Annotated in this window: 111 protein-coding genes, 6 tRNA genes and 6 pseudogenes; 85 read left to right on the forward strand and 38 right to left on the reverse strand. The window is 68.3% G+C overall.

The genetic code is table 11. The annotated features are described in order from the left end of the window. Window positions 1–41: 41 nt before the first annotated feature. From HHL28_RS05645 to HHL28_RS05655, 3 genes are all read left to right on the forward strand, one after another. Window positions 42–2,417 carry a response regulator gene (locus tag HHL28_RS05645; RefSeq protein ID WP_404326598.1) on the forward strand — a complete coding sequence of 792 codons (2,376 nt, stop codon included), beginning with the start codon at window positions 42–44 and terminating at the stop codon, window positions 2,415–2,417. A gap of 44 nt (window positions 2,418–2,461) precedes the next feature. Beyond that, window positions 2,462–2,872 carry a response regulator gene (locus HHL28_RS05650; protein ID WP_404326599.1) on the forward strand — a complete coding sequence of 137 codons (411 nt, stop codon included), beginning with the start codon at window positions 2,462–2,464 and terminating at the stop codon, window positions 2,870–2,872. A gap of 102 nt (window positions 2,873–2,974) precedes the next feature. Beyond that, window positions 2,975–3,337, forward strand: a complete 363-nt coding sequence (locus HHL28_RS05655; RefSeq protein WP_075769286.1) for a DUF4112 domain-containing protein — start codon at window positions 2,975–2,977, stop codon at window positions 3,335–3,337. 4 nt (window positions 3,338–3,341) lie between these two features. Here the strand turns inward: HHL28_RS05655 and HHL28_RS05660 are convergent, their stop codons facing one another. Beyond that, window positions 3,342–4,607 (reverse strand): diaminopimelate decarboxylase, encoded by a 1,266-nt coding sequence (locus HHL28_RS05660; RefSeq protein WP_075769287.1) that lies wholly within the window; start codon window positions 4,605–4,607, stop codon window positions 3,342–3,344. Window positions 4,608–4,629: 22 nt separating this feature from the next. Beyond that, window positions 4,630–5,169 (reverse strand): SET domain-containing protein-lysine N-methyltransferase, encoded by a 540-nt coding sequence (locus HHL28_RS05665; RefSeq protein ID WP_083698821.1) that lies wholly within the window; start codon window positions 5,167–5,169, stop codon window positions 4,630–4,632. A 238-nt stretch (window positions 5,170–5,407) separates the two neighbouring features. Between HHL28_RS05665 and HHL28_RS05670 the strand changes: the two genes are divergently transcribed. Together HHL28_RS05670 and HHL28_RS05675 are read left to right on the forward strand one after the other, a co-directional pair. Continuing rightward, on the forward strand, window positions 5,408–6,667 hold the full coding sequence (locus tag HHL28_RS05670) for an acyl-CoA dehydrogenase family protein (protein WP_075769288.1): 1,260 nt from the start codon (window positions 5,408–5,410) through the stop codon (window positions 6,665–6,667). A gap of 127 nt (window positions 6,668–6,794) precedes the next feature. Further along, the gene (locus HHL28_RS05675; protein WP_075769289.1) at window positions 6,795–7,070 is read left to right on the forward strand and encodes a hypothetical protein; all 276 of its coding nucleotides are present in this window, start codon (window positions 6,795–6,797) and stop codon (window positions 7,068–7,070) included. Window positions 7,071–7,077: 7 nt separating this feature from the next. Here HHL28_RS05675 and HHL28_RS05680 read toward each other — a convergent pair whose 3' ends face one another. Then, the gene (locus HHL28_RS05680) at window positions 7,078–7,524 is read right to left on the reverse strand and encodes a GFA family protein (RefSeq protein ID WP_075769290.1); all 447 of its coding nucleotides are present in this window, start codon (window positions 7,522–7,524) and stop codon (window positions 7,078–7,080) included. A gap of 345 nt (window positions 7,525–7,869) precedes the next feature. Between HHL28_RS05680 and HHL28_RS05685 the strand changes: the two genes are divergently transcribed. The 4 genes from HHL28_RS05685 (at window position 7,870) to HHL28_RS05700 (ending at window position 11,664) form a co-directional block, all read left to right on the forward strand. Further along, on the forward strand, window positions 7,870–9,063 hold the full coding sequence (locus tag HHL28_RS05685) for a type III PLP-dependent enzyme (RefSeq protein ID WP_075769291.1): 1,194 nt from the start codon (window positions 7,870–7,872) through the stop codon (window positions 9,061–9,063). A gap of 78 nt (window positions 9,064–9,141) precedes the next feature. Continuing rightward, window positions 9,142–9,996 (forward strand): alpha/beta fold hydrolase, encoded by an 855-nt coding sequence (locus HHL28_RS05690; protein ID WP_075769292.1) that lies wholly within the window; start codon window positions 9,142–9,144, stop codon window positions 9,994–9,996. Next, window positions 9,989–10,963 (forward strand): YheT family hydrolase, encoded by a 975-nt coding sequence (locus HHL28_RS05695; protein WP_075769293.1) that lies wholly within the window; start codon window positions 9,989–9,991, stop codon window positions 10,961–10,963. Before HHL28_RS05690 ends, HHL28_RS05695 begins: the two co-directional genes overlap by 8 nt. Before the next feature lie 65 nt (window positions 10,964–11,028). Then, on the forward strand, window positions 11,029–11,664 hold the full coding sequence (locus HHL28_RS05700) for a hypothetical protein (protein WP_075769294.1): 636 nt from the start codon (window positions 11,029–11,031) through the stop codon (window positions 11,662–11,664). Window positions 11,665–11,668: 4 nt separating this feature from the next. Here HHL28_RS05700 and hemB read toward each other — a convergent pair whose 3' ends face one another. Continuing rightward, a complete protein-coding gene (gene hemB, locus HHL28_RS05705) occupies window positions 11,669–12,700 on the reverse strand; it encodes a porphobilinogen synthase (protein WP_075769295.1) in 1,032 nt (343 codons plus the stop codon). 154 nt (window positions 12,701–12,854) lie between these two features. Between hemB and HHL28_RS05710 the strand changes: the two genes are divergently transcribed. Continuing rightward, entirely contained in the window at window positions 12,855–13,505 is a 651-nt protein-coding gene (locus HHL28_RS05710; RefSeq protein WP_075769296.1) for a hypothetical protein, read from the forward strand. A gap of 5 nt (window positions 13,506–13,510) precedes the next feature. Here HHL28_RS05710 and HHL28_RS05715 read toward each other — a convergent pair whose 3' ends face one another. Together HHL28_RS05715 and HHL28_RS05720 are read right to left on the reverse strand one after the other, a co-directional pair. Beyond that, window positions 13,511–14,371: a metallophosphoesterase family protein gene (locus HHL28_RS05715; protein ID WP_075769297.1), complete on the reverse strand. Its 861-nt coding sequence runs from the start codon at window positions 14,369–14,371 to the stop codon at window positions 13,511–13,513. After that, window positions 14,371–15,312, reverse strand: coding sequence for a diacylglycerol kinase family protein (locus HHL28_RS05720; RefSeq protein WP_075769298.1), 942 nt, complete (start codon window positions 15,310–15,312; stop codon window positions 14,371–14,373). The genes HHL28_RS05715 and HHL28_RS05720 overlap by 1 nt, the downstream gene beginning before the upstream one ends. Before the next feature lie 340 nt (window positions 15,313–15,652). On the opposite strand from HHL28_RS05720, the gene HHL28_RS05725 reads away from it, so the two are divergent. The 3 genes from HHL28_RS05725 (at window position 15,653) to HHL28_RS05735 (ending at window position 17,587) form a co-directional block, all read left to right on the forward strand. Beyond that, window positions 15,653–16,732, forward strand: a complete 1,080-nt coding sequence (locus tag HHL28_RS05725; RefSeq protein WP_404326606.1) for an enoyl-CoA hydratase/isomerase family protein — start codon at window positions 15,653–15,655, stop codon at window positions 16,730–16,732. Window positions 16,733–16,918: 186 nt separating this feature from the next. After that, window positions 16,919–17,392, forward strand: a complete 474-nt coding sequence (locus HHL28_RS05730) for a MarR family winged helix-turn-helix transcriptional regulator (protein ID WP_075769300.1) — start codon at window positions 16,919–16,921, stop codon at window positions 17,390–17,392. A 3-nt stretch (window positions 17,393–17,395) separates the two neighbouring features. Continuing rightward, the gene (locus HHL28_RS05735; RefSeq protein ID WP_075769301.1) at window positions 17,396–17,587 is read left to right on the forward strand and encodes a DUF6898 family protein; all 192 of its coding nucleotides are present in this window, start codon (window positions 17,396–17,398) and stop codon (window positions 17,585–17,587) included. Between the two features lie 80 nt (window positions 17,588–17,667). Here the strand turns inward: HHL28_RS05735 and HHL28_RS05740 are convergent, their stop codons facing one another. Beyond that, entirely contained in the window at window positions 17,668–18,111 is a 444-nt protein-coding gene (locus HHL28_RS05740) for a MucR family transcriptional regulator (protein ID WP_075769302.1), read from the reverse strand. Window positions 18,112–18,692: 581 nt separating this feature from the next. Between HHL28_RS05740 and rpiB the strand changes: the two genes are divergently transcribed. From rpiB to HHL28_RS05795, 11 genes and pseudogenes are all read left to right on the forward strand, one after another. Then, the gene (rpiB, locus tag HHL28_RS05745) at window positions 18,693–19,139 is read left to right on the forward strand and encodes a ribose 5-phosphate isomerase B (protein WP_075769303.1); all 447 of its coding nucleotides are present in this window, start codon (window positions 18,693–18,695) and stop codon (window positions 19,137–19,139) included. Window positions 19,140–19,171: 32 nt separating this feature from the next. Continuing rightward, window positions 19,172–20,461 carry a serine hydroxymethyltransferase gene (glyA, locus tag HHL28_RS05750; RefSeq protein ID WP_075769466.1) on the forward strand — a complete coding sequence of 430 codons (1,290 nt, stop codon included), beginning with the start codon at window positions 19,172–19,174 and terminating at the stop codon, window positions 20,459–20,461. A gap of 100 nt (window positions 20,462–20,561) precedes the next feature. Then, window positions 20,562–21,029: a transcriptional regulator NrdR gene (gene nrdR, locus HHL28_RS05755; RefSeq protein WP_075769304.1), complete on the forward strand. Its 468-nt coding sequence runs from the start codon at window positions 20,562–20,564 to the stop codon at window positions 21,027–21,029. Window positions 21,030–21,061: 32 nt separating this feature from the next. Then, window positions 21,062–22,183, forward strand: coding sequence for a bifunctional diaminohydroxyphosphoribosylaminopyrimidine deaminase/5-amino-6-(5-phosphoribosylamino)uracil reductase RibD (gene ribD, locus HHL28_RS05760; RefSeq protein ID WP_083698823.1), 1,122 nt, complete (start codon window positions 21,062–21,064; stop codon window positions 22,181–22,183). 149 nt (window positions 22,184–22,332) lie between these two features. Further along, the gene (locus HHL28_RS05765; protein ID WP_075769305.1) at window positions 22,333–22,923 is read left to right on the forward strand and encodes a riboflavin synthase; all 591 of its coding nucleotides are present in this window, start codon (window positions 22,333–22,335) and stop codon (window positions 22,921–22,923) included. 2 nt (window positions 22,924–22,925) lie between these two features. After that, a pseudogene (ribB, locus tag HHL28_RS05770) lies at window positions 22,926–24,085 on the forward strand (3,4-dihydroxy-2-butanone-4-phosphate synthase). An 18-nt stretch (window positions 24,086–24,103) separates the two neighbouring features. After that, window positions 24,104–24,568 (forward strand): 6,7-dimethyl-8-ribityllumazine synthase, encoded by a 465-nt coding sequence (locus tag HHL28_RS05775; RefSeq protein ID WP_075769307.1) that lies wholly within the window; start codon window positions 24,104–24,106, stop codon window positions 24,566–24,568. Window positions 24,569–24,604: 36 nt separating this feature from the next. Continuing rightward, complete coding sequence (gene nusB, locus HHL28_RS05780; protein ID WP_075769308.1) at window positions 24,605–25,159, forward strand: transcription antitermination factor NusB; 555 nt, start codon at window positions 24,605–24,607, stop codon at window positions 25,157–25,159. Next, window positions 25,156–26,163 (forward strand): thiamine-phosphate kinase, encoded by a 1,008-nt coding sequence (thiL, locus tag HHL28_RS05785; RefSeq protein ID WP_075769309.1) that lies wholly within the window; start codon window positions 25,156–25,158, stop codon window positions 26,161–26,163. Before nusB ends, thiL begins: the two co-directional genes overlap by 4 nt. A 116-nt stretch (window positions 26,164–26,279) precedes the next feature. Next, window positions 26,280–26,735 carry a flagellar basal body-associated FliL family protein gene (locus HHL28_RS05790; RefSeq protein WP_075769310.1) on the forward strand — a complete coding sequence of 152 codons (456 nt, stop codon included), beginning with the start codon at window positions 26,280–26,282 and terminating at the stop codon, window positions 26,733–26,735. A 235-nt stretch (window positions 26,736–26,970) separates the two neighbouring features. Continuing rightward, a complete protein-coding gene (locus tag HHL28_RS05795) occupies window positions 26,971–29,100 on the forward strand; it encodes a sodium-translocating pyrophosphatase (protein WP_075769311.1) in 2,130 nt (709 codons plus the stop codon). Between the two features lie 194 nt (window positions 29,101–29,294). Here the strand turns inward: HHL28_RS05795 and HHL28_RS05800 are convergent, their stop codons facing one another. Continuing rightward, on the reverse strand, window positions 29,295–29,771 hold the full coding sequence (locus HHL28_RS05800; protein ID WP_075769312.1) for an outer membrane protein assembly factor BamE: 477 nt from the start codon (window positions 29,769–29,771) through the stop codon (window positions 29,295–29,297). A 235-nt stretch (window positions 29,772–30,006) separates the two neighbouring features. Here HHL28_RS05800 and HHL28_RS05805 point away from each other — a divergent pair, with 235 nt between their 5' ends. The 7 genes from HHL28_RS05805 to HHL28_RS05835 all read left to right on the forward strand — a co-directional run bounded on the left by HHL28_RS05805 (window position 30,007) and on the right by HHL28_RS05835 (window position 34,612). Next, on the forward strand, window positions 30,007–30,570 hold the full coding sequence (locus tag HHL28_RS05805; RefSeq protein WP_169654856.1) for a ubiquinol-cytochrome C chaperone family protein: 564 nt from the start codon (window positions 30,007–30,009) through the stop codon (window positions 30,568–30,570). 7 nt (window positions 30,571–30,577) lie between these two features. Beyond that, entirely contained in the window at window positions 30,578–31,165 is a 588-nt protein-coding gene (locus tag HHL28_RS05810) for a YceD family protein (protein ID WP_075769314.1), read from the forward strand. A 140-nt stretch (window positions 31,166–31,305) separates the two neighbouring features. Then, window positions 31,306–31,497: a 50S ribosomal protein L32 gene (gene rpmF / locus HHL28_RS05815; RefSeq protein ID WP_075769315.1), complete on the forward strand. Its 192-nt coding sequence runs from the start codon at window positions 31,306–31,308 to the stop codon at window positions 31,495–31,497. Between the two features lie 31 nt (window positions 31,498–31,528). Continuing rightward, a complete protein-coding gene (gene plsX / locus HHL28_RS05820; RefSeq protein ID WP_075769316.1) occupies window positions 31,529–32,626 on the forward strand; it encodes a phosphate acyltransferase PlsX in 1,098 nt (365 codons plus the stop codon). Beyond that, on the forward strand, window positions 32,626–33,600 hold the full coding sequence (locus HHL28_RS05825) for a beta-ketoacyl-ACP synthase III (protein WP_075769317.1): 975 nt from the start codon (window positions 32,626–32,628) through the stop codon (window positions 33,598–33,600). Before plsX ends, HHL28_RS05825 begins: the two co-directional genes overlap by 1 nt. A gap of 152 nt (window positions 33,601–33,752) precedes the next feature. After that, window positions 33,753–34,070 carry an integration host factor subunit alpha gene (locus HHL28_RS05830; RefSeq protein WP_075769468.1) on the forward strand — a complete coding sequence of 106 codons (318 nt, stop codon included), beginning with the start codon at window positions 33,753–33,755 and terminating at the stop codon, window positions 34,068–34,070. A 2-nt stretch (window positions 34,071–34,072) separates the two neighbouring features. Then, on the forward strand, window positions 34,073–34,612 hold the full coding sequence (locus HHL28_RS05835) for a MerR family transcriptional regulator (protein ID WP_404326613.1): 540 nt from the start codon (window positions 34,073–34,075) through the stop codon (window positions 34,610–34,612). A gap of 146 nt (window positions 34,613–34,758) precedes the next feature. Here the strand turns inward: HHL28_RS05835 and HHL28_RS05840 are convergent, their stop codons facing one another. Further along, window positions 34,759–35,343 (reverse strand): lysozyme family protein, encoded by a 585-nt coding sequence (locus HHL28_RS05840; RefSeq protein WP_075769319.1) that lies wholly within the window; start codon window positions 35,341–35,343, stop codon window positions 34,759–34,761. Between the two features lie 288 nt (window positions 35,344–35,631). Here HHL28_RS05840 and HHL28_RS05845 point away from each other — a divergent pair. Continuing rightward, a tRNA-Pro gene (locus HHL28_RS05845) sits at window positions 35,632–35,708 on the forward strand. A 28-nt stretch (window positions 35,709–35,736) separates the two neighbouring features. Here HHL28_RS05845 and HHL28_RS05850 read toward each other — a convergent pair. Then, on the reverse strand, window positions 35,737–36,042 hold the full coding sequence (locus HHL28_RS05850; RefSeq protein WP_075769320.1) for a hypothetical protein: 306 nt from the start codon (window positions 36,040–36,042) through the stop codon (window positions 35,737–35,739). A 94-nt stretch (window positions 36,043–36,136) separates the two neighbouring features. Here HHL28_RS05850 and cutA point away from each other — a divergent pair, with 94 nt between their 5' ends. From cutA to HHL28_RS05865, 3 genes are all read left to right on the forward strand, one after another. Beyond that, complete coding sequence (gene cutA / locus HHL28_RS05855) at window positions 36,137–36,478, forward strand: divalent-cation tolerance protein CutA (protein WP_075769321.1); 342 nt, start codon at window positions 36,137–36,139, stop codon at window positions 36,476–36,478. Window positions 36,479–36,667: 189 nt separating this feature from the next. Continuing rightward, the gene (locus HHL28_RS05860) at window positions 36,668–37,090 is read left to right on the forward strand and encodes a response regulator (protein ID WP_083698824.1); all 423 of its coding nucleotides are present in this window, start codon (window positions 36,668–36,670) and stop codon (window positions 37,088–37,090) included. 276 nt (window positions 37,091–37,366) lie between these two features. After that, window positions 37,367–37,933, forward strand: a complete 567-nt coding sequence (locus HHL28_RS05865) for a manganese efflux pump MntP (protein ID WP_075769322.1) — start codon at window positions 37,367–37,369, stop codon at window positions 37,931–37,933. A 24-nt stretch (window positions 37,934–37,957) separates the two neighbouring features. On the opposite strand, the gene HHL28_RS05870 is transcribed toward HHL28_RS05865, so the two are convergent. From HHL28_RS05870 to HHL28_RS05880, 4 genes and pseudogenes are all read right to left on the reverse strand, one after another. Next, the gene (locus HHL28_RS05870; protein ID WP_404326616.1) at window positions 37,958–38,929 is read right to left on the reverse strand and encodes an O-acetylhomoserine aminocarboxypropyltransferase/cysteine synthase family protein; all 972 of its coding nucleotides are present in this window, start codon (window positions 38,927–38,929) and stop codon (window positions 37,958–37,960) included. A gap of 20 nt (window positions 38,930–38,949) precedes the next feature. Then, a complete protein-coding gene (locus tag HHL28_RS18380; RefSeq protein ID WP_404326618.1) occupies window positions 38,950–39,252 on the reverse strand; it encodes a PLP-dependent transferase in 303 nt (100 codons plus the stop codon). Window positions 39,253–39,408: 156 nt separating this feature from the next. Beyond that, the gene (locus HHL28_RS05875; protein ID WP_169654858.1) at window positions 39,409–39,897 is read right to left on the reverse strand and encodes a CoA-binding protein; all 489 of its coding nucleotides are present in this window, start codon (window positions 39,895–39,897) and stop codon (window positions 39,409–39,411) included. A gap of 30 nt (window positions 39,898–39,927) precedes the next feature. After that, a pseudogene (locus HHL28_RS05880) lies at window positions 39,928–40,730 on the reverse strand (enoyl-CoA hydratase). A gap of 201 nt (window positions 40,731–40,931) precedes the next feature. Here HHL28_RS05880 and HHL28_RS05885 point away from each other — a divergent pair. Continuing rightward, window positions 40,932–41,378: a PaaI family thioesterase gene (locus HHL28_RS05885; protein ID WP_404326620.1), complete on the forward strand. Its 447-nt coding sequence runs from the start codon at window positions 40,932–40,934 to the stop codon at window positions 41,376–41,378. Between the two features lie 54 nt (window positions 41,379–41,432). Here the strand turns inward: HHL28_RS05885 and HHL28_RS18385 are convergent, their stop codons facing one another. Then, window positions 41,433–41,555, reverse strand: coding sequence for a hypothetical protein (locus tag HHL28_RS18385; RefSeq protein WP_404326622.1), 123 nt, complete (start codon window positions 41,553–41,555; stop codon window positions 41,433–41,435). Between the two features lie 348 nt (window positions 41,556–41,903). On the opposite strand from HHL28_RS18385, the gene HHL28_RS05895 reads away from it, so the two are divergent. The 4 genes from HHL28_RS05895 (at window position 41,904) to rpsI (ending at window position 44,497) form a co-directional block, all read left to right on the forward strand. After that, window positions 41,904–42,140 carry a hypothetical protein gene (locus HHL28_RS05895; protein WP_169654860.1) on the forward strand — a complete coding sequence of 79 codons (237 nt, stop codon included), beginning with the start codon at window positions 41,904–41,906 and terminating at the stop codon, window positions 42,138–42,140. After that, on the forward strand, window positions 42,137–43,375 hold the full coding sequence (locus HHL28_RS05900; protein ID WP_169654862.1) for a sensor histidine kinase: 1,239 nt from the start codon (window positions 42,137–42,139) through the stop codon (window positions 43,373–43,375). The genes HHL28_RS05895 and HHL28_RS05900 overlap by 4 nt, the downstream gene beginning before the upstream one ends. A 164-nt stretch (window positions 43,376–43,539) precedes the next feature. Then, window positions 43,540–44,001: a 50S ribosomal protein L13 gene (rplM, locus tag HHL28_RS05905; protein WP_075769328.1), complete on the forward strand. Its 462-nt coding sequence runs from the start codon at window positions 43,540–43,542 to the stop codon at window positions 43,999–44,001. Between the two features lie 4 nt (window positions 44,002–44,005). After that, the gene (rpsI, locus tag HHL28_RS05910) at window positions 44,006–44,497 is read left to right on the forward strand and encodes a 30S ribosomal protein S9 (RefSeq protein ID WP_075769329.1); all 492 of its coding nucleotides are present in this window, start codon (window positions 44,006–44,008) and stop codon (window positions 44,495–44,497) included. A 120-nt stretch (window positions 44,498–44,617) separates the two neighbouring features. On the opposite strand, the gene HHL28_RS05915 is transcribed toward rpsI, so the two are convergent. Beyond that, entirely contained in the window at window positions 44,618–45,685 is a 1,068-nt protein-coding gene (locus HHL28_RS05915; protein WP_404326625.1) for an MFS transporter, read from the reverse strand. Then, on the reverse strand, window positions 45,655–45,873 hold the full coding sequence (locus tag HHL28_RS18390; protein ID WP_404326627.1) for a hypothetical protein: 219 nt from the start codon (window positions 45,871–45,873) through the stop codon (window positions 45,655–45,657). Before HHL28_RS18390 ends, HHL28_RS05915 begins: the two co-directional genes overlap by 31 nt. 154 nt (window positions 45,874–46,027) lie before the next feature. Here HHL28_RS18390 and HHL28_RS05920 point away from each other — a divergent pair, with 154 nt between their 5' ends. From HHL28_RS05920 to HHL28_RS05930, 3 genes are all read left to right on the forward strand, one after another. Beyond that, window positions 46,028–46,489 carry a GNAT family N-acetyltransferase gene (locus HHL28_RS05920; protein WP_404326629.1) on the forward strand — a complete coding sequence of 154 codons (462 nt, stop codon included), beginning with the start codon at window positions 46,028–46,030 and terminating at the stop codon, window positions 46,487–46,489. A gap of 104 nt (window positions 46,490–46,593) precedes the next feature. Further along, complete coding sequence (gene argC, locus HHL28_RS05925) at window positions 46,594–47,577, forward strand: N-acetyl-gamma-glutamyl-phosphate reductase (protein ID WP_404326631.1); 984 nt, start codon at window positions 46,594–46,596, stop codon at window positions 47,575–47,577. A 29-nt stretch (window positions 47,578–47,606) separates the two neighbouring features. Beyond that, on the forward strand, window positions 47,607–48,155 hold the full coding sequence (locus HHL28_RS05930) for a gamma carbonic anhydrase family protein (protein ID WP_075769332.1): 549 nt from the start codon (window positions 47,607–47,609) through the stop codon (window positions 48,153–48,155). Window positions 48,156–48,158: 3 nt separating this feature from the next. Here the strand turns inward: HHL28_RS05930 and HHL28_RS05935 are convergent, their stop codons facing one another. The 3 genes and pseudogenes from HHL28_RS05935 to HHL28_RS05945 form a co-directional block, all read right to left on the reverse strand. After that, on the reverse strand, window positions 48,159–48,539 hold the full coding sequence (locus tag HHL28_RS05935) for a DUF5615 family PIN-like protein (RefSeq protein ID WP_083698825.1): 381 nt from the start codon (window positions 48,537–48,539) through the stop codon (window positions 48,159–48,161). A 4-nt stretch (window positions 48,540–48,543) separates the two neighbouring features. Further along, window positions 48,544–48,777: a DUF433 domain-containing protein gene (locus HHL28_RS05940; protein ID WP_075769334.1), complete on the reverse strand. Its 234-nt coding sequence runs from the start codon at window positions 48,775–48,777 to the stop codon at window positions 48,544–48,546. A gap of 78 nt (window positions 48,778–48,855) precedes the next feature. Next, window positions 48,856–50,654 (reverse strand): annotated as a pseudogene (locus HHL28_RS05945) (PHA/PHB synthase family protein). A gap of 141 nt (window positions 50,655–50,795) precedes the next feature. Between HHL28_RS05945 and HHL28_RS05950 the strand changes: the two are divergent. The 10 genes and pseudogenes from HHL28_RS05950 to HHL28_RS05995 all read left to right on the forward strand — a co-directional run bounded on the left by HHL28_RS05950 (window position 50,796) and on the right by HHL28_RS05995 (window position 60,599). Further along, on the forward strand, window positions 50,796–51,260 hold the full coding sequence (locus HHL28_RS05950; RefSeq protein ID WP_075769336.1) for a hypothetical protein: 465 nt from the start codon (window positions 50,796–50,798) through the stop codon (window positions 51,258–51,260). Continuing rightward, window positions 51,257–51,682, forward strand: coding sequence for a DUF4260 domain-containing protein (locus HHL28_RS05955; protein ID WP_075769337.1), 426 nt, complete (start codon window positions 51,257–51,259; stop codon window positions 51,680–51,682). The genes HHL28_RS05950 and HHL28_RS05955 overlap by 4 nt, the downstream gene beginning before the upstream one ends. A gap of 110 nt (window positions 51,683–51,792) precedes the next feature. Further along, window positions 51,793–53,012 (forward strand): annotated as a pseudogene (locus tag HHL28_RS05960) (LL-diaminopimelate aminotransferase). Between the two features lie 24 nt (window positions 53,013–53,036). Next, window positions 53,037–54,335, forward strand: a complete 1,299-nt coding sequence (locus HHL28_RS05965; RefSeq protein ID WP_075769339.1) for a homoserine dehydrogenase — start codon at window positions 53,037–53,039, stop codon at window positions 54,333–54,335. Window positions 54,336–54,440: 105 nt separating this feature from the next. Beyond that, on the forward strand, window positions 54,441–55,415 hold the full coding sequence (glpX, locus tag HHL28_RS05970; protein ID WP_075769472.1) for a class II fructose-bisphosphatase: 975 nt from the start codon (window positions 54,441–54,443) through the stop codon (window positions 55,413–55,415). A 135-nt stretch (window positions 55,416–55,550) separates the two neighbouring features. After that, window positions 55,551–57,356 (forward strand): single-stranded-DNA-specific exonuclease RecJ, encoded by a 1,806-nt coding sequence (recJ, locus tag HHL28_RS05975; protein ID WP_075769340.1) that lies wholly within the window; start codon window positions 55,551–55,553, stop codon window positions 57,354–57,356. A 126-nt stretch (window positions 57,357–57,482) separates the two neighbouring features. Beyond that, window positions 57,483–58,982 (forward strand): hypothetical protein, encoded by a 1,500-nt coding sequence (locus tag HHL28_RS05980; RefSeq protein ID WP_169654864.1) that lies wholly within the window; start codon window positions 57,483–57,485, stop codon window positions 58,980–58,982. Between the two features lie 97 nt (window positions 58,983–59,079). Continuing rightward, window positions 59,080–59,155 (forward strand) — tRNA-Glu (locus HHL28_RS05985). A 165-nt stretch (window positions 59,156–59,320) separates the two neighbouring features. Continuing rightward, window positions 59,321–59,710, forward strand: a complete 390-nt coding sequence (locus HHL28_RS05990; RefSeq protein WP_075769342.1) for an anti-virulence regulator CigR family protein — start codon at window positions 59,321–59,323, stop codon at window positions 59,708–59,710. A gap of 109 nt (window positions 59,711–59,819) precedes the next feature. Then, window positions 59,820–60,599 (forward strand): sulfite exporter TauE/SafE family protein, encoded by a 780-nt coding sequence (locus HHL28_RS05995; RefSeq protein WP_083698826.1) that lies wholly within the window; start codon window positions 59,820–59,822, stop codon window positions 60,597–60,599. 88 nt (window positions 60,600–60,687) lie between these two features. On the opposite strand, the gene HHL28_RS06000 is transcribed toward HHL28_RS05995, so the two are convergent. Next, entirely contained in the window at window positions 60,688–61,485 is a 798-nt protein-coding gene (locus tag HHL28_RS06000) for a DUF2189 domain-containing protein (protein ID WP_075769343.1), read from the reverse strand. Window positions 61,486–61,932: 447 nt separating this feature from the next. On the opposite strand from HHL28_RS06000, the gene ccoN reads away from it, so the two are divergent. The 4 genes and pseudogenes from ccoN (at window position 61,933) to ccoP (ending at window position 65,210) form a co-directional block, all read left to right on the forward strand. After that, on the forward strand, window positions 61,933–63,417 hold the full coding sequence (gene ccoN, locus HHL28_RS06005; RefSeq protein WP_075769344.1) for a cytochrome-c oxidase, cbb3-type subunit I: 1,485 nt from the start codon (window positions 61,933–61,935) through the stop codon (window positions 63,415–63,417). 13 nt (window positions 63,418–63,430) lie between these two features. After that, complete coding sequence (ccoO, locus tag HHL28_RS06010) at window positions 63,431–64,156, forward strand: cytochrome-c oxidase, cbb3-type subunit II (RefSeq protein WP_075769345.1); 726 nt, start codon at window positions 63,431–63,433, stop codon at window positions 64,154–64,156. Between the two features lie 12 nt (window positions 64,157–64,168). Then, window positions 64,169–64,336 (forward strand): cbb3-type cytochrome oxidase subunit 3, encoded by a 168-nt coding sequence (locus HHL28_RS06015; RefSeq protein ID WP_075769346.1) that lies wholly within the window; start codon window positions 64,169–64,171, stop codon window positions 64,334–64,336. Between the two features lie 5 nt (window positions 64,337–64,341). Beyond that, window positions 64,342–65,210, forward strand: a pseudogene (ccoP, locus tag HHL28_RS06020) (cytochrome-c oxidase, cbb3-type subunit III). Between the two features lie 95 nt (window positions 65,211–65,305). Here the strand turns inward: ccoP and HHL28_RS06025 are convergent. Then, window positions 65,306–66,778 (reverse strand): pyruvate kinase, encoded by a 1,473-nt coding sequence (locus tag HHL28_RS06025; RefSeq protein WP_075769348.1) that lies wholly within the window; start codon window positions 66,776–66,778, stop codon window positions 65,306–65,308. A 293-nt stretch (window positions 66,779–67,071) separates the two neighbouring features. On the opposite strand from HHL28_RS06025, the gene ccoG reads away from it, so the two are divergent. From ccoG to HHL28_RS06070, 9 genes and pseudogenes are all read left to right on the forward strand, one after another. After that, window positions 67,072–68,631, forward strand: a complete 1,560-nt coding sequence (gene ccoG / locus HHL28_RS06030; protein ID WP_083698827.1) for a cytochrome c oxidase accessory protein CcoG — start codon at window positions 67,072–67,074, stop codon at window positions 68,629–68,631. An 8-nt stretch (window positions 68,632–68,639) separates the two neighbouring features. Next, window positions 68,640–69,134, forward strand: a complete 495-nt coding sequence (locus HHL28_RS06035) for a FixH family protein (protein ID WP_075769349.1) — start codon at window positions 68,640–68,642, stop codon at window positions 69,132–69,134. Further along, entirely contained in the window at window positions 69,131–71,521 is a 2,391-nt protein-coding gene (locus tag HHL28_RS06040) for a heavy metal translocating P-type ATPase (protein ID WP_075769350.1), read from the forward strand. The genes HHL28_RS06035 and HHL28_RS06040 overlap by 4 nt, the downstream gene beginning before the upstream one ends. Then, window positions 71,518–71,691 (forward strand): cbb3-type cytochrome oxidase assembly protein CcoS, encoded by a 174-nt coding sequence (gene ccoS / locus HHL28_RS06045; protein WP_075769351.1) that lies wholly within the window; start codon window positions 71,518–71,520, stop codon window positions 71,689–71,691. Before HHL28_RS06040 ends, ccoS begins: the two co-directional genes overlap by 4 nt. Before the next feature lie 38 nt (window positions 71,692–71,729). Further along, on the forward strand, window positions 71,730–71,942 hold the full coding sequence (locus HHL28_RS06050) for a hypothetical protein (protein ID WP_075769352.1): 213 nt from the start codon (window positions 71,730–71,732) through the stop codon (window positions 71,940–71,942). Window positions 71,943–72,175: 233 nt separating this feature from the next. Then, window positions 72,176–73,450 carry a serine--tRNA ligase gene (serS, locus tag HHL28_RS06055; protein ID WP_075769353.1) on the forward strand — a complete coding sequence of 425 codons (1,275 nt, stop codon included), beginning with the start codon at window positions 72,176–72,178 and terminating at the stop codon, window positions 73,448–73,450. Next, a complete protein-coding gene (gene surE, locus HHL28_RS06060; RefSeq protein WP_075769354.1) occupies window positions 73,443–74,219 on the forward strand; it encodes a 5'/3'-nucleotidase SurE in 777 nt (258 codons plus the stop codon). Before serS ends, surE begins: the two co-directional genes overlap by 8 nt. Then, window positions 74,216–74,877 (forward strand): annotated as a pseudogene (locus HHL28_RS06065) (protein-L-isoaspartate(D-aspartate) O-methyltransferase). Before surE ends, HHL28_RS06065 begins: the two are co-directional and overlap by 4 nt. 204 nt (window positions 74,878–75,081) lie before the next feature. Continuing rightward, window positions 75,082–76,380, forward strand: a complete 1,299-nt coding sequence (locus HHL28_RS06070) for a LysM peptidoglycan-binding domain-containing protein (RefSeq protein ID WP_169654866.1) — start codon at window positions 75,082–75,084, stop codon at window positions 76,378–76,380. 209 nt (window positions 76,381–76,589) lie between these two features. Here HHL28_RS06070 and HHL28_RS06075 read toward each other — a convergent pair whose 3' ends face one another. From HHL28_RS06075 to HHL28_RS06085, 3 genes are all read right to left on the reverse strand, one after another. Further along, entirely contained in the window at window positions 76,590–76,901 is a 312-nt protein-coding gene (locus tag HHL28_RS06075; RefSeq protein ID WP_075769356.1) for a BrnA antitoxin family protein, read from the reverse strand. Next, a complete protein-coding gene (locus HHL28_RS06080) occupies window positions 76,885–77,160 on the reverse strand; it encodes a BrnT family toxin (RefSeq protein ID WP_075769357.1) in 276 nt (91 codons plus the stop codon). Before HHL28_RS06080 ends, HHL28_RS06075 begins: the two co-directional genes overlap by 17 nt. 436 nt (window positions 77,161–77,596) lie before the next feature. Then, window positions 77,597–78,454, reverse strand: coding sequence for an ATP-binding protein (locus HHL28_RS06085; RefSeq protein ID WP_075769358.1), 858 nt, complete (start codon window positions 78,452–78,454; stop codon window positions 77,597–77,599). 247 nt (window positions 78,455–78,701) lie between these two features. Between HHL28_RS06085 and yajC the strand changes: the two genes are divergently transcribed. Beyond that, entirely contained in the window at window positions 78,702–78,983 is a 282-nt protein-coding gene (gene yajC, locus HHL28_RS06090; RefSeq protein ID WP_404326638.1) for a preprotein translocase subunit YajC, read from the forward strand. A gap of 83 nt (window positions 78,984–79,066) precedes the next feature. Next, window positions 79,067–79,441 carry an Mth938-like domain-containing protein gene (locus tag HHL28_RS06095; protein ID WP_075769360.1) on the forward strand — a complete coding sequence of 125 codons (375 nt, stop codon included), beginning with the start codon at window positions 79,067–79,069 and terminating at the stop codon, window positions 79,439–79,441. Between the two features lie 84 nt (window positions 79,442–79,525). Here the strand turns inward: HHL28_RS06095 and hpnE are convergent, their stop codons facing one another. The 3 genes from hpnE to HHL28_RS06110 form a co-directional block, all read right to left on the reverse strand. After that, window positions 79,526–80,773 carry a hydroxysqualene dehydroxylase HpnE gene (gene hpnE, locus HHL28_RS06100; protein ID WP_075769361.1) on the reverse strand — a complete coding sequence of 416 codons (1,248 nt, stop codon included), beginning with the start codon at window positions 80,771–80,773 and terminating at the stop codon, window positions 79,526–79,528. 12 nt (window positions 80,774–80,785) lie between these two features. Continuing rightward, complete coding sequence (locus tag HHL28_RS18395; RefSeq protein ID WP_075769362.1) at window positions 80,786–82,534, reverse strand: squalene/phytoene synthase family protein; 1,749 nt, start codon at window positions 82,532–82,534, stop codon at window positions 80,786–80,788. Between the two features lie 178 nt (window positions 82,535–82,712). Further along, window positions 82,713–83,333, reverse strand: coding sequence for a superoxide dismutase (locus HHL28_RS06110; RefSeq protein WP_075769363.1), 621 nt, complete (start codon window positions 83,331–83,333; stop codon window positions 82,713–82,715). A gap of 222 nt (window positions 83,334–83,555) precedes the next feature. Between HHL28_RS06110 and HHL28_RS06115 the strand changes: the two genes are divergently transcribed. Together HHL28_RS06115 and HHL28_RS06120 are read left to right on the forward strand one after the other, a co-directional pair. Further along, a complete protein-coding gene (locus HHL28_RS06115) occupies window positions 83,556–84,401 on the forward strand; it encodes a phytoene/squalene synthase family protein (RefSeq protein WP_075769364.1) in 846 nt (281 codons plus the stop codon). An 84-nt stretch (window positions 84,402–84,485) separates the two neighbouring features. Continuing rightward, window positions 84,486–85,361 carry an NAD(P)-dependent oxidoreductase gene (locus HHL28_RS06120; RefSeq protein WP_075769476.1) on the forward strand — a complete coding sequence of 292 codons (876 nt, stop codon included), beginning with the start codon at window positions 84,486–84,488 and terminating at the stop codon, window positions 85,359–85,361. A gap of 10 nt (window positions 85,362–85,371) precedes the next feature. Here HHL28_RS06120 and HHL28_RS06125 read toward each other — a convergent pair whose 3' ends face one another. Together HHL28_RS06125 and trmFO are read right to left on the reverse strand one after the other, a co-directional pair. Next, window positions 85,372–85,824 carry a cupin domain-containing protein gene (locus HHL28_RS06125; protein WP_404326641.1) on the reverse strand — a complete coding sequence of 151 codons (453 nt, stop codon included), beginning with the start codon at window positions 85,822–85,824 and terminating at the stop codon, window positions 85,372–85,374. A 108-nt stretch (window positions 85,825–85,932) separates the two neighbouring features. Continuing rightward, window positions 85,933–87,309: a methylenetetrahydrofolate--tRNA-(uracil(54)-C(5))-methyltransferase (FADH(2)-oxidizing) TrmFO gene (trmFO, locus tag HHL28_RS06130; protein WP_075769365.1), complete on the reverse strand. Its 1,377-nt coding sequence runs from the start codon at window positions 87,307–87,309 to the stop codon at window positions 85,933–85,935. Between the two features lie 130 nt (window positions 87,310–87,439). Between trmFO and HHL28_RS06135 the strand changes: the two genes are divergently transcribed. Next, window positions 87,440–87,937 (forward strand): DUF1499 domain-containing protein, encoded by a 498-nt coding sequence (locus HHL28_RS06135; protein WP_169654868.1) that lies wholly within the window; start codon window positions 87,440–87,442, stop codon window positions 87,935–87,937. Between the two features lie 96 nt (window positions 87,938–88,033). Here HHL28_RS06135 and HHL28_RS06140 read toward each other — a convergent pair whose 3' ends face one another. The 7 genes from HHL28_RS06140 to HHL28_RS06170 form a co-directional block, all read right to left on the reverse strand. Next, a complete protein-coding gene (locus HHL28_RS06140) occupies window positions 88,034–88,426 on the reverse strand; it encodes a hypothetical protein (RefSeq protein ID WP_075769366.1) in 393 nt (130 codons plus the stop codon). Window positions 88,427–88,507: 81 nt separating this feature from the next. Continuing rightward, window positions 88,508–89,602, reverse strand: a complete 1,095-nt coding sequence (locus tag HHL28_RS06145) for a branched-chain amino acid ABC transporter substrate-binding protein (protein ID WP_075769367.1) — start codon at window positions 89,600–89,602, stop codon at window positions 88,508–88,510. A gap of 188 nt (window positions 89,603–89,790) precedes the next feature. Continuing rightward, the gene (locus tag HHL28_RS06150; protein WP_075769368.1) at window positions 89,791–90,903 is read right to left on the reverse strand and encodes a branched-chain amino acid ABC transporter substrate-binding protein; all 1,113 of its coding nucleotides are present in this window, start codon (window positions 90,901–90,903) and stop codon (window positions 89,791–89,793) included. Window positions 90,904–91,009: 106 nt separating this feature from the next. After that, the gene (locus HHL28_RS06155; RefSeq protein ID WP_075769369.1) at window positions 91,010–91,711 is read right to left on the reverse strand and encodes a CDP-alcohol phosphatidyltransferase family protein; all 702 of its coding nucleotides are present in this window, start codon (window positions 91,709–91,711) and stop codon (window positions 91,010–91,012) included. Between the two features lie 6 nt (window positions 91,712–91,717). Beyond that, window positions 91,718–91,954 carry a hypothetical protein gene (locus tag HHL28_RS06160; RefSeq protein WP_075769370.1) on the reverse strand — a complete coding sequence of 79 codons (237 nt, stop codon included), beginning with the start codon at window positions 91,952–91,954 and terminating at the stop codon, window positions 91,718–91,720. A 156-nt stretch (window positions 91,955–92,110) separates the two neighbouring features. Continuing rightward, a complete protein-coding gene (gene glnA, locus HHL28_RS06165) occupies window positions 92,111–93,520 on the reverse strand; it encodes a type I glutamate--ammonia ligase (RefSeq protein WP_075769371.1) in 1,410 nt (469 codons plus the stop codon). Window positions 93,521–93,610: 90 nt separating this feature from the next. Beyond that, the gene (locus tag HHL28_RS06170) at window positions 93,611–93,949 is read right to left on the reverse strand and encodes a P-II family nitrogen regulator (protein WP_075769372.1); all 339 of its coding nucleotides are present in this window, start codon (window positions 93,947–93,949) and stop codon (window positions 93,611–93,613) included. Between the two features lie 345 nt (window positions 93,950–94,294). Between HHL28_RS06170 and HHL28_RS06175 the strand changes: the two genes are divergently transcribed. From HHL28_RS06175 to HHL28_RS06230, 12 genes are all read left to right on the forward strand, one after another. Then, window positions 94,295–94,370: transfer RNA gene (locus HHL28_RS06175), tRNA-His, on the forward strand. A 134-nt stretch (window positions 94,371–94,504) separates the two neighbouring features. Next, a complete protein-coding gene (locus tag HHL28_RS06180; RefSeq protein ID WP_075769373.1) occupies window positions 94,505–95,986 on the forward strand; it encodes a bifunctional ADP-dependent NAD(P)H-hydrate dehydratase/NAD(P)H-hydrate epimerase in 1,482 nt (493 codons plus the stop codon). A gap of 48 nt (window positions 95,987–96,034) precedes the next feature. After that, window positions 96,035–97,483: a malonyl-CoA decarboxylase gene (locus HHL28_RS06185; RefSeq protein WP_075769374.1), complete on the forward strand. Its 1,449-nt coding sequence runs from the start codon at window positions 96,035–96,037 to the stop codon at window positions 97,481–97,483. A gap of 160 nt (window positions 97,484–97,643) precedes the next feature. After that, window positions 97,644–97,823, forward strand: coding sequence for a hypothetical protein (locus tag HHL28_RS06190; RefSeq protein ID WP_075769375.1), 180 nt, complete (start codon window positions 97,644–97,646; stop codon window positions 97,821–97,823). Window positions 97,824–98,021: 198 nt separating this feature from the next. Then, entirely contained in the window at window positions 98,022–100,388 is a 2,367-nt protein-coding gene (locus tag HHL28_RS06195; RefSeq protein ID WP_075769376.1) for a 1-deoxy-D-xylulose-5-phosphate synthase N-terminal domain-containing protein, read from the forward strand. 94 nt (window positions 100,389–100,482) lie between these two features. After that, window positions 100,483–100,567 (forward strand) — tRNA-Leu (locus HHL28_RS06200). A gap of 105 nt (window positions 100,568–100,672) precedes the next feature. Then, window positions 100,673–102,019: a trigger factor gene (gene tig / locus HHL28_RS06205; RefSeq protein WP_075769377.1), complete on the forward strand. Its 1,347-nt coding sequence runs from the start codon at window positions 100,673–100,675 to the stop codon at window positions 102,017–102,019. A 95-nt stretch (window positions 102,020–102,114) separates the two neighbouring features. Then, complete coding sequence (gene clpP / locus HHL28_RS06210; RefSeq protein ID WP_075769378.1) at window positions 102,115–102,741, forward strand: ATP-dependent Clp endopeptidase proteolytic subunit ClpP; 627 nt, start codon at window positions 102,115–102,117, stop codon at window positions 102,739–102,741. A 284-nt stretch (window positions 102,742–103,025) separates the two neighbouring features. Next, window positions 103,026–104,288 carry an ATP-dependent Clp protease ATP-binding subunit ClpX gene (clpX, locus tag HHL28_RS06215; protein WP_075769379.1) on the forward strand — a complete coding sequence of 421 codons (1,263 nt, stop codon included), beginning with the start codon at window positions 103,026–103,028 and terminating at the stop codon, window positions 104,286–104,288. A gap of 289 nt (window positions 104,289–104,577) precedes the next feature. After that, window positions 104,578–106,986 (forward strand): endopeptidase La, encoded by a 2,409-nt coding sequence (gene lon, locus HHL28_RS06220; protein WP_075769380.1) that lies wholly within the window; start codon window positions 104,578–104,580, stop codon window positions 106,984–106,986. A gap of 150 nt (window positions 106,987–107,136) precedes the next feature. Further along, on the forward strand, window positions 107,137–107,409 hold the full coding sequence (locus HHL28_RS06225; protein WP_075769381.1) for an HU family DNA-binding protein: 273 nt from the start codon (window positions 107,137–107,139) through the stop codon (window positions 107,407–107,409). A 137-nt stretch (window positions 107,410–107,546) separates the two neighbouring features. Further along, a tRNA-Val gene (locus HHL28_RS06230) sits at window positions 107,547–107,621 on the forward strand. Window positions 107,622–107,637: 16 nt separating this feature from the next. Here the strand turns inward: HHL28_RS06230 and HHL28_RS06235 are convergent. Further along, window positions 107,638–108,285, reverse strand: coding sequence for an O-methyltransferase (locus tag HHL28_RS06235; RefSeq protein ID WP_169654870.1), 648 nt, complete (start codon window positions 108,283–108,285; stop codon window positions 107,638–107,640). Between the two features lie 180 nt (window positions 108,286–108,465). Here HHL28_RS06235 and HHL28_RS06240 point away from each other — a divergent pair, with 180 nt between their 5' ends. Continuing rightward, window positions 108,466–108,693, forward strand: coding sequence for a hypothetical protein (locus HHL28_RS06240; protein ID WP_075769479.1), 228 nt, complete (start codon window positions 108,466–108,468; stop codon window positions 108,691–108,693). A 114-nt stretch (window positions 108,694–108,807) separates the two neighbouring features. Beyond that, window positions 108,808–108,884, forward strand: a tRNA-Asp gene (locus tag HHL28_RS06245). Window positions 108,885–108,956: the final 72 nt, after the last annotated feature.

Raw genomic sequence — 108,956 nt, forward strand, 5'->3', positions numbered from 1 at the left:
GGGTGGTGGGCGGAGCCAGCTTGGGCCGGCAGAGGTGCTGCGTGACGGACAGCGACGATCTGGACGACCTGTTCGCGCCGGAGGATGGGGACGAAGGCGGGGAAGGGCACTTGGCGGCCCATGGGGTTCCCTGGCCCGTGCTGGTCGTGGACGATGATGAGGAAGTCCACATCATGACGCGGCTCGTCCTGGGCAAGCTGCGCTACAACGACCGGCCCCTGGAACTGCTGATGGCCCATTCGGCCGCGGAGGCCGAGGACATCCTGCGTCGCCGCGACGACATCGCCGTGGCGCTGCTGGACATCGTGATGGAGACGGACGACGCGGGCCTGCGCCTGGCCCGAAAGATCCGGGAGGAGTTCGGCAACAGCGACGTCCGCATTGTCTTGCGCACCGGCCAGCCCGGCCAAGCCCCGGTGCGGGACGTGATCGTCAGCTATGACATCAACGACTACAAGTCGAAGACCGAGCTGACCTCGGAGAAGCTGTTCATCACCATCGTCACCGGCCTGCGCTCCTACGACAACATCCGCAGTGCCCGGGCGGCGGAGAGCGCCAGCCGGCTGAAGTCCAGCTTCCTTGCGGCCATGAGCCATGAGATCCGCACGCCGATGAACGGGGTGCTGGGCATGCTGGAGTTGATGGCCCACACCAGCCTGACCTCCGACCAACGGGAAATGCTGGGCACGGCACGCGAGTCGGCGGGCACGCTGCTGCACATCATCGACGACATCCTGGACTTCTCGAAGATCGAGGCGGGCCGGATGGACATTGACCGGCACCCGCTGGACCTGCCGGCCCTGGTGGAAGGGGTGGCGGAGACGCTGGTCCCCAATGCCCGCAAGAAGGGCTTGGCCTTCCATGTCCATGTGGACCCGGCCATCCCCGACCGCCTGCTGGGCGACCCGGTGCGGCTGCGCCAAGTGCTGTTCAACCTGGCCGGCAACGCCATCAAGTTCACCGAGCACGGCGGCGTGGTTATCCGGGCGGAGCGCTTGTCCGGGGGCGGCGAGGGCTGGGTGACAGTGCGCGTCTCCGTCACCGACTCCGGCATCGGCATTGAGGAGTCGGTGCAGGCCAAGCTTTTCCAGCCCTTTACCCAGGCGGAGAAATCCACCAGCCGCCGCTTCGGCGGCACCGGCCTGGGCCTGTCCATCTGTCGTCGCCTGATGGAGTTGATGAAGGGGCAGATCGGGCTGGACAGCTGTCCGGGCCAAGGCTCCACCTTCTGGTTCACGGTGGCTTTGGAGGAAGAGCCCGGCCGGGATGACAGGGCCAAGCCGCCCTTGACCGGCATCCGCGTCCGGCTGGAAACAGTCGATTTAACCCTGGCCGGAACGGTGGGCGCCTATCTCGGGGCCGCCGGGGCGACGTTGGCGGAAGCCGGGGAAGATGCGGACGTGCTCGTCATGGGGAACGGCACGGGGGAGGATTGGGCCGTCCCTTCGGCAGGCCTGCCGGCCGTGATCATCGCCGACGCGGATTCGCGCCGTCCGCTGGATCTTGCCCCCGACGCGCGGTTGGTGGCCCGCCCGGTGCGACGGCTGGCCCTGGTCCGCGCCGTTGCCGCCGCGGCGGGTAGGGGGCAGGAGGCCGACAGCGGCCCGTCGGCCGCCCTGCTGCGCCCCACACGGGAACCGCCCCCGCGGGAGGAAGCCCAGGCACGCGGCACCCTGGTGCTGGTAGCCGAGGATCAGGCCGTGAACCAGATGGTCGTGCGGCGTCAGCTTGGCTTGTTGGGGGTGGCCTGCGATGTCTTCCCCAGCGGGCGGCAGGCGCTGGAGGCATGGCGGCGGGGTGGATATGGGCTTGTCCTGACCGACTGCAACATGCCCGACATGGACGGGTTCGAGCTGACCGAGGCCATCCGCGCCGCGGAGGCGGGTACCGGCCGCCATGTCCCCGTCATCGCCCTGACCGCGAACGCCATGGCGGGGGAGGACCAACGCTGCATCCGGGCCGGGATGGACGATTTCCTGGCCAAGCCTGTCGATCTCACCCGTCTGGACCAGTGCCTGCGCCGCTGGCTGCCCGCCGCGCTGGAACCGCTCGCGCCCGGTGCGGTGGCGGGGGGCGGGGGTCCGGGGCTTGTTCCATTCGACCCCGCCATGACCCTGGAACTGTTCGGCAGCATCGATACCGACGCCCGCGACTTCCTGCGGCAGTTCACCGACTCCGCCCGCCCATTGCTGGGGGCCGTGGAGGCTGCCCTGGCCGAGGGGGAGCTGGAGGAGGCCCGCCATCAGGCTCACGCTCTCGCCGGCGTCTGCAAGGCCGGCGGCGCGACCGAGCTGGCCGCGCTGGCGGATCGGGTCGAGCAGGCGCTGTTGGCCGGTCAACCCGAGTTGGCCCGTTCAGCCGCGGCGGACTTGCCCGGCGCCTTCCAGAGGATGGAAAGGTCTATCCAAACGCTATAGGCTAACCCAACGGGGTAAATTCCCGCCAACGTGCAGGGATGGTGATGGTGTTCTACGGCGCAAGCCCGTTCGGCCAGATGAAGGCGCTGGTGATCGAGGACCAGGACTTCATCCGCACGGTGGTGATCCGCATCCTGAAGCAGTTGGATTTCCATACGGTCTGGGAAGCGGATGACGGTTCGTCGGGCCTCTCCATCGCCCTGGAACGCAAGCCTGACGTGGTGATCTGTGACATCGAGATGCGACCGGTGGACGGGCTGACCTTCCTCAGCCACCTGCGCCAGAAGGAAGAGCTGGGCCGCCGCACGCCCGTAATCTTCCTGACCAACCACGCCCAGAAGGAAATGGTGCTTAAGGCCCGCGACCTGGGCGTGAACGCCTTCATCGCCAAACCGGTGACCGTCGTCGGCCTGCGGGAGAAGCTGATGGTCCTGCTGGGGCCTGTTCGCCGCTGAAACCCGCACGGATGCTGGGGCCAACGACAGAGGCACCCTTGCGCGCGCCCCGTCGGCTTCTTACCTCCGGGACAATGGGAGTTGCTTCGGGGGTGATGCCACATGCAGGCCATGCTGTTCCGGAACGAGGCGGTCCAGCGCCGCTATGACCGGGTCAACCGGCTGGCCGCCTTGATGGATGAGCGGGTGCGCGTCGGCCGTGTCCGCCTGCCCGTGGGTTGGGACGGAGTGCTGAACCTGGTGCCTGTGGTGGGCACCCTGGCTGCCAAGAGCACCGCCGGTTACATCGTCGTGGAAGGCGCCCGCATGGGCCTGCCAAAGCGCAAGGTGGCCCGCATGGCCCTGAACGTGGCCGTGGATTTCGTCGTCGGCGCCATCCCGGTGGTGGGCTGGGTGGCGGATTTCTTCCTGAAGGCCAACAGCCGCAACGTGCGCATCATCCGCCAGCATTTCGCCATGGGGTGACGGTTCACACCAACAGGTGCTCCGTCGCCTGGGCGCGCATGCAGTGGTCGCTGCCCATGGCGCTGGCATAGCCGCCGGCGTTCAGCAGGGCCAGGTAGTCGCCCTCCTGCATCACGGGCAGGGCAACGTTCTCCGCCCAGAGGTCCAGCGCCTCGTTGATGTTGCCGGCGATGGTCACCGTCTGTAGCGCCTCGGGCGCCCAGGCCGCTGCCGGATCGGCATGAAGGCTGGCCGGCACGGGCTCGCAGGGCAGCTTGTAGAACACCGGCTCGATGGCCAGGTTGAATCCGCCATCCACGCCGACGAAGGTGGTGTTGCGCTTCCGCTCCACCGTGTTGGCCTGGAGCACCAGCACGCCCGCGTCCTTCACGACAAAATCGCCGGGCTCCACCCAGACCTCCACGCCACGGCCGGCGAAGCTCTCACCGATGATGCCGGCCCAGCGCGCCAGGTCCAGCGGCCGGTCGCTGGCCACGTGGGGCACGCCCAGGCCGCCGCCCAGATTCACCACCTTGGGCGACTCCAGCCGGTCCAGGAACCACAGGCATTCCCGCACGACCTGCGCCCAGGCGTCCAACTGGTTGTTCAGGTAGCCGCAGCCCACATGGAAATGGATGCCTTCCACCTTCAGGCCCAGGTCCCGGGCCAGGGCCAGGGTCTCCTCGAACTGCTCCCGGTAGATGCCGAACTTGCTGGTCCGCTCCCCGCTGTAGCGCAGCAGCTGGTTCTCCCCATAGCCCACGCCCATGGCCGGGTTCACCCGGATGCCGATGGACCGGCCTGGCGCCACCTTGGCGAGGCGCCGCAGGGATGACTGGCTGTCCACGTTGATCCAGGCGCCGGGATGCCGCGCCAGCACGCCCAAGTCCGCTTCTGAGACCGAGGTGGCGGTGTAGGAGATGTCCTCTGCCCGGAAGCCGCAGCGGATGGCGTGGCGCAGCTCCCCGGGGGAGCAGGCGTCGATCCCGCACAGGCCCGACGTCTTCATCCAGGTCAGCAGCGGCCCGTACCGGTTGGCCTTCATGGCATAGCGGATGCGGGTGGTCAGGCCCGTCGTGTCCAGGGCCGCGCGCAGCCGCCGCAGGTTCGCCAGCACCCGTTCGCCGGAATAGAAGAAGGCGGGCCCGCCCGCCGCCCGCGCCGCCTCTGCCAGGTTCACCCCCGCCAGGCACAGGTCGCGGCCCACATAGCGCAGGTCCGGTCGCTCCCACCAGAAGCGGGGCAGGGCAACGGCGTCGGCCTGGGGGGCCGCCAGGGCGTCGGGGGGCATCGTCAGTCCTGAATCCTGAGTGTCATTCCGCCAGGCTGGGCATGCGGGCGGGCTCCCGCCGGCCGCTGATCCATTTCCGGCAGTTCGGGGCGCCGCACAGGCAGGGGAACTGCTTGAACAGCACGTCCTCCGTGCTGGCGTAATCCATGGTCAGTGCCTCACCGGCCCTGATGTCCTTCACGGCCCACAGTTCGAACCGCTGCATGTCCAGGAAGGTGTTGGGGTCGCAGGAATGCAGCAGGTAGCCGGTGAAGTAGGGGTCGTACAGGTGGCTGTCCGGACCGATCTGCAGCGTGTGCTGCATCACTTCATGCACCACGGTGCCGCTGATCTTGCAGATACGGTAGCCGCGGGCGAAGTCCCGGCGGGCATAGACGCCATAGCCCTTGGCATCGTTGTGGGTCGAGACCTCGAACTCCGCCGCGGTGGGATATCCGTCGCCGACACGGAAAATCTCTGGATACAGGCTCTCCGCCGGGCGAGGCAGGGAGTTGGGCAGGGTCAGGCTGGCAGCGAAGGGGGATGACAGTTGCGGCACCCGCCGCGTTCGGGGAACGGTCATGGGGGTGGATCTGTCCAGGGTTACCCCGCACCGGGGACCGACCATAGGGTTGCGTTAACCCTGACCGTTTCGCAAGCCCACAATTGCGGGGCAAGACTGCCCGGCCCTGCAATCTCACACCTGGTGTTCATTCTTTCAAACGCTTGTTTGAAAATTTACTGGCGACCGGGGCGGTGCGGGTCTATGCTCCCATCCAAACCGGCCCCGGGGCAGGGGGCGGAAGACAAAGGGGATCGCCATGGACTTCGCCTACACCGACAAGGTCGTCGCCCTGCAGGACCGGCTCAACCGCTTCATGGAGCGGCACATCTACCCGAACGAGGCGGCGCTGAACGCGGAGGTCGCGGCCGGCGACACCCGTTGGAAGCCCGTGGCCCTGCTGGAGGAGCTGAAGGCCAAGGCCAGGGCGGAGGGCCTGTGGAACCTGTTCCTGCCGGAAAGCGAGCTGGGTGCCGGCCTGACCAACGCCGAGTACGCGCCCCTTTGCGAGATCATGGGGCGCAGCCATTGGGCGCCGGAGGTGTTCAACTGCTCCGCCCCCGATACCGGCAACATGGAGGTGCTGGTCCGCTATGGCACGGCGGAGCACAAGAAGCGGTGGCTGGAGCCACTGCTGGCCGGGGAAATCCGCAGCGCCTTCGCCATGACGGAGCCTGAGGTCGCCAGCTCCGACGCCACCAACATCGCCACGGAGATCCGGCGCGACGGCGATTCCTACATCATCAATGGCCGGAAATGGTGGACCAGCGGGGCCAACGACACCCGCTGCAAGATCATGATCGTCATGGGCAAGACGGACCCGCACGGGACCGACCGGCACACCCAGCAGTCCATGATCCTGGTCCCCACCGACACGCCCGGCGTCACCATCCAGCGCTTCCTACCGGTCTTCGGCTTCGATGACGCGCCGCATGGCCATGCGGAGGTCACCTTCGACAATGTCCGGGTCCCGGTGGAGAACATCCTGCTGGGCGAGGGGCGCGGGTTCGAGATCGCGCAAGGCCGCCTGGGGCCCGGCCGCATCCACCACTGCATGCGCCTGATCGGCGCGGCGGAGCGGGCGTTGGAGCTGATGTGCCGCCGCCTGATGACCCGCACCGCCTTCGGCAAGCCGGTGGCCGCCCAGACCATCTGGCATGAGCGGATCGCCGAGTCCCGCATCCTGATCGACCAGGCGCGGCTGCTGACCCTGAAGGCCGCCTCCATGATGGACACGGTGGGCAACAAGGTGGCCCGCACCGAGATCGCGATGATCAAGGTCGTCGCCCCCAACATGGCCTGCCAGGTGATCGACTGGGCCATCCAGGCCTTCGGCGGCGCCGGTGTCAGCAGCGATTACCCGCTGGCCTGGATGTACGCCAACGCCCGCACCCTGCGCCTGGCCGACGGCCCGGACGAGGTGCACCGCAACCAGATCGCCAAGTGGGAACTGGGCAAGTACGACCCGCGCCAGCCTAGCCTCACCGGTGGCGACGCCTCGGTGAAGCCGCGGGCGTGATGAGCGGGGGGCAGGGCCGCCATGCGGTACGGTCCTGCCCCCCAAATCGCCTTTGTGACTTTGGTCACTTCGCAGGTGCGGTACCGGGGGTAGCGTCCGGGTCATGCCACATGACTTGGTGTCTTCCATGCGCCCGCTGCTCCCCGCCCTGTCGCTCCTGCTCCTCTCGGCCTGCGCCACCGCCGAGGCGCCCCGCCATGTGGCCCTGGCGGATGAGCACCAGGGCTTCGCCGGCTGCGCCCGGGTGACCCAGGCTTCCTGGCCCGGCGATGCCTACAAGGATCTGCGGGCGGAAAAGCTGGCGGCGTGCCTGGCGAAGGGTGGGCCCGAAGCCCGCCTGCCGGTTCAAGTGGCCGACCGCCGCGGCAATACCATCCTGCCGATCCAGGCCACGGACAAGTAATCCCGCCTCACCCTGACCGTTCCGGCGCCCAGTCGGGCCCGTCTTCCGCGTGGCGGGGCAATTTGTCTGTCGTGTCGAACCAGGGTAGCCGGCTTGATGTCCAGATATGGTATTGGGGCGGCAGCTTGCCCGGCTCATCCAGGCTGGCCACGCTGACATCCAACTCCGGCGGCCCCTCCGTATAGGCGAAGAACAGGGGCGTGCCGCAGTCCCGGCAGAACTGCCGAAGACCCTGGGCGCTGCTGTGATAGGTGGCCGGGGTGCCCTGGGTCACCCACACCCCGGCAGCAGGGAAGGTAGCCCAGGCCATGGCCGGGGCGCCGCTGGACCGCTGGCAGATGCGGCAATGGCAATAGGCCACGGTGTCGGGCGGCACCGCACCGGCGATGCGATAGCGCACCGCGCCGCAAAGGCAACCGCCCTCAAGGTACTCCACGCCCTCGGTCCCGGTCATGTGCGCCCTCCCTTCGGCCGGCCACGCGGCCCTGACATCCCAACAATCGGTGACCCGGCCCGGGAACATCGCCGGGCGAGTCGTCACGCCCTCTGCCTTGGGTGATAATTTTGTTTCGGCTGAAACGGTAGCGGCTTTGGACAGTGCGGGTCGGGAGGCTCCGCGGAAGGGCGTGATTGCTTTTTTCCCGGCCCCCTTTCCAAGCCCTTGGCCCACCGGCATAAACCGGGAAAAGACTGGGGGAGGGGACGCGGGACGGCCACCGGGGGGAGGCCGTCCCTAAGCCCGCCAGGGGTCATCCCAGGACCCCCTGTGACCACGCCAGAGACGTGCGGGAAGCCGGCCATGATCCAGACCTTCGCCGATGCCGCCGCCATGGTAGCAGCCCTGAAACCGGAAGAGCCGGTCTATTGCTACCGCCCGCATGAGCTGACCCGCCGTGCCCGCGCCTTCGTGGACAGCTTCCCGGGTGAGGTGCTGTACGCCGTCAAATGCAACCCGGAACCCCTGGTCGTCCGCGCCCTGTGGGAGGGCGGCATCCGCCACTTCGACACCGCGAGCCTGCCGGAGATCGCGGAAGTCCGCGCCCTCTACCCCGAGGCCGGCTGCTATTACATGCACCCGGTGAAGAGCCGGGAATCGATCCGCGCCGCCTATGACCAGCACGGCATCCGCCACTACGTGGTGGACCACCCGGACGAGTTGGAGAAGCTGTCCGACTGCACCGGCCGCGCTGGGGACGTGGTGGTGATGGTGCGCCTCGCCACCGCCCGCGGCGCCGCCGTCTATGATTTGGGCGGGAAGTTCGGTTGCACGGTGGAGCAGGGGGCCGCCCTGCTGTCCGCCGCCAAGGACCGGGGCCTGCGGGCCGGCGTCTGCTTCCATGTGGGCAGCCAGTGCCTGACCCCCACCAGCTACCTGGCCGCCCTGAAGCTGGTGCGCCAGTGCCTGGATATGGCGGGGGTGGAGCCGGCGGTGATCGACGTGGGCGGCGGCTTCCCCACGGAGTATGTCGGTTCCGACGCCCCGCCATTGGGCGACTTCATGGAGGCGATCCGCCAGGGGCTGAACGGCATCCGGCGCCCCGCCGACTGCTGCATCTGGTGCGAGCCCGGCCGGGGCATGGTGGCGTCCGGCGCCAGCCTGGTGGTGCGGGTGGAGATGCGCCGGGATGGCTTCCTGTACCTGAACGACGGGGTCTACGGCTCCCTCTGCGACCTGAAGTTCCCGGGCATCCACCTGCCCATGCGTGTGGTCCGGCCCGGCGGCCAGCCCAGCGCGGAGCTGGCCCCCTTCGGCCTGTTCGGCCCCACATGCGACTGCTACGACCAACTCCCCGGCCCCTACATGCTGCCGGCGGACGTGCGGGAGGGGGACTGGATCGAGATTGGCCAGGCCGGCGCCTACACCACCGCCACCCGCACCCGCTTCAACGGCTTCTTCGCCGGCCATGCGGTCATCGTGCAGGACGAGCCCTTCCTCCCCACCGCCCCCATGCGCCCCAACGAGGCCGCCCGCCTAGCCGCGGCGGCGGAGTAGGGCAGCCGGGGACCTTTCCGCTCCCGCCTCGCCATGCTATCGAACCCTCTGGGTGAACGGTTCGCTTAGGGGGACGTGATGGTGGATTTTGCGGAGAAGTCGTTCCTGGGCCTGTCGGGGACGGGGTTCCACAAGGTCGCCTACACGGAATGGGGCAGCGGCCCCCGCACCATCGTCTGCGTGCATGGGCTGACCCGCAACGGCCGCGACTTCGACGTGCTGGCCCGCGACCTGGCGGAGAGCCTGGATGCCCGCGTGGTCTGCCCGGATGTGGTGGGCCGGGGCAAGTCCGGTTGGCTGCGCAACCCGGATCTCTATGGCTATCCCCAGTACCTCGCCGACATGGCCGCGCTGATCGCCCGGCTGGACGTGGAGACGGTGGAGTGGGTTGGCACCAGCATGGGCGGGCTGATCGGCATGCTGCTGGCAGCGCAGGCCGACAGCCCGGTCACCAAGCTGGTCATCAACGACGTGGGCCCCTTCATCCCCCAGGCCGCGCTCCAGCGCATCGGCGACTATGTGGGCAAGGACCCGATCTTCGAGGACGTGGCCTCCGTGGAAGGTTACTTCCGGGAGGTCTATGCCGGCTTCGGCCGCCTGACGGATGAGCAGTGGCGGCACCTGGGGGAACATGGCTACCGCACCCGCGATGATGGACGGCTCGGCCTCGCCTACGACCCCGGCATTGCCAAGGCCTTCACCTCGGCTGCGATCACCGATGTGGATCTCTGGCCCGTCTGGAGCATGATCCGCTGCCCCACCATGGTCATCCGCGGCGCCGAGTCCGACCTGCTGGAGCCGGAGACGGTGAAGCGGATGCAGGAGACCGGACCAAGGGCCAAGGCGGTTGAGGTGCCGGATGCCGCCCACGCCCCGGCCCTGATGGACCCGTCCCAGGTGGCGCTGGTCCGCGGGTTCCTGGCGGATGCCTGAGGGCAAGCTGCCGGGCCTGGAGCCGTTCCGGGAACGCTGGCCCTGGAAGGGGCCGCACCTGCAGACCGTCCGCAACACCATTGTCCGTCCGGCCTTCGATCTGGGCCCGGCGGAGTTGCTGCGCTTTCCCATGGCGGACGGCAGTGGCGACGTGCTGCTGGGCGCCCTGAACCGGGGGACGGGGGACAAGCCCCTGGCCGTGCTGGTCCACGGCCTGACCGGCTGCCAGGACAGCTATTACGTCCTCGCCACGGCGAAGGCCTTGCAGGGCCGCGGGCATCCCGTCCTGCGCCTGAACCTGCGCGGCGCTGGCCCCAGCGCGGGGAGTTGCCGCCAGCGCTACCATGCCGGCCGCACCCAGGACATCCGTGCCGTCCTCAGTCAGCTCCCGCCCGACCTGGCGGGGCAAGGGCTGGTCCTGGTCGGTTACTCCCTGGGCGGCAACGCGGTACTGAAGTTCTTGGGCGAGGGGGATTTCCCCGTGCCGGTACGGGCCGGGTGCGCCGTCTCCGCCCCTATCGACCTTGCTTCTTCCTCCCGCCGGTTCCTGGCGCCGGACAACCGCGCCTATCACAAGTGGCTGTTGGGCAAGATGAAGGCGGAGATGCAGGCCGGCGCCGGGCTGCTGGAAGACCGCTGGGTGCGGGCCGCCGCCACCGCGCAGTCCGTCTGGCAATTCGACGACACCATCGTCGGCCCCTGGAATGGCTGGGGCGGGGCGGAGCAGTATTACCGGGTCAACAGCGCCATCGGCTTCCTGCTCGGCATCGCTGTGCCCACCCTGCTGGTCCACGCGCTGGACGATCCCTGGATTCCTGGCGACCCGTACCTGTCCTTTCCCTGGCACGCCCACCCGAACCTGGTCCCGCTGCTGCCCACCCGCGGCGGGCATGTGGGCTTCCATGGCAGGGGCGGGGTCTGGCATGACCGGGCGCTCCTGGCTTTCCTGGATAATGTGGGCGCTTAATCTGAACGCGATTCGCGTGTAGAATCCGTTATCCAGGTTCAACCCATCGGCACGGGGTGGCTCTCATGGCGCGCTGGATGGTGCCGCTCTTGCTGGCAGGGTTGCTGGGGTCGGGCGCGACCCTGGCCCAGGAAAGCCCTGCCACCCCGCCCGAACCACCGAAGGAACCGGCCAGCGCCGAGCTGGCGCAGTTCCTGGCCCGCACGCCTGTCACCCTCATGGACTGGGGCATGCTGCGGCTGGAACGGGACCTGTCCTACGCGGCGCGGAGCCTGTCCTTGGATAGGGGCCGTGACGGGCCCGCCAAGGTGGGCGCCCATTACCGGTTCGGTGACCGGCGGGTGGTGGCCTATCTCTCCCTCGCCACCCCCGCCAAGTCACGGACGGAGGTACAGTGCCGGGAGTTGTTCGCGGCGGTGAAGGAGCAGCTCCTGACCGGCACGCCGGGGGCGGAGTGGTACCTGCGACGCCTGTTCAACAGCGACATCCGCCGCGACGCCAACACGCCGGAGCCTTTCGGCAGCCTGGTCCTGGACATGGTGCTGCTGGAGGTGACGCTGCGCCCACCGGCGTCGGAGGCCTTCGACGCCGGTGCGGGCCGTATCGCCTGTGCCGGTCGGCTGGATGCGACGACGGCCTATATCGTGCCGCCGCCCGCACCCCCGGCCACCCAGACCCCGCCGGTGAAGTCGGCCGGCTGAGCCGTCAGCCCTTCTTCAGCAGCCGCGCCGCGTCCACCGCGCCATAGGTCAGCACCGCGTCGCAGCCGGCGCGCTTGAAGCCCAGCAGCGTCTCCAGCAGGGCCTTGTCATAGTCCAGCCAGCCATTGGCGCTGGCGGCGCGCAGCATCGCGTACTCCCCGCTCACATGGTAGGCGAGGGTCGGCATGGCGAAGGCGTCCTTCACCCGCCGCACGATGTCCAGATAGGGCAGGCCCGGTTTCACCATGACCATGTCGGCGCCTTCCTGGATGTCCAGGGCGACCTCGCGCAAAGCCTCGTCGCTGTTGGCCGGGTCCATCTGGTAGGTCTTCTTGTCCCCCTTCAGGAACCCGCCGGACTGCACCGCCTCCCGGAACGGGCCATAGAAGGCGCTGGCATACTTGGCGGCATAGGCGCAGATGCGGACGGTCTGGTGGCCATGGGCGTCCAGCGCGTCGCGAATGGCGCCGATGCGGCCGTCCATCATGTCCGACGGGGCAACCACGTCACAGCCGGCCTCCGCCTGCACCAGGGACTGGCGGACCAGCACCTCCACCGTCTCGTCGTTCAGGATGCGGCCGTCCCGCACGATGCCGTCATGCCCGTGGCTGGTGTAGGGGTCCAGGGCCACGTCGCAGAGCAGGCCCATGTCCGGCACCTGGGACTTCAGCGCCCGGATGGTGCGGCACATCAGGTTGTCCGGGTTGCCGGATTCCGTGCCCTCCGGGTCCTTCTTCTCCGCCGGTGTCACCGGGAACAGGGCGACATAGGGGATGCCCAGCGCCTGCGCCTCCGCCACGGCGGGGACCAGCAGGTCGATGGACATCCGCTCCACCCCCGGCATGCTGGCGATGGGCTGGCGCTGGTTCTCCCCCTCCACCACGAAGACCGGCCAGACCAGGTCGTCCACGCTCAACCGGTTCTCCGCCACCAGCCGCCGGGTGAAGGCATCGGCCCGGTTGCGGCGAAGGCGGGTACGCGGGAAGCCCCCGCCGGCCAGGGAGGGAAGGGTGGGAAGGCGACGGTCGTCAGGCATGGTGGTCTGTCCGGGTGACGGATTGCTGCGGTCGGATGCTACGCCCCTGGCGGGCCCAGGTCCAACAGGCTTGCCGGTAGGGCAGTGCCGGCGGATTTGCGCTGCGATCGGGTCCTGCTACGCTGACACACCAATTCCCGGATGGCACCGCCCCATGTCCACCGATCTCAGTCTCGCCGAGTTCCTGGCGCTCAACCAGTATTGGGAGTGGGATGATTGCTACATCCGCCTCGACCAGATCACCCTCGGCTCCGATTGGGAAGCGCGCCTGCAGATGCAATCCACCCCCTGGTGGAGGGAGGGCGCCAACCCGGATCAAGTTGGCGTATTCGGGGTCGTATTGCGTGGCATCGTGGATTGCCAGCTACCACTCGGCTTCTGGTTCGGCGATTTGGCTGTCTGGCATCTTGGCTTGCAGGGGTCCGGTCATGCCGTCATGGAGCATGGCCCGGCCGGGGTGATCTATGGCGCATCGCCATTGCCTGACCCGGACCAGTTTTTTGCCGAGTTCACCGACCTCCTTATCAGCCTGAATGCCCAGCAGGGACCACTGGACTACCTGCGGCGTGGCACTGTCGCCGAGTTCAGGAGCGTGGTCTCCTCACCGGGTTACATGCTCATGGAAGCTCCCTCGCCTGTCATCCAGGCCACGCGCCCGATGCTGGAGGCACGATCCGTCCGATACTCCTGCCTGCCGCAGGCGGGAAAGGATCGGGACGGGACCGTTGGCCGTCCGTTGATCGAAGTCGAAATCAATGACGGCTGGGTCCTTTGCCAGGAGGCCCGCGTGACACTCGCCGGATAGGCGCGCTACCCGTGCCGCGCCATGGCCGCGTCGGCGGCGTCCAATCCCGTGTCTTCCGCCAGCTTGACCCACCGCTCGCCCCGCTTCTCCCACCGGGTCTCCAGCCCCGCCACGAAACCGGCCCCCTCCCAGGCATGGACGCGCAGGGTGACGAAGGGTGGGTCAAGCTCGATGCGGTTGTAGGCGTTGGGCTCGTTGCGCAACCGCGTGCTGGTGGCGGTGGATGCCTGTGCCACCAGGATGCTGCGGCGGACATGGGCATGGCGGGTCATCACGTCGCCGGCATAGGCCTTGTGCAGATGGCCGGCCAGAAGCAGGTCCACCCCGGCGGATTCCAGGACCGACACTGCCTGCCGCGCCCGGCCCACCAGCCGCTCCCCGGGCTTGTCCGGCGGCGGCAGGAAGGGGTGGTGGGTGAAGACCACCTTGAACACCTCCGGCCCCAGCCCGGCGAAGCAATCCCGCACCCGCTTCATCTGCCGCCGGTTCACGCGCCCCTCGGCGAAGTCCAGGATCAGCGACCGGGCCGTGTTCAGCCCCAGCACCGCGACGTCGCCCACCTGATGGAACGGGTTCAGGTCGCGGCTGATGTAATGCCGGTAGTGCCGCAGCGGGTCGCTGAACCGGGCCAGCAGGTTGTAGACCGGCAGGTCATGGTTGCCCGGCACCACCATGTAGGGCACGGGCAGGGCGTCCAGGAACTCCCGTGCGGCCTTGAACTGGCTGGGCCGGGCCCGCTGGGTCAGGTCGCCGCTGACCACCACCATCGACGGCGGGTCCCGGCCGATGTCGCCCAGCAGGCCGTCCACCACACGCTGGTCGGTTCGGCCGAAATGCAGGTCGGAGATGTGGAGCAGGCTGGGCATCAGGCACTGGTCCTCATGGCGGCGGGATCCTCGCTTTCGGATTCTTCCCGCCGCGGCCGCCAGACCATCAGCCCGCCCGGCACGATACGGTAGCGCAGCGGAGTCAGCATCCAGTGGACCTCCCCGTCGTTGGCGACGCGCAGGGTGCGGCGGCGGGAATGCACCGTCACCTCCCGCAGCCGGTACACGTCCAGCTGCGGGTCGGCGCCCCAGCGCCCGGCCAGGATGCGGCCGAACAGGCGCAGGAACTGCAGCCGGTTCTGGTGCTTGCCCACATAGATGCCCAGCACCCCCTGGTTCAGGCTGGACCGGGCGGGGATGGGGCCCATCCCCTCGTCATAGGCGTTGTTGGCCACGGCCAGCATGGGTGTCAGCAGGCGCTTGGTGCCTTCCTCCGTCTCCAGCACCACCTCCAGCTTCGGGTAGTCCACCAGCGTCTTCAGGAAGGCCAGGGTCATGGCCGGCCATTTGCTGATGCCCTGCATGCCGCGATGGTGCTCCCGCACCTGCACCATCCGGGGATAAAGGCCGAGGACGGAGTTGTTCAGGAAAGGCCGCCCGTTCACCTCGGCCATGTCCATGGGTTCCACCACCCCGTCCGCCAGGGCCTCGATGGCGCCCTTCAGCTCCAGCGGCAGGCCCAGGTCGCGGGCCAGCAGGTTCATGGTGCCCAGCGGCAGCACGCCCAGCGCCTTTCCGGTGCCGGCCAGGATATGCGCGGCGGTGGCGATGGTGCCGTCGCCACCGCCCACGACAACCACCTCCGCGTCGCTTTCCACCGCCCGCCGGATCGCTGCGGCGATGTCATGGCCCGGCGCCATGGCGCATTGCACGTGGTGGCCGGCCGCCTGGAAGGCGTGCTCGACCTCGGCCACCGCCTCGTCTGGCGACCGCCCCAGGAGGGAACCCGCCCCGCTGTTCAGCACGACGCTGAGCCTCATCGGCCCGCCCTCCGGTCGCTTCATGGCAAGTGGCTGGACAACGGTCGCCGGGGGGTGGCGGTTCCGGCGGCATCCGGGCGCTTCCCTCACCCGAAGGGTTACGCCTTGCAAGGGTGGTGGGCGCATTGACAGGGGGAGGGGCGCCACTATGATCCGGCCACTCCAGCAGGCCCCAATTTCGCCACAAGGCCAGACGTGCCATGGACTTGCAGTTATCCGATGACCAGCGCGCCCGCCGGTTCCCCGCAGGGTTCCTCAGGCATCATGCGCGTCATCATCGCTCGGCGCCTGTTGGGGGCAGCCTCCTGACAACCGATCACAAGACCAAATGGGAGGGACCGTGACCCAGGACGTGACCTGTGAGGTGAAGGGCGCCATCGGCCTGATCACCCTGAACCGGCCGAAGGCGCTGAACGCCCTGACGTTGGGCATGATCGAGGTGATGGCCCCGGTTCTGAAGGATTGGGCCGCCGACGATTCCGTGCAGGCGGTGGTCATCCGCGGGGCCGGCGACCGCGCCTTCTGCGCTGGCGGTGACGTTCGCGCCGTGTGGGATGCCGGCAAGGCGATGCAGCGTGGGGAGGGGGATGGGGCCCTGACGGCCACCTTCTTCGCCGAGGAATATCGTCTGAACCGCCGGATCAAGCGCTTCCCCAAGCCTTACCTGGCCATCCTGGACGGCATCACCATGGGCGGCGGCGTGGGCCTGTCGGTGCATGGCAGCCACCGTGTGACCACGGAAAAGACCCTGTTCGCCATGCCGGAGACGGGGATCGGTCTGTTCCCTGACGTGGGTGGGACCTATTTCCTGCCCCGCCTTCCGGGCCAGCTCGGGACCTACCTCGCCCTGACCGGCGCCCGGGTGCAGGCGGCGGACCTGCATTACATGGGCATCGGCACCGGCCACATCCCGTCCGATAAGGTAGACGCCCTGGTTGACTTGCTGGCCGGGTCCGACCTGTCCGGCGGGGACCCCCACAAGCGGGTGGACGATCTGGTCGCCACCTTCGAGGCTTCGGTTGGCGAGCCGACCCTTCCCGGCCACCGGGAAGCCATCGACCGCTGCTTCGCGGCCGGCACGGTGGAGGACATCCTCGCCGCCCTGGTCCAGGAAGGCTCGGAATGGGCGGACGCCACGGCCAAGACCATCCTGTCCATGTCCCCCACCAGCCTGAAGCTGGCCCTGGCCCAGATGCGTCGCGGGGTGGAACTGGATTTCGATGATGCCATGCGCCTGGAGTTCCGCATGATGCAGGGTTGCATGCGCGGGCAGGACTTTTACGAGGGCATCCGCGCCGTGCTGGTGGACAAGGATCGGAACCCGAAATGGTCCCCCGCCAGCCTTGAGGAAGTCGATGCCGGAATGATCGAATCCCACTTCACCCTGCCGACGGCGGGTGAGTTGGCGTTCGAGGATTGATGGTGACGGCCGGGGGCGGTTGGCCGCTTCCCCGGCCCGCCCGCGGCAACCTGGACATACCCGCCATCTTCAAGATGATCGGGGGCGAGTGATACGTTAATCTTATGAAGCCGGCCCCCGATCGTGGTAGAAACCAAGGCGGGCTTAACCGCCAAGGGCGGCCAGACAAAAAAGACGGAGACGGCGTTGCGGCAACCCTATTACGACAGCATCCTCCTGATCGAACGGCTGCACCGGCACTTCCTGGAAGTCCTGAAGGTGGAGTTGGATCGCCTGGGCGTTCAGGACATCAACAACGTCCAGAGCCTGATCCTCTACAATATCGGCGATGACGAGCTTACCGTGGGTGAGCTGACGGCCCGCGGCTATTACCTGGGCTCGAATGTGTCGTACAACGTCAAGAAGATGCATGAGAACGGCTACCTGGCCCAGGAGCGGTCGGCCCACGACCGCCGGTCTGTCCGGGTGAAGCTGTCCGACAAGGGCCTGGCACTCCGGGACAAGATCAAGGACCTGTTCGCGCGCCAAGTGGAAGCGCTGGACCGCAATGGCCTGACCACCGAGGAACTGACCCGCGCCAACGAGACCATGCGCAAGCTGGAGCGTTTCTGGTCCTCGTCCCTGGATTACACGGGCTTCAGCGTCAACCCGGCCGCCTGAGCCATGGCGGAGCTGCGGGAAAGCGATGTCCTGCTGGAGTTCCGGCCTTTGGGCCAGTATGTCCGCGTCTCCGCCATCGACCCGCGCACCAATACCGAGATCGTCGTCTCCGGCCCTGCCGCGGCAGGGCAGGCCGCTCTGGCACAGCTTGCCGTCCGTCGGCTGAATTACGTGCTGAAGAAAAAGGGCGCCTGAGGCAAGGTGCCCGATAATCAAGGATGCGAAAAGGGCCGCGACTCGCGTCGCGGCCCTTAATCGTTACTTCGGCGGTCCGATCAGCCCGCGCGGCGGCGGGTGGTGCGGGCGGAACCGCGGCCCAGGCCGATCTTCTTGGCGAATTCCGACCGCTGCGCAGCATAGTTCGGCGCGACCATGGGGTAGTCCGGCGGCAGCGCCCACTTGGCACGGTACTCGTCCGGGGTCATATTGTAGGTGGAACGGAGATGCCGCTTCAGCATCTTCAGCTTCTTCCCGTCCTCAAGGCAGACGATGTATTCGGGCGTCACCGACTTCTTGATCGGCACGGCGGGGCGCTGCGGCTCCGACTGCGTCTCCCGCGGGGTGCCCTGGAGGCCGGTGAGGGAGGTGTAGACGGTATTGATCACCTCCGGGATCTGCTGCGTCGGAAGCGAGTTCTTGCCCACATAGGCAGAGACAATCTCCGCCGTCATGCGCAGAAGCTCAGCCACCTGGAGGTCATTGGCCTGCTGGTCCGTCATTGCAAGTACCCTGGGTGTTCGTGTGGACGTAGTCCCGCTTCGCACGGTGTCGCTTGGGCTGTCAATGAAAAATACAGCATGTCTTCCTTAGGTTTACTTATCCACACTTTCTTGCACAAGTTGACCCGCTGAACCGGTCCTTTCCCCGCGCCGTGGCGCCTCTGTCTGACTGCACGGCTTAGACATCTGTAGTAGCCGTGTACGGGGCGACATACGCGTCGATATGGCTGAGATTACAAATTTGCAACACGGGACCCGCAGCATCCCACGCGATTGCTTGTGGCGGCCGATCCGAGTCGGGCCACGGCAATCCAGGCTCCCCTAATGCTCCCGGCCGGGAAGCGCTGGACTTGAGCTGGGTTGGGGGCTGTCAGGGACGGCTTTGGCGTGAACCTTTCCGTGCTGCCCATTCCTCAGGCGGCGGCGGGACGGAGTCTTGCCCATCTCCCCGCGGGCAGACGCGCGCCCGTGGCAGGGCGGGGCTGCGGTCCCCGGTCGCGGGGGAACTGGAATGGGGACTGTCCATCTGATAGGGTCCCCCGCACGGACGACCCCCCAGGTTTGGGAAGAACGGAACCATCATGGCTACCGACTCGCCGCGAGAGACCATCGCCATCGCCTCCGACCATGCCGGGCTGGAGATGCGCGCCGCGCTGAAGGAAATGCTGGAGGGTGCCGGCCATACGGTGCTGGATCTGGGCACCGAAGGGCCGGCCTCGGTCGACTATCCCGATTTCGCGGACGCCGTCGCGGCGGCCGTCAAGGATGGCCGCGCCACGAAGGGCCTGTTGGTCTGCGGCACCGGCATCGGCATCAGCATCGCCGCCAACCGGCATCGGCACATCCGCGCCGCGCTCTGCCACAGCACGACGGACGCGCGCTTCTCCCGCCTGCACAACGACGCCAACGTCCTGGTCCTCGGCGCCCGCACCACGGGCATCGAGGTCGCCAAGGATTGCGCCACCATCTTCTTCGCCACCGCCTTCGAGGGTGGCCGCCATGCACGGCGGGTCGAGAAGCTCTGCTGACCGGCACGCCCCGTAGTCAAGGACCGATGATCATGGACATGCACCAGGGCTCCCGCTTCTTCGCCGACCGGCTTTCCGACACCGACCCGGACCTGTACCAGGCCCTGCGGCATGAGCTGCAACGTCAGCAGGACCAGATCGAGCTGATCGCGTCGGAGAACATCGTCTCCGCCGCGGTGCTGGAGGCCCAGGGCTCCGTCCTGACCAACAAGTATGCGGAAGGCTATCCCGGCAAGCGTTACTATGGCGGTTGCGAGTTCGTGGACGTGGCGGAGGCGCTGGCCATTGATCGCGCCAAGAAGCTGTTCGGCTGCGAGTATGCCAACGTCCAGCCCCACTCCGGAGCCCAGGCCAACCAGGCCGTCTTCATGGCGCTGCTGCAGCCGGGCGACACCTTCATGGGCATGGACCTGGCGGCCGGCGGCCACCTGACCCACGGGGCCCCTGCCAACCAGTCCGGCAAGTGGTTCAAGGTCGTCTCCTACGGGGTCCGCCGCGACGACCACCGGATCGACTATGACGACGTGGCCGCCAAGGCGCGGGAGCACAAGCCGAAGCTGATCATCGCCGGCGGCTCCGCCTATCCCCGCCAGATCGACTTCGCCCGCTTCCGCCAGATCGCGGACGAGGTGGGCGCCGTGTTCATGGTGGACATGGCCCACTATGCCGGGCTGGTGGCGGCCGGGGTCTATCCCAGCCCGTTCCCCCATGCCCATGTGGTGACCACCACCACCCACAAGACCTTGCGCGGCCCCCGCGGCGGCATGATCCTGGCCAACGACCCAGACCTGGGCAAGAAGTTCAACTCCGCCGTCTTCCCAGGCCTGCAGGGCGGTCCGCTGATGCATGTGATCGCCGCCAAGGCCGTCGCCTTCGGTGAGGCGCTGCGGCCGGAGTTCAAGGCCTACGCCCAGGCGGTGGTGGACAACGCCCGCGTCCTGGCGGAGCGGCTGGTCGCCGGCGGCCTGGACATCGTTTCCGGCGGCACCGACAGCCACATCGTGCTGGTGGACCTGCGCCCGAAGAAGCTGACCGGCAAGGCCGCGGAAGCGGCGCTGGAGCATGCCGGCATGACCTGCAACAAGAACGGCGTGCCCTTCGACCCGGAGAAGCCCTTCGTCACCTCGGGCGTCCGCCTGGGCACCCCGGCGGCGACCACCCGCGGCTTCGGCACGGCGGAGTTCGCGCAGGTCGGCGACATGATCGTCGAGGTGCTGGACGCGCTGGCCGTGAGCAACGGCGACAACAGCGCGGCCGAGGGCCGGGTGCGGGCGCGGGTGCAGGAGCTGTGCCGCCGCTTCCCGATCTATCCGGGCCTGTGATGACCGAGTGACTGAGCACCCGCCCGCTGGGCCCACCGGCGGGCGGCCATAAGCCGAACAACGGCACGCCCGAACAGGGCAAGACGGGGGAGAGGGAGCGATGCGGTGTCCGTTCTGTGGGAATGACGATACCCAGGTGAAGGACAGCCGTCCGACCGAGGACAACTCGGCCATCCGGCGGCGGCGTTTCTGCCCGGGCTGCGGCGCCCGTTTCACGACGTTCGAGCGGGTCCAGCTCCGCGAGCTGACCGTGGTGAAGAGCGGCGGCGCGCGGGAGCCTTTCGACCGGGAGAAGCTGCTGCGCTCCATGCGGATCGCGCTACGCAAGCGCCCGGTGGACGCGGACCGCATCGACCGGGTGGTCAACTCCATCGTCCGCCAGCTCGAATCGTCGGGGGAGACGGAAATCCCCTCCACCCAGATCGGTGAGATGGTGATGCAGAGCCTGGGCACCTTGGACAAGGTCGCCTACATCCGCTACGCCTCCGTCTACAAGGACTTCCGCGAGGTGGCGGACTTCAACCAGTTCGTGGAGACGCTGAAGACCGACGCGGCCGACGCGGGTTGACCGCCGGGCAGCGCAGGAGAGGCCGGTAAGCCATGTCGGGGTCGCCCTTCACGGCGGCGGACCATGCCCACATGGCCGCCGCCCTGTCCTTGGCGGAGCGCGGGTTGGGCCGGGTCTGGCCGAACCCCAGCGTCGGCTGCGTCATCGTCCGGGATGGCCAAGTGGTGGGCCGCGGCGCCACTGCCCCCGGCGGCCGCCCCCATGGGGAGACGGAGGCGCTGCGCATGGCGGGGGACCTCGCCCGCGGCGCCACGGCCTATGTCAGCCTGGAACCCTGCAACCACCACGGCAAGACCCCTCCCTGCACGGAGGCGCTGCTGGCGGCCGGCATCGCCCGCGCCGTCATCGCCTGTGAGGACCCGGACCCCCGCGTCATGGGCGGCGGCATCCGCCGGCTGCGGGAGGGCGGGGTGCAGGTGGACGTCGGCCTGCTGAAGGCGGAGGCCGAGGCCTTGAACGAGGGCTTCTTCCTGCGCCTGCGGGAGAAACGACCGCTGGTCACCCTGAAGCTCGCCACCTCCCTCGACGGCCGCATCGCCACCCGCTCCGGCGAGAGCAAGTGGATCACGGGGGAGACGGCCCGAGCCTGGGGGCATGCCATCCGCACCCGGCATGACGCCGTGATGGTCGGCAGCGGCACCGCCCTGGCGGACGACCCGGAACTGACCGTCCGCCTGCCGGGGCTGGAGGGCCGCAAACCCGTGCGCGTGGTGGTGGACAGCCGGCTGCGCCTACCCCTGACCAGCCGCCTCGTCCGCACCGCAGACCGCGCCCCCACCTGGGTCGTGACCCAGAAGGGCGGCACAGACGCCACCCGCGCCCGCGCCTTCACGGAGTGCGGGGTGGAGCTGCTGGAGGTGCCGGCCGGACCCCAGGGTGAGATGCCCATCGCCGCCGTGCTGGAGGCCCTGGCCGCCAGGGGCCTGACCCGCGTCATGGTGGAGGGCGGCGCCCGCCTCGCCGCGTCCCTAGTGCGCGCCGGCCTCGTGGACCGGGTGGAATGGTTCCGTGCCGGCCTGCTCCTGGGCGGCGACGGCCTCCCCGCCACCATGCCCTTCGGCCTGACCGCCCTGGCTGACGCCCCGCGGTTCGAGCGGGTGAGCGTCCGGCAGGCGGGGGAGGATGTGTTGGAGTCATACCGTAGGTCGGGGTGACCAACGGGAACCCCGACATGCTACGGGCGTGGTGAGTGCTGTCGGGGTTCGCATGCGCTCACCCCGACCTACGGCATCCGGCCCGTCATGCGCCCCGCGCAAAGGAATAGCGCTCGCAGAATCGGGGCGTCGGCCCTAGGTTACGGGGCATGTTCACAGGGATCATCACCGACGTCGGCCGCGTCCTCGGGATCGAGCGCCGTGGCGACACCCGCCTGACCATCGGGACCGCCTTTGACATGGAGGCGGTAGCCCTGGGTGCGTCCATCGCCAACAACGGGGTCTGCCTCACAGTCGTGGAGAAGGGCCCTGGCTGGTTCACGGTCGATGCGTCGGCGGAGACTCTCTCCAAGACCACGCTGGGCCGCTGGCAGGTGGGCACGCCGGTGAACTTGGAGCGCTCCTTGCGCCTGGGTGACGAGCTGGGTGGGCACTTGGTCTATGGCCATGTGGACGGTGTGATCGAGGTGCTGGACGTGCGGCCGGAGGGGGACAGCCACCGCTGGACCTTCCGCGTGCCGGAATCGCTGGCCCGCTACGTGGCGCCCAAGGGCTCCGTCGCCCTGGACGGCGTGTCGCTGACGGTGAACGAGGTGGACGGGGCGACCTTCGGGGTCAACATCATCCCCCACACCAGCCAGCACACCACCTTCGGCAACCTGAAGCCGGGGGATCTGATGAATTTCGAGGTGGACATGCTCGCCCGCTACGTGGCCCGCCTCGTGGGGAAGGACCAGTGACCATGGCCGCCGACGACACCCGCCTGCCCGCGGAGGACCGCCCCGTGCTCAGCTCTGCCGAGGAGTTGATCGAGGAGGCGCGCCAGGGCCGCATGTTTATCCTGGTGGATGACGAGGACCGGGAGAATGAGGGCGACCTGGTCATCCCCGCCCAGATGGCCACGCCGGAAGCCATCAACTTCATGGCCAAGTACGGCCGCGGCCTGATCTGCCTAGCCATGGACAGCCGCCAGATCGAGCGGCTGCGCCTGCCCCTGATGGCGCAGCAGAACGGCACCCGCCACCAGACCGCCTTCACCGTCTCCATCGAGGCGCGCACCGGCGTGACCACCGGCATCAGCGCCGCTGACCGGGCCCGCACCATCCAGGTGGCCATCGACCCGCAGACGGACAGCCGGGACATCGTCACCCCCGGCCACGTCTTCCCCCTGCTTGCCCGCGACGGCGGCGTGCTGGAGCGCGCCGGCCACACCGAGGCCTCGGTGGACTTTTCCCGGCTCGCCGGGCTGAGCCCCGCCGGCGTGATCTGCGAGATCATGAACGACGACGGCACCATGGCCCGCCTGCCGGACCTGGTGAAATTCGCCCAGCTCCATGGGCTGAAGATCGGCACCATCGCCGACCTGATCGCCTATCGCCGCCGCACCGAGACGCTTGTGGAGCGCAGCTACCGCCGGGTGCTGGACAGCCATTTCGGCGGCCGGTTCGAGATGGTTATCTACCGCAACCGCATCAGCGGGGCGGAGCATGTGGCCCTGGTGAAGGGCGACGTCTCGGCCCCCGGCCCGGTGGCCGTGCGCATGCACGCGCTCGACATCGTCAAGGACCTGCTGGGCGACCGTGGCCGTGGCCCCGGCGGCGACCTGAAGGCGGCCATGGACATGATCGCGGCGGAGGGCAGGGGAGTCATCGTCCTGCTGCGCGATGCCCAGCCCTTCTCCCTGTCTGACCGGCTGCGCGCCCTGGACACGGGCGGCACGCCCCCGTCGGGGAACTGCGCGACTATGGCGTCGGCGCGCAGATCCTGAACGATCTGGGCGTGAAGGAAATGGTGCTGCTGACCAACACGCGGAAGACCGTCGTGGGCCTGGAAGGCTATGGCTTGACCATCGTCGGCCAGCGGTCCATACCCACCGCCCCGCACGGGTCGGGCGAAGACTGAGGTAGAGGGGGCAAGGCCATGGCGGACTCTCCGCACATCATGATCGTCGAGGCGCGGTTCTATGAGGACATCGCCGACGAACTCCTGAAGGGTGCAAAGGCTGAGCTGGACCAGGCCGGCGCCACCTATGAGGTGTTCAGCGTCCCCGGCGCGCTGGAAATCCCCGCCGCCATCCAGTTTGCCGTCCGCTCCATGGACTTCTACTCCGGCCGTCGCCGCTTCGATGGCTATGTGGCCTTGGGCACCGTGATCCGGGGTGAGACCACCCATTACGAGACCGTGTGCAACGAGAGCGCCCGTGGCCTGCAGGACCTTGCCCTGCGCTACACCCTGGCCATCGGCAACGGCATCCTGACGGTAGAGAATGACGAGCAGGCCTGGACCCGGGCCTATGTGCATAAGAAGAACAAGGGCGGGGGCGCTGCCCGCGCCTGCCTTGACATGATCGAGCTGAAGCGCCAGTTCCGCCTTTACTCCCGCTGAGCCAGCCCCCCACGTCCGTCCCAAGGTCTCCTGCCCATGCCGCCCCGCGCCAAGAAGAGTGTCGCCGCCCCCCAGAAGGAGGCGTCGCCGCCCAAGATCAAGCCGACCGGCTCGGCCAAGGCCCGGCGCAGCGCGGCTCGGCTCGCGGCGGTCCAGGCCCTGTACCAGATCGACCTGGCCGGCACCTCAAGCGAGCAGGTGATCGGGGAGTTCTTGCGCCACCGCATTGGGCAGGAGCAGGACGGGCAGGATTTGGTGACCGCCGACCTGGAACTGTTCGCCGCCATTGTCCGCGGCGTCCAGCTTCGCGGCGCGGACGTGGACCAGATGCTCACCGGCAGCCTGTCCGGCCAATGGTCCCTGGACCGGCTTGAGCTGTTGCTCAAGGAAATCCTGCGCGCCGGGGTGTGGGAACTGATCGGCAACCCGACCGTGGCGCCGCACATCGTCATCAACGACTATATCGACGTCACCCACGCCTTCTTCTCCGGCAAGGAGCCGGGGATGGTGAACGGTGTGCTGGACCGCCTGGCCCGGACCCTGCGTCCCGAGGAGATGCAGCCCCGGCAGGCCGGCGGCAGCCGGGCGTGAGCGGCCCCGGCCCCTCGGCCCCCGCCGGCTTGGGGGAGTTCGGCCGGATCGAGCGTTACCTGCGCCCATTGGCGGCCGGGTTCCCTGGCGCCCTGGGGCTGAATGACGACGCGGCTCTGGTGGACGTGCCGCTGGGGCACCAGCTGGTCGTCACCACCGATGCCATGGTGGCGGGCGTCCATTTCCTTCCCTCCGACCCGCCGGCCGACATCGCGCACAAGCTGCTGGCCGTGAACCTGTCCGACCTGGCGGCCAAGGGGGCGACCCCGCTGGCCTACAGCCTGGTCACCGGGCTGCCAAAGGACACGCCCGACAGTTGGCTGGCCGCCTTCGCCGCGGGGCTGGGGGAGGGGCAGGCCCGCTGGGGCATCCACCTGGCCGGCGGCGACTCCGTTTCCACCGCCGGCCCCATGAACCTCACCATCAGCGCGTTGGGCCTGGTTCCCACGGGCCGGATGGTGCGGCGGGCCGGGGCCCGGCCCGGTGACCTGGTGTTCGTCAGCGGCTGCATCGGTGACGGTGTGCTGGGGCTGATGCTGGCGCTCGGCACCCTGGAGCGCCCCGACAGCGTCGGTGGCGGGGATTACCTGCTCTCCCGCCTGCGCCGGCCCGAGCCGCGCCTTCCCCTGGCGCCGGTGCTCCTCGCCCATGCAAGCGCCGCGGCTGACGTGTCGGACGGCCTCGTGGCCGACGTGGGCCACATCGCAAGTGCCAGCGGCGTGCGGGTGGTGATCGACTCGGCCACCGTCCCCGTATCGGATCCCGCGCTGGGACTGTTGGCTGAGTGGCCGGGCCTGCTGGCAGAGATGCTGACCGGTGGGGACGATTATGAGGTGGTGTTCACCGCCCCCGCCGACCATCGGAACGCCATCCTGGCCGCGGCAGCCTCGGCCGGTGTCCCCGTCACCGCCATCGGCCGGGTTGAGGTGGGGGAGGGCGTGTCGGTGCTGGACCGGGCGGGGCAGCCGTTGTCCTTGGGCAAGAGCGGCTGGCAACATTTCTGAACCGCCGTAAGGCCCAGCCCATGCCGCATGGTTGACACGAGCCCGTGGAGGAATCAGGTCGCCGCCTCTACCCCTTTGGCGTAAGGTGGCGTCCGTTGCCGTGGTGCCGTGGACCCATGAAGAAGATCATCCTCCTCCTGCTCGCCCTGTTGGTGCTCGTCGGCGCCGGCGGCGGGGCCTATTTCTTCCTCTTCAACAAGCCAGAGGGGGAGCATGCGGAGGAGCAGGCGCCCAAGAAGCCCTCCGGCCCGCCTTCCTACGTCACCGTCGGCCCCATGATCGTGCCCGTGGTGGGGCCGACCCGGGTGGAGCAGAACGTGATGATCGTTCTGTCGCTGGAGGTGGAGAACGACAGCAAGCGCGAACAGGTCAGCGCCCAGCGCCCCAGGCTGATCGACGCCTATGTCCAGGCCCTTTATGGCGGGATCGAGCAGGGGCAGGTAGTGGACGGCCAGATCCTGAACATCCCCCATGTGAAGCAGAAGCTGGTGGAGGCGACGGAGAAGGTGCTGGGCCCTGGCATGGTCCAGGACGTCCTGATCCAGTCCGTAAGCCAGCGCCCCGCCTTCTGATCGGTGCGCTGCGCGGGTGATGCGGCTGGTCCACCATGCTGCTTTTTAACCGTTAGTTGATAAAATCCCAGATGCAACACAACCGCGCACCCCGTGCCCAAATGGTGCGGGCGCAAGTGCGACGGATTGCCATGTCCTTGTCCCCGTGTCATTTTTGACGAACAAAACTGGCGCCGGGAGCCCAATCGCCGACCAGAAGCGACGGTGGCGCCGCCAACGGGGTAAGGAAAAATCCATGCAAACAGAGGTGCTGTACTTCGTACTGGCATGCGGCCTGCTTGCCATCGCGTACGGGGCGGTGACGGCGCGCGCCGTCCTCTCCGCCAGCCCCGGAAACGCCCGGATGCAGGAAATCGCCCAGGCCATCCAGATCGGCGCCGGGGCGTACCTGAACCGCCAGTACACCACCATCGGCATCGTCGGCGTCGTGATCGCCGTGCTGGTGGGCTTCTTCCTCGGCCTGCACGTGGCCATCGGTTTCGTCATCGGCGCGGTGCTGTCGGCCGCTGCCGGCTATATCGGCATGAACGTGTCTGTCCGCGCCAACGTGCGCACGGCTGAGGCCTCCCGCCAGGGTCTGGCGCAGGGCCTGTCCATCGCCTTCCGGGCCGGTGCGGTCACCGGCATGCTTGTGGCCGGCCTCGCCCTGCTGGGCGTCGCGGTATATTACTGGGTCCTCAGCAATGCTGGCTATACCGGCCGCCCGCTGATCGACGCGTTGGTGGCGCTGGGCTTCGGCGCCTCCCTGATCTCCATCTTCGCCCGCCTGGGCGGCGGCATCTTCACCAAGGGCGCCGACGTGGGCGCCGACCTCGTGGGCAAGGTGGAAGCCGGCATCCCGGAAGACGACCCCCGCAACCCCGCCGTGATCGCCGACAACGTGGGCGACAACGTGGGTGACTGCGCCGGCATGGCCGCCGACCTGTTCGAGACCTATGCGGTGACGACGGTGGCCACCATGGTGCTGGCCTCCATCTTCTTTGTCGCCGACCCGGCCTTGCTGAACGCGACGATGCTCTACCCGCTGGCCATCGGTGGCGTCTGCATCATCACCTCGATCATCGGCACCTACTTCGTGAAGCTGGGCAGTTCCAACAACATCATGGGCGCCCTCTACAAGGGCTTCATCGCGTGCGGCGTGCTCTCCCTTGCCGCCATCGCCCTGGTCACCGCATGGGTCCTGCCCCAGGGTTTCGCCACCGTCTTCACCGTGGCGGGGAAAAGCTTCACGGGCATGAGCCTGTACATCTGCGGCGTGCTGGGCCTGGCCGTCACCGGCCTGATCGTCTGGATCACGGAGTACTACACCGGCACCGGCTACCGCCCGGTGAAGTCCGTGGCGCAGAGCAGCACCACCGGCCACGGCACCAACGTCATCCAGGGCCTCGCCGTCTCCATGGAGTCGACGGCCCTCCCGGCCATCGTCATCTGCGCCGCCATCGTCATCTGCCACCTGTTGGCCGGCCTGTTCGGCATCGCCATCGCCGTGACCAGCATGCTGGCCGTGGCCGGCATGGTGGTGGCGCTGGACGCCTACGGACCCGTCACCGACAATGGCGGCGGCATCGCCGAGATGTCCGACCTGCCGAAGGAGGTGCGTGTCACCACCGACGCGCTGGACGCCGTGGGCAACACCACCAAGGCCGTGACCAAGGGCTACGCCATCGGCTCCGCCGGCCTGGGCGCCCTGGTGCTGTTCGCCGCCTACAACGAGGACCTGAAGTACTTCACCGCCAACCCGGCCCAGTACCCGTACTTCGCCAACCTGACGGTCGACTTCAGCCTCGCCAACCCCTACGTGGTGGTGGGCCTGATCCTGGGCGGCCTGCTGCCCTACCTGTTCGGCGCCATGGGCATGACCGCCGTGGGCCGCGCCGCCGGCAGCGTGGTGGAGGAGGTCCGCCGCCAGTTCCGGGAGAACACGGGCATCATGGCCGGCACCAGCAAGCCGGACTATGGCCGCGCCGTGGACATGCTGACCCGCGCCGCGATCAAGGAGATGATCATCCCCTCGCTGCTGCCGGTGCTGGCGCCTGTCGTGCTGTACTTCCTGGTGCTGGTCATCACCGGAGACAAGGGCTCGGCCTTCTCCGCCGTGGGCGCCATGCTGCTGGGCGTGATCGTCACCGGCCTGTTCGTCGCCATCTCCATGACATCGGGCGGCGGCGCCTGGGACAACGCCAAGAAGTACATCGAGGAGGGCCACCATGGCGGCAAGGGGTCCGACGCCCACAAGGCGGCGGTGACCGGCGACACCGTGGGCGACCCCTACAAGGACACGGCCGGCCCGGCCGTGAACCCGATGATCAAGATCACCAACATCGTGGCGCTGCTGCTGCTGGCCATCCTGGCCCACAGCGGCTGAGCCCCGTGACGCCAGGGTCCTCCCGGTTCCCACCGGGAGGACCCACGGCCGCGCGACCCGATGGTCGCGTAAGCCAAGCCGCCGGCGGCGCCGGGCGACTGAGGGACGGGAACATGGACAAAGGCCCCGGGAGCGATCCCCGGGGCCTTCTTCCATTCAATCGTCGTCTGCGATGCCTGAAAGGGGCAGGGCGATCAGCCGCCGCCGCGACCCTTCTTCTTGTCATCCTTCTTTTTCTTGGTCGGGCCGCCCAGCGTGCCCAGCACCTGCTCCAGGATGCCCACGTCACGGCCCATGGTGGGGGTGGTGCTCTCCTCCGGGTCAATGGCGCGGGCCTGCTCCCGACCCATCTCGTCCACGGCCTTCACCATGCCCGCATCGTCGAAGCGCACGCGGTAGACGCGCTGCTCCGCCAGGTCCGGGGCGAAGAAGGCGGTCTGCTCCGTCCGCCGGCCGATATAATACCAGGTGTTCGGGTCCAGGGTGCCGGTGGCCGTGGGGGACCCCAAGGTGTACTGGACCTGCTCCCGGGTGGTGACGCCCGGCTGCACCTTGGCCAGCCGCTCAGGCTCCACCATGTTGCCCCGCGTCGCGACGATAGGCGTGCAGCCGACGAGGCCGAGCCCGAGGAGGCCTGCGGTCAGCAGGAGCGGAGCGTTGATCTTGCGCATGGACTCGGACGTTGCTTCCATCGGTTGGGCAGTCTGGTTCGGCACGGGCCAGCCCGGCGCATCCCAGCACCAGGGCACATCAGGCAGGACCGCGCTTGACGGTCGGGACGCCGGCCCCTATCTGGCCGGGTGACATTGGCACCGGGATCGTCCCTGTGTCAACGCCGGCCCAGCAGTCACAGCCAAGGCCCGCCGCCGGCCCGGTCGGCGGCGGAGAGAGCCCCGGAGGCAACCCGTGTTCAGCCGCTTGTTCAAGCGTACCAGCCATGAGCGCACCGTCGCCGGACTCTATGGCCGCATCGTGGCGCAGGCGCGGGAAACCGGCTTCTTCGCCGTCGCCAACGTGCCGGACACGGTGGAGGGCCGGTTCGAGCTGGTGGCCCTGCATGCCTGGCTGGTGATGCGCCGCCTGCGCGACCAGGGACCAGAGGCGGCTGCCTTCAACCAGGCCCTGTTCGACTTCATGTTCGCCGACATGGACCTGAACCTGCGGGAACTGGGCGTCAGCGACATGAAGGTGGGGGAGAAGGTGAAAGACCTGGCCTCCCACTTCTACGGCCGCATCAATGCCTATGAGGGGGCGATGAAGCCGGATGCCGCGCCCGACGCCCTGGCCCAGGCCTTGGACCGGAACCTGTACGGCTCCACCTTGCCCGACCCGGCGGATGTCGCGACCATGGAGGCCTATGTCCGCGCCCAGGCCGCCGCCCTCGATTCCTTCCCGCCTGCGCGTCTGTTGGCGGAGAGGTGGCCTTCGCCCCGGCTCCAGGCCCGTCACACACGTAATTCCCAGGAGTAGCCTAGAAATGTCCCAGCCCCAGACCGTCGGCGGGTCCGCACCCGAGATGTCCCGCGTCGTCATCGCGGACACGGTGAGCACCGGCGGGAAGTCCCTGACCATCGATTCCAAGCCGGAGGAGCGGGCCGCCCTCGCCAAGCGCTTCGACCTGGTCGCCATCGACAGCCTGACCGCCACCCTGCGCCTGCGCCGCGTGCGGGGGGAGATGGTGAAGGTCACCGGCAGCCTGTCCGCGGATGTTGTGCAGACCTGCGTCGTCACCCTGGACCCCGTGCCCGCCCATGTGGAGGAGGAGTTCAGCGCCCTGTTCGCCCCGGACCACCTTCTCCCCAAGGAGGAGGAAGAGGAGGAGATGACCTTCTCCGTGGAGATGCTGGAAGAGGACGTGCCCGAGGCCATGCCCGGCGGCCGCATCGACGTGGGCGAGCTGGTGGCCCAGCACCTGTCCCTGGCGCTGGACCCCTATCCGCGCAAGGCAGGCATCAGCTTCGAGGAGATCGACGAGGGTGCGGAGCCCGATTCCGCCCCCGTCCAGGCCGAGCCGGCGAAGCCGAATCCCTTCGCCGCCCTTGCACGCTTAAAGAAGCCGTCATAAATACGGGTTTCGCGCTTGCCCCGGCTGGTGGTTTCCAGTATTCAAGCGCTCCTGTCAGGCGGCCCTCCCGGGGGCCGCCTAAAACATTGTTTGGCCGGGCGTCGGGCTTGGCCGCCTGTCCCCATCGCGAGTGTAAGACCATGGCTGTTCCCAAGAAGAAGACCTCCAAGTCGCGGCGTGACATGCGCCGTTCGCACCACGCCCTCACGGCCGCCGCCTACAATGAGTGCAAGAATTGTGGTGAGCTGAAGCGCCCGCACCACGTCTGCGGCTCGTGCGGCCACTATGACGGCCGTGAGGTCGCCGCTGCCGCCCCGGCCGCGACCGCCTGACGACCAGCCAGCGTAAGGACGCCCGACGGCCGTGACCGCGCGCTTGCGCATCGCCCTGGACGCCATGGGCGGCGACCATGCACCAGACATGGTCGTCGCCGGTGCGGACCTTGCCCGTGAGCGCTGCCCCAACGTCTCCTACCTGTTTGTGGGCGACGAGGCCAAGATCCGGGCCCTGCTGGAAAAACATCCTGCGGTAAAAGCTATCGCCGAGGTCCGGCACACGCCGGACTTCGTCGCGATGGACGCGAAGCCGTCCCAGGCCCTCCGGGGCGGGCGGAACAGCTCCATGCGCCTTGCCATCGACGCGGTGGCGGCGGGCGATGCCGCATGCGTGGTCTCCGCCGGCAATACCGGCGCGCTGATGGCCATCGCCAAGTTCGTGCTGAAAACCCTGCCGGGCATCGACCGGCCGGCCATCGCCAGCTTCTTCCCTACCCTGAAGGGGGAGAGCGTGATGCTGGATCTGGGCGCGAACCTGGAATGCGACGCCCAGAACCTGGTGCAGTTCGCCGTCATGGGCACGGTGTTCAGCCGCACGGTCCTGGGCCTTCTGGAACCCACCATCGGCCTGCTGAACGTGGGCTCGGAGGAGCAGAAGGGCCACGAGTCGATCCGCCAAGCGGCCGCCGCCCTGCGCGCGACCCCCCTGGCCAAGAATTTCCACGGCTTCGTGGAAGGCAACGACATCGCCGCCGGCACGGTGGACGTGGTCGTGACCGACGGTTTCACAGGCAACGTCGCCCTGAAGACGGCCGAGGGCACGGCAAAGCTCTATGCGGAGTTCCTGCGCCGCACGTTCGGCTCCTCCCTCATGGCGAAGCTGGGCTACCTGCTGGCCCGCGGTGCCTTCCAGAAGCTGAAGCTGCGCACCGACCCGCGCCGTTACAACGGCGCCATGTTCCTGGGGCTGCGCGGCGTCTGCGTGAAAAGCCATGGCGGCACCGACGCCGTCGGCTTCGCCAACGCAATTTCCGTTGCCTTCAACCTGGCGACCAACCAGTTCAATGAGAAGATCGGGGCGGAGTTGGCGAAGCTCCAGGCGGCGCTGGCCGCCGCCCCCGAGGGTAACCCCATCGCCGGCCCCGATACCCCGCCGGCCGACCCGTCAAAGGTGGCTGCAGTCTGATGCCGATCCGTTCCGTCATCCTGGGCTGCGGCTCCTATCTCCCCGCCCGGATCCTCTCCAACCAGGACCTCGCGTCCATGGTGGACACGTCCGACGAGTGGATCGTGGAGCGGACGGGCATCAAGACCCGCCACATCGCCGCGGAGGGGGAGACAACCGCCGACCTGGCCGAGAAGGCTGCCCGCGCGGCCCTGGCCCATGCGGGTGTGGAGGTGTCGGAGCTGGATCTGATCGTCCTGGCCACCGCGACCCCGGACAACACCTTCCCCGCCACCGCCACCAAGGTGCAGCAGCGCCTGGGCATGACCCGGGGCGCCGCCTTCGACGTGCAGGCGGTCTGCTCCGGCTTCATCTACGCCCTGTCCGTTGCTGACAATTTCATCAAAGCGGGCCAGGCCAGGACGGTTCTGGTCATCGGGGCGGAAACCTTTTCCCGCATCCTGGACTGGACCGACCGGGGCACCTGCGTCCTGTTCGGCGACGGGGCCGGCGCCGTCGTCCTGCGGGCGACGGAAGGGAAGGGGGATGCCACCGACCAAGGCATCCTCTCCACCCACCTGCACTCCGACGGCCGCCACCATGACCTGCTCTATGTGGATGGCGGCCCGTCCAGCACCCAGACCGTGGGCCACCTCCGCATGCGCGGGCAGGAGGTGTTCAAGCACGCCGTGGTGAACCTGGCCGAAGTGGTGCATGAGGCGCTGTCCGCCAACGGGCTGGAAGCATCTGCCATCGACTGGCTGATCCCGCACCAGGCCAACCGCCGCATCATCGAGGGCACGGGCCGCAAGCTGCGCCTGCCGCCGGAGAAGGTGGTGCTGACCGTGGACCACCACGGCAATACCTCCGCCGCCTCCATCCCGCTGGCCCTGTGCGAGGCGGTGCTGGATGGGCGCATCAAGCGGGGTGATGTGCTGCTGCTGGAGGCCATGGGTGGTGGTTTCACCTGGGGCGCCGCCCTGGTCCGTTGGTAGGGTGCCACCTTTTCCGGTTGAATACCACGGAGCGATAGCGTTTCCCGCAGGTGAGCAACGGGGCGCAACTCTCTGGAATTGACGGATTTCCGGCGTGGAAGTACGGTTCAACCATGGGCCCCGGCCATCGGGGCGTCCTGGGGGGACTCACCATGTCGAATACCGTCACGCGCGCCCAGTTGAGCGAGGCCGTGTACCAGGAGGTCGGGCTCTCGCGGAACGAATCCGCCGACTTGGTGGAAAGCGTGCTGGATGAGATCGCTGACGCCCTGGCACGCGGCGACATGGTCAAGATCTCCTCCTTCGGCAGCTTCGCAGTCCGCGCAAAGGGCCAGCGGGTGGGCCGCAACCCCAAGACGGGGGAGGAGGTGCCGATCCTGCCACGGCGCGTCCTCGTCTTCCGTGCCTCCCACGTGCTGAAGAACCGTATCAATGAGCGCTTCGGCGCCGAGCGGTCCGTGCAGGCATGACGATGGCCGACCCCGCCGGCGCGGGCACTCGGCCCGCGGGGAAGTCCGCCACCGCCTTCCGCACCATTAGTGAGGTGTCGGAGGAGCTGGACGTCCCCCAGCATGTGCTTCGCTTCTGGGAAACCAAATTCCCGCAGATCAAGCCGCTGAAGCGTGGCGGGGGCCGGCGTTACTACCGTCCTGACGATGTCGAGCTGCTGCGCCGGATTCAGGCCCTGCTGTATCGGGAAGGCTACACGATCAAGGGCGTGCAGCGCCTGCTGAAGGAAGCCAAGGGCCAGGCCGCCGCGCTACCCGTAGGTCCTGCCGCCAAGCCGGTCGTCAGCCTGTTCGACGACTCCACGGAATCCAGCGAGGATTTCCCGGCAGAGGATGAGTTGCCGCCGGAAGACGGCCAGGCGGTGGAGGATGAGGCCCCGGAGGACACGGAAACGGCCCCGGCGCCTCCCCTGGTCGCGCCGACGCGGGCCGCTCTGGCCCCGGAAACCCGCGCGGGTTGGAGAACCTGCTCCAAGACCTGCTGGACCTACGGCAACTGCTGAGGCGCTAGACCCGTTTCCAGTCGGCGGCAAACGGGTCTAACCCGTAGGCCTGGCTGGAGCGAAGCGCAAGCCCGACAGCAAAGCCGAGCATCCATACCATCTCGCAGACAAAGCCCGCGCCGCCCCTTAGTTGAGCCGCGCCACCATCACGACAGGCGCGTTGCCGGGGGCTCCCCCGCATAACGGCGCAGCACGTCGCGCACGGCCAGCACCTTGCGCGCATAGTCCCGTGCCCGTGGCTCATCCAGCCAGGTGTGGTAGCGGCCTATTGCCAGCTCCGGGTCCCGTGGCGACGAATCGATGGCTTCCCGCAAGATGCCGGCACCGATCCGCAGGTTGATGGTGGGGTTCAGCAGGTGGGCCAACACCGGCACCCGGTTTCCGTGCCAGCGTACGTTCACCTGCATCCAGCCCAGGTCCGACTCCTTCACGCTTTCCGCCGGCAGGGTGTCCAGCAGTTTCACGGCGGATTCGTAGTCGTCGGGGTAGTGGGACTGTTCCGGCGCCCGGATCGCATAGGGCCAAGGCCCCTCCCGGTTACCCCGGCGATGGCGGCTCTCCACCCAGCCCACGGCATAGAGCAGGTAGGGATCCAGCCGCGCCAACTGCCCGGCATCGGCCCAGGCCGTCCCCCGCAGGGTAAAGCGCTGGGCTTGAGCGCGCGCTTCCTTCGCCAGCAAACCGAAGGCGGCGGAACCGGCAAGCAGGCTGCGGCGGGAAAGTTCAATCATCCGGGATGGGCATGGTTGGGCTAACCCCGGAGGATTACGCCGGGCCGCCGCGTCGGGCAAGGATCAAGGATGGGACGACGGCTTTGACGGTCTTCAATGCCGTTCCAGACCGCTGTCGAGCCAACCCCTGGTCCGACATATCGGCCAAGAATTACATGAAAACAGCGTGTTAGCAGTCGGTTCCCGACCTCCACCGAAATGATGAAAAAACCTGATTTCAGGCGTTGCATCCCAGGGGGGCATGGCTATAGTCCGCGCCCGGACCGGGGAACTGGTCCACGGAACGGTCGGAGCGTAGCGCAGCCTGGTAGCGCATCAGTCTGGGGGACTGGGGGTCGCTGGTTCGAATCCAGTCGCTCCGACCATCCCCGCCCCTCCCCAAGGGCGGACCTTTCAAACAGTATCAGTCAGTTCGGCCAGCCCGGGCAGGATCTCCTGCCCAGGGCTTGCGCCGTTCTCCGTGGCCACGCGCCGCCCTTCCTCGGTCAGGCGACAGACCATCCAATCCGGCATCGTGGGATTGGCGAACCAGGGCTCTGCCCAACCCAGCTCGATGCAGCGACGCACCAGGGTCTTCGGCACTTTCCCACCCTTTTTGTCGAACAGGGGGAGCTTGCCGCCTGCCTGGTCCAGGCCCCGTCGCAGCCAGGCGCGCTGCTGGGCGGTGGGCTGCTGGACGGGTAAACGCGATCTGTTCATGGCCGATGGCACCCTGGGCATCGGGGTGGGACGTCGCCGGGATGCTACGCTAAGCTCCGCACCCATGAAAATGCCGTCGCAGCCGGGGGTTGCCATGCCGGATCAGGATCTGCCTGTCGTCTTCGCGTACATCACTGCCGGGAACCTGGAGGAAGGCGAACGCATTGGCCGCGCGCTCGTGGAGGAGGGGCTGGCCGCCTGCACGAACCTGCTGCCCGGCATGCGCTCCATCTACCGCTGGAAGGGTGCCGTTGAGCAGGCGGAGGAGGTGGTCCTGATCGCCAAGACCCGCGCCGACCGCTTCGACTCGCTGGCAGCCAGGGTCCGGGCCTTGCACAGCTATGACACGCCCTGCGTCGTGGCCCTGCCGGTCACGGCCGGCTCGGCGCCCTACCTGCGGTGGATCGCGTCGGAGAGCACCCAACCCCACGACTGAACGGCAGCCCTGCATTTCTGCGGTCTCTGCCGCGCGGAACCCGCAGCACTGTCATAGCGTTGTCACCTCCGCACAGGGAGGCTTGCCTCCGGAAGCGTCTGCTACCCCTTTCGAAGGGATTGGCAGGCGCGTGTCGCGGCTTATCTGCTGAATCCGGCAGGTAAGCGCGGCGAGTGAAGGAACCGCAGTATGCAGCAGGAGTCAGGCCACGGGGACCCCATGCGGGTGTTGATCGTCGAGGATGAGGCGATCACCGCCCTGCACCTGGAGTCGCTGGTCAGCCAGCTCGGGTATGAGGTGTGCTCCGTCGAGGCGACGGGGGAGGGGGCCGTGGCCGCCGCGGCCGCGCACAAGCCTGACCTGGTGCTGATGGATGTCCGCTTGGCGGGGGAGCTGGACGGCATCGCCGCCGCCTGCCAGATCCGTCGCCAATTCGGCATCCCGTCGCTGCTGGTCACCGCCTACAGCGACGACCGCACCAAGCAGCGGGCGGAGCATTGCAAGACCATGGGCATGCTGTCCAAGCCCTACACCGCCACCCAGGTGGAGCAGATGCTGGCCCGCGCCACCACGGCCCTGGGCGGGGAGATGGGCGGCACCTGCGAGGCGTGACCTCTGCCTGACCTACGTCAAATCTGGGCCCGCCCGGCTTGACCCGCCGGGCCACCCCGGTTAGACAGCCCCCCACATTGGGGAGTAGTCGGCCGTCCCGTCCCGGGGCGGCGCCCGCGTCAACAGACTTGGCGCCCGTCCGTCGGGCCCATGGTGCGGGCAGCGTCCCCCGGCCTACCCAGGCCGGGCCGTGTGGCGAGACCGATGGCGCACCGACCCCGCGGCCGGCGGGGATAGCTGCGTCATTGGACCGTCCGGCCGCCGGGATGCCTTCCCATGATCGCCACCACCGTCCTCGCCCTGGCCCTCAGTCTGGCCATGGACGCCTTTGCCGCCGCCCTGGGCAAGGGCGCCAGCCTCAACCGCCCCTCCTGGTCCAACGCCCTGAAGGTCGGGGCCGTCTTCGGCCTGTTCCAGATGGTGATGCCCCTGGTGGGGTTCGGCTTGGGCGTCGCCTTCGCCGGCCTGATCGAGGCCGTGGACCATTGGGTCGCCTTCGGCCTGCTGGCCGCCATCGGCCTGCGCATGGTGTGGGAGGCCTGGGACGCCGACCCGGGTGAGATGGCGGGCCGCTCCGACCTCGCCCTCACCACCCTGTTCGTGGCGGGCCTCGCCACCTCGATCGACGCCCTGGCCGTGGGCGTGCCCCTGGCCCTGTTCGATGAGCCCATCGTGATGAGCGCCGCAGTGATCGGCCTCGTCACCTTCGCGCTCAGCACCCTGGGCGTCCTGCTGGGTCGCGCCGTCGGCCCCGTCTTCGGCCGCTGGGCCGTGGGGGCGGGCGGCTTGGGCCTGCTGGCCCTCGGTACCAAGATCCTGGTGGAGCACACGCTGGGGGCGTGACCCCCAGCGTGGCATTCCAACCACTTACCCCAGCTTGTTCAGCGCCCGGTCCAGGTCGGCGATGATGTCGTCCACGCTCTCCAGGCCGACGGAGATGCGGATCACGTCCGGCGTGGCGCCCGCCGCCTTCAGACCCTCGGGCGAGAGCTGCCGGTGGGTGGTGCTGGCCGGGTGGATGATCAGGGACCTTGTGTCGCCGATGTTCGCCAGATGGCTGAACAGCTCCACCGACTCCACCATCCTGACGCCCTCCTCGTACCCGCCCTTGAGGCCGAAGGTGAAGACCGCCCCCGCGCCGTTGGGCAGGTAGCGCTTGGCGAGGGCATGGTACGGGCTGTCCGGCAGGCCGGCATAGTTCACCCAGGCCACGGCCGGGTGGCCCTTCAGGAACTCCGCCACCGCCTTGGCATTGGCGCAGTGCCGCTCCATCCGCAGGGCCAGCGTCTCCACCCCCGCGATGGTCAGGAAGGCGTTCAGCGGCGCCATGGACGGGCCCAGGTCGCGCAGCCCGATGGCATGGCCGTGGATGGTGAAGGCCAGGTGGCCGAAGGTGTCGGCGAAGCGCAGGCCGTGGTAGCCCGGCTCCGGCTCGCTCAGCGCCGGGAACTTGCCGTTCCGCCAGTCGAACTTGCCGCTGTCGATGACGATGCCGCCCACGCTGTTGCCATGGCCGGACAGGAACTTGGTGGTGGAATGCACCACCAGCGTCGCCCCGTGCTCGATGGGCCGGCACAGGTAGGGCGTGGCCATGGTGTTGTCCACGATCAGCGGGATGCCCGCCGCGTCGGCCACGTCGGCGATGGCCCGAATGTCGCAGACCACGCCGCCGGGGTTGGCCAGGCTCTCGATGAACAGGGCCTTGGTGCGGGGGGTGATGGCCTTGCGGAAGTTCTCCGGGTCGTCCGGGTCCACGAAGGTCACCTTCCAGCCGAAGGCGCGGGGGAAGCTGTTGGCGAACTGGTTCAGCGACCCGCCATAAAGCTTTTTGCTGGCCACCAGCTCGTCCCCCGGCCCCATCAGGGGAACAAGGCCAGGATCTGCGCCGCGTGGCCGGAACTGGTGCAGGTGCCGCCGACGCCGCCCTCTAGGTTGGCCAGCTTCTCCTCAAGCACAGCCACGGTCGGGTTGGTCAGGCGGCTATAGATGAAGCCCACCTTCTGCAGGTTGAACAGGGCCGCCGCCTCGTCCACGTCCTCGAAGACGAAGCTGGTGGTCTGGTAGATGGGCGTGGCCCGGGCGCCGGTGGCCGGGTCCGGGGCGGAGCCGGCATGGATGGCGCGGGTCTCGAACCCGAAGCTGCGCGGCGACTCGTCGGTCATGGTGGTTCTCCCTGTGCCCCGTCCAAGGGGTCTCGTTAGTCTAGAGCGGTTGCCGGCCTGCCGGGAACCGCTCCGGCGGCGACCGCCGCCGCGCGGCCACGTGGCCGCGGAAGCCAAGCCGCGGATGCGGCGCCGGCGCCTGAGGAACACGAAGACTCAGATCAGTTTCTTCACGGCCTTCACGGGCCGCTTCTTGGTGGTGATGATGTTGGAATTGATGCCCTGCCGGCCGATCTCCCCGAACAGGCGGGCATACTCGATCTTGGGGCAGCGATTCATGATGACGGTGGCGCCAAGCGCCTCCGCCTTGGCCGCGGCCTCGTCGTTGCGCACGCCCAACTGCATCCAGATCACCGGCACGCCCAACTCCGCCGCCTCCACCGCCACGGCTCCTGCGGCCTCGGCGTTGCGGAAGATGTCCACCATGTCCGGCCGCTCCGGCAGGTCCTTCAGGCTGGCATAGGCCTTCTCGCCCAGCACCTCCTTGCCCACCAGCCCGGGGTTGACCGGGATCATGCGGAAACCCTTGTCCGTCATGTACTTGGTCACATAGAAGCTGGCGCGCACCTCGTTGTCCGTGGCGCCGACCACGGCGATGGTCTTCACGCGCCCCAGCACGTCGCGGATGAAGTCGTCGGGTACCAATCGTGGGTCACGTCTTGTCTCCGGTCCGCCTCAGCGGTGGGTCCAGTTGGGGTGGCGCTTGCCGATGAAGGCGTCGATGCCCTCTCCCGCGTCGGGCAGGCCCATGTTGATGGCCATCACCTCTGCCGTGTAGGCGTAGGCGTCCTCCAGGTCCATCTCCCTCTGCCGGTAGAAGGTCTCCTTCCCAGGGTCAGCACCCGGCCGGACTTGGAGGCGATCTTGGCAGCCAGCGCGTCCACGGCCGAGTCCAGTTCCGCCGCCGGCACGGCCCGGTTCAGCAGGCCCAGCCGCACCGCCTCCGCACTGTCGATCGGGTCCCCGGTCAACAGCATCCCCATGGCCGACTTGGCACCCACATTGCGGGTCAGCGCCACCATGGGAGTGGAGCAGAACAGGCCGATGTTCACCCCCGGGGTGGCGAATGTCGCATGGTCTGCCGCAACGGCTAGGTCGCAGGTGGCGACAAGCTGGCACCCGGCCGCCGTGGCCGTGCCCTGCACCTTGGCGATCACCGGCTGGCGCAGCCTGGTGATGCTGATCATCAGCCTGGCGCATTGGCGGAAGGTCTGCAGGTGGCCGTCATGTCCTTGAGTCGCCCGCATCTCCTTCAGGTCATGCCCGGCACAGAACACCGGCCCATTGGCGGCCAGCACCACCACGCGCACGGCCATGTCATGGGCAATCTCGTCCAGCCGGGCCTGCAAGGCGGCCATCAGCCCGCGGGACAGGGCGTTGCGGGCGGCGGGACGGTTCAGGGTCAGGGTCGCCACCCCCGCCTGATCCTGGCGCAGGACCAGCTCCTCGGCGGGCGTGGCATCGGGCAGGGCGGCCATGGGTACACCTCCGGGGCAGGGGCGGCGGGGACCGCATGCTATCCAGCGGAGGCAGGAAACCGCAACGGGGCGAAGGGTTCAACAGCTTTCCTGCTGCCGATCCGGACAAACACGCATTCCTTCTTGTGGAATGGGCGTGTGGCGCAGCTCGGCATCAGCCTCTATACCGGGACAAAAGGCCAGATCATGGGGAGCGCAGGGGTGACACCAGTCCGCAAGCCGGCCGCCATCACCGCGGCGGAGTTTGAGACGATCATGCTGGAGGGCCTGCCCCAGGCAAAGGCCATGGGCGTCCGGGTTGACGTGTTGGAGCACGGCTTCTGCCGCGCCCGCCTGCCGGTGACGGACTTCATGATCCGCCCCGGCGGCACCATCAGCGGCCCGACCCTGTTCGCCATGGCCGACCTTGCCCTGTATGGCGCCGTGCTCAGCATCATCGGGGCCGTGCCCCTGGCGGTGACCAGCCAGATGAGCATCAATTTCCTGCGCAAGCCGGGCCTCGTGGACCTGATCGCCGAGTCCCGCATCCTGCGCGCCGGCAAGCGGTTGGCCTTCGGCGACGTCACGCTTTACTCCGACGGTGATGCCGAACCCGTGGCCCATGCGTCGGGCTCTTACGCCATCCCCAGTCCCAAGGTCGCGCCATAGCAAAGGGGCCGGACCCACCGGCCCGGCCCCCTGGTTCCCACCCTGCGTCGCGCATCAGCGGCGGCGGTCGCAGTACCCGTCATTGTTCCGGTCGCGGCAGCGGTCCCGGTCGCGGCGGTCGTCGTCGCGGTCGTCCTTGTAGCGGTCATAGGCATAGCCCGCGCCCGCCCCACCCACGGCGCCCAACGCCGTGCTGCCAGGTCGCCGCCCAGGATCGCGCCCGCCGCACCGCCCGCCAGGGCGCCCGACGCCGTCCGCTCCTCGGTGGTCGAACCGCAGGCCCCCAGCAGCAGCGTGGCTGCGGTCGCCAGGGTGATGGTCATGGTCCGGGTCTGCATCGTTTCCTCCGCTGATGTCCAAACTGCCGGGTCAACGGCGCGTAAGGCGATGTAGTTCCCGCGAAGGCACGAAGCCGGACGGGACAAAGGGGGAGTCCGGCCGGGCTAACACCACCCGCCGGTACCCTGCACGCCCGGGCAAAGGGGTGTATGCTGGCAGTCCCGCCGCCTCCTGAACGGGATCGCCATGGCCCCGGCTTCCTTCGACGAAGAACTGCGCATCCGCCAGGCCATGCACCTGGTGAAGATGATGCCGTTCCTGGTGTTCGGGAATGTGGCCGTGGCCGGGGGCGTCACCTACCAGTCCTGGGCCGTGGTCCTCGCCAGCGATGCCTGGCTGCCATTAGCCCTGGAAGTCCTGCTGGTTCTCCCCGTGGCGGTCAGTTGGTTCAGGTTGCGCCATGCCCCCGGCCGGAGCGGGTGAGCCACCGCCACATCCGCCGCGTCGTCCTGCACTCCCTGGCCATGGGTCTCACCTGGGCGGCGGCGACGGCCATGTTGTTCCCGCGGCTGGGCGCCTTCGACCAGTTCGTGATGATGACGGGGCTGACGGTGCTCTGCCTCGGCGGGGCCGCCACCATCTTCGCCATCCCGCGCGCCGGGCTGGGCTATGTCGGCCCGCTCTGGCTGGCCCTGATCGCCGCCGCCGTCTTCTTCGACCGGTCGGAGACGCACATCACCCTGCTGTCCGCCGCCATCGCGGGCATCAGCGCGGCCGCGGTGCTGCGGGCCAACTGGCTGACCTTCGTGGACAATGTCCGCACCGCGGCGGAGCGCGCCCAGTTCCTGCACGACAGCTTGGCCGCCAAGGCGGAGGTGGAGGACGCGCTGGACCGGCTCCGCTCCATGCAGCGAACCGTTATCCAGGCGGAAAAGCTGGCCAGCCTCGGCCAGCTCGTGGCCGGCGTGGCGCATGAGATCAACACGCCCGTGGGTATCGGCGTCACCGGCGCCTCCATGCTGGCGGAGGAGGCGGGGCGCGTCTCCGGCCTGCTGGAGGCCGGTCAGTTGAAGAAGAGCCAGCTTGTGGAATTCGTCGCCACCACCCGCGACGGGGCGGGCGTGGTGCTGCACAACCTTCGCCGCGCTGCCGACCTGATCCAGAGCTTCAAGACCGTGGCCGTGGAGCAGACGGCCGCCGAACGCCGCCGCTTCGACCTGCCGGACTTCATCAGGGACGTGCTGGCCTCCCTTGGCCCGGTCCTCGACCGCAGCCGGATCCAGGTCTCCTTCGACGGCCCGCCGCAGCTGGAGGTGGACAGCTATCCCGGCGCCGTCTCGCAGGTCCTGACCAACCTCTGCATCAATGCCCAGATGCATGCCTTCGAAGAAGGGAAGGGCGGCAACCTGCGGATCACCCTGTGGGAAAGCGCCGGCCAGGTGCGGCTGGACGTGGCGGATGACGGCAGGGGCATCCCGGCCCGGAACCTGGGCCAGGTCTTCGACCCCTTCTTCACCACCCGGCGCGGGTCCGGCGGCTCGGGCCTCGGCCTGCACATCGTCTACAACCAGGTCTCAGGTATCCTGGGCGGCGGCATCGAGGTGGAGAGCACCATGGGGCAGGGGACCCGGTTCATCATCCGCTTCCCGCAGGTCGCGCCCGCGCCGCTGCGGGGGGATATCGGCGTGGTGCCGCATGGCCTGAAAAAAACCAGCTAAATCAAGAGCTTTGCGGATAGGGTATCATAATACCGTTTACTAGACCATTGCCGAAGCATGCTTATCCGCCTTGACGGCGCGCCCTGGCTTCCGTACAACCCACACCGCTTCGGCGCCGGATGTCATGTCCGGTGCCGTCAACCGTTTCACCGCCGAGTGTTCCGATGAAGACGTTCAATCTGAAGCCGGCCGACATCGAGAAGAAGTGGATTCTGATCGATGCCGACGGCCTGGTGCTCGGGCGTCTTGCCAGCCAGATCGCCATGCGACTGCGCGGCAAGCACAAGCCCACCTTCACCCCCCACATGGATTGCGGCGACAACGTCGTCGTGATCAACGCCGAGAAGGTCAAGCTGACTGGCAACAAGCGCCAGGATGACATCTTCTACTGGCACACCGGCTACCCCGGCGGGATCAAGGGTCGTTCCAAGGGCCAGATCCTGGACGGCCGGTACCCCGAGCGGGTCATCATCAAGGCGGTGGAGCGGATGATCACCCGCGGGCCGCTGGGCCGCCGCCAGATGTCCAACCTGCGCGTCTATGCCGGCGCCAGCCACCCGCACGAGGCCCAGCAGCCCGAGGTGCTGGACGTGTCGGCCCTGAACCCGAAGAACAAGCGAGTCTGATAGCATGGCCACCACACTCACCAGCCTCGCCGACCTGAAGCAGGGTGGGGCCTCCGGCGCCACCGTCGCCCCGGCCGCCGCCACGCCGGCCGAGCCGAAGATCGACAACCTCGGCCGCTCCTACGCCACGGGCAAGCGCAAGAACGCGGTTGCCCGCGTCTGGATCAAGCCGGGCAAGGGCAAGATCACCGTCAACGGCCGGGACCAGGAGGTCTACTTCGCCCGCCCCGTGCTGCGGATGATGATCGACCAGCCGTTCCTGATCACCGGCCGCCGTGAGCAGTTCGACGTGATCTGCACCGTGTCCGGCGGTGGCCTGTCCGGCCAGGCCGGCGCCCTGCGCCACGGCATCAGCAAGGCCCTGACCTACTACGAGCCGGGCCTGCGCCCGCCGCTGAAGGCCGCCGGCCTGCTGACCCGCGACCCGCGCGTGGTCGAGCGTAAGAAGTACGGCAAGGCCAAGGCTCGCCGTTCCTTCCAGTTCTCCAAGCGCTAAGCCGTCCCGGGGCAACCCGGTTCTGCTGCGAAGGGCCGTCCCGCCAGGGACGGCCCTTTTCGTTTGAGCTCCCGTTCCCTCGCTCCGGGGGAAGGGAAAAACGACTTTCGAATTCGAAACTCACCCCGCCGCCTTGCCCTCCAGCGTGTCCGCCTTGCGCAGGTCCGGGAACCACCAGGCCCACAGACCCACCACCACCAGCGTGCCCACCCCGCCCAGCACCACGGCCGGGCCGGCGCCGAACAGGGCGGCGGTGACGCCGGACTCGAACTCGCCCAACTGGTTGCTGGCTCCGATGAAGACGCCGTTCACGGCGCTGACCCGGCCGCGCATCTCATCCGGCGTCTCCAACTGCACCAGGGTCATGCGCACATAGACGCTGACCATGTCCGCCGCCCCCATCACCACCAGGCTGACCAGTGCCACCAGCACGCTGGTGGTCAGGCCGAAGATGATGGTGCCGATACCGAACAGGGCCACGCAGGCGAACAGGATCGGCCCCACGTTCCGCCGCAACGGCCACACCGACAGGGCAAGGCCGGTGGCCAGCGCCCCCACGGCCGGCCCGGCGCGCAGCACGCCCACCAGCTCCGGCCCCGCCAGGAACTGCTCCTTCGCCAGCACCGGCAGCAGGGCCGTGGCCCCGCCCAGCAGCACGGCGAACAGGTCGAGGGAGATGGCGCCCAGCACGATGGGCTTGGCCCGGATAAAGCGGATGCCGGCCAGCAGTGTCTCCAGCGTGATGGGCCGGCGGTCTACGGGCCGCGGGGTGATCCGGATGCACAGGATCAGGCAGGCCGCCGCCAGGAACAGCCCGGCGCTGACCGCGAAGACCCAGGTCCCGATGAACCCGTAGAGCAGCCCGCCCAGCGCCGGCCCGACGATGCTCGCCCCCTGCCACGCGGAGGAGTTCAGCGCCACTGCCCGCGGGAAGACGTTCGTCGGCACAAGGTTCGGCACCAGCGCGCTTGCGGCGGGTGACTCGAACGCCCGCCCCACGCCCAGGACCACGACGGCGAAGAAGGCCAGGGCCAGGGAATGGCTGTCGCCGGTCAACGACAGGGCCAGCAATCCCATGGCCGCCACTTCCAGCACTTGGCAAGCCACGATCACCCGCCGCCGGTCAAACCGGTCTGCCACATGGCCTGTGACCAGGATCAGGGCGATGGCCGGCAGGAACTCCGCCAACCCCACCAGCCCAGGGCCATGGCGCTGCCGCTCACGTCATAGACCCGCCAGCCGGTGGCCACGATCTGGATTTGAAGGGCCAGGATTGAGCAGACCCGGGCGAACCAGAACAAGGTGAAGGGCAGGTAGCGGAACGGCCCCCGCTCGGGTGGGGCGGCGGCCAGGGTGTCGGCGGTGGGTGGGGTCATGGGGCCTGAAAGGGCAGCGGCATGTAGGGGCATCACTATGGGCGACCGCCGCGCCGGACCGCATCCGGCCACTCACGCAGGGCTGCCTTGCGGCGGGGCTCGCCGCCGGCCGGGCTTCTGTCTATGATCCCGGCCGCACAATACCGGAGGAACCGTGGCCCTGACCGATGACGTGGTGGTGCGCGTGGCGCAGCGGCGCGACGTGCCGGAAATCGTTGCCCTGCTGCTGGATGACACGCTCGGCAGCGGGCGGGAGCAGGTGGAGGACCTGGAACCCTACTTCGAGGCCTGGGATGAGATCGCCCTGGACCCGGCGACGGAAATCCTGGTGCTGGACCTGGACAGCCGGGTCGTCGCCACCGCAACCTTGACCTACACCCGCCACCTCGCCCGCCAAGGTTTGCGCCGCTGCACGGTGGAGGCGGTGCGCGTCGCGGGGGACTTGCGGAGCCAAGGGCTCGGCAAGCTGTTGATTGAGGCCTGCCTGGACATGGCCCGGGCTCGGGGCTGTGGCCTCGTCCAGCTCACCAGCGACAAGAGCCGGGCGGATGCGCACAGGTTCTACCTGGGGCTCGGCTTTCAGGCATCACACGAAGGTTTCAAGCTGTATCTCTGACCGCGACGTCCCCATCCCCGCCGGAGGAGCCATCCCATGACCCCGACACCGCCCCCGTCCGCGTCGCCATCCTGGGCGCTTCCGGCTATACGGGCGCCGAGCTGATGCGCCTGCTGCTGCGCCATCCCGGCGTGCAGATCACGACCCTGACCGGGGAGCGGCAGGCGGGCCGGCCGGTGGCGGAGGTGTTCCCCCACCTTGCTTCCTTCGGCTTGCCGGACCTGGTGAAGATGGAGCAGGTGGACTGGGCGAACGTGGACTTCGTCTTCTGCGCGCTGCCGCACGGCACCACCCAGGACGTCATCGCCGCCCTGCCCAAGACCATAAAGGTCTGCGACCTGTCCGCCGACTTCCGGCTGGCGAACGTCGAAACCTATGCCAAGTGGTACGGCCATGCCCACAAGGCACCCGATCTTCAGCGGGAAGCCGTCTATGGCCTGTCGGAGCTGAACCGTACCGGCGTGCAGAACGCGCGGCTGGTGGCCAACCCCGGCTGCTATCCCACCTCGGCCCAACTCCCCCTGATCCCGCTGCTGCTGGCCGGCCAGGTCGAGGCGCAGGAGATCATCATCGACGCCAAGTCCGGCGTCTCCGGCGCCGGGCGCGACGCCAAGCAGGCCAACCTGTTCGGTGAGGTGGCGGAGGGCATCCACCCCTACGGCATCGCCAGCCACCGCCACGCGCCGGAGATCGAACAAGGCCTATCCCTGGCCGCGGGGGAGCCGCTGCTGGTCGCCTTCACCCCCCACCTGATGCCCATGAGCCGCGGCATCCTCGCCACCACCTATGTCCGGCTGAAGGGCGGGGCCACCGCCGCCGACCTGCGCGCCACCTTGGCGGAGACGTACGCCAAGGAGCCTTTCGTGAAGGTCCTGCCGGAGGGCATCGCCCCCCAGACCCGCCATGTCCGCGGCTCCAACCTCTGCCTGATGAACGTCTTCGCCGACCGGCTGCCCGGCCGGGCCATCATCGTCTCCGCCATCGACAACCTCGTTAAGGGCGCGTCCGGCCAAGCCATCCAGAACATGAACATCATGCTGGGCTTCGATGAGACGGCGGGCCTGGAGGTGGTGCCCGTCTATCCGTGAGGGGCATTTTGATGGAAGGGGAGAGCACGATGACCGACCACCTCACGTCCGCCCGGCCCACCCTGCTGCCCTTCCGCGGCAAGCGGCCGGTGGTTCACCCCAGTGCCTTCCTCTCCAACGCCGTGGTGATCGGCGACGTGGAGGTGGGGGCGGATGCCAGCCTGTGGTTCGGTGTCACCGTCCGCGGCGACGTGAATGAGATCCGCATCGGCCGCGGCACCAACATCCAGGACGGCACCGTCATCCACTGCACCACTGACAAGTTCGGCACCTACATTGGTGAGGACGTGCTGGTCGGCCACCTGGCCCTGCTCCACGGCTGCGTGGTGGAGGACGGCGCCTTCATCGGCATGAAGGCCTGCCTGATGGATGGGGTGGTGGTGGAGAAGGGCGCCATGGTCGCCGCCGGCGCCCTGGTCACCCCCGGCAAGCGGGTCAAGTCTGGCGAACTCTGGGCCGGCAGCCCCGCCAAGTTCGTCCGGATGCTGACCGACGAGGAAAAGGCCAACCTGCCCAAGGCCGCGCCGCACTACGTACAGTTGGCACAGCAGTACTTGCGGGAGGCGGGGGAAGGGTGAAGGTCAGACAGCTTCCGGCGAGGGCAGTGGAGAGTAGCGGATGTCGTCTTCCGTCCTGACCTCCAGCAAGCCGTTCACAAGGTCTTCCCTGGCAGCCAGATAGTCCAAGACAGCGCCCATCAGCTTCATCTGGTGGTCGCGGTCACCCTGTTCGACGAAGATGATCAGGCCGGCATGGATATCGAGCGACGCTGCCAGTTTGCGGAAATCACGCCCGTTGTTCGTCACCAGGGTCCAATCACCGTCGGACATTTCCCTCACAAGCACATGGTCCGGCGTGCCGCGCCATCCCATGTGGGTGACATGCTCGGCGACATGGCCACGACTCCTTGCCATGAAGGCCAGCCTTGGGGTCAGGCACTCATCGACCAAGAACTTGAACAAGATGTCAGTCCAGGTCGTTCGGGTTGGCCTGGGCGTAGGCGATCGCCGCGCGTATGCCCTCCAGATCGATTGACGGATAGTCCGTCATGATCTCGTAGTCGGAGTATCCTGAGCGCACCATCAGCGCGATGGTCTTCGCCGGGACCCTTGTGCCACGGATCACGGGCATCCCGCCCAGGATGTTCGGGTCCCTGACGACCTCCGCCGGAAGCTTCCGACGCGGGCGGATATGGTTCATGGTATCGGCCTCCCCGGGGAACGGCGGCGCCCCTGCCGGTGCCTGGCCGGGGCGCCGCGCATCATAGCAGGAACAGGCTCACTCCACGATCCGCACCTTGACGTAGGACCCGGGCGCCGCCTCCAGCGCGGGCAGGCCGCCCTGGCCGGGGACACGGGCAGGGACCTTGCCGCCGGCGTACTTGGAGACCCACTTCTGGTATTCCGGCCACCAGGACCCCGGCAGTTGCTTCGCCGTGGCCAGCCACTGCTCCGGGTCCTTCGGGCACTTGGTGTTCAGGAAGTGGCTGTACTTCTCCGCCGACGGCGGGTTCACCACGCCGGCGATATGGCCGGACGCCGCCAGGACGAACTTCACCGGCCCGCTGTAGAGCTGCGTGGCGGTGTAGGTGCTCTTCCACGGGGTGATGTGGTCTTCCCGGGTGGAGAGCATGAAGGTCGGCACCTCGATCTTCCGCAGGTCGATGGGCACGCCTTTGACGCTGATGCCGCCCGGCTGCACCAGCAGGTTCCGCTGGTACATGTTGCGCAGGTAGAAGCTGTGCATGGCCGCCGGCATGCGGGTGGCGTCGGAGTTCCAGTACAGCAGGTCGAACGGGAACGGGTCCTTGCCCAGCAGGTAGTTGTTTACCACGAACGACCAGATCAGGTCGTTGGCCCGCAGCATGTTGAAGGTGGTCGCCATGGTCTGCCCGTTCAGGTAGCCCTGGCTGTTCATCTTCTCCTCGAGTGTCGCGAGCTGTTCCTCATCGATGAAGACCGACAGCTCCCCCGGTTCCTTGAAGTCCACCAGGGTCACCAGGTACATGGCGCTCTTGATGCGGTCGGTATCACCCGTGGCGGCCATGTAGGCGAGGGTGGAGGACAACAGCGTCCCGCCGATGCAATAGCCGATGACGTTCAGTTCCCGCTCCCCGGTCGCCTTCTCGATGGCGTCGAAGGCGGCCAGCGGCCCCAACTCCATGTAATCGTCCCAACCCTTGTCGGAGAGCGACTCGTCCGGGTTGATCCAGGAGATGATGAAGACCGTGTGCCCCTGGTCCGTCAGCCACTTCACCAGGCTGTTCTGGGGCCGCAGGTCCAGGATGTAGAACTTGTTGATCCAGGGCGGGATCACCAGCAGGGGGCGCTTGAACTGCTGCTCCGTCGTCGGCTCATACTGGATGAGCTGCATCAGCTCGTTCTGGTAGACCACCTTGCCCGGGGTGACGGCGATGTTGCGACCCACCTCGAACTTGGAATAGTCGGTCATGGAGATGGCAAGCTGGCCCTTGCCGCGCTCCAGGTCGTGCAGCAGGTTCTCCAGCCCCTTCACCAGGTTCTCGCCGCCCGTCTCCAGCGTGGTGCGCAGCACCTCCGGGTTGGTCATGACGAAGTTGCTGGGCGCCATGGCGTCCACGAACTGCCGGGTATAGAAGTCCACCTTGCGTGCCGTCTTGTCGTCCAGCCCCTCCACGTCCTTCACGGTGGCCTGCAGCCAGCGGGCGGTCAGCAGGTAGGACTGCTTGATATAGTCGAACAGCGTGTTCTCATCCCAGGCGCTGTCCTTGAAGCGCTTGTCCTCCTTGGCCGGGCGGATCACCGGTTCCGCGTCCTGGCCCAGGAACCGGGCGGTGGTCCGCTGCCAGAGCGTCATGTAGTCCTGCCACAGGCTCATCTGCGCCTGCATCAGCTTGGCAGGGTCCGTCATCAGCTTGGTGGTCATCTCCAGGAACGCGTTGCCGATGTGGCCGGCGCCGTTGGTGGCGCCCCATCGGCCTGCTTGGCCAGGAATTCCGTCACCAGACGCTGGCTCTGCTCCGCGATGCGCGCCATGGCGCGGGACATCTCCACCGGGTCGGGGAGCTTGACGTCGTGGCCGTGCTGGGTGTCTGCCATGGTGCGTCTTCCTCGTTCGGCCGGCGGGACCGGCGCTTGTTCTGGTGCATGTCCCCGTCAATGGGCGGGTGTGCGTGGAACACCTGCCGGGCCTGGGCATTCCACCTTGCCCGGCCAACCGTTTTCATACACGATCCGTGCATGTTTTTCACCCTGACCCGCATCAAGCTGCGGCACCATGTCCGCAGGCTTGCCGCCCCCGCCATGGCCCTCGCCGCCCTGTCGGTGCTGCCCGGTTGCGCCAACGTTCCCCTGCCGGACGTGGTGTTCGACGACGGGCCCGCCACCGCCACCCCCGACCAGGTCGCCTCCAAGGACCCGCAGGCCGCCCTGACCGGGGCCCGCCCGATCCGCCGCGCCGACCCCGGGGTGGATGGCTACCCGAACCTGTCCACGGTCCCACCCCGCCCGAATGAGTTCTCCACGCCCGTGGAGCGGCAGGCCCTGCTGGATCGCCTCACCGCCGACCGGGGGGAGGGGGAGGCCGTGGCCGGCAATTTGCGCGCGACCGACGTGCCGGCGCCGAAGGCCCCGGTGACCACCGGGCTGCCCGCCGTCCCCGACGCGCCACCGCCCGTCCCGCAAGCCGCGCCGCGGGTACCATGACGCTTGCCGATGGCTGTCCGGGGGCGGGCGCCGTGAAGGGGGCGCCGCTCCTCCTCCTCAGGCTGGAGGGGGCCGCGGCCCTGGCCTTGAGCGTGCTGGCCTATCGGGAGATGGGTGGCGGTTGGGGTTGGTTCCTCGGCCTGTTCCTGCTGCCGGACCTGTCCATGCTGGGCTACATGCTGGGCGCGCGGGCCGGTGCCGCTTGCTACAACCTTGCCCACACCTACCTGGCACCGGCCCTGGTGGGCATCGCCGCCTGGGTCGCTGGCGCGGAGATGGCCGTCCTGGGCAGCCTCATCTGGTCGGCCCACGTCGGCTTCGACCGCCTGTTGGGCTATGGCCTGAAGTACCCGGACGCCTTCGGCAGCACCCACCTGGGCACCATCGGCCGCGCCGCGCGCCGCGCCGGCCCCGAATTGTAACAGCCTTGCGCATAAAGCCGCGGTCCCGTGCCGAATATTCCTATCGCGGCAAGGTGAATGCGGGGCTACATAGGCGGACCGACAACCCCCTGCCAGGCCCGTGCCCCCAAATGACCGAGCCCGAATTCCACCGGATCAAGCGCCTCCCGCCCTACGTCTTCGCGGAAGTCAACGCCATGAAGGCCAAGGCCCGCGCCGCCGGGGAGGACGTGATCGACCTCGGCATGGGCAACCCCGACCAGCCGACCCCGCCGCACATCGTGGCGAAGCTGGTGGAGGCCGTGCAGGACGGCAAGACCCACCGCTACAGCCAGAGCCGGGGCATCCCCGGCCTGCGCCGCGCCATCAGCGCCTATTACAAGCGCCGCTTCGACGTGGACATCGACCCGGAGACGGAGGCGATCGTCACCATCGGCTCGAAGGAGGGCCTGGCCAACTTGGCCCAGGCCATCACCAGCCCCGGCGACGTGATCCTGGTGCCGAACCCCAGCTACCCCATTCACCCCTTCGGCTTCATGTTGGCGGGCGCCGCCCTGCGGCACATCCCGGTGAATGAGGGGCTGGAGGGTTTCGTCCCGGCGCTGGAGCGGGCCATCCGCCACTCCGTGCCCAAGCCCACGGCCCTGATCGTCAGCTTCCCGGCCAACCCACCGGCCAGGTGGTGACGCTGGACTTCTACCGACCCATCGTGGAGCTGTGCCTGAAGCACGGCATCTACATCCTGTCCGACATCGCCTATGCGGAGATCTATTTCGACGGCAACCCGCCGCCGTCGGTGCTGCAGATCCCAGAGGCGCGCGACATCACGGTGGAGTTCAACAGCCTGTCGAAGACCTACAACATGCCGGGCTGGCGGGTGGGCTTCGGCGTGGGTTCCAAGAAGCTCGTCGGCGCGCTCGCCAAGTTCAAGTCCTACGTGGACTACGGCGCCTTCACCCCCATCCAGGTGGCCGCCACCGCCGCCCTGAACGGCCCGCAGGACTGCGTGCTGGAAATCCGCGAGATGTACCGCCAGCGCCGCGACGTGCTGGTGGAGGGATTGGCCGCCGCCGGCTGGAAGGTGCCGTCGCCCAAGGCCAGCATGTTCGTCTGGGCAGAGATCCCGGCGCCCTTCAAGCATCTCGGCAGCCTTGAATTCGCGAAGCTCCTGATGCAGGAAGCCAGGGTCGCCGTCAGCCCCGGGATCGGCTTCGGGGAATATGGCGACAGCCACGTCCGTTTCGGGCTGGTGGAGAACACGCAGCGCATCCGGCAGGCCTGCCGCAGCATCAAGGCCTTCCTGGAACGCGCCCGCAAACAGAACGCGCCGGTGGGTGAGACCATCGCCTGACCGGCGCCGCTGAGGGGGACCGTGATGAAAGCTGCCGCACCGCTGAAGGTCGGGATCGCAGGGCTCGGCACCGTGGGCGGGGGCGTGCTGCGCCTGCTGGAGACCCAGGCCGAGCTGCTTGAGGCGCGCTGCGGCCGCCGCATCATCGTCACGGCCGTCAGCGCCCGCGACCGGACCAAGGACCGGGGTACCGACCTGTCCGCCGTGCGCTGGTACGACGACGCTTCCGTCATGGCCACCGACCCCGACCTGGACGTGGTGGTGGAACTGGTGGGCGGCAGCGATGGCATCGCCAAGCGGACGGTGGAGGCCGCTTTCGCCCATGGCCGCCACGTGGTCACCGCCAACAAGGCCCTGCTGGCCCACCATGGCGCCGCCCTGGCCCTTGCGGCGGAGGAGAAGGGCCTGACCCTCGCCTATGAGGCGGCGGTGGCCGGCGGCATCCCTGCCATCAAGGGGCTGCGGGAAGGGCTGGCCGGCAACAACATCCGTGAGGTGCACGGCATCCTGAACGGCACCTGCAACTACATCCTGACGGAGATGCGCACCACCGGCCGGGAGTTCGCGGAGGTGTTGGCCGATGCCCAGAAGCTGGGCTATGCGGAGGCAGACCCCAGCTTCGACATCGACGGCATCGACGCCGCCCACAAGCTGGCCGTGCTGACCGGCGTCGCCTTCGGGGTGACGGTGGATTTCGCGGCGGTGCATGTGGAGGGCATCCGCCACATCTCCTCCCTGGACATCGAGTACGCGCAGGAGCTGGGCTACCGCATCCGCCTGCTGGGCATCGCCCGCCGGACGGACCAGGGGATTGAGCAGCGGGTCCATCCCTGCATGGTCCCCATCGGCAGCCCCATTGGCGCCACGGACGGCGTGTTCAACGCCGTCGTCGCCGACGGCGACTTCGTGGACAAGGTGGTGCTGGTCGGCCGCGGGGCCGGGGCCGGTCCCACCGCGTCGGCCGTGGTGGCGGATTTGCTGGACATCGCCCGTGGGCGCTCCACCCCGACCTTCGGCGTCCCTGCCGGTCGGCTGGCATCCCTGGTGGCGTCGCCCATCGACCGGCGCAAGGGAAGGTACTACGTTCGTTTGATGGTGGTTGACAGGCCCGGCGTGATAGCGGACATCGCGGCGTCCCTGCGTGACCAGAACGTCTCCATGGAGGCGTTCCTGCAGCGCGGCCGGGCGCCCGGTGAAGCCGTGCCCGTGGTGCTGACCACCCACGACACGGAAGAGGCGGCCATGCAGCGTGCCCTTGCCCTCATCGGCGGGTTGGACGCGGTGCTGGAGCCGCCCCGCATGATCCGGATCGAGGATTTCTGATACGGCGGGAAACACCCGCGCTGACGTACGTACGACAAGGGGGAAACGAGTATGGCAACCGATCACGCCGTTCCGGCCAGCGTCCGGGGCGACATCTCGCTGGTCATGGACCGCAACCTCGCGCTCGAGGTGGTCCGGGTCACCGAGGCGGCGGCGCTGAGCGCATCGCTGCTGATGGGCCGTGGCGACGAGAAGGCTGCCGACCAGGCCGCCGTGGACGCCATGCGCCAGGCCCTGAACAGCCTGTCCATCGACGGCACCGTGGTGATCGGCGAGGGTGAGCGCGACGAGGCCCCCATGCTGTACATCGGGGAGAAGGTCGGCACGGGCATCGGCCCGAAGATCGACATCGCCCTGGACCCGCTGGAGGGCACCACCATCTGCGCCAAGGGCGGCCCGAACTCCCTGGCGGTCATCGCCATGGCGGAGCATGGCGGCTTCCTGAACGCCCCCGACGTCTACATGGACAAGATCGCCGTGGGCGGCGGCCTGCCCGAGGGTGTGGTCGACCTGGACGAGACGGTGGACAACAACCTGAAGAACCTCGCCAAGGCCAAGGGCGCCGACGTGTCGGAGCTGGTGGTCTGCGTGCTGGACCGCCCCCGCCACGCGGAGATCATCGCCCGCATCCGTGAGGCCGGCGCCCGCATCATGCTGATCGGCGACGGCGACGTCTCCGGCGTCATCGCCACCAGCCAAGCGGCCAGCGGCATCGACATGTACATGGGCTCCGGCGGCGCGCCGGAAGGCGTGCTGGCCGCCGCGGCCCTGCGCTGCATCGGCGGCCAGTTCCAGGGCCGGCTGCTGTTCCGTAACGACGACGAGCGGGAGCGTGCCAAGCGCTGGGGCGTCACCGACCTGAACAAGAAGTACAGCCTGACCGAGCTGGCGAAGGGCGACGTGATGTTCTGCGCCACCGGCGTCACCACCGGCGCCATGCTGCGCGGCGTGCGCCGCTTCCCCGGCGGCGCCGTCACCCACTCCGTGGTCATGCGCTCCAAGAGCGGCACCGTCCGCTACGTGGAGGCGCACCACAACTTCCGCACCAAGACCAGCATCATCCCGGAGAAGAAGGGCTGAACCAAAGCCCCTCTTCGTGAACCATGACAACGGGCGGAGCTTCGGCTCCGCCCGTTTTGCTTGGCTGGCATGGGGACCCCCGTCCGGTGTAAAGCTGTCGGCCATCCCTCCGCACGCATCCGACGGTACCCGAGCATGTCCGACACCGCCTTCCTCGGCATCGAGCGATCCCTGGCCGGCAAGCGCTGGCGGGCCCGCGCGGTGGATGAGCGGTTGGCGCTGGCCCTGTCCCAGGGGCACGGCCTGCCGGAACTGGTGGGCCGCCTGCTGGCGGGCCGTGGTGTGGGGGTGGAGGAGGCGGACCGCTTCCTGCAACCCACCCTGCGCGCCCTGCTGCCCGACCCCAACGGGCTGAAGGACATGGACAAGGCCGCCGCCCGGGTCGCTGCCGCGATCCGCGACGGGGAGGCGGTGGCCGTCTTCGGCGACTATGACGTGGACGGGGCGACGTCCTCCGCCCTGATGACCCGTTTCTTCCGCGCGGTGGGCCGCCGCTTGCGGGTCTATATCCCCGACCGTATCCAGGAAGGCTATGGCCCCAACCTGCCCGCCCTGCAGAAGCTGGCTGCAGAGGGGATCCGGCTGGTGGTCACCGTGGACTGCGGCGTCACCTCCTTCGACCCGCTGGCCGGCGCCGCCGACGCGGGTCTGGAGGTGGTGGTGGTGGACCACCACAAGGCGGAGCCGCGCCTGCCCAAGGCAGTGGCCGTGGTCAACCCCAACCGGCTGGACGAACCCGCGGGCGGGCCGTTGAGCACCCTGGCCGCCGTGGGCGTCACCTTCCTGCTGATCGTCGCCGTGAACCGGGAGCTGCGCCGCTCCGGCTGGTACCAGGCCCAGGGCATCGCCGAGCCGGACCTGATGTCCTGGCTGGACATCGTGGCCCTGGGAACGGTCTGCGACGTGGTGCCCCTGGTGGGGCTGAACCGGGCCTATGTGTCCCAGGGCCTGCGGGTCATGGCCAAGCGCGGCAACCCCGGCATCGCGGCCCTGGCCGACGTGGCCGGGGTGAACGACCGGATGGACGCCTACCATGCCGGCTTCATCGTCGGCCCGCGGGTGAACGCCGGCGGTCGGGTGGGCAGCTCGGAGCTGGGCGCCCGCATCCTCGCCACCGACGACCCGGTGGAGGCGGCGGACCTCGCCCGGCAACTCCACGCCTACAACGCGGAGCGCCGCACCATCGAGGCGGAGGTGCTGGAACAGGCGCTGGAGCAGGTGGGCACCTCCGTGGATGTCAGCCCGGAGCTGGTGCTGGCGGCGGGGGAGGGCTGGCACCCCGGCGTCATCGGTATCGTCGCCGCCCGGCTGAAGGAACGTTACGCCCGCCCCGCCTGCGTCGTCGCCCTGGACGGGCTGCTGGGCAAGGCATCGGGCCGCTCCGTGCGCGGGGTGGACCTTGGCTCCGCCGTCATCGCCGCGCGTCAGGCCGGGCTGCTGGTGGCGGGCGGCGGCCATGCCATGGCGGCGGGCTTCACTGTGGAGCGGGAGAGGCTGGAGGACCTCCGCGGCTTCCTTCGTGACCGCATCGCCGCCCAACTGGCGGGGGCCGGGCCCTTGGTGCCGACCTTGACCCTGGACTCCGCCCTCACCGTGCGCGGCGCCAACCCGGGGCTGATGGAGCATCTGGAGCGGCTGGCGCCCTATGGCACCGGCAACTCCGAGCCCCGCTTCGCCGTCACCGACGCCCGCATCGTCCGGGCCGACGTGGTGGGCGGGGCCCATGTGCGCTGCGTCCTGACGGGGCCGGACGGGTCCAAGCTGAAGGCCATCGCCTTCCGTTCCCTGGACACGGACCTTGGCCGCGGCCTGCTCCAGTCCGGTGGCGTGCCCATGCACCTGGCCGGTACCCTGCGCCCTGACCGCTGGAACGGGAATGACGGGGTGCAACTCCTCATCGACGACGCAGCCCCCGCCAGCGGTGCTTCCTTCAACGCTTAGCGGTCAGCGGAAAAGACCTGTTCCACTTTCGATACAGACATCCATCTTCCAGACCGATATAGTTTCCCGAGGGGCCGACGCGAACCCGCGCAGAACGGGATTGTCGGCATGGGGGACAGGGGTGTCATGGCGGCTCGCGTTGGGGGGACGGCAGCGGATCGGGCGGGGACGGAAGCTCCGGGTCCGGACGGCGCCCTTGCCAAGCTGGAAGCCCATTTCCGCAGCCTGGACGAACCCGCCCTGCTGCGCGTGGCCCGGGCGGTGGAACTCGCCCGTGCCGGCGACCGCAAGGACCCCACCGACGAACAGATCCTCAGCAGCCTCCGCCCCCGCCTGCGGGAACTGCGCCCCCCGCGGGTGCCGACCCTGCAACGGGTCATCTGCCAGGGCTTCGAGCCCTTCCTGCATGATGGGCCATTCCCGGAGGAGAAGCGCCGCGGCCACCTGTCCCGCGCCGTACTGGGACCCTGGTGGCGGCTGCTTCTGACCAGCCCCGACCGTCAAACCCTGGTGGCCCTGGAGGTCGGGTACGGCAAGGCCGTGCAGGACCACCGCGCCGACGCCGCGGAAAGCTTCGGCACCCAGGCGGCTTCCGTCGCTCTCGGCATGACCGCCACCCTCCTGGCAGAGGCGGACCGGTCCATTGGCCGGCGGGCCGAGCTGGCCCAGACCCTGGGCGGGGAACAAGGGCTGGCCGACCTGCGGGAACTGGCCCTGTTGCTGCGCCTCCGCCCGCGGCTGGTCCCCGCCCTCGACCGGGTCCGCCAGGCAGCCCCCCTGGACATGGGCTGGCGGGTGGCTGACTTCACGCCCGCCGCGGTGATCGCCGCCCGCAACGCCTATCTCGACCTGCATGACGCGGAGCCGGAGTTGGTCGAGTATCTCTTCCTCGGCCTGATGGGCGCGCTGGCCCAGCCCTGGCAGGCCCTGCGGCTGGTCCGCGTCCTGTCCCAGGACATGTCCAAGGCGGCGGGCCACCCGGCCGCCCTGATCCCGGCCCGCCTGTTCTCCGACCTCACCCGCACCCTGGGTGAGATCGGCCGCCAAGTGGGCGGGGAGGGGCAGATGAGCCGCCGGGCCTGGCTGCTGACCTGCGCCAAGCTGGTCTCCGACGCCGGCCAGATGGTGAAGGGGCTGGCGGAGGAAGGGCAGGTGGATGCCCACCCCGACTGGCAGAAGCTGCTGGCGGAGGCCCGGCAGAAGGTGGCCCAGGCGGTGGACGGGTTCGCCGCCCTGGCCCTGCGCGAATGCCTCCAGGTCCTTCCCGTGCGGCAGGTGCGGGAGGACGGGGGCCAGGCCCGTCAGGAACCGGACATGACCCGCGCCCTGACGGAAGAACAGGTGGCCACCGCCCAGGCCGCAACCGTTCTGTTCGCCGCCGTGCGCAAGCTGGCGGAGCAGGAACGCCTGGACCGCTCCATCCGCGCCAAGGAAGCGGATCTGGAACAGTCCCTGAAGATCGGCATCGACTTCCGGATCGAGTATCTGCGCGCCCGCCTGAAGCACGGCATCGCCATCGCCCAGCTCGACGCCGTGCACCAGGTGCTGAAGGGCCTGCCCGGCATCAACATCATCCGCGACCTGGAATACCGGGTGGAACGCACCCTGGAACGCTTCCGGGCGTGACAAGCCCGCGACAGCGCATCAGCCCCCTGCGTCGCCCACACAACTAAGCGCTTGCAACGGCCGCGTTACCCCGCTAACAAGACGCCCGCCGCACGACGTCCCCATCGTCTAGAGGCCTAGGACACCAGCCTTTCACGTTGGCAGCACGGGTTCGAATCCCGTTGGGGACGCCACTCCTTCCGTCGGCTCACGCACTTTCGAATTCGAAAGTCGCTTTGTTTCCCCTTCAGCGTTGCGTTTGGCTTCCCGGCGCCTCTGGCAACCGGACATCTCCCCTGCGTGCCGCGCTTTCGGATAGCGTAGCCGGTCGACTGTGCCGCCGCGACCGGAGACGTTTCATGCCTGCCTTGTACCGCGCCGCCCTGGTGGTAGCCCTCGCCATCGTCCTCTCCGTTCCGGGCGCCATCCCGACCCATGCTGGGACGCGCGGCAAGGATGACCTGCTCCAGGCCGGGGTGACAGCGGCCGCTGTGGCGGGGCTGCTGGGCCCGGCTGCCTCCCAGATCCTGTCCGTGGGCGCAAAGCCGCTGGCGCCGAGGATTGCCAAGGACATCGTGCGCGGCAAGAAGCTGCCACCCGGCATCGGCAAGCAGGCCGTGCCGCCGACCCTGCTGCACCGGCTACCCGGGCTGGACGGGCATGAGTGGGCGCGCATCGGGACCGATCTGGTCCTCGTTGCCGTCGCCACGCAGGTTGTGGCCCAGGTGATTACCGACGTGTTTTCCTGATCCTGCCGGTCGGAAATTCACCGGCCGAATGATCCTGATCAAGGCACGACCGAAGGTGGGCAGGGCAGGGTGTGTCCAACGTCGCCCGCCCTGACCGGATCGGCCAACCATGCACGACCACGCCCACCACGCCGCCCAGGCCGTCCCGCACCTGCTGGAGGCCGCCAGCCTATGGCCCCTGATGGCGGCCCTGTTCATGACCGGGCTGGTGGGCGGGTTCGGGCACTGCACCGGCATGTGCGGCCCCTTCGTCATGGCCCAGGTGGCCGGGGGCATCGCCAACCGTCCCGCCAGCGCCGACACGGTGCTGCGCCGGGCCGCGGGTGGGGTGCTGGTGCCCTATCATCTGGGAAGGCTGACGACCTATGGCTTGCTCGGCGCCGTGGCGGGTGGGCTGTCCGGAATGGTGGTGCAGGCCACCGGCTTCCGCTGGGTGCTGGTGGGCTTCCTGGCCCTGGCGGCCACGCTGTTCCTGCTCCAGGGTCTGGGCGGCCTCGCCCGCTGGATGCCGGCCCTGGCGGTATTCAAGAACGTGTCCGGGCTGGGTTGGGCCTCCCAGGTGGGCCAAGCCCTTTCCCGTCCCCTGCGGCCCCTGTTCGCGAAGCCCGGGGGCCTGAACGGCTACCTGCTGGGCGTGACACTGGGCTTCCTGCCCTGCGGCTTCCTGTATGCTGCCCTGGCGTCGGCCGTGGGGGCGGGCAGCATGGTCGGCGGCCTTGCCCTGATGGCGGCTTTCGCCCTGGGCACCATGCCCAGCCTGATGACGGTGGGCATCCTGGGCTCCGTCGCCGGATCCCGCTGGGTCGGGGTGATGAAGGCGCTGACCCCGGCGCTGATGCTGTTCAACGCCGGGGTGGTCGCGACCATGGCCTGGCACGCGGCCGGTTAACGCGGGTCAGGCTTCCGGTAACCGGAAGTCCGACCCGGCGTAGCCTGCCCCGGCCCCCGAGCCGGGGGCGCCTGAGGCACACGAAGACTCACACCGTTTCCCCGTCCTCCGCCACCAGGTCCTTGTAGGCGTGCCAAGTGGCGTGGCCGATCAGGGGGAAGGCCACCGCCAACCCGAAGAACAGGGTGGCCAGACCGACACCGGTGAAGAAGACGATGATGAACCCCCATAGCAGCATGGCCTTGGGGTTCACCTGCACCGCGGTGATGCTGGTGGCCACGGCGGTGAAGATGTTGGTCTGCCGGTCCAGCAGCATGGGCAGTGACACGGCCGACAGGCAGAAGGCGGCGAAGGCCAGCACACCGCCCAGGGCCGTGCCCACCACCAGGAAGGGCAGGCTGACGGGGGAATTGAAGACCACCGACACCAAATTCTCGAAGCTGGGGTTCAGCCCGGAAAAGAACAGGGCATAGAGCAGTGTCGCCGTGCGGATCCAGAAGAGCTGGAGCAGCAGCAGCATCACCCCCATAAGCCCGATCTGCAGCCCGTTGGCCCGGAACGCGCCGAGGATGTCGCGGAACGAGGCTTCCTCACCCCGGGCCCGGCGGCGGCTGGCCTCATACAGCCCTACCGCGGCCAGCGGCGCCACCAGCATGAAGCCGGCGCACATGGGCAGCAGCAGGTAGAAATAGCCGGCCCCGGTCATGGCCAGCACCAAGCCCCAGCTGAAAGCCGCGACGGTGGCGCCATAGGCGAGGCTGACCCGCCAGCCGGCGACCAGGTCGGCGTAGCCCATCTGCATCCAGTGCCAGGGCCTGTCCACGGCGATCCGTCGCACTTCGGGCGACGGGGTGGCGAATACGGGGACCACGTCGGTATGGTTCATGGGAGCTCCTCCTGGTCGCGGGCCTTTGCGCCTCTTTTCAGGATAGATTGCACGAATCAGTGCGCGACGTCCCGCATTTTACCTGTGGCATCCGCTGATTTTCGCGACGACGACCCGGCCGCGGACCACCGCGCGGGCGCGTGGGGGAAGGGCAGGCCGACCCAAAGGGGGCCTCCGTCCGCCAAGCCGCATCCTCGCGGGCATTTCAGCTCTTCGGGATAGTGTTCTTGGGCGGCAGCCGCCGAATACCGTCCGATTCGGCCTGATCTGCCACCACAACTGCGACATTAGTATCCGCCTGCCCCACTGCGCCTTGATGCAGGTCAATGCGCCGGCATGCCCCCACAAGCAGTGTGGCGTCACCAATGGAAGCCGCCCGGACTCCATCAGGGGTGACCCCATGCAGCAGGGCGGCCGACAAGAACGACCAATTGACCGGGGGTTGTTATGAGTGTTGCCCTCACCGGCGAGGCATCCCGCGCGACGGCCGGACCCGTCGTGCAGGAGGCGTACTATGAGGACGTCGTCCGCGCCTTCATGATCGCGGCCATGTTCTGGGGCATCGCGGCCTTCGCCGCGGGCGTCGTCATCGCCCTGCAACTGGCCTTCCCCGAGCTGAACCTCGGGATCGAGTACACGAGCTTCGGCCGCCTTCGTCCGCTGCACACCTCCGCGGCGATCTTCGCCTTCGGCGGCAGCGCGCTGATCGGCTCCAGCCTCTACGTGGTCCAGCGCACCTGCCGCGCCCCGCTGTTCGGCGGGCCGGAGCTGGCCTGGTTCATCTTCTTCGGCTACCAGCTCTTCATCGTGCTGGCCGCCACCGGCTACCTGCTGGGCATCACCCAGGGCAAGGAATACGCCGAGCCGGAGTGGTACGTGGACCTGTGGCTGACCATCGTCTGGGTGGTCTACGCCATCGTCTTCATCGGCACGCTGTTCAAGCGCCGTGAGCCGCACATCTACGTGGCCAACTGGTTCTACGTGGCCTTCATCCTGACCATCGCGATCCTGCACCTGGTGAACAACACCACCGTGCCGGTCAGCCTCTTCGGCACGAAGAGCTACATCGCCTGGTCCGGCGTGCAGGACGCCATGATCCAGTGGTGGTACGGGCACAACGCGGTGGGCTTCTTCCTGACCGCCGGCTTCCTGGGCATGATGTACTACTTCATCCCCAAGGCCGCCGACCGCCCGGTCTACAGCTACCGGCTGTCCATCGTGCACTTCTGGGCCCTGATCTTCCTGTACATCTGGGCCGGCCCGCACCACCTGCACTACACCGCGCTGCCCGACTGGGCGCAGACGCTGGGCATGGTGTTCTCGGTCATCCTGTGGATGCCCAGCTGGGGCGGCATGATCAACGGCATCATGACCCTGTCGGGTGCCTGGGACAAGCTGCGCACCGACCCCGGCCTGCGCTTCTCCGTGGCCGCCGTCGGCTTCTACGGGATGAGCACCTTCGAAGGCCCGGTCATGTCGGTCAAGGCCGTCAACGGCCTGTCCCACTACACCGACTGGACCATCGGCCACGTGCACTCCGGTGCGCTGGGCTGGGTCGCCTTCATCTGCTTCGGCATGATCTACTATCTGACGCCGGTGCTGTGGAAGAAGCGTGGCCTGTACAGCAAGGCCCTGGTGGAGTGGCACTTCTGGACCGCCACCATCGGCATCGTGCTGTACATCACCGCCATGTGGGTGTCCGGCATCATGCAGGGCCTGATGTGGCGCGCCTACGACGAGTACGGGTTCCTGCAGTACTCGTTCGTCGAGACCGTCGCGGCCATGCACCCCTACTACCTGATCCGTGCGGCCGGCGGCGTGCTGTTCCTGACCGGCGCCCTGATCATGGCCTACAACCTGATCCGCACCATCCGCAGCGTGGAATCGGCCGAGCCGAATACGCTGCCCGCCTCCGCCGTCGCGGCCGAGTGAGGAGGGACGTGCCATGAAGTTCAGTCACGCAGTCATCGAGAAGAACGTCCTTCTCCTCGTCGTCCTGTCCCTGATCACCATCTCCATCGGTGGCCTGGTCCAGATCGTCCCGCTGTTCACGGTGGAGAGCACCATCGAGCGCGTGGACGGCGTGCGTCCCTACAGCCCGCTGGAGCTGGCCGGCCGCAACATCTACATCCGCGAGGGTTGCTACGTCTGCCACAGCCAGCAGGTCCGCACCTTCAAGGACGAGGTGGAGCGCTACGGCCACTACAGCCTGGCGGCGGAGAGCATGTACGACCACCCGTTCCAGTGGGGTTCCAAGCGTACCGGCCCCGACCTGGCCCGCGTGGGCGGCAAGTACTCCAACGACTGGCATGTCGCCCACCTGAACAACCCGCGGGCGGTCGTGCCGGAATCCATCATGCCCTCGTACCCCTGGCTGAACCGGCCGCTGAAGTACGCGGACATGGCGGAGCACCTGAAGACCAACCGCATCGTCGGCGTCCCCTACACGGATGAGCAGATCGCCAACGCCGTGAAGGACCTGGAGCTGCAGGCCGGCGCCCTGCCGGACGGCGACACGAGCGTGGTGACCGCCCGCTACCCCAAGGCCGTGGTCGGTGACTTCGACGGCAACCCCGCCGTGACGGAGATGGACGCCCTGGTGGCCTATCTCCAGATGCTGGGCACGCTGGTCGACTTCACGAAGATCACCCCCGAAGACCTCAAGCAGTAAGGGGAGGCATCGATGATCGAGTTCTATGTCTTCCTGAAGCAGCTCTGGGTCGTCTGGTTCGTGCTCCTCTTCTCCGGCATCTGCATCTGGGCCTTCTGGCCCAGCCGCCGGGGCCTGATGGAGGAGATGGGGAACATCCCGTTGCGTGACGGCTCGCCGTCCGCGAAGGCCGCGAGGTAAGTGCCATGCCCACCAAGATCGAAAAAGACGCCATCACCGGCCAGAACACCACCGGCCACGAGTGGGATGGCCTGAAGGAGCTGAACACCCCGCTGCCGAAGTGGTGGCTGTACACCTTCTACGCCACCATCGTGTTCGGCGTCGGCTACACCGTCCTGTACCCGGCTTGGCCGAGCCTCAGCGGGCATACCGAGGGCACCCTCGGCTGGACCCGCCGCGGTGAGGTGAGCGCCGCCTTGGCCGAGCAGAAGGCCAAGATCGCCCCCATGATGGAGAAGATCAAAGCCGCCGAGGTCGCCGACATCCGCAAGGATCCGGAGATGATGGCCTTCGTCACCGCGGCCGGCCGCACGGCCTTCGCGGAGAACTGCGCGGGCTGCCACGGCGCCGGTGGCGCCGGGGCGAAAGGCTTCCCCACCCTGGCGGACGATGACTGGCTGTGGGGCGGCGCCCCGACCAGATCCTCCAGACGGTGACCTATGGCATCCGCAACGCCAACGCGGACAGCCGGGTCTCCGACATGCCGCGGTTCGGCGCGGACCAGATGCTGGACAAGGCCCAGATCAACGACGTGTCCGAGTACGTCCTGTCCCTGTCCGGGACGGCGACGGACAAGGCCGCGGCCGAGAAGGGCGCCCAGGTCTATGCCGACAACTGCGCGGCCTGCCACGGCGAGAAGGGCGAGGGCATCCAGGATGTGGGCGCCCCCCGCTTGAACGACGGGATCTGGCTCTATGGCGGCGACAAGGCCGCCGTGGTGGAGACCGTCACCAACGCCCGCCGCGGCAGCATGCCGGCCTGGGGCGAGCGTCTGGACCCCGCCACGGTGAAGGTCCTGTCCGCCTACGTCCACGCCCTGGGCGGCGGCAAGTAAGTCACCACGACAACCCCCAGTCCCTGACCCCGGGCTGCCCCAAGCAGCCCGGGGTTTTTTATTGGGGCGTCATTTCCCGAACGGATGACTTCCCCTCACCAACTCCGCAGCGCCCGCAGCTTCGGTGTCTTCTTGGTCTGGTGTTCGGCCATGCGGGTCAGCAGGCGGTCCAGCAGGGCCACCGCCTCCACCACGTGGGGACCCTTGTTCAGCATCACGCATTCGGCCCGGGCAGCCATGGCGGCGTCGGTCATGTCGCCGCGGGTGGGCAGGCCTTTCTTGACCAAGCTTTCCAGAACCTGGGTGGCCCAGATGACGGGCACATGGGCCGCCTCGCAGATCCACAGGATCTCCTCCTGCATCTCCGCCAGCCGCTCGAACCCGATGGCCACGGCCAGGTCGCCGCGGGCGATCATCACGCCAAAGGGCTGGTGGGAAGCGGCCTGGACGATGATCTCCGGCAGGTTCCGGACGGCGACAGGCGTCTCGATCTTGGCCACCAGCCCGATGCGGTGCCAGTCATCGGGCCGGCGTGTGGCCAGTTCCTCCTGCAACAGGCGGATGTCGTTGCCGCTCTGCACGAAGGAATAGCCGATCAGGTCCGCCGTGCGCGCCACGAAGTCCAGGTCCCGCCGGTCCTCCTCCGTCAGCGCGGTCAGGCCCAGGTCCGTGGCCGGGAAGTTCAGGCCCTTGTCCGCCTTCAGCTTCACCCCATCGGGTAGCGCTTGGGTGACCCGCACCTCCGCCCCGCCGGCAAGCACCCGGTCCACCACGCCGGCCAGCTTGCCGTCGTCCAGGAACACGGGGTCGCCCTGCCTCAGCTTCTCCACCGCGCCAGGGATCGTGCAGGTCGCCTGGATGGCCGCCTCGCCGTCCGACAGGAAGGAACCCGAGACCAGCAGGAACCGGTCGCCCGTTCCCAGCCGCCGTTCCTCCTTTGGCCCCTCAACTGTTCCGACCCGGCATTTGGGGCCGCCCAGATCCATCAGGATGCGGGCCCGCCGACCCGTCACCGCCTCGGCGGCGCGCAGGTTGGCCACCATGGCGGCCCAGGCGTCGGCATCGTCATGGGCGCAGTTGATGCGCACCGCGTCCATCCCCTGGCGCAGCAGGTCCACCAGCAGGGATGGGGTGGTCGCCGCCTCGGAGGGCAGGGTCACCAGGATTCGCACGCCGCGCCCGCCTGTGGGGCCCAGCAGCTCCACCGTGTCCGCCTCCAGCAGCCGTTCGCCCCGGAAGAAGGCCTTGGGCCGGGGATAATGGGGGGCAGGGCGGCCGTTCACGGCCCGCAACGCGCCGAGCGTGGCATCCAGGTTGGCCAGGACACGGCCCTCCAACCGGCCCAGGGAGGACAGGCCGTGGGCCATCAGCTCCCGCTGAAGCTCGCGCAGGTCCCGGTGGCGCAGGGCCAGGTAGTGGGCCAGGTTCAGGGCGCTGACACGGAACCGGCGGCGGCCGATCCCCGGCCGCCAGCGTCGGTAACTCTCCCGGCCCTCCCGGGCCACCGCCTCCCTCAGCTCGGTCAATTCGCGCAGCAGGTCGGCGGCGGGGCGCACAGTGTCGGTCATGGCAGGGGTGCTTCTCTGCGGGGGCGGTGTCGGCGGCGGGGGACCCGTCACGGGCACTAAACCAACGGTCCGCGACAGTTTTTTGTCAGGCCGCGCCTTTCCTTCCCGAGCGCGGCCTGCGGCCACGGGGGGGCACCCCGGACGGGGCGGCCAGGTCCCAGGCGGGACGGCGGAAATTCGGCCGCCTTTGATCTATCGCAAGGCGCCCCGCGTCCGCCGTCGGTAGCGTCCGGACAAGTCGGCGCCCAAACCATTCCGAGGGTTGCCGTCACCGGAACACCCGAGGTCCCACCATGGACGGTCACGTCGACGGGCAAGCGCTGGATCGGCAGGCGACCCTGCTGGAGAAGGCTGCGGCCGCCGACGCGGCCCAGGTCAAGTTCGCCTCCCGCGCCGCCCGCACCTCCAAGCCCCAGCCGGCGGCGGAGGGGCAGTCCCTCTACGCCGACCACCAGAAGGTCTACCCGAAGAAGGTCAGCGGCCCGTACCGCCGGGCCAAGTGGCTGGTCCTCGCCTTCTGCCTGGCCGTCTACTACCTGGTCCCCTGGATCCGCTGGGACCGGGGGCCGGACGCGCCCGGCCAAGCCGTGCTGGTCGATCTGGGTGCCCCGCGCGCCTATTTCTTCGGAATCGAGATCTGGCCGCAGGAAGTCTATTTCATCACCGGCCTGCTGGTGCTGGGTGCCCTGGGCCTGTTCCTGGTGACCTCGCTCTTCGGCCGCCTCTGGTGCGGCTATGCCTGCCCGCAGACGGTCTGGACCGACCTGTTCCTCTGGGTGGAGCGGGTGATCGAGGGGGACCGCGGCGCCCGCATGCGCCTGGACAACGGGCCCCTCACCGCCGCCAAGGTGGTGAAGAAGGGGCTGAAGCACGCGGCTTGGCTGCTGATCTCCATCGCCACGGGCGGCGCCTGGATCCTCTATTTCAGCGATGCGCCCACCTTCATGGTGGAGTTCTTCACGGGTGCCGCCAGTGCCCAGGCCTATTTCTTCGTCGGCTTGCTGACCTCCACCACCTACATCCTCGCCGGCTGGGCGCGGGAGCAAGTCTGCACCTACATGTGCCCCTGGCCGCGCTTCCAGGCCGCCATGCTGGACACCCAGTCCATGGTGGTGACCTATGAGGGCTGGCGTGGGGAGCCGCGGGGCAAGACCAAGGCCGGCGCGCCGCCGGCCGGCCGCGGCGACTGCGTGGACTGCGCGCAGTGCATCGCCGCCTGCCCCACGGGCATCGACATCCGCGACGGCATGCAGCTGGAGTGCATCGGCTGCGGCCTGTGTATCGACGCCTGCAACGAGATCATGGTGAAGATGGGCCGCCCCGCCGGGCTGATCCAGTTCGACACCCTGGCCAACCTTGAGTCCCGCCAGTCCGGCAAGGGTCCCGTGCGGTGGAAGCTGCTGCGCCCGCGCACCCTGATCTATGCCGGCCTGATCACCGTCGTCTCCGCCGTCATGCTCGCCGCCCTGCTGCTGCGCACGACGCTGGAGGTGAACGTCCTGCGTGACCGTGCGCCCCTCTACGTCACCCTGTCTGACGGGGAGGTGCGCAACGGCTTCACCCTCAAGCTCCTGAACAAGAAGCGTGAGGCGCTGGGCTTCCTGCTCACCGTGGACGGCATCAAGGACGCCACACTGGTGGTCCAGGACATCGGCCAAGCCGCGGGCGGGGAAGGGGTGAAGGTCCACGCCGCCCCCGACACGGTGGAGACCTTCCGCGTCTTCGTCATCGCGCCGAAATCCTCCCTGTCTGCCGAATCCACCCCCATCACCTTCCGTCTGGCCGAGCCCGACAGCGGCGACACCGCCCGCTATGACGGCGTCTTCCTCGGCCCGCACGGCCCCCGCAAGTGAGGCACGCCATGGTCGCCGCCACTCCCTCCGCCCCCCGCAAGAGCACCTGGATCCCCTGGGTCTTCGTCGGCGCCATGGCCGTGGTGGTCGCCGTGAACGGGGTGATGATCACCGCCGCCGTGCGCTCCTTCTCCGGCCTCGCCGTGTCCAAGCCGTTCGAGCGTGGGCTGCAGTACAACAAGGTGCTGGACGTGCAGCACCGGCAGGACGCGCTGGGCTGGAAGCTCACCAGCGCCTTCACCGGCATGCAGGGCCTGGACGGCACCCTGACCCTCACCGCCCGCGACCAGGAGGGCAAGCCGCTGGAGGGTGTGGCCCTCACCGCCACGCTGCAACGTCCCCTGGGTGGCGCCGCCGACATCACCCTGGACTTCCTGCCCTTGGGCGACGGCCGCTACGCCGCCCCCGTATCCCTCCCGGCCCCCGGCCAGTGGGAACTGCACGCCACCCTGGTGCGCGGCACGGCCGAGTATTACCTGGTGCAGAGGGTGGTCGCGAAATGAGCCTCGCCCTGCAGGATATCGCCGCGGACCCGCGGCCGGCCCCCGGCACCTGCCGGCACTGCGGCCAGCCCGTGCCCAAGTCCGGCGAGGAATTCTGCTGCCCGGGCTGCGCCGGCGCCTACGCCCTGATCCATGAGCTGGGTCTGGATGCCTATTACGCCCGCCGCGACGCCCAGGGCGACCAGCCGGTGACGGCCGAGGGCCCCGTCCTCGACCTCGCCAACTTGGTGGAGACCGCGGCCGACGGCACCTGTTCCCTGCGCCTGCGGGTGGATGGGCTGACCTGCGGCGCCTGCGTCTGGCTGATCGAGAGCGCGCTCAAGGCGCAGGGCCCCGTCACCGACGCCCGCGTGAACCTGACCACCCGCCGCCTGACCCTACGCTGGAAGGGCGGCGCCGACCTTGCCGAGGGGCTGGCCGCGACCGTGCGCAAGCTGGGGTACCGCCTGGCCGCCTTCGACACCGGCGCCGCGGACGACCCGCAGAAGGCGCAGGAAAAGGAACTGATGCGCTGCATGGCCATCGCCGGCTTCTCGGCGATGAACATCATGCTGCTGTCCGTCTCCGTCTGGTCCGGCCATGCCGGCAGCATGGGGGAGGCGACCCGCACCCTGATGCATTGGCTGTCGGCCCTGATCGCCCTGCCGACGGTGGCCTACTGCGCCCGCCCGTTCTTCCGCTCCGCCCTGGCGGCGCTGAAGGCGGGCCGCACGAACATGGACGTGCCCATCAGCCTGGGCGTGACCCTCGCCAGCTCCATCAGCCTGTGGGAGACCTTCGAGCACGGGGAGCACGCCTATTTCGACGGCGCCGTGATGCTGCTGTTCTTCCTGCTGATCGGCCGTTTCCTGGACAGCCGCGCCCGCGGCCGCGCCCGCTCGGCGGCAGAGCACCTGCTGGCCCTGGGCCGCACCCCCGTCACCGTGCTGAAGCCCGACGGCACCGCCACCCTGCTGGCCCCCTCCGCCGTCGCCAACGGCTCCACCGTCCTGGTGGCGGTGGGGGAGCGGGTGGGCATCGACGGCACCGTCAGCGACGGCGTCTCGGAAGTGGACACCAGCGTCGTCACGGGCGAGACGCAGCCCCAGCCCGTCGAGCCCGGCGCCCGCGTCTTCGCCGGCATGGTCAACCTGTCCGCCCCCCTCCGCCTGACGGTCACGGCCAGCGGCGAGGGTACCCTGCTGGCGGAGATCGTCCGCCTGATGGAGGCGGCGGAGCAGGGCCGCGCCCGCTTCGTGGCCCTGGCCGACCGGGTGGCCAAGAACTACACCCCGGTGGTCCACACCCTGGCGCTGGCCACCTTCCTGGCCTGGACCTTCCTGATGGGCCTGGCCTGGCAGGAAAGCCTGTTCATCGCCGTGGCGGTCCTGATCATCACCTGCCCCTGCGCCCTGGCCCTGGCCGTCCCGGCGGTGCAGGTGGTGGCCAGCGGCCGGCTGCTGCGCGGCGGCATCCTGCTGAAATCCGCCACCGCACTGGAGCGGCTGGCCAAGGTCGACACCATCGTCTTCGACAAGACCGGCACCCTGACCCTGGGCCGCCCCGACCTGCTGCCCGACCTGGAGCGGCGGGGTGAGGACCTGGAGTCCGCCGCCCGCCTGGCCCGCGCCAGCAAGCACCCCCTGTCCCGCGCCCTTGCCCGCGCCGCCGGCCCTGGCCCCGTGGCGGAGGGCGTTCGGGAAATCCCCGGCATGGGCCTGGAGCTGGACGGCCCCGCCGGCCCCATCCGCCTGGGCCGCCGGAGCTTCGTCGGGCTGGAGGAAGGACCCCAGGCCGTGGGGGAGGGGCCGGAACTGTGGTACGCCCGCCCTGGCCGCGTGCCCGTCCGCTTCGCCTTCGCCGACCGCGCCCGCGCCGACGCGGCGGAAGTGGTGGGCAAGCTGCGCGCCGCCGGCTACCGGGTGGAGCTGCTGTCCGGTGACCGTCCCGGCACCGTCGCCGCCCTGGCCGCCGGCCTTGGCATCGCGGAGTGGCGGGCCGGCGTGGACCCCGCGGGCAAGTGCGCCCGGCTGGCGGAGCTGCGCGCCAGCGGCGCCAAGGTGCTGATGGTGGGCGACGGGCTGAACGACGCGGCGGCTTTGGCCGCGGCGGATGTATCCGTCTCCCCGTCCTCGGCCGTGGACATCGCCCAGACCGCCGCCGACGCGGTGTTCCAGGGCGACCGGCTGGCCCCGGTGGCGGAGCTGCTGTCCGTCTCCCGCAAGGCGGAGCGGCTGGTCATCCAGAACCTGGGCTTCTCCCTGCTCTACAATCTCTGCGCCGTGCCCATCGCCATGGCGGGCCACGCCACCCCGCTGGTGGCGGCGGTGGCCATGTCCAGCTCCTCGCTGGTGGTCCTGGGCAACGCGCTCCGCCTGTCCCGCCGCGCCAAGGAGGCCCGGTCATGACCATCCTCTTGCTGCTGATCCCCGTCGCCCTCGGCCTCGGCTTCCTCGGCCTGATCGCCTTCCTCTGGTCGGTCCGCACCGGCCAGTTCGAGGATCTGGACGGGGCGGCCACCCGCATCCTCTTCGACGACGGCAAGCCCTTGCCGCCGGGCCAGAAGTCCCAAGCCTGACCATGACAAGAACCATCATACAGAAAGGAGCATCCGCCATGCGCTCACCGGTCCTCGGCGTCGTCGGCGCCATCATCGCCATCATCGGCCTGTTCCTCGCGGCCGGCACCCATGAGGATGGCCTGCTGTTCGGCGGCCTGCTGTTCTTCCTGTTCGGCGTGTTGCTGAACTTCTGGCTGATCGCCCGGGTCGACTACTCCGACAAGCACGCCAAGACCGAAGACCAGGGCCACGCCGTCGCGGCGGAGTGAGCATCCTTCTCCCCACTCCCCTTACCGTCACCCCGGCGAAAGCCGGGGCCCAGGGGTCCAGGGCGCATCGCTCGTGATCCTGGGTCCCGGCTTGCGCCGGGATGACGCTTTTTGGGGAAAGGGATGGCTACGATCAGGGCGGGGCTAGCGCGAGGGACCCTCCCTCCCGCTGGACCGCCCCCGTTCCCCCCACTATAAATCGGGTCCCGTTTACCCCTGTCACGCCGGGCCCCATGCACGACCTCCGCGCCATCCGCGACAATCCCGAAGCCTTCGACCGGGGCCTTGCCCGCCGCGGGCTGGCGCCCCTGTCCCCGTCCATCCTGGAGCTGGACCAGCGCCGCCGCGCCGCCCAGACCGCCTTCCAGGAGATGCAGGCCCGCCGGAACGAGGCCTCGCGCCTGATCGGCCAGTACAAGAAGGACGGCAAGGACGCCCAGCCCCTGCTGGATGAGGTGGCCGCCCTGAAGGAGCGCCTGCCCGCCACGGAGGAGGAGGAAAAGCGCCTCGGCGCCGAGCTGGACGCCATCCTGGCCGGCATCCCCAACCTGCCCGCCGACGACGTGCCCGACGGCAAGGACGAGCACGACAACGTCGAGGTCCGCCGCGTCGGCACGCCCGCCGCCGTCCCCGCGCCGAAGCAGCATTTCGAGCTGGGGGAGGCCCTGGGCCTGATGCAGTTCGACGCCGCGGCCAAGCTGTCCGGCGCCCGCTTCACCGTCCTGCGCGGCCAGCTCGCCCGGCTGGAGCGCGCCATCGGCGACTTCATGCTGGACACCCACACGCGGGAGTTCGGCTATGAGGAGGTGAGCCCGCCCCTGCTGGTGAAGGATGAGGCGGCCTATGGCACCGCCCAGCTGCCCAAGTTCGCCGAGGACCTGTTCCAGACGACCAACGGCTATTGGCTGATCCCCACGGCAGAGGTGCCGCTGACCAATCTGGTGGCCGATTCGATCCTGGACGCCGACGAGCTGCCCCTGCGCCTGACCGCCCGCACCCCCTGCTTCCGGTCGGAGGCCGGGTCCGCCGGCCGCGATACCCGCGGCATGATCCGCCAGCACCAGTTCTACAAGGTGGAGCTGGTCAGCATCACGCGGCCCGACCAGTCCCAGGCGGAGCATGAGCGCATGACCGCGGCGGCGGAGACCATCCTGACCCGGTTGGGCCTGCCGTTCCGCACTGTCACCCTCTGCACCGGCGACATGGGCTTCGCCGCCCAGAAGACCTACGACATCGAGGTCTGGCTGCCCGGCCAGGACGCCTACCGGGAAATCTCCTCCTGCTCCAACTGCGGGGATTTCCAGGCCCGGCGCATGAAGGCCCGCTTCCGCGCGAAGGGGGACAAGGCGACCCAGGCGGTGCATACCCTGAATGGCTCGGGTGTCGCCGTCGGGCGCTGCCTGATCGCCGTGATGGAGAACTACCAGCAGGCGGATGGCTCAATCCTCATCCCGGACGTTCTAAAGCCATACATGAACGGCCTGGAACGGATCTCGAGGAATGGCTGAGTTCGATTTCACCGGCGCGCGCATCCTGGTCAGCAATGACGATGGTATCCACGCGGCCGGGCTTGGGGTGCTGGAGAAGATCGCCCGCACCCTCACCGAGGACGTCTGGGTCGTGGCGCCGGAGCAGGAGCAGTCCGGCGCCAGCCACTCCCTCACCATGCACCGGCCCCTGCGCCTGAAGCAGGTGGGGGACCGGCGCTACACCGTGGACGGCACGCCCACCGACTGCGTGCTGCTGGCCATCAACCACCTGCTGGCCGACAGGAAGCCCACCCTGGTGCTGTCCGGCGTGAACCACGGCAACAACATCGGGGAGGACATCACCTACAGCGGCACCATCGCCTGTGCCATGGAGGCGACGCTGCTGGGCGTCCGCGCCATCGCCTTCAGCCAGCGGATCGAGGGTGACCGGCCCCTGTCCTGGGACGTGGCGGAGCGGTTCGGGCCGGAGGTGGTGCGCAAGGCCATGTCCGTGGATTGGCCCCGCCACGTGCTGGTGAACGTGAACTTCCCCGCCGTGGCGCCGGAGGAGGTGACCGGCATCCAGGTGGTCCGCCACGGCAACCGCAAGATCGGCGACGAGCTGGATGAGCGGATCGACCCCCGCGGCCGTCGCTATTTCTGGATCGGCCCCGTGCGGGGGGAGGCGGAGGTGCCCGCCGACACGGACGTGCATGTGGTCAGCCATGGCGGGATCTCCGTGACCCCGATATACTTGGACCTGACACACTACGCGGCCATGGACCGGTTGAGGGAGGCCTTCGCGTGAGCACCGCGGCGCGCAAGATCAGGTTGCTGATGTTGCTGCGCCGCAATGGCGTCACGGACGTCCATGTGCTCCGCGCCCTGGAGCTGATCCCGCGGGAGGCGTTCGTCCCCGGCCCGTTCCAGGACCAGGCCTATGAGGACACGGCCCTGCCCATCGGCCATGGCCAGACCATCAGCCAGCCGCTGGTGGTGGGGCTGATGTCCCAGGCGCTGGAGATCACCGACCGGATGAAGGTGCTGGAGGTGGGCACCGGGTCCGGCTACCAGGCGGCGATCCTGTCCAAGCTGGCCCGCCGCGTCTACACGGTGGAGCGTCATCGCCCCCTGTTGCAGGAGGCGGAAGCCCGCTTCCACCAGCTCCGCCTGCACAACATCACCGCCCGGCTGGCCGACGGGATGAAGGGCTGGCCGGAGGCAGCCCCTTCGAGCGCATCCTTGTCACGGCGGGGGGAGGGGCGGAGCCACCCCCAGACCTGCTGGCGCAGCTTGCCCCGGGCGGGGTGATGGTCATACCTTTGGGCGCCGACCGGCGGGGCCAGTCGGTGGTGCGGTTCCGCCGCACCGATACCGGCATCGACCGGGAAGAGCTGTGGCCCGTCCGCTTCGTGCCGTTGCTGCCGGACATCGCCGGCGAGCCAGCGCGGGCCAGCGGCGGGTGAACCACCGGGTGCCTGATGCCAAGCGCATGAGTCGCCGGCTCATGCGCTTGGAGGCCGGCGACCGCCGGCCCGCGGGCTCGTGCCCGCGTGAGCCAAGGGCGCGGATGCGCCCGCCCGGCGTTTGAGGGCGCTGTTGATCGGTCACGATCAACGGCGGCGTGTATGAGGGGAGTGCGTGGGTTGAGGGGTTCCAAGGGTTGGCGCGTGACGGCATGGGCGGTGGGCGCCCTGGTCCTGGCCGGCTGCTCCACAGGGCAGGCCCCTCCCGTCCCGTCGGGGGGCGGTGCGAACAGCATCTTCGTGTCGCAGGGTGACACGGTCTATACCCTGGCCCAGCAGTACCGGGTGCCCGTCCGTGAGTTGATCGAGGCCAACTGCCTGGCCGCCCCCTACGCCCTGTCCCCTGGCCAGCGCCTCATCCTGCCCGTGCCGCGGGATTACACGGTCCAGCCGGGCGACACGGTCTATGCCATCGCCCGCCAGTTCCAGGTGGACATGAGCGCGCTGGTGCGCCTCAACAACATCCAGCCGCCCTATACCATCCGGGCGGGCCAGAGCTTGCGCCTGCCCGCCAGCAGCCCCACCCCGGCCACCACGGTGGCCCAGGCGACCACCCGCGCGCCGACGCCGCCCCCCGTGGCCCGGCCGTCGGCCCCCGCCACCTCCGCCCCGCCCACCCGCGCCACGCGGCTCAGCGTGGAGACGGAGGAACTGGCCCCGCCCGGCGGCCAACCCGCCCCCGCGGCGCCTTCGTCCAACAATGGCGCCCCGCTTCCCAAGCCCGTTCCGCCCCCTGCCACCCCGCCGGTCACCAGCCAACCCGCCAGCCGCACGGTCACCACCCCGCCCGTCACCACGGCCCCCACGGGCCCCGCCCCCGTCAGCAAGCGGGGGATGGAGGCGGAGTCCCTGCCGCCCCCGTCGGGGAGCACGGCATCTCCCGCCGGTCAGGCCGCCCAGGCGCCGACGGCCCCGTCCTCCGCCGTCCCGCCCGCGTCGCGAGCCACGCCGGCCCCGGTGGACCGTCCCGCGGCCGCCGACCCGGCCCCGACCGCCACCCGGCCGACGCCGCCCCCAGGCCAAGCCCCCGTGCCGCCGTCAGAGGCAGCCTCCCAGGTCGCGGCCTTGCCCAGCACCCCACCGCCCCGGGCGGGTGGCCGCTTTGCCTGGCCGGTGCGCGGCCCGATCCTGTCCGACTACGGCCCCAAGCCTGACGGCCTGCGCAACGACGGCATCAATATCGGCGCACCGAAGGGCACCCCGGTGAAGGCGGCTGACAACGGCATTGTCGCCTATGCCGGCAACCAGCTTCGCGCCTTCGGCAACCTGGTGCTGGTCCGCCACGACGGCGGCCTGGTCACCGTCTACGGCCACCTGGACAGCATGTCGGTGGAGCAGGGCCAGCGCGTCACCAAGGGCCAAGCCATCGGCACCGTCGGCCAGACCGGCAACGTCCGCTCCCCCAACTCCATTTCGGCCTGCGCAAGGGCGAGACGCCGCTGAACCCGACGGATCAGTTAGAGCGGTGAGGGGGCGTGTCGCAGGCTTGATGGGGCATTTGCTGGTGACCAGGGACGAAGCCCCATGCAGGGCACCTGATGTCACCCCGTCCTCCGAGCCGGGGGCCTCGGGATCGGTCGATGCAGATCACCGAAAGCCCTGTTGAAGCACGCCACCAGTACGATCACGTCACGGCAACCCGCCGGCAACCCTCACTCCGCCGCGTCGACGGTCCTTGCTCGCTCGATTTCCCACTCCATCTGTCGGCGCAACGCGGCGTTCATCATGGTTTGGTATCCCCGTAGGCCCGCCTTGGCCCGGAAATATTCCAGCACGTCCGCATCCACCCGCATGGTGATGGATGCCTTGGGACGCCTCGCCAGTATCCCGCGGTAGCCCACGGCATCGGGCCTGATCTCCGGCGCGTCCTCATCGATGACGATTTTGTCGTCCGGTCGGTCGCGCAATGCTTTCAGATCAGCCAAGTCTTCGGGTGTGAGGTTGTCCTCAGGTCTGCCGGGCATACCGCATCCTTTCCGCCTTGTTCGCCCGCCGAACGCTGATGATCCGGCCGGGTTCATCGTCCGCCTCGGGCAGGGTGTGGGTCACATGCAGCACCTCCCCGAACAGGCAGCACAGGCTGTTCCATCGCAGTTCGTCGGGGTGGGGATCCTCGAAGGTCAACAGTTGGGGGGCCGCTTCAAGGGCGACAGCCCCGACCCGCAGCCTGACCCCATGCTTGCGATGATTCAGCTCGTCCTTCTTAGGGTCCCACACCCACATTCCAGCCTCTGTATGTACGTACAGTTTGCTCGTGACCCCCGGATGTCAAGGGCCTCGGCAAGAATACACAAAGAGGATATCAGGGCGGGAGGGAAAAGGGGATCTTTCGCGGTTTACGCGGGCAGCAGGGGGCCGAGCGTCGGCAATGGACAAAAATCCTATCACCGCCTATGCTCGAGCGCGGAACCAAAGCCATCGGCTCTTGTACATCACCTATATCAAAAATCTGGCAGGCATCCACGCCTATCCGCGCCCGAGTCCTTTCGCTTCCCTGACCTCGCTTAACGTTACCAAACCCCGACCCGGTCAAGTTAGTCACCTTAAGGCGATTTGTCCAACAAAATCAGGCACATATAACTTTACCGGGGTGAAGTTAAGCGTCAACTTTGGTAAAGTTAAGGTCAACTTAGTCAAACGCCGTCAAGCATCCGCCCCGTCACGGCACCGGCTTGCCCAGCCGTCCCGCCACCTCCTGGATGAACTGCCAAGCGACGCGGCCGGAGCGGTTGCCGCGGGTGACGGACCATTCCACGGCCTGGGCGTGCAGCTCCTCCGCCGGGATGTCCAGGCCGAAGGCGGCGGCATAGCCGTCCACCATGGCGAAGAAGGTGTCCTGGGCGCAGTTGTGGAAGCCCAGCCACAGGCCGAACCGGTCTGACAGGCTGACCTTCTCCTCCACCGCCTCGGACGGGTTGATGGCGGTGGACCGTTCGTTGTCGATCATGTCCCGCGGCATCAGGTGGCGCCGGTTGCTGGTGGCGTAGAACACCACGTTGGCCGGCCGCCCCTCGATCCCGCCCTCCAGCACCGCCTTCAGGCTCTTGTAGTGGCCGTCATCGGTGCCGAAGGACAGGTCGTCGCAGAACAGCACGCAACGCCGCCCCGATCCGCGCAGGATGTCCAGCAGGGCGGGCAGGGTGGGGATGTCCTCCCGGTGGATTTCCACCAGGGCCAGTGTGCCGGGGGCATCCCGGTTCACCCTTGCGTGCACGGCCTTGACCAGGCTGCTCTTGCCCATGCCACGGGCGCCCCACAGCAAGGCGTTGTTGGCGGGCAGGCCGCGGGCGAAGCGGCTGGTGTTCTCCAGCAATATGTCGCGCTGCCGCCCGATACCTTGCAGCAGGTCCAACTCCACATGGTTCACGACCGGCACGGGGGTCAGTTTCCCCGCCGCCGCATGCCAGACGAAGGCGTCCGCTGCGGACAGGTCGGGCCGGGCCGGCGGGGGCGGGGCAAGCCGCTCCAGCGCGTCGGCGATTCGGGACAGCAGCGGCAGCAGGGCGTCGGCGGACATGGGCAAGGGCTCGGGGCTTGGCAGGACGGGGTGGCGGGGCCACTTGGGGAAGGCCGCGGCAGACTAGCAGCCCGCCCCCGCCCCGGGAAAGGCGGGGTTTCCGTTGCAACACCTGTGCGGGTGGGTATAGTCCCGCCAACCCGCGAAGAACGCACCGAAGGAGCCTTTCCATGTTCATTTCTGAGGCCTATGCCTCGACCGGCGCCGCTGGCGACCCCACGGGCGGCCTGATCTCGCTGCTCCCCTGGTGCTGATCTTCGTCGTCTTCTACTTCCTGCTGATCCGCCCGCAGCAGAAGAAGCTGAAGGAGCACAAGGCCATGCTGGAGGCCCTGCGCCGGGGCGACAAGGTGGTGACCGGCGGCGGCATCGTCGGCACGGTGGTCAAGGTCGGTGCCGACGAAGACGTGACCGTGGAGATCGCGGAGGGTGTCCGCGTCCGTGTCGTCCGCAGCACCATCACCGGCGTCCTGGCCAAGACGGAGCCCGCGAAGGCCGAGGCCATCGACGCCGGCAGCCTGAAGAAGTAAGGCCACCCCCTTTACCGGGATGGCGGCGGCCCCCAGCTTGGCTGTTGGGGGCCGCAGGCTTTTCTGACAGGGGGAATCGACCCATGGACATCACGCCCATCATCCCCGCTGACCGGCAGGTGATCGACACCTACGGCACCGGCCGGTTCCGGGTCAGCAACACCTTGCACGAAGGCGCGGTGATCGTCTTCCCGGACCGCACGATCCCCTGGCCCGCCACAGGATTCGCGGGACTGTCCCTGGCCGACTTCGAGCCGGTGACCAAGGCCGACCCGGGCGTGGAGGTGCTGTTGCTGGGCAGCGGGCCGAAGATGCAACTCCTGCCCAGCACCCTGCGCCGCCAGCTCAAGGAGGCGGGCGTCGTGGTGGACGTGATGGACACGGGCGCGGCCTGCCGCACCTACAACGTCCTCCTGGCCGAAGGCCGCCGCGTCGCCGCCGCGCTGCTGCCGGTGTGATTGTAGGTCGGATTAGGCGCGGAGCGCCGTAATCCGACGGCCCCGTAGACGCGGTGAAGTCGGATTACGCTTCGCTAATCCGACCTACGAAGCCAGTGCCAGCCTCGCCGCCAGGTGCCCGGATTGCACGGCCCCCTCCAGGGTTGCAGGCAATCCGGTGTCGGTCCAGTCGCCGGCCAGGAAAAGGTTCGCGAACCGGGTCCGTGCCCCTGGCCGGTTGGCTGCCTGGGCGGGCGTCGAGGCGAAGGTGGCGCGCTTCTCCTTCACCACCCGCACCGCGGGGCAGGGGCCTGAAAGGCCCATCGCCTGGGCCACGTCGCGCCAGACCAGATCCGCCAGTTCCTCCGCCGGCCGGTCCACTAGCGTCTCCGCGGCGCTGACGGTGACGGAAACCACGTCCCCCCGGACGAACAGCCACTCCGCCAGCCCGCCCACCAGCCCCAGCAGGGGCAGCCCGCCGGGTAGGCGCGCCGGCCGGTCCAGCCGGTAATGCAGGTTCAGGATGGCCCGGTGCTCCGTCGGCGCCGCCAGCCCCGGCAGCAGCGCCGCCGCCTGCTCCGCCGGCAGGGCCAGCACGACGGCATCGGCTGGCCCGACCGACTCCACCCCGTCCCCGACCCTCAGGCCCGTGACCCGGCCATCCCCGGATTCCAGCCCCTTCACCCGCTGCCGGAACCGTACCCCCGCCCCGCGGCAGGCCAAGTAGGCCAGGGCCGGTTCCACCAAGGCGTCGGACAGCCCCTCCCGGGCGATGCAGGGCCGGCAGGTGGCTTCCCCGGCCAGCAGGGTGCGGCGAAAGACGGTCCAGAGCAGCCGCGCCGATGCCTCCTCCGGCTGGGTGTTGAGGATGGAGACGGCCAGCGGCCGCCACAGCCGCCGACCGATCAGGCCTTCCAAGTCCAACCGGTCCGCCACCGTGTCCTGAGGCTTGGCCGTGGCCAGCCTCAGCATTTCCAGGTGCGCGAGGGCGCCTACCCCCGCCACCCGCCGAGCAGGGTTCATCAGCCACAGCGGCAGCCTGCCCTGGGGCCGGACACACCAGCTTTCGCCGGTTTCCAGATCAAGGAACGGCACCTGCGCCGGGCTGACCATGTCCAGCCTGTCCCGCGCGCCCAACCGGTCCAGGTAGCGGAAGACTTCCGTGTTGCCGCTCAGGATCAGGTGGTTGCCGTTGTCCAGTGGCCGGTCGAGCACCCGGTCATGGTAGCTGCGGCAGCGCCCGCCGGCCTGCTCCGCCCCTTCATGCAGCACAACAGGCCTTCCCGCCTCGGCCAGGGCGGTGGCGGCGGCCAGCCCCGCGAGGCCGGCGCCGATCACATGGGTGGTGGCCAAGGTTGGTCCCGCTCAGAAGGAGGGTGGCCGGCCCAGGGCGCTGCGCAGGGCGATGCCGATCTTCTCCACCTTGCCCAGGCGGGGGCGGGTGTTCAGGTCGCGCCAGCCGCGGGCGCGCAGGCGTTGGAGCAGCCGGTGGTACAGCAGCATCATGGCCACGGCGGGGGCCAGGGGCTTGATGTCGCCGGTCAGCAGGGACCGGGCTTCCCGGAATTTCTCCTCCGCCCGCTCCGCCAGCGCCTCGCACACCTCCCCCAGCTTCACATGGGCCAGCACGGCATTGGGATCGCGCAGGGCCAGGCTGGGGTCGATGCCGGCGTCCAGCAGCAGCTCCCACGGCAGGTAGCAGCGGCTGTCGCGCGCGTCCTCCGCCAAGTCGCGCAGGATGTTGGTCATCTGTAGGGCATCGCCCAGCGCGATGGCAAAGCGCTGGGCCTGCGGGTCGTCCCGCCCGAAGACGCGGATGGAGACGAGGCCCACCGCGCCGGCTACCCGGCGGCAGTACAGGGACAGGCTCGTCAGGTCCGGCGCCCGGATCGGCCCGTCCACGTCCATCAGCATCCCATCGATGATGGCGTCCAGCTCCACCTTGGGCAGGCCGAAGCGTTTCACGGCGACGGCCAGGTCCCGCAGGGGGGCACCGGGCCGGCACTGCTCCTCCGGCTCGGCATAGATCGCCTCCACCCGCCGCCGCCACTCCGCCAGGGCGGTGCGCTTCGCGTCGGCGGGGGACGGGCCGTCGGCCACGTCGTCCACGGCCCGGCAGAAGGCATAAATGGCGAACATGGCCGCCCGCTTTTCCGGCGGCAGCAGCCGCAAGGGCCAGTAGAAGGTGCTGCCGGACTTGCCTGCCGCTTCCTGGACGGACTTGGGCAGCTTGCGCTTGCGCGGGCGACGGGACAGGCCGTCACCGATGCCCAGCAGGACCGCCCCCATCCGTCCCAGGGTGCCCACCTCCACCCGGCCGGCCAGCGGATCATGTTTCCGCAGCAGGGCGGCAAGCGCGATGGCGAGGCGCAGGATGACGGCCGCCTCCATCCGCAGGCCCGGGTGGCGCACCAGCCGGGGTAGGGCGCGGGCGCGGTCCAGGAGGACGTCCACCTGGTCCAGGGTCCGGTCGATCACCTTGCGCACGGCGGGGGTGGCGTTTTCCTCCACCAACTGCTCATGGTGGCCGCCGGCCTCCGCGAACCAAGCCAGCGGCAGGTAGCAGCGGCCAAGGTCCACCCAGTCGGCCCGGCAGTCCTGGATGTGGTTCAGGATCTGGAGCGCGGTGCAGAGGGCGTCGGCGGCCGGGGCGGCGGCCATGCTCTCCCCGTGCAGCTCCAGCAGGAAGCGGCCCACGGGGTTGGCGGAGTAACGGCAATAGAGGACCAGGTCGCCCCACTGCTTGCAGGTGCCGCCTTGGGCATCCCGGCGGAAGGCCTGGAGCACCTGCCTGGCATGCAGGCCGGAAACGCCGGTGGCCGTCAGGCTGGCCTTCAACTGGAGGGCGGGGGCCAGCCAGGCCTGGGTGCCCACGCCGCTGACCAGCGCGCGCTCCAGCGCGTCGAGCTGGGCGATCTTGACGTCCGGTTCCAGGTAGGGGTCGTCGGCGATGTCGTCCGCCAACCGGACGAAGGCGTAGAAGGCCATCACGTGCGGCCTAAGCCGCGCCGGGACCAAGCGGGAGGCAACCGGGAAATTCTCCTCGGCCGCGGTCTTCCTGGCAGTGGGCTCCCCCGGTTCCGCGGAGGACGGCATGGTGCGGAAGTCGGCCATCGCGGGACTCGGCTGCTGGGCGGACGGCGTCACTGTGCCAGAACACCGACCCGGCTTGGAAGTTGCGTTAGGGCGTAGTGCCCTTGGTCGAAAGGACCATCCCCTTGCCACCCGGCCAACCTGACCCAGGGCGCCCTGCCGCCGGCCAGGACCGGCGGCAGGGACCCGCGGTGATGCGTCAGGCGCCCTTGGCGATGGCGGCCAGGCGCTCGTTCACGGCGTTCCAGTTCACCACGTTCCACCAGGCGGCCAGGTAGTCGGCGCGGCGGTTCTGGTACTTCAGGTAATAGGCGTGCTCCCACACGTCGTTGCCCATCAGCACCTGCCGGCCGTCCATCACGGGGGTGTCCTGGTTCGGCTTGGCGACGATTTCCAGCTTGCCGGCGGCATCGGCGGTGACGAACACCCAGCCGGAGCCGAACTGCTTGGTCCCGGCCTCGTTGAACTTCTTCTTGAAGTCCTCGAAGCTGCCGAAGTCGCGGGTGATGGCCTCGCCCACGGTGCCGGTGGGCTCACCGCCGGCGTTCGGGCCCATGATGGTCCAGAACATGGAGTGGTTGAAGTGGCCGCCGCCATTGTTGCGGACGACGGTGCGGATGCTCTCCGGCAACTCGCCCAGCTTGGACAGCAGGTCCTCCAGCGACAGGGACTGGAGCTGGCCATGGTCGGCCAGGGCGTTGTTCAGGTTGGTGATGTAGGTCTGGTGGTGCTTGCCATGGTGCAGGCCCATGGTCTGCGCGTCGATGTGGGGCTCCAGCGCCGCGGGATCATAGGGCAGGGGGGGCAGGGTGAACGCCATGGTTTCGCTCCTTGTGGACAGCGGATTGTTCGGCTGAACGGGTTGGCGCCGCGCCTGCCTGGGGCAGGACGGCGCAGGGCACGTGGGCAGAGATACGGCTGCCCTCGGCATGGGTCAACCCGTGCGCGGGAAGGAACGGTCTGCCACACCCATCTTTCCCCGGCCTATCCTTCACCCGGGTGGGCATCATATAAGCAGGCACCCGCAAGCCCCCCGGACACCATGGCCGACCCCACCCTTTCCTATTGCGCCGACCAGGTGCGCCGCTTCGACAATGACCGGTTCCTGACGGCCCTGTTCGCGCCGGCCAACCGGCGGGAAGATCTGTTCGCTCTCTATGCCTTCAACCTGGAGGTGGCGAAGACGCGGGAGGTGGTGACAGAGCCCATGCTGGGCCAGATCCGTCTGCAATGGTGGCGCGACACCATCGATCAGATCTATGCCGGGCAGGAGCGGCGGCATGAGGTGGTGCAGCCCCTGGGCGCCGCCGTGCGCCGCCACGGGCTGGAGCGTGCCCTGTTCGACCGGCTGGTGGATGCGCGGGAAGCCGACCTGGACGACTCCGCCCCGGCCAGCCTGGACTGCCTGGTGAACTACGCCAACTCCACGGCGGCCCCCTTGGTGCAACTGGCGTCCCAGGTTCTCGGCGTGAACGACGCACCGGCCATGCAGGCCGCCCGCCATGTGGGCATCGCCTGGGCCCTGACCGGCATCCTGCGCAGCGTCCCCTTCCTGGCCCGCGCCCACCGGACAAGGCTGCCGGCCGACCTGATGGCGACTCATGGGGTGATGGAGAACGCCCTGTTTGACGGGAAGGCGGGGCCGGGCCTTGCCGCCGTCGTCAAGGAGGTCGCGGCGGTGGCGCGGGATCATCTGGCGCAGGCCCGCGCCCTGCGGCGGGAGGTGCCCAAGGTTGCCCTGCCCGCCCTGCTGCCGGCCACCCTGGCCGACCTGTACCTGGGCGTGCTGGCGCGGGAGGGGCATGACCCGTCGGCGGCGCGCGTGCAGCTCCAGAACCCGTTCCGGCAGGTCAGGCTGGGTTGGGCGGCGCTGACGGGGCGTTGGTGAGGGAACAGCATGGCCGCCCCGCGCTGACCGACCGCGATCAGCATTGTTGTGATTGCGGCATGGAATCGGGAAACGGGGGTGGACATGGACATCGGCTTCATCGGCCTTGGCAACATGGGCAGCGCCATGGTGGCGAACCTGCTGAAGGCGGGCCACCGGGTTCGGGTCTGGAACCGGACGGCAGAGGCGGCCCGTGCGCTGGCCGACAAGGGCGCCGTGCCTGTGGACCGGCCGCATGATGCCTTCGGGGGTGACGCGGTGCTGTCCATGCTGGCCGATGACCGGGCGGTCAGGGCCGTGTTGCTTGACGGCGGGGTGCTTGAGCAGGCGCCCGCGGGGCTGGTCCATGCCAACATGGCCACCATCTCCGTCGCCTTAGCGCAGGAGTTGGCGGAGCGGCATGCGGCGCGGGGGATCGGCTATGTGGCGGCCCCGGTCTTCGGGCGCCCGCCGGCCGCCGCGGCAGCCCAGCTGAACATCGTCACCGCGGGGGCGGCCGATGCCTTGGCCCGGGTGCAGCCCCTGTTCGACGTGCTGGGCCAGCGTACCTGGCCAGTGGGGGACGATCCGGTGCGGGCCAATGTGGTGAAGCTGTCCGGCAACTTCATGATCGCTGCCGCCATCGAGGCCATGGGGGAAGCGACGACCCTGGCTGCCGCCTATGGGGTGGAACCGCGCGACCTGTTGGAAATCCTGACCAACACCCTGTTCGCGGCCCCGGCCTATAAGGGTTATGGCGAGCAGATTGCCAGTGGCCGGTATGAGCCGGCGGGCTTCAAGCTGGCCCTCGGCCTGAAAGACGTGCGATTGGCCCTGGAGGCGGGGGAGGGCCGGTCGGTGCCCCTGCCGCTAGGCAGCCTGCTCCGCGACGGCTTTCTGGACTCCATCGCCCATGGTGACGGGGAGAAGGATTGGGCTGCCCTGGCCCTGGTCGCCCGGCGGCGTGCCGGCCAGGGCTGACGGCTTTGGCTCACTTCGCCCGCTCGGCCAAGGGATAGGCGATGATCAGGACCAGATCCTGCTCGCCCACCTGCCGGATTCCAACATTGTTGCCGTCGTAGAGATAGGCCGTGTCCCCGGCCCGGACCCTGGTGGTCACGCCATCGGACGTCACGTCGCCCTCACCGCTCAGCACATGATAGACCTCGTCATGGGCGATGACATGCAGCCCGATGGAAGCCCCGGGGTGGAGGACGCGCTTGCGGAACTCCATGGCCCGGTTGGGTACGCCGTCGGAGATCCGATAGGCGGTGCTCATGCCCGTGCCGTTGTGCGGGGGTGGCTGGCGAACCATGGTGTCCGCCTCCCGCACCACCATGCCCTTACCCGCCGGCGGCGATGCCGGTTCGGGATGCCGTTCCTGCGCCTGGACCGAAAAGGGCAGGGCGGCGATCAAGGCCAGTGGCAGGAACAGGCGAATCATGGATTGTCCCCCGGTGTCATTGTTCCGGGGCACTATCGGGCGCGGGCCGCGCCCCCCACAACCCGGGACGGCGGCCCTTGTCGTACTAAGCCGATCAGCGACGCCGGTTCATTCCGCAGCCGCGGCTGGAGCCCGACCCAGCCAAGCGTCCAAGTCGGCCAGCGCCCGGCGGGAGTATGCGAGCTTGCGGTCCTTGCCGTGGAGTTCCTTGCCGTTGGGGCCGCGGGCGTCCACCGGTGGGAACAGGCCGAAGTTCACGTTCATGGGTTGGAACGTCTCGGCATCCGCACCGCCGGTGATGTGGTGCAGCAGGGCGCCGAGCGCCGTGGTGGGCGGGGGTAGGGACGGGGCCTTGCCCAGCCGTTCCGCCGCGGCGAAGCGGCCGGCCATCAGGCCGACGGAGGCGCTTTCCACATAGCCCTCGCAGCCCGTGATTTGGCCGGCGAAGCGTAAGGCGGGGCGGGCCTTCAGGCGCAGGGTACCATCCAGCAGGCGGGGGCTGTTCAGGAAGGTGTTGCGGTGCAGGCCGCCCAGGCGGGCGAACTCCGCATTCTCCAGGCCCGGGATCATCCGGAACACCCGCGCCTGCTCCGCATACTTCAGCTTGGTCTGGAAGCCGACCAGGTTGTAGAGCGTGCCCAGGGCGTTGTCCTGGCGGAGCTGCACCACGGCGTAGGGGCGCTTGCCCGTGTGCGGGTTGGTCAGGCCCACAGGCTTCATGGGGCCGTAGCGCAACGTATCTACGCCGCGCTCCGCCATCACCTCGATGGGCAGGCAGCCCTCGAAGTAGGGGGTGTTCTTCTCCCACTCCTTGAAGTCGGTCTTCTCACCGGTGCGCAGCGCCTGGATGAAGGCCTCGTACTGCTCCTTGTCCATGGCGCAGTTGATATAGTCCTTGCCGGTGCCGCCGGGGCCCACCTTGTCATAGCGGGACTGGAACCACGCCTTCGACAGGTCGATGCTCTCCAGATAGACGATGGGGGCGATGGCGTCGAAGAAGCTGAGCTGCGCCTCTCCCGTCAGGTCCAGGATGCCCTGGGCCAGGGCCGGGGAGGTGAGGGGGCCGGTGGCCACCACCACGTTGTCCCACTCCGCCGGCGGCAGGCCGGCGACCTCCCCCCGCTCCACCGTCACCAGCGGGTGGCTGCGCAGGGCGTCCGTCACCGCGTCTGCGAACCCGTCCCGGTCCACGGCCAAGGCGCCGCCGGCGGGCACCTTGTGCCTGTCCCCCGCCGACAGGATCAGCGAACCGCAGCGGCGCATCTCCTCATGCAGCAGGCCGACGGCGTTGTATTCGTGGTCGTCGGACCGGAAGGAGTTGGAGCAGACAAGTTCCGCGAACTTGTCGGTCTGGTGCGCGTCGGTGCCGCGGACGGGCCGCATCTCGTGCAGCACCACGGGGATGCCGGCCTGGACGATCTGCCAGGCGGCCTCGCTGCCGGCGAGGCCGCCGCCGATGACATGGATGGGGGCGTGTTCGGTCATGGCGTAGAGGGATGGGCCTGCGGGCGCGCCTCGTCAAGCCCTTGGGTGCGGGACCCGCTTTCCCTGGCGACGAGGCTTGCGCCTTCGGGGTAGGATCATTGCAACAACAAGGGATGTGGGGATGAGACGCATGATGTGGGGCATCTTGGCGGTTGCCGTGCCGGTGCTGCTGTTCGCGGGTTGGCACGGGGTCAACGCGATGCGGCTGGAGGGGCTGAAGCGCGAGTTGGGCATGCCGGTGGACTTCAACCGGCTGGTCCTGGGCTGGAAGCCGAACCAGTACCTGCTGGCCCCGCCGGGCACCACCGCCCAGGCCACCCCCCATGCGGAAGCGCCGACCTTCCCGATCCCGGCGGAGCGGCTGCGCGACCTGCTGCTGGCCGCCGCCACGGCCGAGCCGCGGGCCCAGGTGTTGTACCGGTCCAATGACGGGTTGCGCTTCACCGTGATGCAGCAGACGGCGCTGATGCGTTTCCCGGACTTCGTGTCGGTGGAGGTTCGCCCGGTGCCGGGCGGCAGCACGGTGCTGGCCTATAGCCGGTCTGTCTATGGCATCCGGGATTTCGGGGTGAACCAGAAGCGGGTGGAAGGCTGGCTGGCCGAGGTGAAGGCACAGGCAGGGTTGTGACCACCGGGGACCCCGACGGCCCCGTTTCGCGACTTTCGAATTCGAAAGTCCAGGATGGCGTGCCGGCCCGCCGTGGAACGGCCCGTCGAGCTGAGCCTATTTCTTCCACCAGGATTTCTTGGCCGGGGCCAGGGCGCGCTTGGCCTGGTCCAGCTTTTCCTCCAGGTAATCGACGCGGAACTGCAGGCCGGCGCTGCGGCGGCGGACCTCGGCCAGTTCCTTGGCGTCTTCCAGCCGCTGCTGCTGCGCCTCGTCCAGCTTCTGGCGCAGTTCATCCACTTGGCGGCGGGATTCGCTGAGGTCGCGGCTGGTTCGGTCCAGGATATCCGCCAGGGTTTCCTGGTCCTTGGCCGACGGACCGGCGGCGGGCGCACCGCCGCCGCGCCGGCCGGGGGACAGGGACGCAGCCTCCGCCTCGCGGGCCGGAACCTTGCCCGACCCTTCCGCAACCATGCCGGATTCGCGCGGCGACTGCCGTTCCCCTGCCATCAAACTGTCTCCCTGCTGACGGGCAGACAGTTAACGCCCCAGGCGCTAAGGGGCCGCTGCAAAGAAGGGGGTGGGGTCCCCCTATTTCTGGGCGATCGGCGCGAATTTGCCGTCGGACCAGCGGTACAGGACATAATCCGTGTCAGTCCGGTCGCCCTTCTTGTCGAAGGACAGGGCGCCGATGGCCGTGTCGTACTTGCCCTCACGCATCGCCTTGGCGACCTTGGGGCCGTCCAGGGACTTGGCCTTCTCCGCGGCCGTGGCCCAGGCCTGCACGGCGGCATAGGCATAGAGGGTATAGGCGTCCGGCTCCTGGCCCTTGGCGCGGAATCGGGCGATCACCTCCTGCGCCGCGGGCTGGCTGCGGGCGTCGGCGCTGAAGGTCATCATGGCGCCCTCGCCGGCCTTGCCCGCCAGGGTCCAGAACTCGTTGGAGGCAAGGGTGTCGCCGGAGAGGAAGGCGGCAGTCACGCCGGCCTCCCGCATCTGGCGAACGAACACGCCAGCGTCCGCGTAATAGCCACCGAAGTACAAGGCATCCACATTCTCCGCCTTCAGGCGGGTCACCAGGGCGGAGAAGTCCCGCTCACCGCCGGTGATGGCGGTGTACAGCACTTCCTTCAGGCCCTTGGCGTTCATGGCTGCCTTGGTGGCATCCGCCAGGCCCTTGCCGTAGGTGGTCTGGTCCTGCACCAGGGCCACCCGCTTGCCGGCGAAGTTCTCCACCAACCATTGGGCGGCGATGGGGCCCTGCTGGTCATCGCGGCCGCAGGTGCGGAACACCAGGTCGCTGCCGCTGTCCGTCAGTTCCGGCGCGGTGGCGGTGGGGGTGATCATGATGATCCCCTCATCACCATAGACCTGGGATGCCGGGATGCTGGTGCCGGACTGGAGATGGCCGACCACCATCCTCGCCCCCTGCGTAGCCAGCTTGTTGGCGACGGCGACGGCCTGGGTCGGCACACCGGCATCGTCATGGACGGCCACGGTGATCTTCTGCCCCAGCACGCCACCCGCGGCGTTAAGGTCCGCCGCGGCCTGCTCCGTCCCGCGCCGCAGCTGCTCCCCCACTGCGGCGAGGGGGCCGGTCAGGGGGCCGGCGGAGCCGATGACGATCTCGGCATGGGCGGAGGACACGGCCAGGGCCATGGCCGCGGCGGCAAGCAGGGTGCGCATTCTGTTCCTGATCCGAGTTGGTGACTATTTCCCCTCTCCCTGGGGAGAGGGTGGACCGGCCGCAAGGCCGGGACGGGTGAGGGAGGTGGGAGCAGCAAAACGGGTGGGGTTACCGTCCGTCCCGACGCCCACCTCCCTCATCCGGCGCTGACGCGCCACCTTCTCCCCAGGGAGAAGGCAATCAGTCGTCAGCCCTGGCCCGGGACCGGCTTGTAGCTGCCGTTGGACCATTTGTAGACGATGTAGTCGGTCTTCTTACGGTCGCCCTTGGCATCAAAGGACAGCGGGCCGATGACGGTGCTGTACTCCCCGTCGCGCAGGGCCTTGGCGACCTTCGCGGCGTCGGTGCTCTTGGCCTTTTCCGCCGCCTGGGCCCAGGCCTGGACCGCGGCGTAGGTGTAGAGGGTGTAGGCCTCCGGCTCGAAGTTCTTGGCGCGGAAGCGCTTCACCACCTCCGCCGCCTCCGGCTTGTCGCGGTTCTCCGCGCCGAAGGTGACCAGGGCGCCCTCCGCCGTGTTGCCGGCGATGTTCCAGAACTCCTGGTTCACGGTGCCGTCGCCGGAGATGAACTGCGCCTTCAGCCCCGCCTCCGCCATCTGGCGGACCAGAAGCCCACCCTCCGTGTGCAGGCCGCCGAAATAGACCACCTGGATGCCGGCGTTCTTCATCTTGGTGATCAGGGCGGACATGTCGCGGTCGCCCACGGTCACCGCGTCATACATGGCCTCCTTCACCCCGGCTTTGTTCATGGCCGCCTTGGTGGCATCCGCCAGACCCTTGCCATAGGTGGTCTGGTCGTGGATGACGGCGACCTTGTCGGCCTTGTGGTTCTTGGCGATCCAAGCGGCGGCCACGTCGCCCTGCTGGTCGTCGCGGCCGCAGGTGCGGAACACCGTGTCCAGCCCCTGCTCGGTCAGTTGCGGGTTGGTGGAGGCCGGGCTGATCATGATGATCCCCTCGTCGGCATAGACCTTCGAGGAGGGGATGGAGACCGCGGAGTTGAAGTTTCCGAACACCGCCACGGCCCCGGCGGTGGCCATCTTGTTGGCGACGGCAACGCCTTGGCTGGGGTTGGAGGCGTCGTCCTCATTCACCAGGCGCAGCTTTTCCCCCAGCACGCCGCCCTTGGCGTTCAGGTCGGCCACGGCCATGTCGGCGCCGTTGCGCATCTGGATGCCGAACACGGTGTTGGGGCCGGTCAGCGGGCCGGCCATCCCGACCACGATCTCGGCCTGGGCCGGGGAAATCGCCACGAGGGCAACCGTCGCCAGCATGGCGAGGAGCGACGTCTTTTTCTTCATCGCGCACCATCTCCCTTGGAAAGCTCTCCGTGTGGGGGAGGCTAACATAGGGATCGGGTTGGAAACATGGCGAGTTGGCCCTTGTCGCCGCGTGGGTATTGCCCCGTCAGTCCCGGCGGAGCGAGCGCCACAGCCCCAACCCGCCGAACCATGCCGTCGCTGCCAGCCAGAGCGCCAACGCCCAGACAGGGCGTTCCGGATGGGCGGCCACCAGCACCACCATCGTGACCGCCCAGGTGGCCGTGGCGGCCAGGGTCAAGGGCCGGAACTCCACGACGCGGAAGGGGTGGACGAACTTGGCCGGGATGAAGGTGAGGGCGACCAGGGCCAGGACGGCGGCGGCGTTCACCCAGGCGCTAGGGGCCAACAGCCAGAGATACAGGATTGCCGCGTTCCACACGGCAGGGAAGCCGACGAAGTAGTTGTCGCCGCTCTTCATGTCCGCCTTGGCGAAGAGGTGCAGGGAGGACAGAAGCACCAGGATGCAGAGCGGCAGGGTCAGTGGCTCTGGCAGCAGGCCGAATCGCCAGAGGAACAGGACCGGGACGAAGACATAGGTCAGGTAGTCGACGATCAGGTCCAAGGCCGCCCCGTCGAACAGGGGCACCCGCTCCTTGACATGGAACGCCCGGGCGAGGGGGCCATCGATCCCGTCCACCACCAGGGCGATGCCGAGCCAGAGCCACGCCATCTTCGCCTCACCCGCCACCACGGCCAGGGTGGCCAGCAGGGCCCAGACGGCGCCGGTGGCCGTCAGCAGGTGGACGACCCAGGCGGTCCAGGGGAAGGGTGGTCGCGGTCCCGGCATGGGCTGCTAACGCAGCAGGGTGCAGGTGCGGTCCTGGCAGCGGACCAGCACGAACACGTCCTTTTGCCCGGTGCAGGCGATCTTGAAGACCGTCGTCGCCTGCCGGCCGGTGACGCGCTTCACCGGCTCCACTTTGCCAGGGGTGCAATTGCCGGTCCGCGCCGCCTCCCGCGCCTCCGCCTGCTGGGCGTGGGCGGGCAGAGGAGCGAGCAGGAGCAGCGATAGAACAAGGATGTAGCGCATCAGCTTGGCGTGATTCGGGATATCATCTGAGCATAGCTGAACCTTGTGTCACAGTGAGGGAAAAGCGCGTGCTAACACCTCGCTTGGCTCTGGAGACGCAAAAAGGGCCGCCCGTCGCCGGGCGGCCCTCCTGGTCCTGTCCCTCGGGAGAGGGGATCAGACGCTGTAGTACATCTTGTACTCGATGGGGTGCGGGCTGGTCTCGAAGGCCAGGACCTCTTCCATCTTCAGGTCGATGTAGCTGCTGATCATGTCTTCCGTGAACACGTCGCCCTTCTTCAGGAACTCGTTGTCCGCGGCCAGGTTCTCCATCGCCTCCCGCAGCGAGCGGCAGACGGTCGGAACCTCCTTCAGCTCCTCCGGCGGCAGGTCGTACAGGTTCTTGTCCATGGCGTCGCCGGGGTGGATCTTGTTCTGAATGCCATCCAGGCCGGCCATGAGCATGGCCGCGAAGGCCAGGTAGGGGTTCGCCGCCGGGTCGGGGAACCGCACCTCGACGCGCTTGCCCTTGGGGCTGTTGACGTAGGGGATGCGGCAGGAGGCGGAGCGGTTGCGGCTGGAGTAGGCCAGCAGCACCGGGGCCTCATAGCCCGGGACCAGGCGCTTGTAGCTGTTGGTCGTCGGGTTGGTGAAGGCGTTCAGGGCGCGGGCATGCTTGATGATGCCGCCGATGTAGTACAGCGCCGTGTCGGACAGGTCGGCATAGCCGTTGCCCGCGAACAGGGGCTTGCCGTCCTTCCAGATGGACTGGTGGCAGTGCATGCCCGAGCCGTTGTCGCCGAACACCGGCTTCGGCATGAAGGTCGCGGTCTTGCCGTAGGACGCGGCGACGTTGTGCACCACGTACTTAAACAGCTGCATGCCGTCGGCCATCTTCACCAGCGTGCCGAACTTCACGCCCAGCTCATGCTGGGAAGCCGCCACCTCATGGTGGTGCTTCTCGATCTCGACGCCCATGTCGCCGAGGACGGTCAGCATCTCGGCGCGCAGGTCCTGGGCGCTGTCCACCGGGGCCACGGGGAAGTAGCCGCCCTTCACCGCCGGGCGGTGGGCGAGGTTGCCGCCCTCATAGTTCTTGCTGGAGGTATAGGGACCCTCCTCGCTGTCGAACTCGTACATGACCTTGTTCATCGACACTTCGAACTTCACGTCGTCGAAGACGAAGAACTCGGCCTCGGGGCCGAAATAGGCCACGTCGCCGATGCCGGCGGAGGCCATGTACTTCTCGGCGGCCTTGGCGATGGAGCGCGGGTCACGCTTGTAGGGCTGGCCGGTGGAGGGCTCGTACACGTCGCAGAAGACGGTGAGCAGCGGCTGGGCCGCGAACGGGTCCATGACCGCGGTGGAGGCGTCCGGCATCAGGATCATGTCGGACTCGTTGATCGCCTTCCAGCCGGCGATGGAGGAGCCGTCGAACATGATGCCGTCGGCGAACATCTCCTCGTTCACCGTGCAGATGTGCTGGGCGGTATGCTGCAGCTTGCCCTTCGGGTCGGTGAACCGGAAGTCGACGTACTTCACGTCGTGTTCCTTGATCAGGTCGAAGACCTTGCTGATGTCCGACATTGCCTCGAGTTCCGTTGTTTAGGGTTTGTCGCTGGTGGTTGCCGGCCCCAGGGATTGCGGGGCCGGGTGCTGGAAACTTGTCTCCGCCCGTCAGATGGCGTCGCCGCCGCGCTCACCGGTGCGGATGCGGATAACTTCTTCCACAGGCGTTACGAAGATCTTGCCGTCGCCGATGCGGCCGGTGTGGGCGGCCTGCTGGATGGCTTCGATGGCGCGGTCCACGAGGGCGTCGTCCATGACGATCTCGATCTTCACCTTGGGCAGGAAGTCGACCACGTATTCCGCGCCGCGATACAGCTCCGTATGGCCCTTCTGGCGGCCGAAGCCCTTGGCCTCGGTCACGGTGATGCCCTTGATGCCGACTTCGTGCAGGGCTTCCTTCACCTCGTCGAGCTTGAAGGGCTTAATGATCGCTTCGACCTTTTTCATCAGCTATCGCAGCTCCTGTCTCGTCGCCGGCTTCGGCTGACCCTTTGCCCGGGGTTCCCCGGCGCCGGCCCCAGTGAAGCATGTGGCGTGCCAGTTTGGATTAACCGAAAGGACGGGGATTCCGGCCGGTCTTGAGTTCAAATCTGCACGAAAAATGTGCAATGGTCTGCCTGAATCTTGCCCTTGCTGTTCAAACAGGTGGCAGACGTGACCGTTGTGCGGTTCGCGCCGCCGGAATGTCGCCTGTTCCTTGGGCGAAGGGCAGGGCTGTGCGAAATGCCTCCAGAAAGTTTGACGAAGGGCTTGACGGCAGGGGCGGGCTGGGGCATACAGCGGCTCCCTGTGGCGGTCGTAGCTCAGCTGGTAGAGCCCTCGGTTGTGGTCCGAGTTGTCGTGGGTTCGAGTCCCATCGATCGCCCCAGTCTTCCTTCTCACATCGCCTGGTGTAAAGCGGTCGTGGCCCGGTCTGGGCTGCGGCGCTTTTGCTTGCCCGATGGCAGCCGCTGGTGTCCCCTTGGCAAGGGATGATGACACAGGCAGGCGCCAGGGTGCGGCATGGCTGACGAAATCCTGAGCATCGCGCAGATGTACGCGGCCGACCGGGCCGCAATGGCGGCAGGCGTTGCCGGCACGACCTTGATGGAGAATGCGGGGCGCGCGGTGGCCGGGGCCATCCAGTCCCGCTGGGAGCCGTGCCCCGTCAGCATCCTCTGCGGCCCCGGGAACAATGGCGGCGATGGATTCGTGGTTGCCCGCCACCTGGCCGAAGCCGGATGGCCGGTCAGGCTTGGCCTGCTGGGCGACGCCGCCGCCCTGGGAGGAGACGCCGGCTGGGCTGCGTCAACCTGGTCGGGCCCTGTCGAGCGGGCTGGTCCCGAGCTGTTGGACGGGGCGGGGTTGGTGGTGGATGCCCTGTATGGCGCCGGGCTGGGCCGCCCGCTGGACGGCGCGTCGCTGGAACTTGCGCGCGCCATGGCCGACCGCGGCATCCCTGTGGTGGCGGTGGACGTGCCCAGCGGGCTGAATGGGGATACGGGTGCGGTGATGGGCGGGGCCGCCCAGGCAGACCTGACCGTCACCTTCTTTCGCAAGAAGCCGGGCCACCTGCTGCTTCCCGGCAGGGCCTTGTGCGGCACGGTGCTGGTGGCCGACATCGGGATCCCTGAGTCGGTGCTTGAGGGGCTGGGTACAAGGCTTTGGGAAAACACCGAAAGGTTATGGGTGGCCCGCTATCCCTGGCCGCGGCTGGATGGGCACAAGTACAGCCGTGGCCATGCCCTGGTCCTGGGCGGAAGGGTCATGACCGGGGCCGCGCGGCTGGCGGCGCGGGCGGCCCTGCGGGTCGGGGCTGGGCTGGTAACCATCGCCGCGGACCCGGAGGCCTGGATGGTCTACAGCCTTTCCATGCCCAGCGTGATCGTGCAGCCGGTGCCGGACGGCCAGGCCTTCCAGGACCTGCTGGCCGACAGGCGGCGGAATGCGGTGCTCATCGGCCCTGGGGCCGGCGCCTCGGCGGAGCTGAGGGGGCAGGTGCGGGCGGCCGTGGATGCCGGCAAGGCGGGGGTCCTGGATGCCGACGTATTTGGCGCTTTTTCCGAGGACCTGAAGGGGTTGGCCGCGGGTCTTGAGTCGCGGTGGCTGCTCACGCCCCATGGCGGGGAGTTCGCACGGCTGTTCGGCGACATTCCCGGCAGCAAGCTGGACCAAGCCCGACGCGCGGCGGCCCTGGCCGGGACGCCCGTATTGCTGAAGGGGGCCGACACGGTGGTCGCCCATCCGGACGGCAGGGCCGTGGTCAACTCCAACGCCCCGCCCGACCTTGCCACGGCAGGGAGCGGCGACACCCTGGCAGGGCTCGCGGTCGGGCTGATCGCCCAAGGCGTGGATGCCTTCGATGCCGGTTGCATGGCGGCGTGGCTGCATGGCGAACTGGGGACGGCCGTGGGGCCTGGCCTGATCGCGGAAGACTTGGCCGAGGCGCTGCCCGGCGTGCTGCGCCGGTTGAAGGCGACCTTGCCTGATCAAAGGGGGCAGTAACGTATCTGTCCCTTGCGGCCGTCCTCTTGCCCGCCGAGATTCGTTGCCATGAGTGACATCAAGACCCGAGAACCCGCCGCCGACGCGGTTCCCGCCACCCAAGCCGGGCTGCTGGACCGCACCCTGGGCAACCTGCGCAGCGTCTGGCGCGACATCGCCGGCTCCGCCATCACTGTCGTGGGTACCATTCGTAGCGCCACCGGCCGGACGGAGGAGGAACGGTGGCGCAGCCAGATCCGTGACTGCCTGGAAGGCAAGGGCGGGGAGGTTTCGGCCCGCGCCCGTGCCGCCGACCTGGGGCGCACCTATCTGGCCCTGGAACCAGAGGGGCGCCGCAGCTTCCTGCGTCTTCTGGCGGAATTCGACGTGGACCGCGCCGCCGTGGACCGGGCCATCGACATCTTCCACAGGGCCGCCGACCCGGTGGCCCGCGGCGAGGCCGAGCGCACCCTGCGCCGGGCGCTGGAGCCGGGTCGGATGCAATTGCTGACCCAATTCAACACCTTGCCGGAGGGCGTGAAGTTCCTGGTTGAGATGCGGGCGGAGCTTTTGGAGCTGGCCCGGCAGGACCGGCACTATGTCGCCCTGGAAGCGGACTTGAAGGACCTGCTGCGCGGCTGGTTCGACGTGGGGTTCCTGGAGCTGCGCCGCATCACCTGGGACAGCCCGGCCAGCCTGCTGGAGAAGCTGATCCGGTATGAGGCGGTGCATGCCATCCGGGGCTGGCAGGACCTCAAGGACCGGCTGGACAGCGACCGGCGCTGCTTCGGCTTTTTCCATCCGCGGATGCCGGACGAACCGCTGATCTTCGTGGAGGTGGCCCTGGTCCAGGGCATGTCGGACAGCGTTCAGGCCCTGCTCGACCCGGACGCCCCCGCCAGCGATCCGCAGGAGGCGGACACGGCCATCTTCTATTCCATCTCCAACGCCCAGAAGGGGCTGGCGGGGATTAGCTTCGGCAACTTCCTGATCAAGCGCGTGGTGGACCTGCTGAAGGGCGAGTTCGGGAACCTGAAACAATTCGCCACCCTGTCGCCCATCCCGGGCTTCCGCCGCTGGCTGGAGGCGGAGGTGGCGCAGAAGGGCGACCAGCTCTTGGCACCACCGGAGTTCCAGCAGCTCCACGAGCTAGTTCCGGACCGGGAACAGCCCCTGCTGGCCGAGGCGCTTGCCCGGGCCCGGGGGGAGGTGGAAGGGGTCCTGGAAGCGGCGTTGCAGCCCGTGCTCATGCGGCTTGCCGCAAGCTACCTGTTGTCTGCCCGGAACGGTCGGCGTGCGGCCGACCCGGTCGCACATTTCCACCTGACCAACGGGGCGCGGGTGGAGCGGCTGAACTGGGCTGCGGATACCTCTCCCAAAGGCTGGAAAGAGTCCTTCGGGCTCATGGTGAACTACGCCTATCGCCTGTCGAACATTGATGCCAACCACGAGGCATATCGGGGTGATGGGAAGGTGGTCGCATCAACTGCCATGAAGTCCTTGGCAAAGTCCTCCTAATGAATTAACCTGTTCATAACAAGCGAGGCCTATCCCTTGGGGAGGTCCGTACCCTGAATGGGGCGGATTTGGGAATGGGGGCTTTACGATGGGCGTGTCGTTTTTCAAGCGAACCAAGATTGAGGAGCCGCCGGTACCTGGTTCCCGGTACCGGCGTGTGATGACCGGCGGCGTGGTGGAGACGGCAGAGGTCCTCTCCATTTTCCATGCCGGGATCCCGGTGCCGCATGTGCGGTTCCTGGTGCGGAACGAGGTGACGGACAGCGCCCTGACGGGCAGCCTGCGCACCTTGTCGGTGGAAAGTTTCCAGCGGCTATTCGACCAGCGCGTCGCCGGCTGAGGCGGCCCACCACGGCAGGACGCTTGTCCTTCCCCGATGTTGTTGCCTGCGCGGAAGGCGGGCCGCCCATGCGGCGGTTCCGCCTGTCCCCGTTACGTCCTATATAGGGGCCGCTCAGGCCCCGTTCAGAAGGGCCGGGCCGTGGCGCCCTTGTCCGGGGGTGCCCGTGAGGACCGCCCCAAGGAAGAAGCGCCGCCCATGCCCGACACCTCAGCCTCGCCCCGCATCCTGACGGGTGGCCCCGACATCGACCGCCGCCTGCGCCTGCTGCGGGCGCTGGAGCGCAAGGTGCTGTGGCTCAGCACCTGGATGATCCACAATGCCAACCACATCCGCCCGTCCCGCGACGGGCTGAAGGTGGGCGGTCACCAGGCGTCCAGCGCCAGCCTCGCCACCATCATGACGGCGCTGTACTTCGACGTGCTGCGGCCGCAGGACCGGGTGGCTGTGAAACCCCATGCCAGCCCCGTCTTCCATGCCATCCAATACCTGATGGGACGGCAGACCCGGGACAAGTTGGAGAAGTTCCGTGGCCTGGGCGGCGCGCAAAGCTATCCTAGCCGTACCAAGGACACGGCCGACGTGGATTTCTCCACCGGCTCCGTCGGCCTGGGCGTGGCCATCACCGCCTTCGCCTCCATGGTCCAGGACTATGTCCGGCTGAAGGGCATGACCGAGCAGCCGGAAGGCCGCATGGTCGCCCTGGTCGGCGATGCCGAGTTGGATGAGGGCAACGTCTTCGAAGCCATGCTGGAAGGCTGGAAGCACGACCTGCGGAACACTTGGTGGATCATCGACTACAACCGCCAGAGCCTCGATTCCGTCGTCTCCGACAAGCTGTGGGTCCCTATCGAGGGGATGTTCCGGTCCCTGGGCTGGAACGTGCAGATCCTGAAATACGGCAAGAAGCTGGAAGCCGCCTTTCGCCAGCCGGGCGGCGACGCCCTGCGCCACTGGATCGACAATTGCCCGAACCAGCTCTACTCCGCCCTGACCTTCAAGGGCGGGGCGGCGTGGCGGGAGATCCTGCGCCGTGACCTGGGCGACACGGCGGGCATGCGGGCCATGCTGGACGACCATGACGACGCCATGCTGGGCGCGCTCATGACCAACCTGGCCGGCCATGACCTGGAAACGATCCTGGAGACCTTCCACGGCACCGCCAACGGGGTGAACGCGGAGCAGCCCGCCTGCTTCATCGCCTACACGGTCAAGGGCATGGGCTTGCCGTTCCAGGGGCACAAGGACAACCATGCCGGCCTGATGAACCCGGACCAGATCGCCGCCTTCAAGGCCCAGTGCGGGCTGAAGGACGGGGAGGAGTGGGAGGCCTTCGCCGGGCTGGATGTGGATCTGGAGGAACTGCGGCGCTTCCTGACCGACGAGGTGCCCTTCACCCAAGGGCCCGGCCGTCGCTTCAAGGCCGCCACCGTGGCGGTGCCGGAGAACCTGGACGTGGCGCTTTCGGAGCGCATGTCCACGCAGGAGGGCTTCGGCAAGATCCTTGGTGAGTTGGCGAAGCAGGACACGGACCTGGCCGCCCGGATTGTCACCACGTCCCCGGATGTGACCGTCTCCACCAATCTGGGCGCCTGGGTGAACCGGCGGGGCCTGTTCGACCGGTCCCTGCGGGAGGACACCTTCAAGGAGCAGAAGGTCGTCTCCGCCCAGCGCTGGCACGGCAGCCCGGAGGGCCAGCACCTGGAGCTGGGCATCGCCGAGCACAACCTGTTCCTGATGCTGGGCGCCCTGGGCCTCAGCCATGACCTGTTCGGCACCCGGCTGCTGCCCATCGGCACGTTGTACGACCCGTTCGTGAAGCGCGGCCTGGACGCGCTGAACTATGCCCTCTACCAGGACGCCCGCTTCATGGTGGTGGCGACCCCGTCGGGTGTCACCCTGGCGCCGGAAGGCGGTGCCCACCAGTCCATCGCCACGCCGCTGATCGGCATCGGCCTGCCCAAGCTGGCCAGCTTCGAGCCGGCCTATGTGGACGAGCTGGCGGCCATCCTGCGCTGGGGGTTCGAACACATGCAGGCACCGGACGGCGGCAGCCTGTACCTGCGCCTGTCCACCCGCTCCATCGAGCAGCCGAGGCGCCCTTTGGATACAAGGGCGGTGATCGACGGCGGCTATTGGCTGAAGCCGCCGGCCCCCGGCACGGACCTGGTCATCGCCTATTCCGGTGCGCTGGCGCCGGAGGCCATCGAGGCCCATGCCCAATTGCTGGACGACGTCCCCGGCGCCGGCCTGCTGGCCGTCACCTCCGCCGACCGGTTGCACCAGGGCTGGTCCGCGGCCCGCAAGGCGCGGCAGGAGGGGAAGGCGGCCGAGAGCCATGTGGAGCGGCTGCTGGGTGGGCTGGGCCCCGATGCCCGGCTGGTGACCATCATCGACGGGCACCCGTCCGCCCTGTCCTGGCTGGGCGCCGTGAAGGGCCACAAGGTGGCGGCGCTGGGGGTGGAGACCTTCGGCCAGAGCGCCGACCTGCCCGACCTCTACCGCGTCATGGGGCTGGACGCCGACGCCATCCTGGACGCGGCAGCCCGGGTGCTGCTGGAGTAAGGCGAACATCGCCGCGACATGAACCCTTGGCGGGGCGGTTGTGCCTTGCTATAGGGTGCGCTCCCGCGGGCGGGCCTCTGGCGCGCACGCCGGGGCGGGCGTGGCGGAATTGGTAGACGCGCTGGATTTAGGTTCCAGTGTCGAGAGACGTGGGGGTTCGAGTCCCTTCGCCCGCACCATGAGTTTTGACCGCAACCCACCGCGAGGGGAAACCGCCCCTGGCGGGAGCCGACCGGCCGGACCCCGGCCCCAGGCGAACCAGAACAAGACAGGCACTTCGTCCCATGCAGATCACCGAGACCAGCGCCGACGGCCTCCGCCGCGAATACAAGGTCACCGTCCCCGCCGCTGACATCCAGAACCGCGTCACGGCCAAGCTGACGGAGATCGGCAAGTCCGTGCGGATGCCCGGCTTCCGTCCCGGCAAGGTGCCGATGCCGCTGCTGAAGCAGCGCTATGGCCAGTCCGTGATGGGCGAGGTGCTGGAGGGGGCCGTCAACGACAGCACCGCCAAGGCCGTGGAGCAGAACAACCTGCGCCCGGCCCTGCAGCCGAAGGTGGAGATCATCAACTTCGCCGATGGCCAGGACCTGGAGTTCGCCGTCAACGTCGAGCTGCTGCCGGAGTTCGAGCCTGCCGACCTGTCCGCCGTGGAGCTGGACAAGCCGGTGGTCGAGGTGACCGACGCCATGGTGGACGAGGCGCTGGGCCGTCTTTCCAAGGGCCGCCGCACCACCGTGAAGGTGGAGGAGGAGCGCCCGGCCGCCAGCGGCGACATCCTGCTGATCGATTTCGACGGCTCCGTGGACGGTGAGCGCCGCCCGGGCATGAAGGGCGAGGGCTATGAGCTGGAGCTTGGCTCCGGCACCTTCATCCCCGGCTTCGAGGACCAGCTGGTCGGCGCCAAGCCCGGCGAGCACAAGACCGTCACCGTCACCTTCCCGGCCGAGTACCATGCCGCCGAGCTGGCCGGCAAGGAGGCCGTGTTCGAGGTGGACGTGAAGGAGTTGCGCCAGGGCCAGGACGCCGTCCTGGATGACGAGTTGGCCAAGTCCTTCGGCTTCGACACGCTGGACGCCCTGAAGGACGCCATCCGTGAGCGCATGGCCGCCGATTACGGCAATACTTCCCGCCTGCGCGCCAAGCGGGCCCTCCTGGACAAGTTGGCCGAGCTGCACGATTTCGAGGTCCCCGCCGGCATGGTGGACATCGAGTTCAACCAGATCTGGGAGCGCCTGCAGCAGGAGCTGAAGGCAGGCGGCGGCGACGCCGAGGACAAGGAGAAGGACGAGGAGGCCCTGAAAGCGGAGTACCGCGCCATCGCCGTGCGCCGCGTCCGTTTGGGCCTGCTCCTTTCCGAGATCGGCCGTCGCAACAATATAACGGTCACCCGTGAGGAGCTTAACCGCGCGGTCATCGAGGAGGTGCGACGTTACCCTGGCCAGGAGCAGCAGGTCTTCGAGTTCTTCAAGAAGAACCCGCAGGCCGCCGAGGGGCTGCGGGCGCCCATCTACGAGGACAAGGTGGTCGACTTCATCCTGGGAACGGTTAAGGTCACCGAGAAGCCCGTGTCGGTCGAGGAGCTGATGCGGGAGCCGGAAGAGGACGAGGGCGTCGCCGCGGCTGCTTGAGCCCGGCGCGCCGACAGGGGAGGGGCCGTGGCGCCCCTCCCGGTTGACACGGAACGCACGGGGCCATCCCCGTCGCAGGGAGCAGAGCAGGTATCATGATCGAGCCGCAGATGAACGCGCTGGTTCCCATGGTGGTCGAGCAGACCAACCGCGGCGAGCGGGCCTACGACATCTATTCCCGCCTCCTGAAGGAGCGGATCATCTTCCTTGTCGGCGGCGTCAACGACGCGGTGGCCAGCCTGGTCTGCGCCCAGCTGCTGTTCCTGGAGGCGGAGAACCCCAGCAAGGAAATCTCCTTTTACATCAACTCGCCCGGCGGCTACGTCACGGCCGGCCTGGCGATTTATGACACCATGCAGTACATCCGCAGCCCGGTGGCCACCATCTGCGTGGGCCAGGCGGCCAGCATGGGCGCGCTGCTGCTGGCGGGCGGCGCCGCGGGCCGGCGCTTCTCCCTGCCCAACAGCCGGATCATGATCCACCAGCCCTCCGGCGGCGCCCAGGGCCAGGCGGCGGACATCGAGATCCAGGCGCAGGAGATCCTGCGCATGCGGCACCGCCTGAACGAGATCTTCCATGAGCACACGAAGCAGCCCATGGACGTGATCGAGAAGGCCGTTGAGCGCGACAAGTTCATGAGCGCGGAGGAGGCGAAAGCCTTCGGCCTGATCGACGAGGTGTTCCATCATCGCCCCGGCGGCGTGACGTCGCAGGCGGCTTGATCAGCGGGGTGCCGGTTCCACTGTGACAGTTGTTGGCGCGATGGGACCGGCTCCGCGAACAATTTATTGATCGCCGCGCTTTCCGTGGTGTTGAATGGGCCGGTAGGGCGAAGTGCCCGGCAGGCCCCCACGGTTCCTGGTTGGGGTGGCCCCTTGGTCCGGTGGGTCCGGGCCGGCGGGACACCCGAATGTAGGACACCCGGCGGGTGTCCGGGCGCACGGTACGGGGCGGCAGGCCGAGCCGCCCCCGGATCCGTAGCCACCCGGTGATGTACGGAGCACAAATGACCAAGTCGACCGGCGGCGACTCGAAGAACACGCTCTACTGCTCTTTCTGTGGGAAGAGCCAGCACGAGGTGCGCAAGCTCATTGCCGGCCCCACCGTGTTCATCTGCGATGAATGCGTCGAGCTGTGCATGGACATCATCCGCGAGGAGAACAAGACCACGCTGGTGAAGTCCCGGGATGGCGTGCCCACCCCGCGCGACATCTGCTCCGTCCTGGACGATTACGTCATCGGGCAGGAGCATGCGAAGCGCGTGCTGTCCGTGGCCGTGCACAACCACTACAAACGCCTGGCCCACGGGGCCAAGCACAACGATGTCGAACTGGCCAAGTCCAACATCCTGCTGGTCGGTCCCACCGGCTCGGGCAAGACGTTGCTGGCGCAGACGCTGGCCCGCATCATCGACGTGCCCTTCACCATGGCCGATGCCACCACCCTGACGGAGGCTGGCTATGTGGGTGAGGACGTCGAGAACATCATCCTGAAGCTGTTGCAGGCCGCCGACTACAATGTCGAGCGCGCGCAGCGCGGCATCGTCTACATCGACGAGGTCGACAAGATCAGCCGCAAGTCCGACAACCCGTCCATCACCCGGGACGTGTCGGGCGAAGGCGTGCAGCAGGCCCTGCTGAAGATCATGGAAGGCACCGTCGCCTCCGTGCCGCCGCAGGGCGGGCGCAAGCACCCGCAGCAGGAGTTCCTGCAGGTCGACACCACCAATATCCTCTTCATCTGCGGCGGCGCCTTCGCCGGGCTGGAGCGGATCATCGGCGCCCGCGGCAAGGGTACCAGCATCGGCTTCGGCGCCGACGTCCGGGCACCAGAGGAGCGCCGCACCGGCGACATCCTGCGGGAGGTGGAACCTGAGGACCTGCTGAAGTTCGGTCTGATCCCGGAGTTCGTGGGCCGCCTGCCCGTGGTGGCCACGCTCCACGACCTGGATGAGGCCGCGCTGATCGAGATCCTGACCCGTCCGAAGAATGCCCTGGTCAAGCAGTACCAGCGCCTGTTCGAGATGGAGGACGTGAAGCTGGCGGTCCACGAGGAGGCGCTGAAGTCCATCGCCAACAAGGCGATCCAGCGCAAGACCGGTGCCCGCGGCCTCCGCTCCATCATGGAGTCGATCCTGCTGGAGCCGATGTTCGACCTGCCCGGCCTGACGGGCGTGGAAGAGATCGTGATCAACAAGGAAGTGGTGGATGGCCGCGCACGGCCCCTCTACATCTACTCCGACCGGCGGGAGACGGGATCGGGCGCCTGACCCGACCTGCCGACCGTATACCGGACCAAGTCAGCCGGACCTGTCCCCTGGGCAGGTCCGGTTTTCTTTTGTGGCTCCATTTTTGGCGTACGCGGTCCTTCGCCTTGCCCGCGTCCTATGCTCCCGATCCCTGCAAGGGACAACAATGTCCCGGCCCTTGAAGGGGGGGTATGGGTGTGCCACGTTACCCCCATGGCCGTCGCCGGCCGGACATGCGCCCAGCCGGGGCATGCCGGCGGTCCGGGCCCCAGGGGGGCTGACGGCGCACTTTGACCAGAAGGCGTTCCCTATGCTCGACCTCCCCCGTGGTGTCCTCTATCCGGTCCTGCCGTTGAGGGACATCGTCGTCTTCCCGCACATGATCGTCCCGCTGTTCGTCGGCCGCGAGAAGTCGGTCAAGGCGCTCGAGGACGTCATGAAGGATGACAAGCAGATCCTGCTGGTCACCCAGAAGAACGCCGGCCAGGACGACCCCACGCCTGCGGACATCTACACCGTCGGCACGGTCGGTACGGTCCTGCAACTGCTGAAGCTGCCCGACGGCACCGTGAAGGTGCTGGTCGAGGGCGGCAAGCGCGCGGTCATCAACAAGTTCACCGAGAATGACGAGTTCTTCCAGGCCTATGCCGAGCTGATCGACGAGAAGGCCGGCGAGCCGCAGGAGCTGGAGGCGCTGAGCCGCGCCGCCGTGTCCCAGTTCGAGCAGTACATCAAGCTGAACAAGAAGATCCCGCCGGAGGTCCTGGTCTCCATCAACCAGATCGACGATGCCGGCAAGCTGGCCGACACCATCGCCTCCCACCTCCAGCTCAAGATCCCGGAGAAGCAGCAGCTCCTGGAGACGCCCACCATCTCTGAGCGGCTGGAGCGGGTCTATGCCTTCATGGAGGGCGAGATCGGCGTGCTGCAGGTGGAGAAGCGCATCCGGAACCGCGTCAAGCGGCAGATGGAGAAGACTCAGCGCGAGTACTACCTGAACGAGCAGCTCAAGGCCATCCAGAAGGAGTTGGGCGAGACTGAGGACGGCAAGGACGAGGTCGCCGAAATCGAGGAGCGGATCAACAAGACCAAGCTGTCCAAGGAGGCCCGTGAAAAGGCCCTGGGCGAGGTCAAGAAGCTCCGCACCATGAGCCCGATGAGCGCCGAGGCCACGGTGGTGCGCAACTACCTGGACTGGATGCTGTCAATCCCCTGGAAGAAGCGCACCAAGGTCAAGAAGGACATCAAGGGTGCCGAGGCCATCCTGAACGCCGACCATTTCGGCCTGGAGAAGGTCAAGGAGCGCATCCTCGAGTACCTGGCCGTGCAGCAGCGCATGGACAAGGTGAAAGGGCCGATCCTCTGCCTGGTGGGCCCGCCCGGCGTGGGCAAGACGTCGCTCGGCAAGTCCATTGCCAAGGCGACCGGCCGCAACTTCGTCCGCATGTCCCTGGGCGGCGTGCGGGATGAGGCGGAGGTGCGCGGCCACCGCCGGACCTACATCGGCTCCATGCCCGGCAAGGTCATCCAGGGCATGAAGAAGGCCAAGTCGTCCAACCCGCTGTTCCTGATGGACGAGATCGACAAGCTGGGCGCCGACTGGCGCGGCGACCCGTCCTCGGCCCTTCTGGAAGTGCTCGACCCGGAGCAGAACAGCACCTTCAGCGACCATTACCTGGAGGTCGACTACGACCTGTCCGACGTGATGTTCGTCTGCACGGCCAACACCCTGCGCATGCCCCAGCCGCTGCTGGACCGCATGGAGGTGATCCGGCTGGCCGGCTACACGGAGGATGAGAAGGTCGAGATCTCCCGCCGGCACCTGATCGACAAGCAGGTGAAGGATCACGGGCTGAAGCCGGAGGAGTTCGCCATCTCCGACGACGCCCTGCGGGACCTGATCCGCTACTACACGCGGGAGGCGGGTGTCCGCAACCTGGAGCGTGAGATCGCTAACCTCGCCCGGAAGGTGATCAAGGAGATCCTGATGAAGGGTCTCGACAAGGTCGCCATCACCCGCAAGAACCTGGAGAAGTACGCGGGCGTCCGCCGCTACCGCTACGGCGAGGCGGAGCTGGAGGATCTGGTCGGCATCACCACGGGCCTCGCCTGGACCGAGGTGGGCGGCGAGTTGCTGTCCATCGAGGCCGTGATGCTGCGCGGCAAGGGCCGGGTGGTCACAACCGGCAAGCTGGGCGACGTGATGAAGGAATCGGTGCAGGCGGCGGAGAGTTATGTCCGTTCCCGTGCCACGACCTTCGGCATCAAGCCGACATTGTTCGAGAAGCGGGACATCCACGTCCACGTGCCGGAGGGGGCGACCCCGAAGGATGGCCCGTCCGCAGGCGTGGCCATGATCACATCCATCGTCTCGGTGCTTACCGGCATCCCCGTCCGGAAGGACGTGGCCATGACCGGCGAGATCACCCTGCGCGGCCGCGTGCTGCCCATCGGCGGCTTGAAGGAAAAGCTGCTGGCGGCCCTGCGCGGCGGCATCAAGCGGGTTCTGATCCCCGGGGACAACGAGAAGGACTTGGCCGACATCCCCGACAATGTGAAGAAGGGGATGACCATCATCCCCGTCACCACGGTGGACGAGGTGATCGCCAACGCCCTGACCCAGGTGCCGGTCCCTATCGACTGGACCGAGCCGGAGGAAGTGCCCGCAGTGCCCGCAAAAGCTGGGGATGAGGACCGTGAGGGCGTGATTCGTCATTGAAGACGGCTGCGAAATCGTGTGAATTGGAACCCGTTCGCCCCCTCGATTTTGCGCCATCCACGGCGCTTTGGGGGCGGCGGGAACCCAATCAAGACGTGCCCGGAACCACGGGCGTCGCAACCGAATCTCTCATGACGAGGGGGGCCTTCAGTGAATAAGAACGATCTCGTTGCCGCGGTCGCCGAGGCGGCTGGCCTGTCTAAGGCGGACGCCAACAAGGCGGTCGATGCGGTGTTCGATGGGATCACCGGTGCCCTGCAGAAGGGTGACGAGGTGCGGCTGGTGGGCTTTGGCACCTTCGGCGTCGCCGAGCGCGCCGCCTCCGAGGGCCGGAACCCGCGCACCGGTGAGAAGATCACCATCGCGGCGAGCAAGCAGCCGAAGTTCAAGCCCGGCAAGGGCCTGAAAGACGCGCTGAACTGAGCGATTCCCGGAGTCTTGTCGACGCCGGGATGAGGAAGCGGGCCAGTTTAGGCCCGCTTTTTCTTTTTTCGGGATGACGGGAGCCCCGTGACAGTTGACGTCGGCCCCGGCCTTCATTAGGCAGTGCGGCATCCGGCGGGCGGTTAGCTCAGGGGTAGAGCATCGGTTTTACACACCGTTGGTCGGGGGTTCAAATCCCTCACCGCCCACCAGCCTTCCAGGATCCCCTCAGCCGATCAGCTTGCGCAGGTGCTGGCCCAGGGTCTTACGGCGCTTGATCTTCTGCTTGGACGCCCGGTTGCGCCGCCAGTCCTCAATGAAGGTGGCCGCGTGCTCCGCCGGAATCCCGAAGACGACATCGAATCCGGTGCAGGCATAGCGCCGCTTGTCCGCTTGGAGCGCCTTGTAAAGAGTCACGATGTCGGGCCACTGGGCGGGATCGTGGGGCACATGGGGAGGCGCCAGGAAGCAGCGGGCGTCGTCCACCAGCACCACATGGGGCAGGGGGGAGGCGTTGATGATCGCCAACTCCTCCAGCACGGGGCACTCGTCCCCCTCGCCGGCGGTGTCGAGCGCGCTCCAATGGGCATCCAGCCAGAACAGGGCAGGGGATGTGAGGGTCGGCACAAGGTCCGACAACACCGTCCGCGTGTCGCCCAGCCGGAAATCGATGTTGGCCGTCCCCGCATGGCGTTCCTTCGCCTGCCGGTGCAACGCGGGCTGGGCTTCTATGGTGGTCACCTGCCCGAACAGGCCGGCGGCCCAGGCGGCGGTGTCGCCGTGGTAGGTGCCCGTCTCGACGAAATGCCCCAGGCCGAAGGTCCGGCGCATCCAGTCCACATGGTCCCGCGGGACGCCCTCGTTGAAGATGCCCATGACGCCTACCTTCTGTGCCCCGCCGAACAAGCCGGCCTCTGCCCCCGGCATACGGAGGCCGTCGAGGATTGTCCAGACGGGTTCCCCCGTTCGGATCAAATCCGCTTACCACCCGGCCGCGCGCCGCGGTAGAGTGGGGCGGCCCGGAACGCGCGCGGGTGAGCATTGGCGGAGGACGGTGTGGACGCGGACAACGACCGGCGGCTGGGGGACCGAATCCTGCATTCCCTGGACCTCGCGGTCCACCAAGGACACCTGGAGATCGCCGAGCAGCTCTGGCGTGCCCTGGAACTGACCCTGACCCAGTTCGGCGGGCCGGGGGCGTTGGAGCGGCGCGAACCGCCCAGCCGCCTCGACCTCGTGTATGACGCGCTGGAGGCGCTGCGGGCGCGCGACCGGGCGGCCTGAGGAGGGCGGCTATTTCGTTAAGCAGGCGCTTTCCTGTTTGACAAAGGGGGAAGGGGCCCCTATACACCCGCCCACCCCGACGGCGCCGTCCGGTGCCGCCCCCGGGGATGCAACGCGGGTGTAGCTCAGTTGGTTAGAGCGCCGGCCTGTCACGCCGGAGGCCGCGGGTTCAAGTCCCGTCACTCGCGCCATTCCCCATCCGGATTCCAATCCGACGGGGCTCTGGGTCGGAAGCCGACCCGCGGCAAAGTCCGCAAACCCGC

It is taken from the genome of Aerophototrophica crusticola (genome assembly GCF_012913305.1).
Lineage (GTDB): Bacteria > Pseudomonadota > Alphaproteobacteria > Azospirillales > Azospirillaceae > Niveispirillum > Niveispirillum crusticola.

Coding starts and splice junctions, on each gene's coding strand:
- HHL28_RS05650 (WP_404326599.1), top strand. CDS start 2,462: ATGGTGTTCTACGGCGCAAGCCCGTTCGGCCAGATGAAGGCGCTGGTG.
- HHL28_RS05655 (WP_075769286.1), top strand. CDS start 2,975: ATGCAGGCCATGCTGTTCCGGAACGAGGCGGTCCAGCGCCGCTATGAC.
- HHL28_RS05660 (WP_075769287.1), bottom strand. CDS start 4,607: ATGCCCCCCGACGCCCTGGCGGCCCCCCAGGCCGACGCCGTTGCCCTG.
- HHL28_RS05665 (WP_083698821.1), bottom strand. CDS start 5,169: ATGACCGTTCCCCGAACGCGGCGGGTGCCGCAACTGTCATCCCCCTTC.
- HHL28_RS05670 (WP_075769288.1), top strand. CDS start 5,408: ATGGACTTCGCCTACACCGACAAGGTCGTCGCCCTGCAGGACCGGCTC.
- HHL28_RS05675 (WP_075769289.1), top strand. CDS start 6,795: ATGCGCCCGCTGCTCCCCGCCCTGTCGCTCCTGCTCCTCTCGGCCTGC.
- HHL28_RS05680 (WP_075769290.1), bottom strand. CDS start 7,524: ATGACCGGGACCGAGGGCGTGGAGTACCTTGAGGGCGGTTGCCTTTGC.
- HHL28_RS05685 (WP_075769291.1), top strand. CDS start 7,870: ATGATCCAGACCTTCGCCGATGCCGCCGCCATGGTAGCAGCCCTGAAA.
- HHL28_RS05690 (WP_075769292.1), top strand. CDS start 9,142: ATGGTGGATTTTGCGGAGAAGTCGTTCCTGGGCCTGTCGGGGACGGGG.
- HHL28_RS05695 (WP_075769293.1), top strand. CDS start 9,989: ATGCCTGAGGGCAAGCTGCCGGGCCTGGAGCCGTTCCGGGAACGCTGG.
- HHL28_RS05700 (WP_075769294.1), top strand. CDS start 11,029: ATGGCGCGCTGGATGGTGCCGCTCTTGCTGGCAGGGTTGCTGGGGTCG.
- hemB (WP_075769295.1), bottom strand. CDS start 12,700: ATGCCTGACGACCGTCGCCTTCCCACCCTTCCCTCCCTGGCCGGCGGG.
- HHL28_RS05710 (WP_075769296.1), top strand. CDS start 12,855: ATGTCCACCGATCTCAGTCTCGCCGAGTTCCTGGCGCTCAACCAGTAT.
- HHL28_RS05715 (WP_075769297.1), bottom strand. CDS start 14,371: ATGCCCAGCCTGCTCCACATCTCCGACCTGCATTTCGGCCGAACCGAC.
- HHL28_RS05720 (WP_075769298.1), bottom strand. CDS start 15,312: ATGAGGCTCAGCGTCGTGCTGAACAGCGGGGCGGGTTCCCTCCTGGGG.
- HHL28_RS05735 (WP_075769301.1), top strand. CDS start 17,396: ATGGCGGAGCTGCGGGAAAGCGATGTCCTGCTGGAGTTCCGGCCTTTG.
- HHL28_RS05740 (WP_075769302.1), bottom strand. CDS start 18,111: ATGACGGACCAGCAGGCCAATGACCTCCAGGTGGCTGAGCTTCTGCGC.
- rpiB (WP_075769303.1), top strand. CDS start 18,693: ATGGCTACCGACTCGCCGCGAGAGACCATCGCCATCGCCTCCGACCAT.
- glyA (WP_075769466.1), top strand. CDS start 19,172: ATGGACATGCACCAGGGCTCCCGCTTCTTCGCCGACCGGCTTTCCGAC.
- nrdR (WP_075769304.1), top strand. CDS start 20,562: ATGCGGTGTCCGTTCTGTGGGAATGACGATACCCAGGTGAAGGACAGC.
- ribD (WP_083698823.1), top strand. CDS start 21,062: ATGTCGGGGTCGCCCTTCACGGCGGCGGACCATGCCCACATGGCCGCC.
- HHL28_RS05765 (WP_075769305.1), top strand. CDS start 22,333: ATGTTCACAGGGATCATCACCGACGTCGGCCGCGTCCTCGGGATCGAG.
- HHL28_RS05775 (WP_075769307.1), top strand. CDS start 24,104: ATGGCGGACTCTCCGCACATCATGATCGTCGAGGCGCGGTTCTATGAG.
- nusB (WP_075769308.1), top strand. CDS start 24,605: ATGCCGCCCCGCGCCAAGAAGAGTGTCGCCGCCCCCCAGAAGGAGGCG.
- HHL28_RS05790 (WP_075769310.1), top strand. CDS start 26,280: ATGAAGAAGATCATCCTCCTCCTGCTCGCCCTGTTGGTGCTCGTCGGC.
- HHL28_RS05795 (WP_075769311.1), top strand. CDS start 26,971: ATGCAAACAGAGGTGCTGTACTTCGTACTGGCATGCGGCCTGCTTGCC.
- HHL28_RS05800 (WP_075769312.1), bottom strand. CDS start 29,771: ATGCGCAAGATCAACGCTCCGCTCCTGCTGACCGCAGGCCTCCTCGGG.
- HHL28_RS05810 (WP_075769314.1), top strand. CDS start 30,578: ATGTCCCAGCCCCAGACCGTCGGCGGGTCCGCACCCGAGATGTCCCGC.
- rpmF (WP_075769315.1), top strand. CDS start 31,306: ATGGCTGTTCCCAAGAAGAAGACCTCCAAGTCGCGGCGTGACATGCGC.
- HHL28_RS05825 (WP_075769317.1), top strand. CDS start 32,626: ATGCCGATCCGTTCCGTCATCCTGGGCTGCGGCTCCTATCTCCCCGCC.
- HHL28_RS05830 (WP_075769468.1), top strand. CDS start 33,753: ATGTCGAATACCGTCACGCGCGCCCAGTTGAGCGAGGCCGTGTACCAG.
- HHL28_RS05835 (WP_404326613.1), top strand. CDS start 34,073: ATGGCCGACCCCGCCGGCGCGGGCACTCGGCCCGCGGGGAAGTCCGCC.
- HHL28_RS05840 (WP_075769319.1), bottom strand. CDS start 35,343: ATGATTGAACTTTCCCGCCGCAGCCTGCTTGCCGGTTCCGCCGCCTTC.
- HHL28_RS05850 (WP_075769320.1), bottom strand. CDS start 36,042: ATGAACAGATCGCGTTTACCCGTCCAGCAGCCCACCGCCCAGCAGCGC.
- cutA (WP_075769321.1), top strand. CDS start 36,137: ATGCCGGATCAGGATCTGCCTGTCGTCTTCGCGTACATCACTGCCGGG.
- HHL28_RS05860 (WP_083698824.1), top strand. CDS start 36,668: ATGCAGCAGGAGTCAGGCCACGGGGACCCCATGCGGGTGTTGATCGTC.
- HHL28_RS05865 (WP_075769322.1), top strand. CDS start 37,367: ATGATCGCCACCACCGTCCTCGCCCTGGCCCTCAGTCTGGCCATGGAC.
- HHL28_RS18380 (WP_404326618.1), bottom strand. CDS start 39,252: ATGACCGACGAGTCGCCGCGCAGCTTCGGGTTCGAGACCCGCGCCATC.
- HHL28_RS05895 (WP_169654860.1), top strand. CDS start 41,904: ATGGCCCCGGCTTCCTTCGACGAAGAACTGCGCATCCGCCAGGCCATG.
- rplM (WP_075769328.1), top strand. CDS start 43,540: ATGAAGACGTTCAATCTGAAGCCGGCCGACATCGAGAAGAAGTGGATT.
- rpsI (WP_075769329.1), top strand. CDS start 44,006: ATGGCCACCACACTCACCAGCCTCGCCGACCTGAAGCAGGGTGGGGCC.
- HHL28_RS18390 (WP_404326627.1), bottom strand. CDS start 45,873: ATGACCCCACCCACCGCCGACACCCTGGCCGCCGCCCCACCCGAGCGG.
- argC (WP_404326631.1), top strand. CDS start 46,594: ATGCGCCTGCTGCTGCGCCATCCCGGCGTGCAGATCACGACCCTGACC.
- HHL28_RS05930 (WP_075769332.1), top strand. CDS start 47,607: ATGACCGACCACCTCACGTCCGCCCGGCCCACCCTGCTGCCCTTCCGC.
- HHL28_RS05940 (WP_075769334.1), bottom strand. CDS start 48,777: ATGAACCATATCCGCCCGCGTCGGAAGCTTCCGGCGGAGGTCGTCAGG.
- HHL28_RS05950 (WP_075769336.1), top strand. CDS start 50,796: ATGTTTTTCACCCTGACCCGCATCAAGCTGCGGCACCATGTCCGCAGG.
- HHL28_RS05955 (WP_075769337.1), top strand. CDS start 51,257: ATGACGCTTGCCGATGGCTGTCCGGGGGCGGGCGCCGTGAAGGGGGCG.
- HHL28_RS05965 (WP_075769339.1), top strand. CDS start 53,037: ATGAAAGCTGCCGCACCGCTGAAGGTCGGGATCGCAGGGCTCGGCACC.
- glpX (WP_075769472.1), top strand. CDS start 54,441: ATGGACCGCAACCTCGCGCTCGAGGTGGTCCGGGTCACCGAGGCGGCG.
- recJ (WP_075769340.1), top strand. CDS start 55,551: ATGTCCGACACCGCCTTCCTCGGCATCGAGCGATCCCTGGCCGGCAAG.
- HHL28_RS05980 (WP_169654864.1), top strand. CDS start 57,483: ATGGCGGCTCGCGTTGGGGGGACGGCAGCGGATCGGGCGGGGACGGAA.
- HHL28_RS05990 (WP_075769342.1), top strand. CDS start 59,321: ATGCCTGCCTTGTACCGCGCCGCCCTGGTGGTAGCCCTCGCCATCGTC.
- HHL28_RS05995 (WP_083698826.1), top strand. CDS start 59,820: ATGCACGACCACGCCCACCACGCCGCCCAGGCCGTCCCGCACCTGCTG.
- HHL28_RS06000 (WP_075769343.1), bottom strand. CDS start 61,485: ATGAACCATACCGACGTGGTCCCCGTATTCGCCACCCCGTCGCCCGAA.
- ccoN (WP_075769344.1), top strand. CDS start 61,933: ATGAGTGTTGCCCTCACCGGCGAGGCATCCCGCGCGACGGCCGGACCC.
- ccoO (WP_075769345.1), top strand. CDS start 63,431: ATGAAGTTCAGTCACGCAGTCATCGAGAAGAACGTCCTTCTCCTCGTC.
- HHL28_RS06015 (WP_075769346.1), top strand. CDS start 64,169: ATGATCGAGTTCTATGTCTTCCTGAAGCAGCTCTGGGTCGTCTGGTTC.
- HHL28_RS06025 (WP_075769348.1), bottom strand. CDS start 66,778: ATGACCGACACTGTGCGCCCCGCCGCCGACCTGCTGCGCGAATTGACC.
- ccoG (WP_083698827.1), top strand. CDS start 67,072: ATGGACGGTCACGTCGACGGGCAAGCGCTGGATCGGCAGGCGACCCTG.
- HHL28_RS06035 (WP_075769349.1), top strand. CDS start 68,640: ATGGTCGCCGCCACTCCCTCCGCCCCCCGCAAGAGCACCTGGATCCCC.
- HHL28_RS06040 (WP_075769350.1), top strand. CDS start 69,131: ATGAGCCTCGCCCTGCAGGATATCGCCGCGGACCCGCGGCCGGCCCCC.
- ccoS (WP_075769351.1), top strand. CDS start 71,518: ATGACCATCCTCTTGCTGCTGATCCCCGTCGCCCTCGGCCTCGGCTTC.
- HHL28_RS06050 (WP_075769352.1), top strand. CDS start 71,730: ATGCGCTCACCGGTCCTCGGCGTCGTCGGCGCCATCATCGCCATCATC.
- serS (WP_075769353.1), top strand. CDS start 72,176: ATGCACGACCTCCGCGCCATCCGCGACAATCCCGAAGCCTTCGACCGG.
- surE (WP_075769354.1), top strand. CDS start 73,443: ATGGCTGAGTTCGATTTCACCGGCGCGCGCATCCTGGTCAGCAATGAC.
- HHL28_RS06075 (WP_075769356.1), bottom strand. CDS start 76,901: ATGCCCGGCAGACCTGAGGACAACCTCACACCCGAAGACTTGGCTGAT.
- HHL28_RS06080 (WP_075769357.1), bottom strand. CDS start 77,160: ATGTGGGTGTGGGACCCTAAGAAGGACGAGCTGAATCATCGCAAGCAT.
- HHL28_RS06085 (WP_075769358.1), bottom strand. CDS start 78,454: ATGTCCGCCGACGCCCTGCTGCCGCTGCTGTCCCGAATCGCCGACGCG.
- HHL28_RS06095 (WP_075769360.1), top strand. CDS start 79,067: ATGGACATCACGCCCATCATCCCCGCTGACCGGCAGGTGATCGACACC.
- HHL28_RS18395 (WP_075769362.1), bottom strand. CDS start 82,534: ATGGCCGACTTCCGCACCATGCCGTCCTCCGCGGAACCGGGGGAGCCC.
- HHL28_RS06110 (WP_075769363.1), bottom strand. CDS start 83,333: ATGGCGTTCACCCTGCCCCCCCTGCCCTATGATCCCGCGGCGCTGGAG.
- HHL28_RS06115 (WP_075769364.1), top strand. CDS start 83,556: ATGGCCGACCCCACCCTTTCCTATTGCGCCGACCAGGTGCGCCGCTTC.
- HHL28_RS06120 (WP_075769476.1), top strand. CDS start 84,486: ATGGACATCGGCTTCATCGGCCTTGGCAACATGGGCAGCGCCATGGTG.
- HHL28_RS06125 (WP_404326641.1), bottom strand. CDS start 85,824: ATGATTCGCCTGTTCCTGCCACTGGCCTTGATCGCCGCCCTGCCCTTT.
- trmFO (WP_075769365.1), bottom strand. CDS start 87,309: ATGACCGAACACGCCCCCATCCATGTCATCGGCGGCGGCCTCGCCGGC.
- HHL28_RS06135 (WP_169654868.1), top strand. CDS start 87,440: ATGATGTGGGGCATCTTGGCGGTTGCCGTGCCGGTGCTGCTGTTCGCG.
- HHL28_RS06140 (WP_075769366.1), bottom strand. CDS start 88,426: ATGGCAGGGGAACGGCAGTCGCCGCGCGAATCCGGCATGGTTGCGGAA.
- HHL28_RS06145 (WP_075769367.1), bottom strand. CDS start 89,602: ATGCGCACCCTGCTTGCCGCCGCGGCCATGGCCCTGGCCGTGTCCTCC.
- HHL28_RS06150 (WP_075769368.1), bottom strand. CDS start 90,903: ATGAAGAAAAAGACGTCGCTCCTCGCCATGCTGGCGACGGTTGCCCTC.
- HHL28_RS06155 (WP_075769369.1), bottom strand. CDS start 91,711: ATGCCGGGACCGCGACCACCCTTCCCCTGGACCGCCTGGGTCGTCCAC.
- HHL28_RS06160 (WP_075769370.1), bottom strand. CDS start 91,954: ATGCGCTACATCCTTGTTCTATCGCTGCTCCTGCTCGCTCCTCTGCCC.
- glnA (WP_075769371.1), bottom strand. CDS start 93,520: ATGTCGGACATCAGCAAGGTCTTCGACCTGATCAAGGAACACGACGTG.
- HHL28_RS06170 (WP_075769372.1), bottom strand. CDS start 93,949: ATGAAAAAGGTCGAAGCGATCATTAAGCCCTTCAAGCTCGACGAGGTG.
- HHL28_RS06180 (WP_075769373.1), top strand. CDS start 94,505: ATGGCTGACGAAATCCTGAGCATCGCGCAGATGTACGCGGCCGACCGG.
- HHL28_RS06185 (WP_075769374.1), top strand. CDS start 96,035: ATGAGTGACATCAAGACCCGAGAACCCGCCGCCGACGCGGTTCCCGCC.
- HHL28_RS06190 (WP_075769375.1), top strand. CDS start 97,644: ATGACCGGCGGCGTGGTGGAGACGGCAGAGGTCCTCTCCATTTTCCAT.
- HHL28_RS06195 (WP_075769376.1), top strand. CDS start 98,022: ATGCCCGACACCTCAGCCTCGCCCCGCATCCTGACGGGTGGCCCCGAC.
- tig (WP_075769377.1), top strand. CDS start 100,673: ATGCAGATCACCGAGACCAGCGCCGACGGCCTCCGCCGCGAATACAAG.
- clpP (WP_075769378.1), top strand. CDS start 102,115: ATGATCGAGCCGCAGATGAACGCGCTGGTTCCCATGGTGGTCGAGCAG.
- clpX (WP_075769379.1), top strand. CDS start 103,026: ATGACCAAGTCGACCGGCGGCGACTCGAAGAACACGCTCTACTGCTCT.
- lon (WP_075769380.1), top strand. CDS start 104,578: ATGCTCGACCTCCCCCGTGGTGTCCTCTATCCGGTCCTGCCGTTGAGG.
- HHL28_RS06235 (WP_169654870.1), bottom strand. CDS start 108,285: ATGGGCATCTTCAACGAGGGCGTCCCGCGGGACCATGTGGACTGGATG.